General features: G+C 30.6%; 97 protein-coding genes and 1 pseudogene (1 of these 98 running past the window's edge). 38 read left to right on the top strand and 60 right to left on the bottom strand.

Annotated features, from left to right (window positions below; genetic code table 11):
- Both ACSHW5_RS04875 and ACSHW5_RS04870 read right to left on the bottom strand, forming a co-directional pair.
- Positions 1 to 377, bottom strand: partial view of a hypothetical protein gene (locus ACSHW5_RS04875; protein WP_435674985.1) — the 5' end (the start) only. The gene continues 493 nt to the left of window position 1, outside the view; only the first 377 of its 870 coding nucleotides appear in the window; its start codon is at positions 375 to 377; the stop codon falls past the left edge of the window.
- A gap of 16 nt (positions 378 to 393) precedes the next feature.
- Positions 394 to 1,653: a tyrosine-type recombinase/integrase gene (locus ACSHW5_RS04870; protein ID WP_435674984.1), complete on the bottom strand. Its 1,260-nt coding sequence runs from the start codon at positions 1,651 to 1,653 to the stop codon at positions 394 to 396.
- Between the two features lie 392 nt (positions 1,654 to 2,045).
- Between ACSHW5_RS04870 and ACSHW5_RS04865 the strand changes: the two genes are divergently transcribed.
- Positions 2,046 to 7,844, top strand: a complete 5,799-nt coding sequence (locus ACSHW5_RS04865; protein WP_435674983.1) for a S8 family serine peptidase — start codon at positions 2,046 to 2,048, stop codon at positions 7,842 to 7,844.
- Positions 7,845 to 8,090: 246 nt separating this feature from the next.
- Here the strand turns inward: ACSHW5_RS04865 and ACSHW5_RS04860 are convergent, their stop codons facing one another.
- Positions 8,091 to 9,227: a LacI family DNA-binding transcriptional regulator gene (locus ACSHW5_RS04860; RefSeq protein WP_435674982.1), complete on the bottom strand. Its 1,137-nt coding sequence runs from the start codon at positions 9,225 to 9,227 to the stop codon at positions 8,091 to 8,093.
- Positions 9,228 to 9,275: 48 nt separating this feature from the next.
- Here ACSHW5_RS04860 and ACSHW5_RS04855 point away from each other — a divergent pair, with 48 nt between their 5' ends.
- From ACSHW5_RS04855 to ACSHW5_RS04830, 6 genes and pseudogenes are all read left to right on the top strand, one after another.
- Positions 9,276 to 10,322, top strand: coding sequence for a PfkB family carbohydrate kinase (locus ACSHW5_RS04855; RefSeq protein ID WP_435674981.1), 1,047 nt, complete (start codon positions 9,276 to 9,278; stop codon positions 10,320 to 10,322).
- A 98-nt stretch (positions 10,323 to 10,420) separates the two neighbouring features.
- Entirely contained in the window at positions 10,421 to 11,638 is a 1,218-nt protein-coding gene (locus ACSHW5_RS04850) for a 6-phosphofructokinase (RefSeq protein WP_435674980.1), read from the top strand.
- A gap of 119 nt (positions 11,639 to 11,757) precedes the next feature.
- Positions 11,758 to 12,423: a bifunctional 4-hydroxy-2-oxoglutarate aldolase/2-dehydro-3-deoxy-phosphogluconate aldolase gene (locus ACSHW5_RS04845; RefSeq protein WP_435674979.1), complete on the top strand. Its 666-nt coding sequence runs from the start codon at positions 11,758 to 11,760 to the stop codon at positions 12,421 to 12,423.
- A 139-nt stretch (positions 12,424 to 12,562) separates the two neighbouring features.
- On the top strand, positions 12,563 to 12,838 hold the full coding sequence (locus ACSHW5_RS04840) for a hypothetical protein (protein ID WP_435674978.1): 276 nt from the start codon (positions 12,563 to 12,565) through the stop codon (positions 12,836 to 12,838).
- A gap of 13 nt (positions 12,839 to 12,851) precedes the next feature.
- Positions 12,852 to 13,151, top strand: a pseudogene (locus ACSHW5_RS04835) (alpha-ketoglutarate-dependent dioxygenase AlkB); the annotation flags it as partial.
- 127 nt (positions 13,152 to 13,278) lie between these two features.
- On the top strand, positions 13,279 to 13,827 hold the full coding sequence (locus ACSHW5_RS04830; RefSeq protein WP_435674977.1) for a hypothetical protein: 549 nt from the start codon (positions 13,279 to 13,281) through the stop codon (positions 13,825 to 13,827).
- Positions 13,828 to 13,863: 36 nt separating this feature from the next.
- Here ACSHW5_RS04830 and ACSHW5_RS04825 read toward each other — a convergent pair whose 3' ends face one another.
- Positions 13,864 to 14,634: an alpha/beta fold hydrolase gene (locus tag ACSHW5_RS04825; RefSeq protein ID WP_435674976.1), complete on the bottom strand. Its 771-nt coding sequence runs from the start codon at positions 14,632 to 14,634 to the stop codon at positions 13,864 to 13,866.
- Positions 14,635 to 14,789: 155 nt separating this feature from the next.
- A complete protein-coding gene (locus ACSHW5_RS04820; protein WP_435674975.1) occupies positions 14,790 to 15,503 on the bottom strand; it encodes a pyridoxine 5'-phosphate synthase in 714 nt (237 codons plus the stop codon).
- Between the two features lie 66 nt (positions 15,504 to 15,569).
- Between ACSHW5_RS04820 and ACSHW5_RS04815 the strand changes: the two genes are divergently transcribed.
- From ACSHW5_RS04815 to murI, 8 genes are all read left to right on the top strand, one after another.
- Positions 15,570 to 16,223: a CBS domain-containing protein gene (locus ACSHW5_RS04815; RefSeq protein WP_435674974.1), complete on the top strand. Its 654-nt coding sequence runs from the start codon at positions 15,570 to 15,572 to the stop codon at positions 16,221 to 16,223.
- Positions 16,224 to 16,339: 116 nt separating this feature from the next.
- A complete protein-coding gene (locus ACSHW5_RS04810) occupies positions 16,340 to 17,239 on the top strand; it encodes an NAD kinase (RefSeq protein WP_435674973.1) in 900 nt (299 codons plus the stop codon).
- A 104-nt stretch (positions 17,240 to 17,343) separates the two neighbouring features.
- A complete protein-coding gene (locus ACSHW5_RS04805; RefSeq protein WP_435674972.1) occupies positions 17,344 to 18,021 on the top strand; it encodes a DUF6089 family protein in 678 nt (225 codons plus the stop codon).
- Between the two features lie 6 nt (positions 18,022 to 18,027).
- On the top strand, positions 18,028 to 18,771 hold the full coding sequence (locus tag ACSHW5_RS04800; protein ID WP_435674971.1) for an isoprenyl transferase: 744 nt from the start codon (positions 18,028 to 18,030) through the stop codon (positions 18,769 to 18,771).
- Positions 18,740 to 21,310 carry an outer membrane protein assembly factor BamA gene (bamA, locus tag ACSHW5_RS04795; RefSeq protein WP_435674970.1) on the top strand — a complete coding sequence of 857 codons (2,571 nt, stop codon included), beginning with the start codon at positions 18,740 to 18,742 and terminating at the stop codon, positions 21,308 to 21,310. The genes ACSHW5_RS04800 and bamA overlap by 32 nt, the downstream gene beginning before the upstream one ends.
- Positions 21,311 to 21,376: 66 nt before the next feature.
- A complete protein-coding gene (locus tag ACSHW5_RS04790) occupies positions 21,377 to 22,174 on the top strand; it encodes an OmpH family outer membrane protein (protein WP_435674969.1) in 798 nt (265 codons plus the stop codon).
- A 12-nt stretch (positions 22,175 to 22,186) separates the two neighbouring features.
- Positions 22,187 to 22,693, top strand: coding sequence for an OmpH family outer membrane protein (locus ACSHW5_RS04785; RefSeq protein WP_435674968.1), 507 nt, complete (start codon positions 22,187 to 22,189; stop codon positions 22,691 to 22,693).
- A 70-nt stretch (positions 22,694 to 22,763) separates the two neighbouring features.
- On the top strand, positions 22,764 to 23,558 hold the full coding sequence (gene murI, locus ACSHW5_RS04780; protein ID WP_435674967.1) for a glutamate racemase: 795 nt from the start codon (positions 22,764 to 22,766) through the stop codon (positions 23,556 to 23,558).
- On the opposite strand, the gene ACSHW5_RS04775 is transcribed toward murI, so the two are convergent.
- The 12 genes from ACSHW5_RS04775 to ACSHW5_RS04720 form a co-directional block, all read right to left on the bottom strand.
- Positions 23,555 to 24,535, bottom strand: coding sequence for a PorP/SprF family type IX secretion system membrane protein (locus ACSHW5_RS04775; RefSeq protein ID WP_435674966.1), 981 nt, complete (start codon positions 24,533 to 24,535; stop codon positions 23,555 to 23,557). The genes murI and ACSHW5_RS04775 overlap by 4 nt on opposite strands.
- 152 nt (positions 24,536 to 24,687) lie before the next feature.
- The gene (locus ACSHW5_RS04770) at positions 24,688 to 25,386 is read right to left on the bottom strand and encodes a sulfite exporter TauE/SafE family protein (protein ID WP_435674965.1); all 699 of its coding nucleotides are present in this window, start codon (positions 25,384 to 25,386) and stop codon (positions 24,688 to 24,690) included.
- Positions 25,386 to 25,832, bottom strand: a complete 447-nt coding sequence (locus tag ACSHW5_RS04765; RefSeq protein WP_435674964.1) for a FixH family protein — start codon at positions 25,830 to 25,832, stop codon at positions 25,386 to 25,388. The genes ACSHW5_RS04770 and ACSHW5_RS04765 overlap by 1 nt, the downstream gene beginning before the upstream one ends.
- A 210-nt stretch (positions 25,833 to 26,042) precedes the next feature.
- Positions 26,043 to 27,467: a cytochrome c oxidase accessory protein CcoG gene (ccoG, locus tag ACSHW5_RS04760; RefSeq protein WP_435674963.1), complete on the bottom strand. Its 1,425-nt coding sequence runs from the start codon at positions 27,465 to 27,467 to the stop codon at positions 26,043 to 26,045.
- A 72-nt stretch (positions 27,468 to 27,539) separates the two neighbouring features.
- Entirely contained in the window at positions 27,540 to 28,397 is an 858-nt protein-coding gene (locus tag ACSHW5_RS04755) for a cbb3-type cytochrome c oxidase N-terminal domain-containing protein (protein WP_435674962.1), read from the bottom strand.
- Between the two features lie 12 nt (positions 28,398 to 28,409).
- Positions 28,410 to 28,577 carry a CcoQ/FixQ family Cbb3-type cytochrome c oxidase assembly chaperone gene (locus ACSHW5_RS04750; RefSeq protein WP_435674961.1) on the bottom strand — a complete coding sequence of 56 codons (168 nt, stop codon included), beginning with the start codon at positions 28,575 to 28,577 and terminating at the stop codon, positions 28,410 to 28,412.
- Positions 28,578 to 28,581: 4 nt separating this feature from the next.
- Positions 28,582 to 30,777 carry a cytochrome-c oxidase, cbb3-type subunit I gene (gene ccoN, locus ACSHW5_RS04745; RefSeq protein ID WP_435674960.1) on the bottom strand — a complete coding sequence of 732 codons (2,196 nt, stop codon included), beginning with the start codon at positions 30,775 to 30,777 and terminating at the stop codon, positions 28,582 to 28,584.
- A 22-nt stretch (positions 30,778 to 30,799) separates the two neighbouring features.
- Positions 30,800 to 30,967, bottom strand: coding sequence for a cbb3-type cytochrome oxidase assembly protein CcoS (gene ccoS / locus ACSHW5_RS04740; RefSeq protein ID WP_435674959.1), 168 nt, complete (start codon positions 30,965 to 30,967; stop codon positions 30,800 to 30,802).
- Between the two features lie 92 nt (positions 30,968 to 31,059).
- On the bottom strand, positions 31,060 to 32,430 hold the full coding sequence (gene hemN / locus ACSHW5_RS04735) for an oxygen-independent coproporphyrinogen III oxidase (RefSeq protein WP_435674958.1): 1,371 nt from the start codon (positions 32,428 to 32,430) through the stop codon (positions 31,060 to 31,062).
- Positions 32,431 to 32,440: 10 nt separating this feature from the next.
- On the bottom strand, positions 32,441 to 33,139 hold the full coding sequence (deoD, locus tag ACSHW5_RS04730; RefSeq protein WP_435674957.1) for a purine-nucleoside phosphorylase: 699 nt from the start codon (positions 33,137 to 33,139) through the stop codon (positions 32,441 to 32,443).
- Positions 33,136 to 33,474, bottom strand: coding sequence for an AraC family ligand binding domain-containing protein (locus tag ACSHW5_RS04725; RefSeq protein WP_435674956.1), 339 nt, complete (start codon positions 33,472 to 33,474; stop codon positions 33,136 to 33,138). Before ACSHW5_RS04725 ends, deoD begins: the two co-directional genes overlap by 4 nt.
- Positions 33,475 to 33,478: 4 nt before the next feature.
- A complete protein-coding gene (locus tag ACSHW5_RS04720) occupies positions 33,479 to 35,854 on the bottom strand; it encodes a heavy metal translocating P-type ATPase (RefSeq protein WP_435674955.1) in 2,376 nt (791 codons plus the stop codon).
- 105 nt (positions 35,855 to 35,959) lie between these two features.
- Here ACSHW5_RS04720 and ACSHW5_RS04715 point away from each other — a divergent pair, with 105 nt between their 5' ends.
- The 6 genes from ACSHW5_RS04715 to rlmN all read left to right on the top strand — a co-directional run bounded on the left by ACSHW5_RS04715 (position 35,960) and on the right by rlmN (position 41,119).
- Positions 35,960 to 36,646: a Crp/Fnr family transcriptional regulator gene (locus tag ACSHW5_RS04715; protein WP_435674954.1), complete on the top strand. Its 687-nt coding sequence runs from the start codon at positions 35,960 to 35,962 to the stop codon at positions 36,644 to 36,646.
- A gap of 274 nt (positions 36,647 to 36,920) precedes the next feature.
- On the top strand, positions 36,921 to 37,247 hold the full coding sequence (locus tag ACSHW5_RS04710; RefSeq protein WP_435674953.1) for a nucleotide pyrophosphohydrolase: 327 nt from the start codon (positions 36,921 to 36,923) through the stop codon (positions 37,245 to 37,247).
- Positions 37,248 to 37,496, top strand: coding sequence for a hypothetical protein (locus ACSHW5_RS04705; RefSeq protein WP_435674952.1), 249 nt, complete (start codon positions 37,248 to 37,250; stop codon positions 37,494 to 37,496).
- Positions 37,497 to 37,504: 8 nt separating this feature from the next.
- Positions 37,505 to 38,734, top strand: a complete 1,230-nt coding sequence (locus ACSHW5_RS04700; RefSeq protein ID WP_435674951.1) for a 3-phosphoshikimate 1-carboxyvinyltransferase — start codon at positions 37,505 to 37,507, stop codon at positions 38,732 to 38,734.
- 73 nt (positions 38,735 to 38,807) lie between these two features.
- Positions 38,808 to 39,857, top strand: a complete 1,050-nt coding sequence (gene queA / locus ACSHW5_RS04695; RefSeq protein ID WP_435674950.1) for a tRNA preQ1(34) S-adenosylmethionine ribosyltransferase-isomerase QueA — start codon at positions 38,808 to 38,810, stop codon at positions 39,855 to 39,857.
- 221 nt (positions 39,858 to 40,078) lie between these two features.
- A complete protein-coding gene (gene rlmN, locus ACSHW5_RS04690) occupies positions 40,079 to 41,119 on the top strand; it encodes a 23S rRNA (adenine(2503)-C(2))-methyltransferase RlmN (RefSeq protein ID WP_435675009.1) in 1,041 nt (346 codons plus the stop codon).
- Between the two features lie 91 nt (positions 41,120 to 41,210).
- On the opposite strand, the gene ACSHW5_RS04685 is transcribed toward rlmN, so the two are convergent.
- The gene (locus tag ACSHW5_RS04685; protein WP_435674949.1) at positions 41,211 to 41,807 is read right to left on the bottom strand and encodes a hypothetical protein; all 597 of its coding nucleotides are present in this window, start codon (positions 41,805 to 41,807) and stop codon (positions 41,211 to 41,213) included.
- A gap of 357 nt (positions 41,808 to 42,164) precedes the next feature.
- Between ACSHW5_RS04685 and ACSHW5_RS04680 the strand changes: the two genes are divergently transcribed.
- Positions 42,165 to 43,142, top strand: a complete 978-nt coding sequence (locus ACSHW5_RS04680) for a polyprenyl synthetase family protein (RefSeq protein ID WP_435674948.1) — start codon at positions 42,165 to 42,167, stop codon at positions 43,140 to 43,142.
- Here ACSHW5_RS04680 and ACSHW5_RS04675 read toward each other — a convergent pair whose 3' ends face one another.
- Positions 43,143 to 45,551 carry a TonB-dependent receptor gene (locus tag ACSHW5_RS04675; RefSeq protein ID WP_435674947.1) on the bottom strand — a complete coding sequence of 803 codons (2,409 nt, stop codon included), beginning with the start codon at positions 45,549 to 45,551 and terminating at the stop codon, positions 43,143 to 43,145.
- Between the two features lie 79 nt (positions 45,552 to 45,630).
- The gene (locus ACSHW5_RS04670; RefSeq protein ID WP_435674946.1) at positions 45,631 to 47,148 is read right to left on the bottom strand and encodes a GH3 auxin-responsive promoter family protein; all 1,518 of its coding nucleotides are present in this window, start codon (positions 47,146 to 47,148) and stop codon (positions 45,631 to 45,633) included.
- Between the two features lie 81 nt (positions 47,149 to 47,229).
- On the opposite strand from ACSHW5_RS04670, the gene ACSHW5_RS04665 reads away from it, so the two are divergent.
- Positions 47,230 to 48,021 carry a DUF2797 domain-containing protein gene (locus tag ACSHW5_RS04665; RefSeq protein ID WP_435674945.1) on the top strand — a complete coding sequence of 264 codons (792 nt, stop codon included), beginning with the start codon at positions 47,230 to 47,232 and terminating at the stop codon, positions 48,019 to 48,021.
- A gap of 2,389 nt (positions 48,022 to 50,410) precedes the next feature.
- On the opposite strand, the gene ACSHW5_RS04660 is transcribed toward ACSHW5_RS04665, so the two are convergent.
- The 8 genes from ACSHW5_RS04660 to ACSHW5_RS04625 all read right to left on the bottom strand — a co-directional run bounded on the left by ACSHW5_RS04660 (position 50,411) and on the right by ACSHW5_RS04625 (position 59,532).
- A complete protein-coding gene (locus tag ACSHW5_RS04660; protein WP_435674944.1) occupies positions 50,411 to 51,226 on the bottom strand; it encodes an HAD family hydrolase in 816 nt (271 codons plus the stop codon).
- A gap of 31 nt (positions 51,227 to 51,257) precedes the next feature.
- Positions 51,258 to 52,286 carry a LacI family DNA-binding transcriptional regulator gene (locus ACSHW5_RS04655; RefSeq protein ID WP_435674943.1) on the bottom strand — a complete coding sequence of 343 codons (1,029 nt, stop codon included), beginning with the start codon at positions 52,284 to 52,286 and terminating at the stop codon, positions 51,258 to 51,260.
- 68 nt (positions 52,287 to 52,354) lie between these two features.
- Positions 52,355 to 53,722, bottom strand: coding sequence for a mannosyltransferase (locus ACSHW5_RS04650; RefSeq protein WP_435674942.1), 1,368 nt, complete (start codon positions 53,720 to 53,722; stop codon positions 52,355 to 52,357).
- Positions 53,722 to 55,212, bottom strand: coding sequence for a cellulose synthase family protein (locus ACSHW5_RS04645; RefSeq protein WP_435674941.1), 1,491 nt, complete (start codon positions 55,210 to 55,212; stop codon positions 53,722 to 53,724). Before ACSHW5_RS04645 ends, ACSHW5_RS04650 begins: the two co-directional genes overlap by 1 nt.
- On the bottom strand, positions 55,212 to 55,907 hold the full coding sequence (locus tag ACSHW5_RS04640; RefSeq protein ID WP_435674940.1) for a glycosyltransferase family 2 protein: 696 nt from the start codon (positions 55,905 to 55,907) through the stop codon (positions 55,212 to 55,214). Before ACSHW5_RS04640 ends, ACSHW5_RS04645 begins: the two co-directional genes overlap by 1 nt.
- A complete protein-coding gene (locus ACSHW5_RS04635) occupies positions 55,904 to 56,380 on the bottom strand; it encodes a toxin-antitoxin system YwqK family antitoxin (protein WP_435674939.1) in 477 nt (158 codons plus the stop codon). Before ACSHW5_RS04635 ends, ACSHW5_RS04640 begins: the two co-directional genes overlap by 4 nt.
- Positions 56,381 to 56,508: 128 nt before the next feature.
- Positions 56,509 to 58,131 carry a 4Fe-4S binding protein gene (locus ACSHW5_RS04630; protein WP_435674938.1) on the bottom strand — a complete coding sequence of 541 codons (1,623 nt, stop codon included), beginning with the start codon at positions 58,129 to 58,131 and terminating at the stop codon, positions 56,509 to 56,511.
- Between the two features lie 51 nt (positions 58,132 to 58,182).
- The gene (locus ACSHW5_RS04625; protein ID WP_435674937.1) at positions 58,183 to 59,532 is read right to left on the bottom strand and encodes an NAD(P)/FAD-dependent oxidoreductase; all 1,350 of its coding nucleotides are present in this window, start codon (positions 59,530 to 59,532) and stop codon (positions 58,183 to 58,185) included.
- A 159-nt stretch (positions 59,533 to 59,691) separates the two neighbouring features.
- On the opposite strand from ACSHW5_RS04625, the gene ACSHW5_RS04620 reads away from it, so the two are divergent.
- The 6 genes from ACSHW5_RS04620 (at position 59,692) to ACSHW5_RS04595 (ending at position 66,009) form a co-directional block, all read left to right on the top strand.
- Positions 59,692 to 60,564, top strand: coding sequence for a hypothetical protein (locus ACSHW5_RS04620; RefSeq protein WP_435674936.1), 873 nt, complete (start codon positions 59,692 to 59,694; stop codon positions 60,562 to 60,564).
- Positions 60,565 to 60,587: 23 nt separating this feature from the next.
- Positions 60,588 to 61,589 (top strand): glycoside hydrolase family 113, encoded by a 1,002-nt coding sequence (locus ACSHW5_RS04615; protein ID WP_435674935.1) that lies wholly within the window; start codon positions 60,588 to 60,590, stop codon positions 61,587 to 61,589.
- Between the two features lie 83 nt (positions 61,590 to 61,672).
- On the top strand, positions 61,673 to 62,506 hold the full coding sequence (locus ACSHW5_RS04610; RefSeq protein ID WP_435674934.1) for a universal stress protein: 834 nt from the start codon (positions 61,673 to 61,675) through the stop codon (positions 62,504 to 62,506).
- 8 nt (positions 62,507 to 62,514) lie between these two features.
- Positions 62,515 to 63,930 carry a hypothetical protein gene (locus tag ACSHW5_RS04605; protein ID WP_435674933.1) on the top strand — a complete coding sequence of 472 codons (1,416 nt, stop codon included), beginning with the start codon at positions 62,515 to 62,517 and terminating at the stop codon, positions 63,928 to 63,930.
- A gap of 35 nt (positions 63,931 to 63,965) precedes the next feature.
- The gene (locus tag ACSHW5_RS04600) at positions 63,966 to 65,207 is read left to right on the top strand and encodes an outer membrane protein assembly factor (protein ID WP_435674932.1); all 1,242 of its coding nucleotides are present in this window, start codon (positions 63,966 to 63,968) and stop codon (positions 65,205 to 65,207) included.
- 70 nt (positions 65,208 to 65,277) lie between these two features.
- Positions 65,278 to 66,009, top strand: coding sequence for a metallophosphoesterase family protein (locus ACSHW5_RS04595; RefSeq protein WP_435674931.1), 732 nt, complete (start codon positions 65,278 to 65,280; stop codon positions 66,007 to 66,009).
- Between the two features lie 132 nt (positions 66,010 to 66,141).
- Here the strand turns inward: ACSHW5_RS04595 and ACSHW5_RS04590 are convergent, their stop codons facing one another.
- The 12 genes from ACSHW5_RS04590 to ACSHW5_RS04535 all read right to left on the bottom strand — a co-directional run bounded on the left by ACSHW5_RS04590 (position 66,142) and on the right by ACSHW5_RS04535 (position 80,105).
- Entirely contained in the window at positions 66,142 to 69,594 is a 3,453-nt protein-coding gene (locus ACSHW5_RS04590) for a pyruvate carboxylase (protein WP_435674930.1), read from the bottom strand.
- A 2,051-nt stretch (positions 69,595 to 71,645) separates the two neighbouring features.
- Positions 71,646 to 72,530 carry a sterol desaturase family protein gene (locus tag ACSHW5_RS04585; RefSeq protein WP_435674929.1) on the bottom strand — a complete coding sequence of 295 codons (885 nt, stop codon included), beginning with the start codon at positions 72,528 to 72,530 and terminating at the stop codon, positions 71,646 to 71,648.
- Between the two features lie 57 nt (positions 72,531 to 72,587).
- Entirely contained in the window at positions 72,588 to 73,151 is a 564-nt protein-coding gene (locus ACSHW5_RS04580; RefSeq protein WP_435674928.1) for a transposase, read from the bottom strand.
- Positions 73,152 to 73,266: 115 nt separating this feature from the next.
- A complete protein-coding gene (locus ACSHW5_RS04575; protein WP_435674927.1) occupies positions 73,267 to 74,082 on the bottom strand; it encodes a purine-nucleoside phosphorylase in 816 nt (271 codons plus the stop codon).
- An 87-nt stretch (positions 74,083 to 74,169) separates the two neighbouring features.
- A complete protein-coding gene (locus ACSHW5_RS04570; RefSeq protein WP_435674926.1) occupies positions 74,170 to 74,871 on the bottom strand; it encodes a DM13 domain-containing protein in 702 nt (233 codons plus the stop codon).
- A 6-nt stretch (positions 74,872 to 74,877) separates the two neighbouring features.
- Positions 74,878 to 75,489, bottom strand: a complete 612-nt coding sequence (locus ACSHW5_RS04565) for a TIGR04282 family arsenosugar biosynthesis glycosyltransferase (protein ID WP_435675008.1) — start codon at positions 75,487 to 75,489, stop codon at positions 74,878 to 74,880.
- A gap of 131 nt (positions 75,490 to 75,620) precedes the next feature.
- Positions 75,621 to 76,115: a rhodanese-like domain-containing protein gene (locus ACSHW5_RS04560; protein ID WP_435674925.1), complete on the bottom strand. Its 495-nt coding sequence runs from the start codon at positions 76,113 to 76,115 to the stop codon at positions 75,621 to 75,623.
- A 41-nt stretch (positions 76,116 to 76,156) separates the two neighbouring features.
- Positions 76,157 to 77,125 carry an arsenosugar biosynthesis arsenite methyltransferase ArsM gene (gene arsM, locus ACSHW5_RS04555; protein WP_435674924.1) on the bottom strand — a complete coding sequence of 323 codons (969 nt, stop codon included), beginning with the start codon at positions 77,123 to 77,125 and terminating at the stop codon, positions 76,157 to 76,159.
- A gap of 20 nt (positions 77,126 to 77,145) precedes the next feature.
- On the bottom strand, positions 77,146 to 78,201 hold the full coding sequence (gene arsS / locus ACSHW5_RS04550; protein WP_435674923.1) for an arsenosugar biosynthesis radical SAM (seleno)protein ArsS: 1,056 nt from the start codon (positions 78,199 to 78,201) through the stop codon (positions 77,146 to 77,148).
- Positions 78,202 to 78,277: 76 nt separating this feature from the next.
- Positions 78,278 to 78,613, bottom strand: coding sequence for an arsenosugar biosynthesis-associated peroxidase-like protein (locus ACSHW5_RS04545; protein ID WP_339662064.1), 336 nt, complete (start codon positions 78,611 to 78,613; stop codon positions 78,278 to 78,280).
- 35 nt (positions 78,614 to 78,648) lie between these two features.
- The gene (locus ACSHW5_RS04540; protein WP_435674922.1) at positions 78,649 to 79,362 is read right to left on the bottom strand and encodes a DUF547 domain-containing protein; all 714 of its coding nucleotides are present in this window, start codon (positions 79,360 to 79,362) and stop codon (positions 78,649 to 78,651) included.
- Between the two features lie 56 nt (positions 79,363 to 79,418).
- On the bottom strand, positions 79,419 to 80,105 hold the full coding sequence (locus tag ACSHW5_RS04535; protein ID WP_435674921.1) for a queuosine precursor transporter: 687 nt from the start codon (positions 80,103 to 80,105) through the stop codon (positions 79,419 to 79,421).
- A 257-nt stretch (positions 80,106 to 80,362) separates the two neighbouring features.
- On the opposite strand from ACSHW5_RS04535, the gene fabD reads away from it, so the two are divergent.
- Positions 80,363 to 81,250, top strand: a complete 888-nt coding sequence (gene fabD, locus ACSHW5_RS04530; RefSeq protein ID WP_435674920.1) for an ACP S-malonyltransferase — start codon at positions 80,363 to 80,365, stop codon at positions 81,248 to 81,250.
- A gap of 342 nt (positions 81,251 to 81,592) precedes the next feature.
- Here fabD and galE read toward each other — a convergent pair whose 3' ends face one another.
- The 5 genes from galE to ACSHW5_RS04505 form a co-directional block, all read right to left on the bottom strand.
- A complete protein-coding gene (gene galE / locus ACSHW5_RS04525; RefSeq protein ID WP_435674919.1) occupies positions 81,593 to 82,603 on the bottom strand; it encodes a UDP-glucose 4-epimerase GalE in 1,011 nt (336 codons plus the stop codon).
- A gap of 9 nt (positions 82,604 to 82,612) precedes the next feature.
- Positions 82,613 to 83,761 (bottom strand): DegT/DnrJ/EryC1/StrS family aminotransferase, encoded by a 1,149-nt coding sequence (locus tag ACSHW5_RS04520; protein WP_435674918.1) that lies wholly within the window; start codon positions 83,759 to 83,761, stop codon positions 82,613 to 82,615.
- Positions 83,762 to 83,833: 72 nt separating this feature from the next.
- The gene (locus ACSHW5_RS04515; RefSeq protein WP_435674917.1) at positions 83,834 to 84,541 is read right to left on the bottom strand and encodes a 16S rRNA (uracil(1498)-N(3))-methyltransferase; all 708 of its coding nucleotides are present in this window, start codon (positions 84,539 to 84,541) and stop codon (positions 83,834 to 83,836) included.
- Between the two features lie 292 nt (positions 84,542 to 84,833).
- Complete coding sequence (locus tag ACSHW5_RS04510) at positions 84,834 to 85,952, bottom strand: GTP cyclohydrolase (protein WP_435674916.1); 1,119 nt, start codon at positions 85,950 to 85,952, stop codon at positions 84,834 to 84,836.
- Positions 85,953 to 85,968: 16 nt separating this feature from the next.
- Complete coding sequence (locus ACSHW5_RS04505; protein WP_435674915.1) at positions 85,969 to 87,264, bottom strand: transporter; 1,296 nt, start codon at positions 87,262 to 87,264, stop codon at positions 85,969 to 85,971.
- A gap of 165 nt (positions 87,265 to 87,429) precedes the next feature.
- Here ACSHW5_RS04505 and ACSHW5_RS04500 point away from each other — a divergent pair, with 165 nt between their 5' ends.
- Positions 87,430 to 87,693, top strand: coding sequence for a DUF4834 family protein (locus tag ACSHW5_RS04500; protein ID WP_435674914.1), 264 nt, complete (start codon positions 87,430 to 87,432; stop codon positions 87,691 to 87,693).
- Between the two features lie 91 nt (positions 87,694 to 87,784).
- A complete protein-coding gene (locus tag ACSHW5_RS04495) occupies positions 87,785 to 90,202 on the top strand; it encodes a YfhO family protein (RefSeq protein WP_435674913.1) in 2,418 nt (805 codons plus the stop codon).
- Positions 90,203 to 90,305: 103 nt separating this feature from the next.
- Here ACSHW5_RS04495 and ACSHW5_RS04490 read toward each other — a convergent pair whose 3' ends face one another.
- A complete protein-coding gene (locus tag ACSHW5_RS04490; RefSeq protein WP_435674912.1) occupies positions 90,306 to 91,988 on the bottom strand; it encodes a helix-turn-helix domain-containing protein in 1,683 nt (560 codons plus the stop codon).
- A gap of 372 nt (positions 91,989 to 92,360) precedes the next feature.
- Here ACSHW5_RS04490 and ACSHW5_RS04485 point away from each other — a divergent pair, with 372 nt between their 5' ends.
- Genes ACSHW5_RS04485 through ACSHW5_RS04470 form a run of 4 tightly spaced genes read left to right on the top strand, consistent with a single transcriptional unit; the run spans position 92,361 to position 96,861 of the window.
- Positions 92,361 to 92,876: a methyltransferase gene (locus tag ACSHW5_RS04485; protein ID WP_435674911.1), complete on the top strand. Its 516-nt coding sequence runs from the start codon at positions 92,361 to 92,363 to the stop codon at positions 92,874 to 92,876.
- A gap of 22 nt (positions 92,877 to 92,898) precedes the next feature.
- On the top strand, positions 92,899 to 94,107 hold the full coding sequence (locus tag ACSHW5_RS04480) for a glycosyltransferase (RefSeq protein ID WP_435674910.1): 1,209 nt from the start codon (positions 92,899 to 92,901) through the stop codon (positions 94,105 to 94,107).
- Entirely contained in the window at positions 94,104 to 95,366 is a 1,263-nt protein-coding gene (locus ACSHW5_RS04475; RefSeq protein WP_435674909.1) for a glycosyltransferase family 4 protein, read from the top strand. The genes ACSHW5_RS04480 and ACSHW5_RS04475 overlap by 4 nt, the downstream gene beginning before the upstream one ends.
- A 4-nt stretch (positions 95,367 to 95,370) precedes the next feature.
- The gene (locus tag ACSHW5_RS04470) at positions 95,371 to 96,861 is read left to right on the top strand and encodes a lipopolysaccharide biosynthesis protein (RefSeq protein ID WP_435674908.1); all 1,491 of its coding nucleotides are present in this window, start codon (positions 95,371 to 95,373) and stop codon (positions 96,859 to 96,861) included.
- Here the strand turns inward: ACSHW5_RS04470 and ACSHW5_RS04465 are convergent.
- The 9 genes from ACSHW5_RS04465 to ACSHW5_RS04425 all read right to left on the bottom strand — a co-directional run bounded on the left by ACSHW5_RS04465 (position 96,852) and on the right by ACSHW5_RS04425 (position 105,057).
- Complete coding sequence (locus ACSHW5_RS04465) at positions 96,852 to 97,160, bottom strand: DUF6122 family protein (RefSeq protein ID WP_435674907.1); 309 nt, start codon at positions 97,158 to 97,160, stop codon at positions 96,852 to 96,854. The genes ACSHW5_RS04470 and ACSHW5_RS04465 overlap by 10 nt on opposite strands.
- Complete coding sequence (locus tag ACSHW5_RS04460; RefSeq protein ID WP_435674906.1) at positions 97,157 to 97,753, bottom strand: WbqC family protein; 597 nt, start codon at positions 97,751 to 97,753, stop codon at positions 97,157 to 97,159. Before ACSHW5_RS04460 ends, ACSHW5_RS04465 begins: the two co-directional genes overlap by 4 nt.
- Before the next feature lie 137 nt (positions 97,754 to 97,890).
- Positions 97,891 to 99,588: a signal peptidase I gene (lepB, locus tag ACSHW5_RS04455; protein ID WP_435674905.1), complete on the bottom strand. Its 1,698-nt coding sequence runs from the start codon at positions 99,586 to 99,588 to the stop codon at positions 97,891 to 97,893.
- A gap of 80 nt (positions 99,589 to 99,668) precedes the next feature.
- Positions 99,669 to 100,370 (bottom strand): 4-hydroxy-tetrahydrodipicolinate reductase, encoded by a 702-nt coding sequence (gene dapB / locus ACSHW5_RS04450; RefSeq protein WP_435674904.1) that lies wholly within the window; start codon positions 100,368 to 100,370, stop codon positions 99,669 to 99,671.
- Between the two features lie 2 nt (positions 100,371 to 100,372).
- Entirely contained in the window at positions 100,373 to 100,870 is a 498-nt protein-coding gene (locus tag ACSHW5_RS04445; RefSeq protein ID WP_435674903.1) for a DUF5683 domain-containing protein, read from the bottom strand.
- Between the two features lie 96 nt (positions 100,871 to 100,966).
- On the bottom strand, positions 100,967 to 101,851 hold the full coding sequence (locus ACSHW5_RS04440) for a ParB/RepB/Spo0J family partition protein (protein WP_435674902.1): 885 nt from the start codon (positions 101,849 to 101,851) through the stop codon (positions 100,967 to 100,969).
- A 2-nt stretch (positions 101,852 to 101,853) separates the two neighbouring features.
- Entirely contained in the window at positions 101,854 to 102,618 is a 765-nt protein-coding gene (locus ACSHW5_RS04435) for a ParA family protein (protein WP_435674901.1), read from the bottom strand.
- A 226-nt stretch (positions 102,619 to 102,844) separates the two neighbouring features.
- Entirely contained in the window at positions 102,845 to 104,305 is a 1,461-nt protein-coding gene (locus tag ACSHW5_RS04430) for an aminoacyl-histidine dipeptidase (protein WP_435674900.1), read from the bottom strand.
- Positions 104,306 to 104,424: 119 nt separating this feature from the next.
- Positions 104,425 to 105,057, bottom strand: coding sequence for a nitroreductase family protein (locus ACSHW5_RS04425; protein WP_435674899.1), 633 nt, complete (start codon positions 105,055 to 105,057; stop codon positions 104,425 to 104,427).
- A gap of 36 nt (positions 105,058 to 105,093) precedes the next feature.
- On the opposite strand from ACSHW5_RS04425, the gene ACSHW5_RS04420 reads away from it, so the two are divergent.
- Complete coding sequence (locus ACSHW5_RS04420) at positions 105,094 to 106,449, top strand: DUF2851 family protein (protein ID WP_435674898.1); 1,356 nt, start codon at positions 105,094 to 105,096, stop codon at positions 106,447 to 106,449.
- 12 nt (positions 106,450 to 106,461) lie between these two features.
- Here ACSHW5_RS04420 and ACSHW5_RS04415 read toward each other — a convergent pair whose 3' ends face one another.
- A complete protein-coding gene (locus tag ACSHW5_RS04415; protein ID WP_435674897.1) occupies positions 106,462 to 107,178 on the bottom strand; it encodes a YebC/PmpR family DNA-binding transcriptional regulator in 717 nt (238 codons plus the stop codon).
- Positions 107,179 to 107,348: 170 nt separating this feature from the next.
- Here ACSHW5_RS04415 and ACSHW5_RS04410 point away from each other — a divergent pair, with 170 nt between their 5' ends.
- Positions 107,349 to 108,509: a T9SS type A sorting domain-containing protein gene (locus tag ACSHW5_RS04410; RefSeq protein ID WP_435674896.1), complete on the top strand. Its 1,161-nt coding sequence runs from the start codon at positions 107,349 to 107,351 to the stop codon at positions 108,507 to 108,509.
- A gap of 63 nt (positions 108,510 to 108,572) precedes the next feature.
- Here the strand turns inward: ACSHW5_RS04410 and ACSHW5_RS04405 are convergent, their stop codons facing one another.
- The 4 genes from ACSHW5_RS04405 to ACSHW5_RS04390 form a co-directional block, all read right to left on the bottom strand.
- Positions 108,573 to 109,757, bottom strand: a complete 1,185-nt coding sequence (locus ACSHW5_RS04405; RefSeq protein ID WP_435674895.1) for an acetate/propionate family kinase — start codon at positions 109,755 to 109,757, stop codon at positions 108,573 to 108,575.
- A gap of 1 nt (position 109,758) precedes the next feature.
- Positions 109,759 to 111,852 (bottom strand): phosphate acetyltransferase, encoded by a 2,094-nt coding sequence (gene pta / locus ACSHW5_RS04400; protein WP_435674894.1) that lies wholly within the window; start codon positions 111,850 to 111,852, stop codon positions 109,759 to 109,761.
- 1,106 nt (positions 111,853 to 112,958) lie between these two features.
- Positions 112,959 to 113,270 carry a GIY-YIG nuclease family protein gene (locus ACSHW5_RS04395; RefSeq protein ID WP_435674893.1) on the bottom strand — a complete coding sequence of 104 codons (312 nt, stop codon included), beginning with the start codon at positions 113,268 to 113,270 and terminating at the stop codon, positions 112,959 to 112,961.
- A 153-nt stretch (positions 113,271 to 113,423) separates the two neighbouring features.
- Complete coding sequence (locus ACSHW5_RS04390; RefSeq protein ID WP_435674892.1) at positions 113,424 to 115,052, bottom strand: acyl-CoA carboxylase subunit beta; 1,629 nt, start codon at positions 115,050 to 115,052, stop codon at positions 113,424 to 113,426.
- Positions 115,053 to 115,343 lie beyond the last annotated feature (291 nt).

Below are 115,343 nucleotides of genomic sequence, written 5' to 3'. Positions count from 1 at the left end.
CTACCGTAATTATGAAGAACTAGGAATTTAGAATAAAGTTGAAGAAAGTGTTTGAAATCTTTATACTGTGTATATTGTTTATAATTTTGAAAGTAATTATAAATATCTAGATTTATGATATTTTGTATTCTATCAACTTTATATTTTTTATTCATAGAAGCTATACAATAACCTATTAAAGAGGATGATTTTTCATCCTTATTATCATTTTCACGAATTTCATTCATCTTTCCGTGAATTTCATTTTTATAAGTAGCATATAATTCCTCTTCCATTTTTGGAGAGTCATGGTCTTCTTTAATTCTTGCAAGGATTTCCTTTTTAAACGTTGAAAAATCTTTGTTATATAATTCTATAAATTCTTTTCCGTAATTCATTTTATTAACTTTAATATTATTTAATGTTTTCAGGTATATTCAAATCAAAAGTATCATCAATAGCTTCTTTTACATCTTCATTAGTAACTTGGTAATAATAGTTTAAAGTTTTCATATCCCTGTGTCCAGAAATTTCTGCAATTAGTTTGTCGCTTTTACCTTTTCTCTTCATCATAGTAATAAAGGTTCTTCTGGCAGTATGGCTAGAAACCCTTTTATAGAAAGGTTTATCTTCTCTGATAACTTCTTTACCTCTTGTAGATGTTTTTTCTACAATATGAGTGTAACCTGAATCTTTAAAAACTTCTTTTATATATTCATTATGTTTTTGGTTGGCTATTAAAGGTAAACTGTAATTGTATTTTTCTAAAATATGTAAAGCAATACCACTTAACGGAATTTCTCTACTTTTTTTACCAGAGCTTTTTTCTTCTTTTAGTAATAATGTTTTACCATCAACATTTTTTTTTGATACAAATTTTAATTCTCCAAACCTCATGCCTGTAACGCAAGAAAAAATAAAAACGTCTCTTACTTTTTCTAATTTTTTAGATTTCATTTTTGTTTTTAGCAAAGTTTCTAAGTCTTCCTTTTTAAGTGCAATTTGACTTGTAATTACTTTGGTCTTTTTTTTGAAATTAATAAAATCTGCTTTGTAGGTATAATTGTTTTTTAATGCCCAAAAAAGGAATGTTTTGAGTAAACCTACGTTTCTAGAAAAAGTATTGTTAATGTGTCCTCTAGTTACCATACAGAAATCTGTAAACTCTGTGTAGAACTTTTGATTTATAGTGTCAAACGTGATTTTATATTTTTTTGTTTTCTCAAAATCTTCCAACATTTTTTTGATGTTATCATATTTGCTTATTGTAGAGCCAGTCCATTCTTGATTTTTCTTTTTGAACGTTGTAAATTCATCATAAGCCTCGTAAAACTTATTTTTACCAACAGATACTCTTTTAAATTCTTTGTCAAATTCTTGCCTTACTATTTCGGCTGTTAATTCTCTGTGTGTGTTTTTATACAGTTCAGTTACCAAAGTGAAGTGGTTGGAGTATCTATCTAACTGTCTTTTGATAGTTCTATGGCTTTCTGCTTTGGCAGTTCTTCCGTTTAAATTATTAGGTTGTCTGTTTGTGAAATCCCATTCCTCTGGATGAATAGATTCTCCTGTAGAATAAACAAACCTTTTTCCTTCTTTTTTGAAATAGGCTTTTAAATAGATTAAGGTTAGTCCGTCTTTCTTTTTGTCTTTTAAATTAAAGGTTGTTGTCATAACAAATATGGGTGTCAATTTAGGTGTCAGTAAAGGTAGTATTTAATAGGTGAATGATAACAAAAGTAATACTAATAAATATTAAAAACCTTTGTTTATAGTAGGTGTGGTAAGGGGTGAGCTATAAGTGAGTTTAAAAGGTGCAAGACTCTCCGCCTGTACAAATTAAGCCTTTTAAAGATGTTTCTTTGAAAGGCTTTTTTTAAGCTAAAAAATTACACTTATATAATTTTGTTTTGAGTCGTTTTTTATGCTTTTATTTTTCTACAAATTCCTTAAATTTAGGTGTTTTCCCTCTTTTTTAAAAAGTTGTGTTTTATTATTTTTGGATTGATTATAAATGAGTTACATTTTTTTTGTAAATTATAAGTCCAAACTTAATCTAATTTTCAATGTCTCTCAAGTCTGTTTTTTTTAATGGTAACTTAGACAAACCTTATCACTTAGAGGAGAGCGAAGCCTTGTTTGTTATACGTGTTAAAAAAAATGAAGATCCAATTGCTATTTTTAAGAGTATTCCATTTTTAAAAAATGTACTTGCTAAAATTGAACTAAAGACCAGTTTTCCGCAATCTAATGTATATATATTTAAATGTTTAAGTGCAGAAGAAGGATTTAAGGATGCCGTAAAATTGGCTATAAAAGAAGCGAAAAACCCAGGTGTTATTTATGTTGGGTCTGTTTTAGAATATGCAAAAACAGGTATTTATCAAATTTATACAGAAAACATTTTTATCAAGTTTTTTGATACTACAACAAATGAGTTTATTGTTAATTTTTTTAAAACTCATCACTTAGAAAATAAGCGTTCTTTAAATTTTGGAGAAAATGTTTTTTTTGTAGAATTAATAGAAAGTATTGGACGGGAAATATTCCCTTTTTGTGAGCATTTATTGACATTACCAGAAGTAGAATGTTGTCATCCAGAGTTGGTTACCAAACTGCAAGATCCTTTTAAGAATTTTAATGATGCTTCAGTTTCTCCGATAGATTTAGAAAAGGATTGGTGGTTACAAAGAACAAAAGTGCACGAAGCTTGGCAAGTAACAAAAGGTAAAGGTATTACTATTGCTGTTATTGATGATGGCTTAGAAATGAGCCATAAAGCATTTAGAAGTAAGATTGTTTTTCCTAGAGATATGTTAGACAAAAACGCACGTAAATTTCCTATTCATAGATATAATGAAGGACACGGAACAGCATGTGCAAGCGTTGCTTGTTCAGCAGATGAGGAGGCAATTGGTGTTGCGCCTGAGGCAAAAATAATGCCTATAAAAGTTACAGGAATGGGATCTGTTTTACAATCTGAAGCTTTTTATTGGGCGGTACAGCACAATGCTGATGTAATTTCTTGCAGTTGGGGACCGCCAGATGGAAATATTTTTTCCATTATTGATGACGATTTTGATTTTCCGCTTCCAGATCATACAAGATTAGCTTTTGAGTACGCTACAAAATATGGTAGAAACGGAAAAGGTTGTGCCATTGTTTTTGCCGCCGGAAATGGTAATGAACCCGTAAAATATGATGGGTACGCATCTTCTAAAAATGTAATTGCCGTAAGCGCTGTAAATTATAAAAATGAACTTGCAATTTATGCAGATTATGGAGAACCCACTTTTTGCTGTTTTCCTAGTGGAGATTTTACCCTGGATAAAGACAACAAACCAATTTTAACCAGTGGAATTTTGGTTGCCGATAGATTTGGAGAAAATGGCTATGCAACCACCAATTATTATTCTTTATTTAACGGAACTTCTGCTTCTTGCCCAGGAGTTGCTGGTATAATTGCGCTCATTTATAGTGTAAACCCAAACTTAAAAATAACAGAACTAAAAGAAATACTCATCAATTCTTGTGAAAAAATAGGGGCAAAAAACGAGTATAACTTATTTAGTTACAGCCATAATTTTGGCTACGGATTATTAAGAGCAGATTTTGCAATTAATAATACAATGAAATCTACTAACCAAAAAAACAACAGTATGTCTACTACAAAAAAACAAGCAGTATCGCTTCATGTCGGAATTAATGAAGTAAGTCAACAATATTACAAAGGTTATGTACCTCCCTTGTACGGTTGTGTAAATGATATGGAAAAAATGGGTGAATTGGCCAAAAAAATTGGCTATGAAACTAATTTTTTGAAAAACAGCGAGGCAACAAGAGAAGCTATTAAAGAGCAAATCATTCGTTTAGGAAATTCTGTGGAAGAAAACGGAATTTTATTAATTACTTATGCTGGTCATGGCGCGCCAATTCCTGATAAAAATAATGATGTGAATGACCTGGTTGATGGAAACGATGGAAATGATGAAGCTTGGGTAAGTTATGATGGTTTTTTATTGGATGATGAAATTCATGCAAGTTTGGCTCAAATCAAACATAAAATACGGGTAGTAGTAATTTCAGATTCTTGTCATAGTGAGTCTATGTCTCGTTTTTTTATGGTAGACTTAGAATCTATTAAAACCACGGTTTTTGAAAGAAGTATCAGTTCTTCTCAAGTGCTAGCCATTCTTGATAAAAATAACCAAACTACAAGAAGTATTAGGGAAAATATACCAGCTAAAGAAAGCTTAGAATATTCTGTTTATGTGATTGCTTTATCTGCTTGTGAAAAAGATGAAAAAGCAAAAGAGGTGGGAGGTCAAGGAGTTTTTACAAAAACATTTATCAATAATTACATAGGTAGTGATAACAAAAATTATCAATCTTTTATTGATTTGGTTAAAGCTAAAATTTCAGACTCCACACAAAAACCAAAACTAACAACTTCTCATCATTTTAATAAGAATTTTTTAGCACAGTCTCCATTATCCATAGAGAAAATAAATCTTCAAAGTACTACTAATAATCAATCAATAGAGACTAATTCTAGTGTTTCTGATAGTTCTTCAGAAACTACATTGGCTTTAGAAAATGAATTTTTAAATACAATTACAGAAGATTTATTTGTGAGTTCTGGTACTTTATTGGTAGAAACAACAGACGAATCTAATCTAATTATAGATCCAGAAAATTCTTTAAGAAGTTTAGAGGCTTCAACCACTTTAAAAATTAAAAAAGGTGTTGTAGACGCCAAAGAAATTAAAGGACACACAGAGTGGGATAAGGCGTATAATTTATTACTTAACAACAAAAGTATTACTTCTGTAGAGCCAGAATCGGTTTCAAATTTATATGTTTTAGACAATGAAGTTGAAGCCCAAAAAAGTAGAGATGTAGGCGAGTATTTAGACACCTATCCAAACCCAGAAAGATGCAATAACAGAACACCTTTTATTTGGCATTTAGATGAAGAACACAGTCAATTAAAATTGGCAAATGAACATGTGTTTCCGGAAATTAAAATGGAAAAAAGAAATGCCAATACTACAGATTTGGTAAAAATTGGTCAAATAGATACTGGTTTTTTAGAAGATCATCCTGCGTTGCCAGAAAATTTAGATCCTTTACATGCTAATTTTTGTAAGGGAAAAAAAGTTATGGGTGCAATAGATGGCGATGCTACATTAGCTGTGGCTGAACAGCACGGTCATGGAAATGCAACCCTTTCAATCTTAGCAGGAAATTGGGTAGATTTAAGCGAAACAGATTCTAATTATCGAGGTTTTTTTGGTGCAATTCCGTATGCTAAAGTATTACCAATTAAAATAAGTGAAACCGTGGCATTATTGTCTGGTAGAAATTTTGCATTGGCAGTAGATTATGCAATTGAACAAGGATGTGATGTAATTACCATGTCTATGGCGGGCTTGCCAAGTAAAACCATGGCAAAAGCTGTAAACAGGGCGTATGAAGCCGGTGTAGTTATTGTTTCTGCGGCAAGTAATAGTTTTTCTGAAAATTTTTTCAAGAAAAAGTTACCAAAGAAAACCTTGTATCCAGCAAGATATCACCGGGTAATTGCAGCAACAGGTGCTTGTTACAATCATAAACCTTATTTAAATCGTTTTCAAGACGGAAGTTGTGAAGGAACTGGACTAGAAACAAGAGGTGCCGGCGGCTTTTATATGCAAACTTGTTATGGACCAGAATATGTGTTAAGAACTTCTGTAGCTGCTTACACGCCAAATATTAGTTGGTTTAGTTTTGATGTTGAACATGAAGACGGTTCTAAAACCTACTACGTAAAAAATGGAGGTGGAACCTCTAGTGCAACTCCACAAGTAGCCGCAGCCGCAGCTATTTATATTCAAAAGTACAAACAAGAATTAGCACAATTTACAGGGAAGAATGCATGGAAAAAAGCAGAAATTGTAAGGCAAGCGTTGTTTCAATCTGCAGATGATTCAACAGTTTTTAATTATGTATACGGAAATGGTATTTTAAAAGCATATGATGCTTTACACGAAAAGTATGCACCTAAAAATTTAATTCATCAAATTAAAAAAGAAGAAAAAGCACCAGAAAAAAGACGTTTTTTAGGTGGAATCTTTCATGTGTTTTCTAATAGAAGTATCACAGCAGCTAAAGATGATTCTTTGAACGAGAAATTAGCAGATATGATGATTACTGAAATTTGTCAATTACTGCATAAAGATGAAAACTTATTCGATTATTTAGATACCTTAAATTTAGATGATGAAGATTTTTCATTGTTAGAGCATAAAAATCTAATACGAGATATTTTAAAATCGAGACATGCTTCAGATTTCTTAAAGCAAAATTTAAGAACATCTTTTTCTGAACAATCAGAAAATGTAGCAGTGAATCAAGATGATTTTAGTAATGTGCATTTTAAAGGAGTACGTGGAGGTGTTTCTATAAAAACCACCAATCTTTCCTATAAAATTACCAATAAGAAATCGTATAAGGAATATCAAGAAAACAATGCTTTTTGGGTAGATGAATTTGAGTTAACACCTAGCGAAACAAGAAGTTTAAGATCCGACTTGGTTTCTGAATTACAGGTTTCTTTAGAAGAGGATAAGGAAAATTTACTTTCTGTAATGTTGGTAGAAAAAGTTTTTGAAGATGGTTCTGTTTTTGAATGGAAACAAGCAGGAATGTTTGACAATGCTGGAAATAGAAGTATAGAAAATCATCCATCTTTAGATGCAAATACCTATTATTTTAAAACAGATGTTTTCAATTCTAATGAAAGAGGAATTTTGGATGTTTTAAAGCGAATTGGAATTAAAATTTTTAAATGGAAAAAAGAGAAAATTTCACCGAAGACAAGAATTTTAGACAAACTGGTTGCTAAACTAGGCGAAAATAAATATGAGATAAAAGTATTTGATTTAAAAGAAGAAAATAGCTTGGCAAAAGGATGGGTTTCTATTGATTTGTTAGATGCTGCAGCAATTTATGCGTCCATTCAAAAAGATAAAAAACCAGTGTTGGTCTGTATGCCTGGGTTGTTTAGTTCAGTAGAAAGTGGTTTTGATGATTTTTTAGAAGATGCTGCTGTAAAAACACAATTACTTAAAAAACATGGTCAGTACATTTTAGGTTGTAATATGCCAACCGTGGTACAAGGTATTGAAGCAAATGCCAAACATATTAGTGAGTTATTATCCGGAAAATTAAAACAGAAAGAATGTACCGTTTTGGCCCGAAGTAGAGGAGGTATTGTAGCTCGTTATTTGTTTGAGCAAGAATGGTTAGACAATAGGTCTAATAAACTTTTTGCAGATGCGCCTTTGGCATTGCGTAAATTGGTGTTTTTTGGTACGCCAAATCAGGGTACAATGATGGCTTCTAGTAAAAATTGGAAATCGTTATTAAACTATACTACAAATATTGCAAGAGTTGCATTGGGCACTATTGCACCTATTGTACCAAGGGCATTAACTATTTTAAAAGCAATGGCAATTGGGTTTACAGATTTACCAGGAATTGACGATTTAGAAGAAGAAAGCAACGTAATTTTAAAATTAAATAGTTTAGAATTAAATAGAGATAATTATTTTGTATTCACCTCTAATTATGAACCGAATCAGAAATTGCTAAAACGACTTTTTGATGAATATTTGGTAGACAGAGCTATTTTTAAACGTCAACCAAATGATACAGTAACACCTGTAGATGGCGCTATTTTTAGCAATGAAAATTTTGCTTCTGTGGTAGCGTTAAAAGAAGGGCAATATTATATTGCTTCTACTGCAGAACAAGTAACTCATTTTGGATATTTACATCCAAAGCATCCACAGATTATAGAAAAACTATTTAAAGAGATTTAGGTAGTTTACTCATTTTTCATTTTGATGAAATTAAGAATCTTAATGTGATTTCTCCTGTTACTCGAAAAAACAGCACTGAGCGTGTTTTAAGAAAAGACAAAACCGCAAGAGCGCGTCAATTCTAACAAGGAGAAGTCACATTATATAAGCAACCAAAAACTGAGCGTATTTGAAAAAAGGTATAACCCAACAACGTTTGTCAACAAGAATTTTTAATTCATTGGGTATTCCTTATTATTGATTTACCTATTCTTTTTTAAGTTGAGAAGAATCTCGTACTATTAAAGTTGCGTCTAGAATAATTTTATTTAAAGTTTGTTTTACAGCGCCTTTCTTTTTAGTGTAATTTAGAAACGTATTTGCAGCTATTTTACCAATTTCTTTACTATGTTGTTCAATACTAGAAAAGGTTGGTGTAACCATAGCACTAAAAGGTTCATTACCAAAACCTACCAAGGCAATTTCATTAGGTATGGTAATTCCTTCTTCGTTTAAAACTTGTAAGGCACCTAAGGCGGCATAATCACCAGCAACATAAACGGCATCGGGTCTATTTTTTAATGCTAAAAGTTGCTTCATTTTTGCTCTACCATCACTAATAGTTAAGCTGCTTTCTATTAAAAGTTCCTCTTCTAAAGGTAAATTATGTTTCTTTAGAGCATCAATATATCCTCTAATTCTGTTATTAAAAATACGTGTTCGTTTAAAACCACCAATATGAGCAATACGTTTACAACCTTGTTGTACAAGATGCTCAACAATCATCTGGCTACTTTCAAAATCATCAATTCCTATATAGTCAACATTCAAATCATTTTCACCTCTATCAAACATAATTAAAGGAATACCAGCTTTTTTTACTTTTTCGAAATAAGTTAAATCTACGGTTTCATTTGCCATAGATGCAATAATTCCATCTACTTGTGTAAATAATAAGGCATCTATACAAGCACACTCTTTTTTAAAAGACTCGTTAGATTGCGTTATTATTATATTGTATCCTTCTTTATTTAAAACTTCTTCTATATTTTGTATTACAGAAGAAAAAAAGTTGCTATTTGTTCTGGGTACAATAACACCAATTAGGTTACTTTTTCCGCTTCGTAAAGCACTTGCTAGATGATTTGGTTGATAATTTAAGTTTTTGGCAACCTGTCTTACTGCTTTTTTTGTTTTTTCACTAATACGAGAATCATCATGCAGAGCCTTAGAAACAGCTGCTGCAGAGATATTTAACACATTTGCAATATCTTTTATGGTAGTTTTCTTTTTAATATTCAATTTTTTTATATCTTTGCTTAAACGTTTAAGCAAAGATAGCTTCTTAAATGTCCAAATCAAAATAAATAGTAAAATATGAATTTTGATTTTATTTTGAGACATTGCTTAAACGTTTAACCAATTAACTATAATTATTAAATAAGAATAAAAATGGCAAAAGTAGTAACTTTCGGAGAGATCATGTTAAGATTGGCTCCACAAGGATTTTTAAGATTTTCACAAGCTAATAGTTTTGATGCTATTTATGGTGGAGGAGAATCTAACGTAGCAGTTTCATTAGCAAACTATGGTATAGATGTAGATTTTGTAACACGTTTACCAAAAAATGATATTGGAGAGTGTGCAATGATGGAAATGCGTAAAAGAGGTGTTGGTGTTGATAAAATAGTATATGGTGGAGATCGTTTAGGAATTTATTTCTTAGAAACAGGTGCTGTATCTAGAGGTTCTAAGGTGGTTTATGACCGTGCAAATTCTGCAATTGCAGAAATTGAATCTGGCATGATTGACTGGGATGCTGTTTTTGAAGGATGTGAATGGTTTCACTGGACAGGAATTATCCCTGCTATTTCTCAAGGAGCTGCTGATGTAACGTTAGAGGCTTTAAAAGCAGCAAGTGCAAAAGGAATTACTATTTCTACAGATTTAAACTACCGTGCAAAATTATGGAATTTCTGTGATGCTGCTCATAGAGAGTCTATAATGACAGAATTAACTTCTTACTGTGATGTTGTGTTAGGTAATGAAGAAGATGCAGAAATGCACTTTGGTATTAAGCCTGATGGTGCTGCGGTTCAAACTGCGGGTCATGATGTAAAGGCAGAAGCTTTCTTATCTGTTTGTCAGCAAATGATGGAGAAATTTCCAAGAGCTAAAAAAGTAATTACTACTTTAAGAGGTTCTATTTCTGCTTCTCATAATACTTGGGCTGGAGTTTTATATGATGGAAAACAAATGTTAGAAACGCGTCAATACCAAATTACAGATATTGTAGATAGAGTAGGTGGTGGAGATTCTTTTATGGGAGGTTTAATCTACGGATTATTAACATACCCAGATAACGACCAAAATGCATTAGACTTTGCAGTGGCTGCATCTTGTTTAAAACACACAATTAAAGGTGATGCAAATTTAGTTACAGTTGCTGAGGTTAACAAACTTATGGGTGGAGATGCATCTGGACGTGTTGCTAGATAAATTTATTTTTTAGTTTAACTGTTAAATCATGTATTTGGTTTAACAGTTAAATGCATACAGAGTTAAATAAAAATGAATTTTAAAATCTTTAATAAAATATGAAAAAATCTGTAGCCATAATGTGTGGCGGTGGTCCTGCTCCAGGAATTAATACAGTAATTAGTACCGTGGCTAAAACTTTTTTAAAAGACGGTTATGAAGTAATAGGTGTACATCATGGTTATCAAGGATTACTTTCAGACAATCCTGAGTTGGAATTTTTTGATTTTCATCGTGCAGATCGTATTTTTAGTCGTGGTGGTTCTAGTCTTATCATGAGTAGATTTAAACCAAAAGATAGCGATTTTAAAGCGGATTTTTTTAAAAAAAACAATGTTAAATTATTGGTTACTATTGGTGGAGATGATACAGCTTCTACAGCAAATAGACTCACTAAATATCTTGCAAGTCAAGACTTATCAGTAGCTCACATTCACGTTCCAAAAACAATAGATAACGATTTACCTTTACCAGATAGAAATCCTACATTTGGTTTTCATACAGCAAAAGATGAAGGTGTACGTATTGGAAATACGGTTTATGAAGATGCTAGAACCAGTGAAAATTGGTTTGTTATGTCTGCAATGGGGCGTTCTGCCGGTCATTTGGCATTTGGTATTGCATCGGCATGTCATTTTCAAATGGTTATTATTCCAGAAATGTTTAACAATACAACCATTACATTTAAGAAGTTAATTAATATGATTATTTCTTCTATCATAAAATGTAAAATTATGGGTGTAGAATACGGAGTAGCTTTAATTAGCGAAGGTGTTTTTCATTTTATGGAAGAAAAGGAAATTATAGACTCAGGTATTAATTTTACCTATGATGATCACGGACATCCAGAATTGGGTAATGTAAGTAAATCTCATATATTTAATTATTTACTGCAAGTTAAATTAAAAGAAATAGGACTAGAAATTAAGTCTAGACCCGTAGAACTTGGTTATGAATTAAGATGTTGTAACCCTATAGCATTCGATTTAACATTATGTACTTTGTTAGGTATTGGTGTTAAAAAATTATTCGATCAAGGTATAACCGGTTGTATTGTAAGTGCTAATTCTAATGGAGATATTAGTCCTTTATATTTAAAGGATTTTGAAGATGAAAATGGGAAAATTCCACCGAGATTAGTAGATATTAACTCAGACATGGCACAGTTGTTTATAGAAAATCTTTTCTTTCTAAAAGAGAAAGATTATGAAAATGCTAAAAAATATGTACCAGACCCAGAGGAGTATGATTTTAAAAAAATATTAAATTGGGTGTAATTGTTTAACAATGTAATGGTTGAATTGTGTAACTTTAATAGTCAAATGCAATTTAAGGTTACACAATTAAACAACCATCAAATTAACGATTAAATAATTAAAAAATAAAACAAAAAAATATGGCACAATTTTCAAGATTAGAAGTAGCGCAAGTAATGAAAGAAACAGGAATGGTTCCTTTGTTTTTTCATAGTGATATAGAAGTTAGTAAAAAAGTTTTAAAAGCATGTTATGATGGTGGAGCTCGATTAATGGAGTTTACTGCCAGAGGAGATTTTGCTCACGAAGTTTTTGGAGAATTAACAAAATATGCAGTTAAAGAATTACCAGGAATGGTAATGGGTGTAGGTTCTGTAACAGATGGTGCAGCAGCATCTTTGTACATGGCTTTAGGAGCAAACTTTATTGTAACTCCTGTTTTAAGAGAAGATATTGCAATTGCATGTAACCGTAAAAAAGTATTATGGTCTCCTGGTTGTGGTACTTTAACAGAAATTGCTAGAGCAGAAGAATTAGGCTGTGAAATAGTGAAATTATTTCCTGGTGATATTTATGGTCCTCAATTTGTAAAAGGAATTAAAGGTCCTCAACCTTGGACAAGCATTATGCCAACTGGTGGAGTGTCTCCAACAGAAGAAAACCTAAAAGGATGGTTTGATGCAGGTGTTACTTGTGTTGGTATGGGTTCTAAATTAATGGCTAAAAATGCTGATGGAAGTTTTGATTATGCTAAAATTGAAGCACAAACAAAAAATGCATTAGACATAATTAAGAGTTTAAGATAAAAACTTCTTAACCTAATAATAAAAATCCCAATTTAATAGATTGGGATTTTTTTTGTTTCTAAACGTAAAATCTTCTAAATTCGTTTCTTGCTGATATCTGTTCTTTTTCAGTTTGATAGTAACTACCAAGTATTTTAAAATGATAAATTTAGAATTAAACTGTACAGTAGAATATATTGATTCCTTTTTATCAACATCTGACGCAATAGCATTGTATAAGTATTTATTAACCTATCAGAAATTAACTACAAAGTTTAGCATGGAATTGAGTAACGGAGAACGTTTTCAAGAAAACTACGGTAAAATGATGTTTATTGATGATCATTTGTTTGCAGAAAACAAATTTCCTGTATCAATTTGGGGGCATAATCAAGTCTGGTCTGAGACCATGAAAGCTGTAAAAAAAACGTGTTGAAAGTTATACAAAACAACAGTTTCAAACGTGTGTTTGTATTTATTATCCAGATGGCAATACGGGCGTTGGTTATCATTCAGATGCAATGGCTTATGGCGATACTTCTACTATTCCCTCTTTAAGTTTGGGAGAAGAAAGAAAGTTCTGTTTACGAGAAAAGCAAACATTAAAAGTAGCAGAAGTACTTTTAAAAAATGGCAGTTTACTAATTATGGGGAAAGATTGTCAAGAAAAATATGAACATGCATTGCCTATAGATTCTAATTATAAAAAAGGTAGAATTAATATCACTTTTAGAAAATATGGTGTATAAAAGCAATTTAATTTGTTTCTAGAAGAAAAAAAATAGAACTTAGCTACGTACGTTTATACTATAAAGTATTAAATTGATGTGTATTTATGTAACAAAACAAGATGAATTGATTTAAATATTAAATACCATGAAAATAAAAAACTTAAAATTGATCTTAACAATTGGGATCTTTGTTTTTAGCTGCAATTCCTTTGCTCAAACCCAAAAAGATAGTATTCAAGAAAAGAAAGTAGATACGTTAGAAGTTACAAAAGATAAAAAGTGGCAATTCGGACTTGGTTTTGGGCTTAATTTTGTAGGAGGAACAAATATTAATATTTCTCCAAATTTAACCTATAATCTTAGTAATAAAATAGCTTTTGGTATGGGAATACAATATAATTACCTTGCTTTAAAAGATATTCAGAAAACAACAACGTATGGAGCAAACGCTATTTTTATGTACAAACCTTCTCAAAAAATAATTACTTTATTAGAATTTGCTCAATTAAGAGTGACTTCTAAATCAGAGATTGACAATAGCAAAAGAAAGTTTTGGGATTCTGCCTTGTTTATAGGAGCAGGTTATAATATTACAAATAAAATTACTTTAGGTGCTAAATACAATTTTTTATATGATAAAGACCAAAGTATTTATTCAAGTCCTATAATTCCGTTTGTTACTATTTCTTTTTAATTAAAAAGATTTTTAGTACAATCATTAATAAACAAATTATCCTAAAAAGTTAATCACTTCTTTATAGAAATCTTTTGGGTTTTCTGCATGTAACCAATGCCCAGCGTTTGCAATTTCTACAATTTTAGAATTTGGAAAATGAGCTTCAATAATTGCTTCTTCGTCTTGTGTAATATAATTTGATTTTTGTCCTTTTAAAAATAAAGTTTCATTTTCAAAATCCGTAAACGAAGGTAACGCTTCACCAATTTCTGGGTTGTTTTCTGTTAAAGACTCTAAGTTAAAACGGTAAGCCAAAAGTCCTTTTTCTTTCCAATACACATTTTTTAATAAAAACTGTCGTACTCCAAATTCGGGAATGAGGGCTGCTATTTTTTCCTCAACTAGTTTTCTTGAATTTTGTAGCGAAAAATCAACAGAATTTAAACCTGCTAAAATTGCATTATGATGAGGTTGATATTCTCTTGGAGAAATATCTACAATAATTAATTTCTTTACCAATTCTGGATACGTTACAGCAAATAACATGGCGGTTTTACCGCCCATAGAATGACCAATAATGTACACGTTTTCTAATTGATAATGAACCATATAGTTGTGTAAATCTTCTACTAAAACTTCGTAATTAAATTCATCAGCATGAAAACTTCTACCATGATTTCTTTGATCTATTAAATGAACCTCAAAGTTTTTTGCAAAATCATTTCCCAGTGTTTTCCAATTGTCAGACATTCCAAAATAACCGTGTAAAATTAATAAAGGTTTTCCTTCTCCTTTTATAGTTGAATGTAATAGTTGATTTGGCATTTAGATTGTTTGGTTTTTTGTCTGGTCTAGCGCAGTCGAGACCTAAAATTTACGATTCCAGAACTGCGATTCTACATTAATTAAAATACTATTTTTGATTGAAATAATGCTCTAGAATCCATTGATTACTTAAAATTGCAAAGGTAAATTGCCTACTATTTAAGACGATGCAAATACATGTTTACCACATTTTCTAACCCTAAGTATAAGCTTTCTGCAATTAAAGCATGACCAATAGAAACTTCTGCAAGATTAGGAATATTTTCTTTAAAGAATTTAACATTCTCTAAACTTAAATCATGACCAGCATTTATTCCTAAACCTAATTTATGCGCTAAAATAGCCGCTTCTGTGTAAGGTTTAATGGCAGCTTTATTTCCTAAATCAAATTGTGTTGCAAATTCTTCTGTATACAATTCTATTCTATCTGCTCCGGTTTTTGCAGCTGCTTCAATTAATTGTAAATCGGTATCAATAAAAATAGAAGTTCTAATACCGTTTTGTTGAAATTCTTTAATTACTTCTTGCAAAAAAGATTGATGCGTAATGGTATTCCAGCCCGCATTAGAGGTAATAGCATTCTCAGCATCTGGCACTAAAGTAACTTGAACAGGTTTTGTTTCTAACACCAAATCTATAAAAGATTGTATTGGGTTTCCTTCAATATTTAACTCTGTTTTTACAATCGATTTTAAATCCCTAGCGTCTTGGTAACGAATATGTCTTTCGTCTGGTCTTGGGTGAATGGTAATTCCTTCTGCCCCAAAGTTTTCAATATCATTGGCAACTTTTAGTAAATTTGGCACATTTCCACCACGAGAATTTCGTAAAGTAGCTATTTTATTAATATTTACACTTAACTTTGTCATTGTCTAAAATTAGTTTGCAAATATAAACCATTAAATCATTTTATCCTATATTCGTACTTGATGAACATGAACGATTACATATTAAAAGAAATTAAAGCTTTTCAATTAAAAGACACTGTAAAAAGTGCTCAAAAAGTTTTTAAAAATTACCCAATTACGCATTTTCCAGTGATAGAGAATGGTAGGTTATTGGGGTCTTTTGCAGAAAGTGATGTGCAAACTATAGAAAACAAAGAGCATGAGTTGGTTGCCTATGCACATTTAATGAATTCTTTTTTTGCCGATGAAAAAGCCACTGTTTTAGAATTGTTAAAAATTTTTGCAGATAATGATACTTCCATTATTCCTGTATTAAATAAGGATAAAATTTATATTGGTTATTATGATTTGTGTGATGTTTTAGATGTTTTTTCTACAAGTCCGTTTATGATTGAAGAAAGTGAAACATTAATTATAGAAAAATTAGAAAAAGATTATTCTATGGGTGAAGTAGCGCAAATTGTAGAAGCAAATGGTGCATCTTTATTAGGGTTATATATTTCAGAGAAACGAGAAGATTTTGTCCAAATTACCTTAAAAATAATTTCTAATGAAATGAACGAAATGATTCAAACCTTTAGAAGATATAATTATAAAATAATTTCTAATCATGAAAATGATATTTATTTAGAAGATTTAAAAAACAGATCAGATTATTTACAGAAATATTTAGAGATGTAATACTAAAAAACAAAATTTTCTCAAAAGACTAGATGTTGTTCTTCATTATTTCTTTGTGAATTTTGTTTATTTCTTTGCACCTTTGCGAATATTAAAAATATTGAAATATTTTAAAAGTGAAAAAAGTAGCAATTTACGGGCAATCTTACTCAATTTCGGCAGAAAAAGAAATTAAAATTTTATTAAAAGTTTTAGAAGAAAACAAAGTTGTTTGTTTTTTAGAAGAAGCGTTTTTTAATTTATTATTAGAAAACAATTTTTTAGAAAAAAAGTATCCAACTTTTTCACATTTTTCTGATTTAAACAATTCTTTTGACTTTCTTTTTACTGTTGGTGGCGATGGTACCATTTTAAGAGCAGTAACGTATATTAGAGATTTAAATATTCCTATTTTAGGAATTAATACAGGTAGGTTGGGGTTTTTAGCAACCATTAATAAAAATGCTATCAAAGAAAGTATTTCGCAAATATTTGAGAAAAAATATACCATTCAAGCACGTACACTTTTATCAATAAAAACATCTCCGGAAATAGAAGATTTTGATCAACTTAATTTTGCTTTAAATGAGGTAACAATAGCAAGAAAAAATACCACCGCAATGATTGGTGTAAGAACCAGTTTAAACAATGAATACCTTACCAATTATTGGGCAGATGGTTTAATAATTTCTACACCAACAGGCTCTACGGGATATTCTTTAAGTTGTAACGGACCGGTAATAACGCCAGATTCTAAAAACTTAATAATTACACCAATTGCACCACACAATCTAAATTCTAGACCCATGGTTATTTCTGATGAAACAAATATTCAATTAGAAGTAGATTCTAGAGAAAAAGATTTTTTAATTTCTTTAGATTCAAGAATTACATCCGTACCTAAGAATACAAAAGTATTTATAGAAAAAGCTCCATTTACAATTAAAAGTATTATTCTAGACAACCAATCTTTTTTACAAACCTTGCGTAGTAAATTATTATGGGGAGAAGATACTAGGAATGAAACCAATCTTTAATGTTTCTTTACAATAAATGACTAAAAAAGAAGTTATTCAAAAAAGAAGGAATATTAACTTTATAAAGCAAATTGAAATCCTTATATTTGCACGCTATTTTTAGGATGAGAAACCATATATTATTTATTGTATTTGCCAGCTTTTCAACATTTATTTTTGGACAGGTTTATGAGGTTGGAGTCTCTTTAGGGGGATCAAATTATGTTGGTGACATTGGAAGAACGAATTATATATATCCAAATAAACCAGCAGGAGCCTTGTTTTTTAAATATAATTACAACCCAAGAATTGCACTAAGAGCAACATATAGTCTTTTACCTTTAGAAGGAGATGATGCAAATGCAGATACTGATTTTAAAAGAAATAGAGGTTTAAATTTTACAAATACTATTCACGAAATGGCAGTAGGAATGGAGTTTAATTTTTATGATTATGATTTATCTTCTGATGATAAAACTTGGACACCTTATATTTTAATGGAGTTAGTAGCGTTTAATTACAAAAGTGTAATATCAGAACCAACACCAGGTGTGTATAAGTATAAAAATAAAACATCAACAGCAATACCCATAGGAATTGGTTATAAGTCTAAATTATATGGTACTTTAGCATTTGCTGTAGAAGCAAAATTTAGATTTGCATTAGAAGATGATTTAGATTATTCTAATTCTAGTATTCCTAGTTTAGATTTTGGCAACCCAGGCAATGATTGGTATATGTTTACAGGTGTTTCTTTAATTTACACCTTTGGTAGACCCGCTTGTTATTCAGACGGATTATAATAAATTATGGATAAAAAACTACAAATTAATTTACAAAGAGTGCCTAAACACGTTGCCGTAATAATGGATGGTAACGGCCGTTGGGCAAAAGGTAAAGGCATGAATAGGATTTTTGGACATAAAAATGCCCTTACTGCTGTGAGAGAATCTGTAAAAGCGGCTTCTGAAATTGGCATCTCTGCCATAACACTTTACGCTTTTTCTACTGAAAATTGGAACCGACCAAAATTAGAAGTAGATGCTCTAATGAGTTTGTTAGTAAATTCACTTAAAAAAGAATTACCCGGTTTTCAGAAAAATGGAGTAAAGGTAAACGCCATTGGCGCCATTGAAAACTTACCAAATAAAGCCCAAAGAGTATTGGCAGATGTTATTTCTGAAACTAGAAATAATACAAAAATCATTTTAACTTTTGCTTTAAGCTATGGTGCAAGAGAAGAAATTGTTAATACTATCAAAAACATATCTAAAAAAGTTGTTAATAAAGAACTTTTAATAGAAGAAATAAACGAAAACATTATAAATAACCATTTATATACGTTTAATTTGCCCGATGTTGACTTAATGATAAGAACTAGTGGAGAACAACGCATTAGTAATTTCTTATTATGGCAGATGGCGTATGCTGAATTATATTTTACAGATATACTTTGGCCAGATTTCAGGGAAGAGCATTTTTATGATGCAATAATAGAATATCAGAATAGAGAACGAAGATTTGGAAAAACAAGCGAACAAATTACAGAATAAATTTTTTATAAAATTATTTTCTGCTGTTATAGTATTTTTAGCACTAATTGTTAATTTTAGTGCAAATGCACAAACAAAAAAAGATAGCGTTTTTGTACTTAAAAAGGACACCGTTACTACCAAAAATAATTCTTTTGAAAAAGGAAAAGAATATCTTTTAGGAGGTATTTCTGTTACCGGTTTAAAAAAGTTTAGCGAAGAAACCGTAAGAGTATTTACAGGTTTAAGAACTGGGCAAACCATAAAACTACCAGGAGACAAGCTAACAAGTGCTATTAAAAAGTTGTACGAAAGTAAACAATTTAGCAATGTAGATGTTTACCTAGCAAAAGTAGATGGTGAATCTGTTTATTTACAGTTTGATGTACAAGAATTACCCCAATTAAACAATATTAATATTACAGGGATAAAAAAATCTAAAGTAAAAGAAATTCTAAAAGAAGCCGAATTAAAACAAGGCGCAATGGTTACAGACAACTTAATTGTAACTACTAAAAACTACATTGCAAAAAAATATACAGACAAAGGTTTCTTAAAAACTAAAGTAAATTTAGATGTAAAAAAAGATACTTCAGATATTAACATTGTAAACATGTCTGTTTTTATTGATAAAGGAAATAAAATAAAAATAAAAGACATACTTTTTACAGGCAACAAAGCACTCTCTGATAAAAAATTAAGAGGGGCTATGAAAAACACTAAAGAAAAATTTTTTGGTCGTTTTTGGAAAGGATCAAAATATATTGAAGAAAAATACGAAGAAGATTTAGAAAGTATTCTTGATAAATATAGTAGAATAGGATACAGAGATGCTAGAATTTTAAAAGAAAATATTTCTTGGAATACAGACAATACAATAAACGTACATATAGATTTAGAAGAAGGTAGACAATACCGTTTTGCAGAAATATTATTTGTAGGGAATAGCGAATATACAGATGAACAATTAAATAAAATTTTAAAAATTGATAAAGGAGATGTCTACAATGGCGCAGTTTTAAAAGAACGTGTAAAAGGAGATGGAAGTCCAACTTCTGAAGATTTATCTACCTTGTATCAAGATAACGGGTTCTTATTTTCTTCTGTAAATGCGGTAGAAACAAAAGTGCAAAACGATTCTATTACGGTTGAAATTAGAATTAGAGAAGATGAAAAAGCACGAATTAAAAAAGTAACTGTTTCTGGAAATGATAAAACAAATGATCATGTATTGTTTAGAGAGTTACGTGTAAAACCAGGAGATTTATTTAGCAGATCTGCCATCATAAGATCTATTAGAGAAATAGGTCAATTAGGTTTCTTTGATGCCAATGTTACTCCGGATGTTATACCAGATTATCAAAATAAAACTGCAGATATAGATTTTACTGTTGTAGAAAAAGGAGGAAGCCAAATAGAACTACAAGGTGGTTACGGTGGAGGTTCATTTATAGGTACTTTAGGATTGTCTTTTAACAACTTTTCAATCAAAAATATTTTTAATAAAGAAGCGTACAAACCATTACCAATGGGAGATGGTCAAACATTATCTTTACGTTTACAATCTAGTAGAACGTATAATACATATAGTTTTTCATTTACAGAACCTTGGTTAGGTGGTAAAAAACCAAAGTCGTTATCATTTTCTGTATATTCTTCTAATCAATATCAATTAGACTATACAACCTATGATGTAGATAGAAGTAAAAGTTTAGGAATTATTGGTGCTTCTATTGGTTTAGGAGAACGTTTAAAATGGCCAGATGATTTTTTCCAATTATCACAATCTATCAGTTACCAATTATTAAAATCTAATAATTATAGTTTTGGTTTATCAGGATTAAACCTAAATAACGGTAGTTTAAATAACCTTTCGTATAATATTTCATTGTCAAGAAACTCTGCAGGGCCAAGTTTAATTTTTCCAACCTATGGTTCTGAGTTTACAATAGGTGGTAAAGCAACATTTCCTTATTCTTTAGTGAATAATAAAAATTATTTAGACAACAGTATCTCAGATAATGATAAGTATAAATGGTTAGAATATTATAAGTTAAACTTTAAAGGAAAATGGTATACCTCTTTTACAGATAAACTTGTATTAATGTCTAATGCAGAATTTGGTTACTTAGGTTTTTACAACACAGATCTTGGTGCAACACCTGTAGAGCGTTATTTTGTTGGTGGAGACGGTATTGCAGCCTATCAATTAGATGGAAGAGAAACTGTTGGGTTAAGAGGATATGAAAATAGTGGGTTATCTTCTGCTTATGGAGGTACTATTTACAATAAATTTCAAATGGAATTACGTTATTCTATCACAGATTCACCATCAGCATCTATCTATACTTTAGGGTTTTTAGAAGCGGGTAATTCTTATGACAATTTTAATACATTTAATCCGTTTGAATTAAAACGTTCAGCTGGTTTAGGAGTTAGAATATTTATGCCTGCATTTGGTTTATTAGGTATTGATTTTGCTCATGGTTTTGATCCTTTACCAGGACAAACTGAAAAATCTGGTTGGCAAACACATTTTATTATTGGAAGACAATTCTAGGAAAATCGTACATTTGTAATGCTAAGATTTTTTTGGCACGGTTTTTTCTAAACACATACTATACAAATGAAAAAAATATTTTTTACCATCGTTCTTTTACTTAGTGTAACATTTTCTTGGTCGCAAAGAAATCAAATTATTGCTTATATAGATATGGAATACATTCTAGAAAATGTTCCAGAATATGTAGAGGCTCAAAATACGTTAGACGCCAAGGTTACTAAGTGGAAAAGTAAGTTAGATAAGGAAGCAAGACATATAGAAGTTTTAAAGTCTGATTTGGCAAATGAAAAAGTAATTCTTACTAAAGATTTAATCGAAGAAAAAGAAGAAGAAATTACTTTAAAACAAGAAGAATTAAGAAGATTAGAATCTTTATATTTTGGACCATCAGGAGATATGTTTATGGTTAGAAAGCAATTGGTAAAACCAATACAAGATCAAGTTTACAACGCTATACAAGCTATTTCGAAAAGAAAAAAATATGATTTTGTTTTTGATAAATCTAGTGATTTAGTCATGCTTTTTTCCAATAAAAAATACGATATTAGCGAGCTCGTTTTATCAACCATAAACAGAACACGTTTAATTGATGAAAAGAATGAAATAAGAAATGAAAAAAGGAATGCAAGAAAAGCAGTTCCATCTAAAGAACTTTCTGATAAGCAAGAAGAGTTGTTAAGAAAAAAAGAAGAAGCGGCAGCAAAAAGTTTAGCAGATAAAGAAGCTAAAAAGAAAATTTTAGAAGAAAAAAAGAAATCTCTTATAGAGAAAAGAGAAGCAAAAAGAACACTTTTGCGTGAGAAAAAAGAAGCTTTAAGAAAGAAAAAAGAAGCGGAAAAAAAAGAGAACAATAATAATTAAATTAAAACAAGAATGAAAAATTTTAAAACGTTACTATTAATTGCTGTATTTACTTTAGGAGTAGCTGGTGTTGCAAATGCACAAAAACTAGGTCATATAGACTTTGAAAAATTAGTAGCAGAAATGCCTCAAACAAAAACTTTAAAATCATCTATTGAAAAATTAGCTAAAACGTACCAAGATGAAATAGAAGGAATGGGTAAAAAGTTAGAAGCTAAAATGCAAAAATATACTGCTGAACAAAAATCACAAACTCAAGTTATTAACGAAACTAGAGCACAAGAAGTGCAACAAGATAGAGCAAGATATGAGCAAGCTAGACAAGGTGCTTATCAAGAAATGCAAACAAAGCAAGCAGAAGAGTTAGGACCAATTATTGAAAAAGCTCAAAAAGCAATTGAAGAAGTTGCAGCAACCAAAGGTCTTGATTATGTTTTAGACGCTTCTGTTGGTAAAGGATTGTTAGTAAAAAAAGGAGAAGATATCTATAGCGCTGTAAAAGCAAAATTAGGTTTCTAATAAAATTACTTTTTAATATTATAATATTCAAACCTACTTTTTTAAAGTAGGTTTTTTTATTTTTACAGTAATGAAGTTGAATAATTATCCTATTGGTATTTTTGATTCAGGAGTTGGTGGTACATCAATTTGGAAAGAAATAAAAACCTTGTTACCATTTGAAAATACTATGTATTTATCAGATAGTTTAAACGCACCTTATGGTGAAAAAAGCCAACAAGAGATCATTGATTTGTCCATTAAAAATACGCAGTTTTTATTAGAGCACAATTGTAAGCTAATTGTTGTAGCTTGCAATACTGCAACTACCAATGCTATTAAAACCTTAAGAAAAACGTTTACAGTTCCCTTTATAGGTATAGAACCTGCTATAAAACCGGCTGCTTTACAAACCAAAACAAATACTATTGGTATTTTAGCTACAAAAGGGACATTGAACAGTGAATTGTTCGAAAAAACTTCTAGTACGATCAATAAAAAAATTGTACGTAAAGAAATTATTGGAAAAGGGTTGGTAGAACTAATAGAAGGAGGGAAGTTATATTCTGATGAAATGACAGTCTTATTATCATCATATATAAATCCTTTGATAGCACAAAACGTAGATAGTTTAGTGTTGGGGTGTACTCATTACCCGTATTTAATTCCTCAAATACGGGAATTAGTAGGTACAAAAATAACAATCATAGATTCTGGTGCTGCTGTTGCCAGACAAACAAAAGCCATTTTAAAATTGAACAATATTTTAAATAGTACTACAAATAAAGGACGCCATCATTTTTATATCAATAAAGACAAAGGTGTTTTAAGTCAATTAATAGCATCTGATTCTGGATGTGTTACAATTACTGAAAAAGAGTTTTAAAATCCACCATACATAGAGTTAATGTTCGGACAGGCTGCACCTCTAGGTTCTCTAGTCCATAGATTTAGACCAATTGAAATTTGATGAAAACCAGTATTTGTAAGTACAACATCATTCATCTGATTTGTATAGGTATATGAAAACATTAAATTGTCAAAATTAACACCTATAATTGGAGAAATATATTGTGAGTTATCAATTGTATTTTGGTCAAAACTTCTTCTATAAGATAGGGCTGCCCAAATTTGTGTTTGAGAAATTGTTTTATATGCTTTAAGATTAAAGTCTGCTATTCTTTCTCCTGTTCCTTCTTTAAATTGTACCATTACAGAAGGTTCTAATTGAATGTAGTTCTCTTCACCATAGTAATAACCTGCAGAAAAAATAAAATTTCTTAAATCGAGAGGTTCATAACGCAAATTGTTTTTTGCTGATAAAAATAAGTTTTTTACGGTAAAGTATGAAGAAAAGCCACCTCTGTGATAGGCCGCACTAAAATCTGCGTTGTAGTAACTATTACTTTCTATTACTTGACTTACAGTAGGGTCTCCTGTAAAACTTCTTTGATCCGATTGATATTGTACAAAAGAAAAAGCCAAACCAAAAGAGAGTTGCTCAAAAATACTTCCATTACTCATGGGTAAATGATAAGAATACGCAGCTTGAATTCCTTTATGAGAGTGAAATCCATTACTATCATTAAAAATAACCAGTCCGTAGCCTGCGTTAGAATATTCATTAAATTTAGAATGAAAACTTAAAGTTTGTAAAGCTGGTGCATCTGGCACTCCTGCCCATTGTTGTCCTGCTGTAAACCGCAACTTGCTAGAATTACCAATACCTGCTGCAGAGGGATGCAATAAGTAGACATTATCAGATAAATAATCTTGATATATAGGTAAGGTTTCTTGGGCATTGTTTTTTAGTGAAAAAAAAACAAAACATACCAAAAAAACATGTAAATATGTACACTTCATTGTAGGGAGGTTGTTTTAAAGTTCTCAAATATATTGTTTTTCTTATAATAAACAGTTTTCAACACAAGATTTTAACACTGTAATTTTAATTTTTATGGAATAATTTGTCCTTTTCTATTTAATTGAGTACATAAGAACCTAGAATTGTTAGCTTAATGGCAAGAATTTTGAGAAGAAACTAGCTCTAAAACGGGTGCAGGTGAAATATAAGGAATTCCTAAACCTAAACCTCTTAAAACGAATAATACACCAATAAAAACAACAACAATTGGAATTGCTTTTTGTATCTTTTTTCTAAAGGTTCCTTTGGTAAAATTACCTAAATATACAACAGCTGTCATTAACGGAATTGTGCCCAAACCAAAAAGCATCATGTACAAACTACCATAAAAAGTACTTGTAGTTGCCAACGCCCCAAAAACGGCCATATACACTAACCCACAAGGTAAGAAACCGTTTAAAAAACCAATGGTAAAAAAGGTGTCATTTCTTTTCTTTTTTAATTCTTTACCCAATGCATTTTTTACTTTAAAAATTGCCTTGTTTATATTTTTAGAAAAATTTACTTTGGAGAAAAATTTAGGAAAAATGATTATTAAAATCATGCTTACGCCAACTATTATAGATAATTGTTGTTGAAAACCGAAGAAATAAAAACCTTTTCCTAAAAAGCCAAAAAGCAAGCCTATTAAACTATAAGTAAATATTCTACCGAGGTGATAACTTAAAATTTGGAATGCACCTTTAACTTTATTATTTCTATCTATTGGCAACATAAAGGCAATAGGACCGCACATACCAACACAATGGAAGCTTCCTAATAAACCAAATATTATTGCAGATAAAAACATTAATATTGTATTTCTTTTTTAACTAAGTACTCTTTATTGTTATATTTGAAAGCAATATTAATGTTCCAGCGACCATCTAGTAAACGTTTCTCAGGCACGAGCAAATATGTATTAGAAATTGAAATAGGTATTTCAAAATCTAATTGTTTATTAGATGGTCTATATAGGAACACTTTTCCTGTAATTTCTTCTGGAGAAAACTCTTTTGGAAATGCTATTTTTAATCCTTCTTTAGTTCTTTGTATTGTAACTTTCTCTTTTAGAACTATCGCATTTTTTTCTGCATTAATTTCATCTTGAAACCCTAATTCTTTTTGATAATATTTTTCTGTAACCAAATCATAACTATAGGTTTTATTAGTACTCATAGTAATAACAAAATATAAAATAAACCCCATAAATGCTACAATTGCAATAACAATTCCTGTTCCCCAATTAAATTTCATATCTTCTTATTTTATCATTTTATAAGAATTTCTATAAACAGTTTTTTAATAAATAGCTTGTTTATTTGCCCTTAATCTTAATGATGGTTTAATTATTTGCAATATCAATGTGTTAATGTAACAATGTGTTAATGTAACAATGTGTTAATGTAACAATGTATTAATGTAACAATTTATCAATGTATCAATGTATCAATGTAACAAATTAGTTTATTTATAACTTCGAGGTCCTAAAAAGTTGGTGGTGGTTGTTTCAATTAATTTATCACCACTAAAAACTCCTATTTCTAATTTATCTTTATCACCTTTTAATGCGGCTGCATTTAGTTCTATAAATAAAGTACCTTCTGCCAATCCTTGTTTTGGTACCGTAAAGTTATGATTGGAAACTAGTTTTATGGTTCCGCCTTTGTGAGATAAAATTTTATAACTTACATCAGTAATCTCCTTAGAGGTTTTATTTATTACTTTAAACGTATACACATTGCTAATCATATTATTTTCTTTGTGCTGATACAATTGACCTGGTAACCTTAAAATAGTAGCCTCAACATCATTTCTTAAGAACAACATTCCTATTAAAATTCCTACTAAAATGAATAAAACAGCCGAATACCCTTTAATTCTAGCATTTAATTTAAAAGGTTTCTTTTTCTCTATATTTTCTTCACTTTCATATCTGATGAGACCTTTTGGTAAGCCAACACTTTCCATAATATGATCACATTCATCTATACATGCCGTACAATTTACACATTCTAATTGTGTACCATTTCTAATGTCGATACCTGTAGGGCAAACAACAACACATTGTTTACAATCAATACAATCTCCTTTGCCTAAAGCTTCTCTATCTTCATTTTTCTTGAATTTTGATCTGCCTTCTGCTCTTTCACCTCGTTTATGATCGTACGCTACATTAATGGTTTTGTTGTCTAATAATACACCTTGTAGTCTACCATAAGGACACGCTATAATACATACTTGTTCTCTAAACCAAGCAAATATAAAATAGAAAACACAGGTAAAAATTGTTAAAGAAATAAGTGTACTAATATTATCAAACGGATTTCCGGTTATATAACTGATCAGTGTATCTCCACCAATTAAATAGGCTAAAAATACATTGGCAATAATAAAAGAAATCACAAAGAAAATAAACCATTTTAAAAGTCGTTTCTTAATTTTTTCTGCATTCCAAGCTTGTTTTTCTAATCGAATTTGTTTTCCTCTATCACCATCTATCCAGTACTCAATTTTTCTAAAAACCATTTCTAAAAAAATGGTTTGCGGGCAAATCCATCCACAGAAAATCCGACCAAAAACAACGGTAAACAATATGATAAAAACAACGCCTACAATCATTGATATTACTAACAAATGAAAGTCTTGCGGCCAAAAAGGGAAGCTGAAAATATTAAACTTACGCTCTAAGACATTAAATAGTAAAAACTGATTTCCATTAATTTTTATAAACGGTGCTGTGAGCAAAAAAGCGAGTAAAAAATAACTAACATACGTTCTGTATTTGTAGAATATTCCACTAGGCTTTTTAGGAAAAACCCACGCTCGCTTTCCGTCTTTATCTATTGTACCTATACTGTCTCTAAACTGTTCCTTTTCAGACGTTTTCATGAGTTTAATTGTTGAAAATTTAATTTATTTTCTAACGAAGTTATGATTTAGGTTCAATCTAAAAAAAACATACTACTTTTCTTCCCACTTATCTCCTTCCGGAGCCTTTGGGGTAGCTGGTGTAGTTCCTTGTAAAGAAATTACATAGCTAGCAACTTTTGCAATATCTACTGCTTTTAGAGTTTTGTTCCAGGCAATCATCCCTTTACCATCTCTACCACCATTAGAAATTGTAGTAAATACATTTTTGATTCCGCCACCTAGAATCCAGAATTCATCAGTTAAATTGGGTCCAATAGAACCACCTCCATCAGCCAAATGACAAGAAGCACAATTTAAACCAAAAACAGCTTTTCCTCTACCTAAATCTTTGGCATCTGTTAACAATGCAACACTTTCTGCTGTAATTAAATCTGGAGCTGTAGATTTGTATTTTTTTAATTCAGCTTTTGCTTCTGCAACGGCCTTGTCATATTCCATTATTTGACTATCTCCGTCTAAAACTTCAAATCTTACCAAATACACAATGGCAAATACTATTGATGCATAAAACATATACACCCACCAAGGTGGTAACGTATTGTCTAATTCTCTAATTCCGTCATAATTATGGTCTAAAACAATTTCTTGTTCGTCTTCTATATCTTTAGATTTTGTCCAAGATTTTAATAGTTTTTGAATCCATGCATTTGGTGCTTCAGGAACTACGCCATCTTTTTCATTTTGTAGTTCTGTTGCTTTACTAATGGCAATAACGTTTATTGTTTCTTTTAAAACAATTACCAATATAAAACCAATTAGCGTTAACCAAACTAAAGGATTTTCAAAAAAGTTAAATGGGTTTTCGTACACCATAAACGACTTTGCAAGCGCTAAAAACGTAACAATTACAAAAATTATATAAATTGAAGATTGAAAATATTTTTTCATTTTATGTCTCTTTTAATGATCTAAAGGTAAGTTGCTTACCGAATTTATGTATTCCTTTTTTGCTGTAAATACCCACAAGAATAAGACTACAAAAAAAGTAAAGAATATGATTAATGATATTAAAGGATAGATTTCTATGCCTAAAATACTCTCCATGTGACCTTTTATAAACTTTAACATGTTCTTAGTTTTTAGCGGTGTTTTGTTCGTCTTTTACTTTTATATCCGTACCTAAACGTTGTATGTAAGCAATAACTGCTACAATTTCTCTGTTTTTCATTTCTATAAAAGTTTCTCCGTTTTCCTCAGCGAATTTTTTATCAGCTTCATAATTTTTTGCAAAATCAGGATCTGCGTATAAATTTTGCTCAATTTTAGTTCCTTGGTCTAACATGTGTTGTTGCGCATTTGCAATTTCTTCATCTGAATACGGAACGCCTAAAGTAACCATCGCTTTCATCTTCGCTTCTGTGTCAGATTTATCAAGCTCGTTTCTTATCAACCATTTGTAAGATGGCATAATAGAACCTGGTGATGTACTTTGCGGATCATACATGTGATTTAAGTGCCAGCTATCATTATATTTCTGACCAATTCTATGTAAATCTGGTCCTGTACGTTTAGATCCCCATAAAAATGGATGATCGTACACAAATTCACCTGCTTTAGAGTATTCTCCATAACGTTCAACCTCACTTCTAAAAGGTCTTACCATTTGAGAATGACAACCCACACAACCTTCTCTAATGTAAATATCTCTACCTTCTAATTCTAAAGGTGTATACGGTTTTACACTACTAATAGTTGGTATGTTAGATTTTACTAATAATGTTGGTATAATTTGCACCATTCCTCCAATTAAGATGGCAATAGTTGCATAAATTGTCAATTTGATTGGTTTTCTTTCAATCCAAGTATGCCATCCTTCACCACTAGTTCTGTATTTAGGAACTTTTGTTAAAGCTGCAGCTTCTGCCAATTCATCTGTAACTTCGCTACCAGATTTTACTGTTTTAATAACATTATACAACATTACAAAAGCACCAATAATATACATACTACCTCCAATGGCACGCATCCAATACATTGGCATAATTTCGTGCACAGTTTCTAGGAAGTTACCATAAGTTAAAGATCCATCAGGATTAAATTGTTTCCACATAGAGGCTTGTACAAAACCTGCAACATACATTGGTAAAGCGTACATGATAATACCTAAAGTACCTATCCAGAAATGGAAGTTAGCCAACCCTACAGAATATAATTTTGTTTTAAACATTCTAGGAATTAACCAATATAACATCCCAAACGCTAAGAAACCATTCCAAGCCAATGCGCCAACGTGTACGTGTGCAATAATCCAATCGCTAAAGTGTGCAATTGCATTTACATTTTTTAAGGATAACATGGGTCCTTCAAAAGTTGCCATACCATAACCGGTAATTGCAACTACCATAAATTTTAAAACAGGATCTGTTCTTACTTTATCCCAAGCACCTCTTAACGTTAGTAAACCGTTAATCATACCACCCCAAGATGGAGCTAATAACATTATAGAGAATGCAACTCCTAAATTTTGAGCCCATTCTGGTAATGAAGTATATAAAAGGTGATGCGGTCCTGCCCAGATATAAATAAATATTAATGACCAAAAGTGAACAATAGATAATCTATAAGAATAAACGGGTCTGTTTGCTGCTTTCGGAACAAAATAATACATCAATCCTAAAAAAGGTGTTGTTAAGAAAAATGCCACGGCATTATGTCCGTACCACCATTGTACCAATGCATCTTGCACACCTGCGTACACAGAATATGATTTAAACATGGTAACAGGCAGCGCTAAACTATTAAAAATATGCAATACTGCAACAGTAACAAATGTTGCTAAATAGAACCAAATGGCTACATATAAATGACGTTGTCTTCTTTGTAAGATAGTCCAAATCATGTTTGCACCAAATGCCACCCAAACAATGGCAATAGCAATATCTATTGGCCACTCTAATTCGGCATATTCTTTAGAAGAAGAAAAACCTAACGGTAAGGTTATGGCTGCTGCAACAATAATTAATTGCCATCCCCAAAAATTAAACTTGCTTAAAAAATCGCTAGCCATTCTTGCTTTTAATAATCGCTGAAGCGAATAATAAATCCCCGCAAACATTGCGTTTCCTACAAAGGCAAAAATTACAGCATTGGTATGCAATGGTCTTAAACGACCAAAACTTAACCAAGGAATTCCTTCTGTATAATTTGGGAACAAAAACATAAAAGCGAGCATTAAACCCACCGAAAACCCAACAAGACCCCAGAGTAATGTTGCGTAGATGAAATTTTTTACGATCTTATTATCGTAATAAAATTGTTGCATTTCCATATTTACTTAAATTTATTTCTATTTAGTTAGTTTCTTTTTTTTCTTTGACCAATTCATCATCAAACAACATACGTACAGAAGGAGTGTACATATCATCATATTGTCCTCTCTTGGTAGAGACGATAAATGCTATAAAAAAAGCTATTGCTACAATAATACTTATAGAAAGTAGTAGGTATATTACGCTCATATCTTGCCTGATAATTGATTTTTCAAAAGTACTATTGGTCGTTTTCTTAAAATATGACAAATGTCATGATTTGTAAATATCTAAAAATTTTGTTAAATAGTCATTGAAAACAGTTGTGTTTTTGGCTTGTTTTTTAATAAATGTAAATCAAAAGCCATGCAAATGTTTCGTACATAGGGTCTCGCTTTTTCTGGAATTGCTAAAGAGTGTGATTGTACATCAATTTTAACCAATCCGTCTTGTTCCATTTCTTTTAACAATGCTAAATGTGTTTCTACATTTTTTATTTTCATCGCGTCCTTTTCCCACGAAGTGGAAAAATGACACATAATATTTAAAATATGTTTTCTGATAATTCTATCTTCTTCGGATAATAAATGTCCTCTAAAAATAGGAATTTCACCTGAATTTACAATCTTTTGATACTCTTTTACCGTTTTTACGTTTTGTGCAAATCCATACCAAGAATCAGAAATTGCAGACATTCCTAAACCAATCATTAATTGCGTTTTATTGGCGGTATACCCCATAAAATTTCTATGCAATGTTTTGTTGATGGTTGCTGTGTACAAACTATCTGACTTTAAGGCAAAATGATCCATGCCAATTTCTACATATCCTAATTCTGCAAAAAGCTCTTTACCTATTTCATAGAGTTCTCTTTTTTCATCATTCTTAGGTAAATCATCTTCATTAAAACCTCTTTGCCCAACACCTTTTACCCAAGGTACATGTGCATAACTGTAAAAGGATATTCTGTCTGGTTGTAATTCTTTTGTTTTGTTGATGCTGTAAATTACGTTTTCTTTGGTTTGATGTGGAAGGCCGAAAATTAAATCGTGACTTACAGATGTGTACCCAATTTCTCTAGACCATCTTGTTACTTGCTCTACAGCTTCAAATGGCTGAATTCTATGAATTGCTTTTTGAACTTTTTCATTATAGTCTTGTACACCAAAACTTACTCTTGTAAACCCCTCATTAAATAAGGTTTGTAATTGTTCTTTTGTAGTATTGTTAGGATGCCCTTCGAAACTAAATTCTGCTAAAGGATGTTTTTTTGCGATTTCAAAAATTCCGTCCATTAAGTATTTTAGGTTTTCCTTTGAGAAAAAAGTAGGCGTTCCGCCACCTAAATGTAATTCTTTTATTATTGGAGTTTCATCAACAAGAGCAACATATAATTTCCATTCTTTTAAAACGGTATCTATATATTCATCTTCTACCTCATGACGTTTTGTAATGTGTTTATGACAGGCGCAAAACGTACACAAACTCTCACAAAAAGGCAAATGAATGTAAATACTAATTCCTTCTGAAGAGTTACTTTCTTTAAATGATGTTTGAAAAGATTGAATCCAATCTTGTTTGTCAATTCCTTCTTTGTTCCAGTAAGGTACCGTTGGATAGCTTGTATATCTTGGTCCGGGAATGTTATATTTTTGTACTAGTGATGTTGTCATTTTAAATTTTTTAAGTAAGCTCTAAAGCAATTTCAATCATTTCTTTAAAGGTTTGTTCTCTTTCTTCTGCGGTGGTTCTTTCTTTGGTAACCAAACTATCTGATATGGTTAAAATAGACAAGGCATTTACATTGTGTTTTGCAGCAACAGTGTACAAGCCAGATGTTTCCATTTCTACACATAAAACGCCATATTCTGCCCATTTTTTATAGCTATCAAACTCATCTGCATAAAATTCATCAGAACTTAAAACGCCACCTGCTTTTACAGCAATATTTTTTTCTTTAGCAACTTCTATAGCTTTTTGAAATAATTTAAAACTGGCTGTTGGGGCATAATCTGCGCCATTAAAACGTATGGTATTTAATCCAGAATTTGTAGAAGCAGCCATTGCTAGCACAATATCTCTAATTTTTACATCTTTTTGATAAGACCCAGCAGAACCTACTCTAATTAAATTTTTAACGCCAAACTGAGTAATTAATTCTGTACAATAAATTAAGGTTGATGGAATTCCCATTCCGGTGCCTTGTACAGAAATTCTTTTCCCTTTATAGGTTCCGGTAAATCCTAACATGCCACGAACATCATTGTATTGAATACTATTTTTAAAGAAAGTATCTGCAATCCATTTTGCTCTCATAGGATCTCCAGGTAATAAAATAGTTTCTGCTATTTCTCCTTTTTTTGCTGCTATATGTACACTCATTCTACTACCTGTTTTACTCGTTTAACACTATCTGATTTTGACAAAGATAATCTTACAATACTATCTACCTTTGCAGTAAGATTATGAACTTCATGTGGCTTTAATGATACTAAATCTCCTGCATTTAATTGCGTTACTTCATTTGCCAAACCAAAATCTATACTACCTTGTATCACTTGAACAATTATTGCAAAAGGAGCTTGATGATCTTCCATTAGCTGACCCTTTTTAAACACAATTCTTATTTCTTTTGAAAATTCTGTATCCTGTAAAAGAGACAATGCTGGTTTGTCTGAATTGAATATAATATTTTCTAAAAACGATGCTACTTTCATAATTTTATTTGATTTTATTCCCCAATAAATTGGTGGAAATTGTTGTAAATACTACAATACTTATTGAACTTAAAGGCATTAAAATTGCTGCGATTACTGGCATTAATTGCCCCGTAATGGCAAAATACAATCCTATGATGTTGTAACATAAAGAGAGTATAAAACTATATTCTATAATTTTAATAGCTTTTTTAGAAGCCTGTATATAAGTCCCTATTTTATTAAATTTTGAAGCATCTAAAATGCCGTCACAGGCAGGAGAAAATACATTAATGTTTTCAGATAAAGCAATACCAACATCACTTTGCGCTAAGGCACCGGCATCATTTAAGCCATCACCAATCATGATTACTTTTTTGTTTTGTTTCTGAAGGTTTGCAACAACGTCTAATTTATTTTCTGGTTTTTGGTTGAATAATAATGTTGTTTCTTTGGGTAAATGTTCTTGTAAATAGCTTTTTTCTCCTTCATTATCACCAGAAACAACTGCCAAATCAAACTCTTTTTTTAAAGAATTAAACAATTCTTTGACACCTTTTCTGTATGAATTTTTAAAAGTAAATTTTCCTTTATAAGCATTGTTAAAACTAACATAAACAGAAGTGTCTAAAGCTGATGAATCAACATTATTTTTTACAAAAGAAGAAGAACCTAATGTAAGACTTGTGTCTTTATATTGTACTTGAATTCCTTTACCTACAATTTCTTTATAATCAGAAATGGTAAGTGTTTCAACTTCATTAAAAGTATTGTATAATGTTCTGCTTAACGGGTGGTTAGATGCTCTTAAAGAACTTTTTAAAATGCTTTTTTCTTGATTGTTTAATTGAATTCCATCATAAGAAATAGTATTTTCTTTATGGGTTGTTAACGTACCTGTTTTATCAAAAATGATAGTATCTATTGCAGCCAACTGCTCTATAACGGTTGCGTTTTTTAAGTAAAATTTTTCTTTACCAAAAATGCGCAACATATTTCCTAAAGTAAATGGTGCGGCCAATGCTATTGCACACGGACAGGCAATAATTAATACTGCAGTAAAAACGTTTAAGGCTTTGCTAGTATCAAAAAATAGCCAATAAGCAGTTGATAAAAAGGCAATGGATAAAACAACAATGGTAAAGTTTTTACTAATGTTGTCTGTGATGGTTTTAAAGTGTGAATTTTTGTCTTTTTGAAACACATCATTACTCCATAATTGTGTTAAGTAACTTTGAGAAACAGAGGCTAAAACTTCCATTTCTATAATTCCGGAAAGTTGTTTTCCGCCAGCAAAAAGTTTGTCTCCAGATTTTTTAGAAACAGGATCTGCTTCGCCAGTAACAAAACTATAGTCTATGTCTGCTTTTCCGGTGATGAGAATTCCGTCTACAGGAATTAATTCTTGGTTTCTGATGAGTAATCTGTCTCCTTTTTCAATATCATAAATTTGTACATTTTCTTCTTTTTGGTTTGCTAAAATACGTGTAACCGCAATAGGAAAATACGATTTATAATCGCGTTCAAAAGATAAGAAATTATAGGTTTTCTGTTGAAAAAATTTTCCTAATAATAGAAAAAATACCAAGCCTGTTAAACTATCAAAAAAGCCAGTTCCTAAATCGAAAATAATTTCAATTGAACTTCTAATAAATAGAACAGAGATACCCAGTGCAATAGGAACATCAATATTTAATATTTTAGAGCGTAAACCTTTAAATGCAGAAATAAAATAATCTTGTCCGGCATAAAAAACTACGGGCAATGAAAAGAAAAACATTAACCATCTAAAGATGTTTTTATATTTTTCTAACCAAAAACCATCAACTTCAAAATATTCTGGAAACGAGAGAAACATTATGTTTCCAAAAGCAAAACCAGCAATACCTAGTTTATACGTTAAACTTCTGTCTACATTTTTTTTACCAGCTTCATAATCTTCTAAGCTAATGTAAGGTTCATAACCAATAGAGCTTAATAATAATACAATTTCTTTTAAAGAAATTTCATTAGAATTATAGGTAACTCTTACTTTTTTCTTTGGAAAATCTACTTGAGAAGTAGTTATTTTTGAATTTAATTTATGTAAATTTTCTAACACCCAAATACAAGAACTGCAATGAATATGCGGAATGTATAAGGTTGCTATTTGTGTGTTTTCATCATTAAAGTCTAATAATTTTTCGGAAATAGAACTGTTATCCAAGAAATCATATTTTCCTTGAATTTCAGTTGGAATTGCTCCAGGGTTGTCTTGAAAATTGTAGTAACTTGTTAAATCATTTTCAGAAAAAATCTCGTATACAGTTTTACAACCATTACAACAGAAATGTTTGTCATCAAATTGTATGAAATGATCATCACAAGAATCTCCACAATGGTAACAATGTGTAGAATTCATATTCACTCTTTTGCCTTTTGCAAAAATCTAATAATTTTCCTTTATAAAACATGACATTTATCAGCTTTTTGGTTTATATTTGACTAGTAATTAATAGGCATTAATATGGGTAAATGTGAACAATGTATTGTTCGTCAATTTAATTCTTTAAAACATCTTTCTAAAGAAGAATTATTAAGAATTTCTGGCTGTAAAACTTCTAAGTCTGTAAAAAAAGGTGAAATTCTATTTGATGAAGGAGAACATTTAAATGGTGTTTTTTGCATTAAAGAAGGCGTTTGTAAAGTGTCTAAAATGAGTGAAAATGGTAGAAATCAGATTGTTAATATTGTTCAGAAAGGTAATATAATTGGCGAAAGAAGTTTGGTTTCTGATGAGGTCTCTAATTTACAAGCGGTTGCCTTAAATGATATGGAAGTTTGTTTTATTCCAAGAGATGAAATTATTAGAGATTTACAAAAAAACAATAATTTTACTATGAGTGTGTTAAAAGATATGGCAAACTCTTTAAAAATTGCAGATAATTTAATTGTAAATCTGGCTCAAAAAACAGTGAAACAACGTTTGGCAGAAACGCTGCTTCAACTTCAATCTAAATTCCAAAATAATGCACAAGGAGCAATAAATATTCAGCTTTCTCGTGAAGATATTGCTAACATTATTGGCACAGCAACGGAGTCTGCAATTCGTTTGTTATCAGAGTTTAAAAAGAGAGAAGTAATAGACTTTAAAGGTAAAAATATTATTATTCTTAGTTCCATAGAATTAGAGAAAATTGCACAAGGTTTTTAGTGTTTTTTAATAGAGAACTAATTTTAAACTTCCATTAGAAAATCAATATTTTTTATTGATAAAAACAAAGAATGAATGTTTTTTTCCTTTTGCAAACAAATTTATACAACGTACTTTTTACATTTTTTTAAACGCTTTAAGGCGTGTTAAAAACGTATGATAAAAAGAAAAAACACCATTTTAACCTAAGATTTTTTCATCTAAATTATTCTATATAATTTTAGAAAATGTATCTTTGAATCTTCAAATTTTTTCAATCAGATAATAACAGAGAATGAATATACAAGACGCACAATTACAGGTAGATGATTGGATAAAAAAACACGGAGTTCGTTATTTTAATGAGCTTACAAATATGGCGCAATTAACAGAAGAAGTTGGTGAAGTTGCAAGAATAATAGCAAGACGTTATGGAGAACAAAGTGAAAAAGAATCTGATAAAAATAAAGATTTAGGAGAAGAATTGGCAGATGTTGTTTTTGTTGTATTGTGTTTAGCAAACCAAACGGGCATTAATTTGCAAGACGCTTTCGAGAAAAAATTAGATATTAAAACAAAACGCGATCACGATCGTCATCAAAATAATCAAAAATTAAAATAAATGACATTTTTAGAAAAAATTAAAGAACCTTTGTTTTGGTCTAGTTTTATGAAAGTAACCATACCATTTTTTGTAATGGTTGTGTTAATTTCTTTAGTAATGAATAGTGCTAGCGATATTTTTTCGGGCAATTTTAGCAACGTGTCAGAAATAAACTTTGGCCAAGGTAAATGGGTAAGTTTCTTTGGAATTAAAATAGTAATTAGTGTTGTTTACGGATGCTATATTACTAATAAAAACATGAAATAAAAAGATCAATGAATATTTTATTACGTAAGTTAAAAGAGCAAAAAATAGCTCAAAAAATTACCATTTCTGGTTCTAAAAGTGAATCGAATAGATTGTTGATTCTTCAAAATTTATTTCCAGAAATTACTATTAAAAACGTATCAGATTCAGATGATTCTGTGCACATGCAACACGCACTTTCTACCAATAAAGAACTGGTAGATATTGGTCATGCAGGAACAGCAATGCGTTTTTTAACCTCTTATTTTGCAGTAAAAGAGGGTAGAGAAGTAGTGCTTACAGGTTCTGAAAGAATGCAGAACAGACCTATAGAAATTTTGGTGAATGCTTTAAAAGATTTGGGCGCAGACATAAGTTACGAAAACAAAGTTGGGTATCCGCCAATAAGAATTAAAGGCGCAAAAATTACCAAAGATAAAGTGCAAATAAATGGTAATGTAAGTAGCCAGTATATTTCTTCTATGCTATTAATTGCATCAAAATTAGAAAATGGCTTAGCAATAGAATTGCTGGGTAAAATTACTTCTGTTCCTTATATTAAAATGACCTTAAGTTTGTTACATCAAGTAGGAATTGAAAGTAGTTTTAAGGATAATTTTATAAAAGTAAAACCTCAGAAATCAATAGAAAAACAAACAGTAGTTGTAGAGTCTGATTGGTCTTCTGCAAGTTATTTTTATTCCATTGCAGCTTTGTCTGAAATAGGTTCAGAAATTACCTTATCAGCATATAAAAAAGAAAGTTTACAAGGAGATTCTTGCTTGGCAGAAATTTACCAACATTTTGGCGTTGCCACTATTTATGGTGAAAATTTTATCACCCTAAAAAAAGAAAAAAACACCCAAAAAGAAACCTTAGAATTAGATTTAAAAAATGCACCCGATATTGCACAAACTATTGCAGTAACGTGTTTTGCAGAAGGTATTGCTTGTAATTTATCTGGTTTGCACACGTTAAAAATTAAAGAAACAGATAGGTTGGTGGCTTTGCATGATGAATTAACAAATTTAGGGGCAACAATTTCTGTGACAGATATTAGTTTGCATTTAGAAATTTCATCAAAAATTAATGAAAATATTGCTATAAAAACCTATAATGATCATAGAATGGCAATGGCTTTTGCTCCGTTAGCATTTAAAGTTCCAATTAAAATTTTAAATGCAGAAGTAGTTACAAAATCATATCAAAAATTTTGGGAAGACATGCAACAAATTGGGTTTAAAATAGATAAACTATAAATAAACGGTCAAACACTTGACAACGCCTATTCCGATATCGTATCTTTGCGCTCGTTAATAAGCAAATAGACCTATGAAATTATCCCATTTTGAATTTGAATTACCAGAAGAGCTTTTAGCTTTATATCCTGCAGAACATAGAGACGAGTCTCGTTTAATGGTGTTAAACAGAAAAGAAGGCACCATAGAGCATAAACTTTTTAAAGATGTTATAAATTACTTTGATGAAGGTGATGTTATGATGTTAAATAATACCAAAGTTTTTCCTGCAAGAATGTTTGGTAACAAAGAAAAAACAGGCGCAAGAATAGAAGTTTTCTTATTAAGAGAATTAAATGCAGAAAACAGATTGTGGGATGTTTTAGTAGATCCGGCAAGAAAAATAAGAATTGGTAATAAATTGTTTTTTGGAGAGGATGACAGTTTAGTAGCAGAGGTTATAGACAACACAACCTCTAGAGGTAGAACATTACGTTTCTTATTTGATGGTTCTTATGAAGAGTTTAGAGCAAAATTATTAGAATTAGGTCAAACGCCGTTACCAAAAGCAATTAATAGAGAAGTAGAAGAGTCTGATGCAGAACGCTACCAAACAATTTACGCAAAGCATGAAGGCGCAGTTGCTGCACCAACCGCTGGTTTACACTTTTCTAAACATTTAATTAAACGTTTAGAAATTAAAGGAGTAGAATTTGCAGAAACCACTTTGCATGTTGGTTTGGGTACATTTAGCCCGGTAGAAGTAGAAGATTTATCGAAACATAAAATGGATTCTGAGCAAATTATTATTTCAGATGCAACCGCTGATAAAATTAACTTAGCAAAATTTGAAAAGAGAAGAGTTTGTGCTGTTGGTACAACAGTAATGAGAACTGTAGAGTCTTCAGTTTCATCTAAAGGAGAAATAAAAGGATATACAGGTTGGACAAATAAATTTATTTTTCCTCCCTATGAATTTAGTATTGCAAACGCAATGATTACTAATTTACATCAACCAAAATCTACTTTAATGATGCAAGCCGCAGCTTTTGCTGGTTATGATTTTTTAATGGAAGCATACAAAGAAGCTATCAAAGAAAAATATAGATTCTCTACTTACGGAGACGCTATGTTAATTATATAATTCTTTTAAGAATTTTAAAAAAATCAAACTGACAGTTATTTAATTGTCAGTTTTTTTTTATTTGGGCGTTACCTAAAAAGGTCGCGCTTTACAATACAATCTTTTGTTCGTACCTCACAAAAGGATTTCCATTTCAATCGCTAACGCAACCTACTTGCAAACAATAGTAATAAGCTAAAATTATATGCGTATTTTTGCAATTCTATTTTTAAAAACTAGAAATCTTGACAAAAAAGAAAGACATTAGAGCCTTAACCAAAGAACAATTACGTGATTTTTTTGTAGAAAATGGCGACAAATCCTTTAGAGGAAATCAAGTATATGAATGGCTTTGGAGCAAATCTTTGCACACTTTTGAAGACATGACAAACATTTCTAAAGAAACCAGAGAAATGTTAGAAGCTAACTTTGTAATTAATCATATCAAAGTAGATTCTATGCAAAAAAGTAAAGACGGCACCATTAAAAACGGAATTAAATTACACGATGGTTTGGTGGTAGAATCTGTTTTAATACCTACAGAAAAAAGAACAACAGCCTGTGTTTCTAGTCAAGTTGGTTGTAGTTTAGATTGCAAATTTTGCGCAACATCTCGTTTAAAGAGAATGCGTAATTTAAATCCAGATGAAATTTACGATCAAGTAGTAGTTATAGACAAACAAAGCAGGTTATACTATAATAGAAAATTAACAAATATTGTATTTATGGGCATGGGAGAACCTCTTATGAACTATAAAAATATGATGAAATCCATAGAGAAAATTACATCTCCTGAGGGTTTAGGAATGTCTTCAAAAAGAATAACCGTTTCTACTTCTGGTGTGCCAAAAATGATTAAAATGATGGCAGATGAAGAGGTTAAATTTAATTTAGCAGTTTCTTTACATTCCGCTATTGACGAGGTAAGAACTTCTATTATGCCTTTTAATACTAATTTTCCATTAAAAGATTTACAAGAATCTTTAGAATATTGGTACGAAAAAACAAGTAGAGCAATTACCTATGAATATATTGTTTGGAAAGGTATTAACGATAGAAAAGAAGACATAAAAGCATTGGTAGATTTTTGTAAAGCTGTGCCGTGTAAAGTTAATTTAATAGAATACAACCCAATTGATGATGGTGAGTTTCAGCAAGCAAGCTCATCGGCTATAAACAATTATATTTCTAATTTAGAAATGAATGATATTACTGTAAATGTAAGAAGAAGTAGGGGTAAAGATATTGATGCGGCTTGCGGGCAATTGGCCAATAAATCTTAATTTTTCTATTTAGAAAATAATATATAAAATAAAAAGCGCTCAAGAGATTTTAATATCTCTTGAGCGCTTTTTTAAATTTTAAGAAGTCAGTTTATCCTCTTCTTCTTTCTAATAAAACAAACATCATTAAAGATAACATAACTCTATCATCATCATCGCTATCTAATTCTCCTATTTTAGAAACTTCAAAGTTTTTACCAAAAAAGGATTTTAATTTTTTAAGCTCAACAACTGTTTTACCCTCGTTGTTTTTTACAAGGTAAATTGGGTTAAAAAGATATCCTGTAAAGAAACTTAAAACAGGGATTTCACCAAGTAAAGAGTCTAAAACTTTTACCCAAGGGTTTTTCTCGTTAATAACATATTGCTGTTTTTTATGCTGATTAATAATTTCATAATGAGCATTCCAAAGAGATCTCCATCCTTTTCTAGCAACTTTTCCAAACTCTTTATCCTTTTCATCAAAAAAAGAATAAGCAGTAGAAAAATCTAACCATTTATCTGCTTTAATTTTATAGTTTAATTTAGATTTTGTGTCGTTCTCGTAAATGCTAATATCTTCTTTCAATTTAAACATTTTCTGACGCACATAAGCAATTGGTTTACCGCTACTATCTTTTGCTGTAAAGTCGTTGGCCAACGTAGATATTTTAAATTCGAACGTAGCTGGGAAATGAATGTTTTGCATAGTAATTTTGTTTATAATTTTTAAAGACTAAAGGTAATCGAAATTTAAAATTAAGAACTTATTAAGTGAGTTTATATTAATAGAAAAAAACATTTAACTAATGAAGTTTATTAGAAGTTGTTTTATAAATGAGTATTTTATTTTTATCTCTTTTAAAATTTTATAAGAAGTATCTTATTCCAAATTTAAGAACGTTAATATCTCCCTAAGTGACTGTTTTTTCGAATGAATTTCGCTTAGAAATAGAACTAAAATAATTAATTAGTTAAATTGTATTCTATAATTATTGTTTTTTTGATTAAAACAGCGTTTTTATTATTAATCTATTATTTTTGCTTCGAAATTATTTTTCATAAAATGAAGCCAGTAGAACTTATTAAACTTCCCATTAAAAATGAGATGGAACTCTTTGAAGAAAAGTTCAAAGATTCTATGTTGTCTAAAGTTCCGCTTTTAAACAGAATTACCTATTATATTGTGCGTAGAAAAGGGAAACAAATGAGACCAATGTTTGTTTTTTTAGTGGCAAAAATGGTTTCTAATGGTGGTTTTGATGAGCGTACTTATAGAGGTGCTTCCGTGGTAGAATTAATTCATACCGCCACGTTGGTGCATGATGATGTTGTAGATGAAAGCAACAGGCGTAGAGGTTTTTTCTCTGTAAACGCTCTTTGGAAAAATAAAATAGCTGTCTTAGTAGGAGATTTTTTATTGTCTAAAGGATTATTATTATCCATAGATAATGAAGATTTTGATTTGCTAAAACTAATTTCTATTGCGGTTAGAGAAATGAGTGAGGGCGAATTACTTCAAATAGAAAAAGCAAGAAAATTAGATATTACAGAAGATATTTATTTTGATATAATTCGAAAAAAAACAGCTACTTTAATTGCAGCTTGTTGTGGTATTGGTGCAGCATCTGTAGGCGCAAATAATGAGACAATTCAGCAAATGCGAAAATTTGGAGAATACATTGGTATCGCTTTCCAGATTAAAGATGATTTGTTTGATTATACCGATGATAAAATAGGAAAACCAACAGGTATTGATATTAAAGAACAAAAAATGACCTTGCCTTTAATTCATACATTAAATAACTGTTCTAAAAAGGAAAAAGCTTGGTTAATTAATTCTGTTAAAAAACATAATAAAGACAAAAAGCGCGTAAAAGAAGTCATTGCTTTTGTTAAACATAATAACGGAATTGAATACACAACTCTTAAAATGAATGATTACAAAAACAAGGCTTTGGCTATTTTAGATAACTATCCAGAATCTGCTTATAAAAAATCATTATTAACAATGATAGAGTATGTTGTGCAGCGTAAAATATAGTTAAATATTAGCTTTTAAAGAAACTACAAAGTTTCTTCCAGGAGATACAATTCCTGAACTATAAGGTCTGTAACGTTTGTCTGTGATGTTTTCTAAGCCTGTAGAAATTAGTAAATTATCGGTAAATCTATAAGACGTTTTTAAATTTAACGTTAAATAGGAAGGAGAATATGGGTTTCCGTTTGCATCAATTGCATATATATAATCTTTGGCTATTTCGCTTTCTGGTAAATCTTCGTACGCAACAGAACCACTATAATCTGCATATAATTGCGCTTTTAATTTATGGGCGTTATAGGTTAGGCGCGTTGTGCCAAACCAAGGAGCCGCATGTCTAGAAGGGCTTATATCTCCGTTGTCTAATTCTTCCTCTCCTTTTTGATAACTTAAGGTTGATGAAAATCCTATTCCTTTGCCTAAATCTGCTTCAAAACCTGTTTGAAAACCATAAACATTGGCATTTGCTGCATTTTGTATGGCTTGTATATTACTAAGTTCACCGTCGTACATAATTTCAGATTCTCCATTTAAAGTGTAATCTCTTCTTACCATTGCATTTTTTAAATTGGTGTAAAAACATGTAACTTCAAGTTTTAAATAATCTCCAAAAGATTTTACAACAGAAATATCGGTATTATAAGCATATTCTGCTTTTAAATCTGGATTTGGTACTACAACAGATCCTGGTTCTGAATCAAAAATCTTACCAACATCATCTATATTTGGTGAGCGAAAAGCTGTTGAGAAATTTGTACTTAATAGCCAATCTTCTTTAGGTCTAAAAATTAAACCTAAACTACCCGTTAATGCGCCGTCATTAATGTTAGCTTCTGTAAAAGGTAAAGGATAAAATGTAGTATCAAAAGTGGCGTTTAAACTATAGAAATTATAGCGTAAACCAGATTGCAAAACCCATCTTTTAGAAAAATCATATTGATTAGAAGCATAAAACCCCATAGAAGACCAGTTAGAATTTGGATATCTACTAGGACCTTTTTCGGAAACATTTGTATCTATATCTGTATTATTACCTGTAGAAGTTACGTCGTTAAAAACATATTCTGCTCCGTAAAATAATTGACTTTTTTTACTAAGACTTTTAGAAAAATCTAAGTTTGAAGAATAAGCATCTACTCTTTCTGTTCTTGTTTCTCTAAGGGCATCATTAAAGTCTCTACTAATTCTACTTTCATCAAATTTTTGATAGGTTAATCTTAAAGTAACATCATCATAAAAAGAATTATTACCTTTTTTGTTGATTTCAAAATTATTCATCATCCACTTTTGTGGGCCATATTTCCATTCGCCATATCGAGGGTTTCCGTCTACTGTTCTTAAATGCCTGTCATATCTAGAGTAACTAGACGTTTCTGATAAGTGAAAACCATATTCAAAATTCCAATTTTCATTTGGCTTAAACCGTACTTTTTGCATGATGTTGGTTTGTGTGTAACCAGATGGTATTTGTATTTTAGGGTTTTTATTTGTAATTACAATATCTTGGTTGTTTTGTCTTTCAACATACACGGTTCTTAAATATTCATCTGGGCCGTTGCTTCCCATTTTTAAATCTCCGTAATCATTGTAACTTAAACTTGTTACAAAAGCCCATTGTTTATAACCTAAATTAAAATCTGCATGATATGTTTTTTCCTCATTTGCAGAAGAAAATCTTGTAAAAGCATTTCCTGTAATTAAGGTTTCTTCATTTAAAGATAAGTTTGTAGACAGTGTTTTAAAACTCATCACAGCGCCTATGGCGTCACTACCATAAATTACAGAACCAGGACCAAAAATTATTTCAGTGTCTTCTATTGCAAAAGGATCTAATGAGATTACATTCTGTATATTTCCTGCTCTAAAAATAGCGTTGTTCATTCTAACACCATCAATAGTGTATAATAATCTGTTGGTTGCAAAACCTCTAATTAACGGGCTTCCGCCACCTTGTTGACTTTTTTGAATAAATACTTTTCCGGAAACTGTAAGCAAATCTGCGGCAGTTTGTGTATTCATTAATTCCATTTCTTTTGGAGAAATTACACTTACTTTAGCAGCTAAATCAGAAGTTTTTTGTTTCCATTTTGTGGCAGAAATAACAATTTCATCTGTTCTTAAAATGGTTGGAATTAGTTTTATTAGAAAGCTGTTTTTCTTTAAAGTTTCATAACTTATAATTTGCGTTTTAAAACCTAGAAAGCGTATTGCCAATCTTTCTGAATTTTTAAAATCACTAATATCTACTTGTCCTTTTCCGTTTGTGGTAACATAGCTATTTGTTTGTTTATTATAGATGGTTACTTGGTCTAAAAACTCTTCAGTTTCATTGTTAATTACTGTTATAATTTGTGCACTTAAAGGTAAGCTAAGGAAAAAAAGGAATAAAATAAAAGTAATTTTTTTAATCATTTTAATTTTTTTGATGTTTATAAAGTCTTGATTTATTTATCAAAAATCATGCCTATTAAAAAAAGAACGTAAAATAATTTTAAGATTTTTTTAAGAATAATAATTCATCTACAAATTCTCTAGAATTAGACAATCTTGGTACTTTATGTTGTCCGCCTAATTTGTTTTTTTTCTTCAACCAACTATAAAACAATCCTTTTTCTACATTATGAATTTTAGGCAAACCTAAAGTCATGTTTTTGTAACGCTTAGCTTCATAATCAGAGTTTATAGATTTTAAAGCATTGTCTAATAATTCTGTAAAATAAGGCAAATTTTCAGGCGCTTTTTTAAACTCGACAATCCATTCATGACCACCACTTTTTTTATCTTGCATAAAAATAGGGCCAACAGTATAATCTGTAATTGTTGCATTTGTTTTATCGCAAGCTAGTTTTAAAGCATCTTCTACATTTTCTATATTTAGTTCTTCGCCAAAAACATTTATATAATGTTTTGTTCTTCCGGTAATTTTTATTCTATACGGATTTAAGGATGTAAACCGAACAGTATCGCCAATTAAGTAACGCCATAAACCACCATTGGTAGTAATTATTATTGCGTAATCTTTGTCAAGTTTTACTTCTGATAAAGGAATTGTTTTTGAGTTTTCTCCATCGTAATTTTTCATGTCTATAAACTCATAAAAAATGCCGTAATCTAACATCAATAATAATTCTTTTGAGTTATTTCTATCTTGAATGGCAAAAAAACCTTCAGACGCATTGTAGGTTTCGTAATATTTAAAATTAGGATTTGGAATTAGTTTTTTATATTGTTCTCTGTACGGATTAAAGTTTACGCCGCCATGAAAGTAAACTTCTAAATTAGGCCAAACTTCTAAAATATTATCTTTTCCGGTTTTTTCTAAAACTCTATTTAACAGTACAAGCATCCAACTAGGAACGCCTACTAAACTGGTAATATTTTCATTGATAGTTTCATCAATAATAGCTTCCATTTTTGTTTCCCATTCTGCCATTAATGCAACTTCCATACTTGGCGCAGAACTAAAATCTGCCCAAAAAGGTAAGTTTTCTGTTATAATTGCAGACAAATCTCCAAAGTAAGAATCATTGTCTTTGTATACTTCAGAACTACCGCCTAAACGCAAACCTTTACCTGTAAATAGTTGGGTTTTAGGATTGTTGTTAATGTATAAACACAACATGTCTTTACCAGCTTTCATGTGGCAATATTCTAACGCTTCATCGGTTACAGGAATGTATTTACTTTTGGCATTGGTTGTTCCGCTAGATTTTGCAAACCATTTAATATGCGTTGGCCAAAATAAGTTTTGTTCTCCTTTTCGGCATCGTTCTATAAGGGGTTCAAAAGTTTCGTATTTTTGAATGGGGACTTTTTTTGTGAAGTCAGAATAGTTTTTTATGGATGAAAAAGATTGTTCTTTTCCAAATTTGGTATTTTTTGCAGTATGTAATAATCTCAATAATAGCTCTTCTTGTACATCTTTCGGATATTTTAAAAATAACTCTATTTGATGTTTTCGTTTCTTTAAAAACCAAGAAATTATTGAATTGATAATTTGAAACGCCATAGAAATTCGTAAGTTTGTTTAGTTCGATTTTTAAGATAATTCTATTAAAAATCGTTTGTTAAAAATACTAAAATCTTTTATATGAAGTATCAAGGAGTTTTAAAAAAAATGATGACAGAAAATGCTGATCAAATTCAGTATTATTTAGATATGAAAACTGATTTTATAAACATGAATCAGTTGTTAAACAAAGAATTAACAATCTCTTTTGTTACTTATGAATGTTTAAATTGTCATTTAGAAAAGAAAATTTACAGACAAGGTTTTTGTCAAAAGTGCTTTTTTGAAATTCCGAATGCCGCAGATTGGATTATGAAACCAGAATTAAGTAAGGCACATTTAAATATTGAAGATAGAGATTTGGCTTATGAGCAAGCCGTGCAATTAAAACCACATATTGTGTATTTGGCAAATTCTAGTAATGTAAAAGTAGGTGTTACTAGAAAAACACAAGTGCCAACACGTTGGATAGATCAAGGAGCACATGAAGCCATAGAAATAGTTGAGGTTCCTAATCGTTATTTAGCTGGTATTACAGAGGTTGCTTTAAAAGAATATGTGGCAGATAAAACCAATTGGCGAAAAATGCTAAAGAATGATATTGAAGATGAAAACTTGGTGGAATGGCGCGATAAATTAAAACAATATATTCCCGAAGAAGCAATGCCGTATTTTATTGAGGACAATTCTGAAACCAATTTAAATTTTCCGGTTGTAAAATATCCGGTAAAACCTAAAAGTTTAAACTTGATAAAAACACCTAGTTATACAGGGAAATTAGCGGGAATAAAAGGACAGTATTTAATTTTTGAAGATGAAATTGTTTTTAATGTAAGGTCTTATGAAGGTTTGGTGGTTTCAATTGAGATTTAATTACACTTCAACAAGCTCAGTGTGACATTTTGAGTTTAAATTGTTTATAGGTTTTACCTTGATAATTTGATAGTTTAAATTTACATTTTTTTTACAATCATTCCAAAGAACATTTTACCTAACGGATGTCAGTCTGAGCCTGTCGAAGACCGTTTTGCTTGCACTTCGATAAGCTCAGTGTGACATTTTGAGATTAAATTGTTTTAAGTTTTACCCTGATAACTTGGTAGTTTAAATTCACATTTTTTTGACAATTCATCCAAAGAACAATTTACTTAACGGATGTCAGTCTGAGCTTGTCAAAGACCGTTTTGCTTGCACTTCGACAAGCTCAGTGTGACATTTTGAGTTTGAATTGTTTTAGGATTTACTTGATAATTTGGTAGTTTAAATTCACATTTTTAGACAATTCATCCAAAGAACAATTTACTTAACAGATGTCAGTCTGAGCTTGTCGAAGACCCTTTTACTCGCACTTCAACAAGCTCAGTGTGACATTTTGAGTTTGAATTGTTTATAGGTTTTACCTTGATAATTTTAAAGTTTTAAATTCACATTTTTTTGACAATCTATCCAAAGAACATTTTACCTAACGGATGTCAGTCTGAGCTTGTCGAAGACCGTTTTACTTACACTTCGACAAGCTCAGTGTGACAATTGGAAGTTGAATTGTTTTAAGTTTTACCTTGATAATTTGGTAGTTTAAATTCACATTTTTACAATCATTCCAAAGAACAGTTTACCTAACGAATGTCAGTCTGAGCCTGTCGAAGACCATATTGCTTGCACTTCGACAAGCTCAGTGTGACATTTTGAGTTTGAATTGTTTATAGGTTTTACCTTGATGATTTGGTAGTTTAAATTCACATTTTTTTTAAATCATTCCAAAAAACAATTTACCTAACGGATGTCAGTCTGAGCCTGTCGAAGACCCTTTTACTTGCTCTTCGATAAGCTCAGTGTGACATTTTGAGTTTGAATTGTTTATAGGTTTTACCTTGATAATTTTGTAGTTTAAATTCACATTTTTACAATCATTCCAAAGTACATTTTACCTAACGGATGTCAGTCAGAGCCTGGGGAAGACCCTTTTACTGGCACTTCGACAAGCTCAGTGTGACATTAGGAGTTTGAATTGTTTTAGGTTTTACTTGATAATTTGGTAGTTTAAATTCACATTTTATAGACAATCATTCCAAAGAACATTATACCTAACGGATGTCAGTCTGAGCTTGTCGAAGACCATTTTGCTCGCACTTCGATAAGCTCAGTGTGACAATTGGAAGTTGAATTGTTTTAAGTTTTACCTTGATAATTTGGTAGTTTAAATTCACGTTTTTTTTACAATCATTGCAAAGAACAATTTACTTAACAGATGTCAGTCTGAGTCTGTTGAAGACCCTTTTGATTGCACTTCGACAAGCTCAGTGTGACATTTTGGAGTTTGAATTGGTTTTAGGTTTTACTTGATAATTTTAAAGTTTTAAATTCACATTTTTACAATCATTCCAAAGTACATTTTACCTAACGGATGTCAGTCTGAGCCTGTCGAAGACCGTTTTACTGGCACTTCGACAAGCTCAGTGTGACAGTTGGATTTTGAATTGTTTTAAGTTTTATCTTGATGATTTGGTAGTTTAAATTCACATTTTTTTTAAATCATTCCAAAAAACAATTTACCTAACGGATGTCAGTCTGAGCCTGTCGAAGACCCTTTTACTTGCTCTTCGATAAGCTCAGTGTGACATTTTGAGTTTGAATTGTTTATAGGTTTTACCTTGATAATTTTGTAGTTTAAATTCACATTTTTACAATCATTCCAAAGTACATTTTACCTAACGGATGTCAGTCAGAGCCTGGGGAAGACCCTTTTACTGGCACTTCGACAAGCTCAGTGTGACATTAGGAGTTTGAATTGTTTTAGGTTTTACTTGATAATTTGGTAGTTTAAATTCACATTTTATAGACAATCATTCCAAAGAACATTATACCTAACGGATGTCAGTCTGAGCTTGTCGAAGACCATTTTGCTCGCACTTCGATAAGCTCAGTGTGACATTTTGGAGTTTGAATTGGTTTTAGGTTTTACTTGATAATTTTATCGTTTTAAATTCACATTTTTTTAATCATTCCAAAGTACATTTTACCTAACGGATGTCAGTCAGAGCTTGTCGAAGACCGTTTTACTGGCACTTCGACAAGCTCAGTGTGACAGTTGGAGATTGAATTGTTTTAAGTTTTACCTTGATAATTTTATCATTTTAAATTCACATTTTTTGACAATTCATCCAAAGAACAATTTACTTAACGGATGTAAGTCTGAGCTTGTCGAAGACCCTTTTACTTACACTTCAACAAACTCAGTATGAACTGTAGATTTTGAATTGTGTTATACTTCTTTTTTAGCTTGAATTAATTGCTCTAAAACACGCTCAACGCCAAAATTATCATTACTTTCTGTAGCAAATTTTGCAATTTTAGTAATGTCTTTATGTGCGTTTTTCATAGAAAAACTAAAGGCGGCTTCTTGCATCATTTCTATATCATTATGGTAATCGCCAAAAACCATGGTTTCTTCTTTGGTAACATTTAAAATTCGTTGTACTTCTCTTAAAGCGTTTCCTTTATTTGCTTTTTCATCAGAAATGTCTAACCAGTTTTTTCCAGAAATTTTGATTAGCATTTCACTTTCTAAATGGTTTATTTTCGGATAAATATACTCTTCAGAAGAAGTAAAGTGATACACGGCAATTTTTAAAAATTCTTTAGAAGCTGCAATTTTAGTTAAATCATCTACAATTTGATAATTGTGATAATACTCTTGAAAGAGGTTTATAAATTCTGTATTATTAGATTCTATATAAGCGCCATCATTAGCACATAAAACTATATGAGTATCTTTTATGGTTCTTAAAATAGGAATTATTTTTAATGTTTTTTCTACAGAAATGGCATTTAAAAGGAGTAAATCATTGCCTTTTTTTGCAATTCCTCCGTTTTCGGCAATTACAAAAATTTCATCTTTAATAGGTGCTAATTTGTGAGTAATGCTAAAATATTGTCTTCCGCTTGCGGCACAAAAATGTATGTTTTGTTTTTTTAATTGTTGAAATAATGTAAAGAATGAGTCACTAACTTTACCATTTGAGTTTAGTAATGTGCCATCCATATCAGAAACTACTAATTTAACTTTAGATAGATTCATAAGCTTTTAAAAATGATTTTTTGAGCGTGATTTATAAGATGTTTTTTGTAGAATTTCTTTCAACCAAATCTGTTTTAATAACAACGGTTTCATGTTTTTTCTTAACTTTAGATTTGTCTTCTAATCTGTTGATAAGCATTTCAGCTGCTGTTGCTCCCATTATTTCACCATGTTGGCTAACAGTAGTCATTCTAGGACTAGAGTGTCTTGCTAAAATTCCGTTAGAAAAAGAAATTACAGAAAAGTTTTCTGGTATTTTATGACCTAATTTTATAGCTACTTTCATTGCGGCAATTGCAGAAGATTCATCTGTTGCAATAACGCTATCTATGTTGTTGTTTTTTAGAATAGGTTCTAGCAGTTTTTCATAGTTTTTATAATTATCTTCTAAATTGATAATTAAGTTTTTTTCAACCTTTATACCATGATCTTCCAAACCTTTTAAATACCCTAAATTTCTTCGTTTTCCTATTTCTAAATTGCTAATAGTAGAGATAAAAGCAATGTTTTTTAACCCAGTTTTTACTAAATAGCTTACAGTACTTCTTGCACTGTCAAAGTTATCTGTTACAACTTTATCACATTTTACATTTTCTGCAACTCTATCAAACATAACAATAGGAGTTCCGTTTTCTAAAACTTCTTCGAAATGTGCAAATTTATTCATAGACACAGTTTCTTCTGCCAGCGATAATATAAAACCATCAATACTTCCATTAGAAAGCATTTCTATAGTTTCTACTTCTTTTTTAAAAGATTCATTAGAAATACAAGATATAATTTTATACCCTCTATCATTGGCTACTTTTTCTATTCCATTAAAAACTTGCGCAAAGAAATAGTTTAACATACTAGGAATAATAATTCCTATAGTTTTGGTCTGTCTGTTTTTTAAACTTAACGCATTAAAATTGGGTTTGTAGTTTTTCTCTTTTGCGTATTTCTGAATTTTTTCTTTTGTGCTTACGCTAATTTCATAGCTGTCATTCAGGGCTTTAGATACAGTAGAAATAGAAACATCAAACTCTTTAGCAATGTCTTTTATGGTAAGTCTCTTCATCTTTAAATTAAAAAATTAACCTCTAAAATACAACATTTCAACAAATATAAAGGGTAAAATTAATTATTTTACAATTTGATAAGAGTCTGTTTTTTTTGGAGCTCAATAATCAAGAATGTAAATACAATAGAATACTCTAAAATAACAAACCATAAGTTTTCTTTCCATGGATTGTTGGCATAGGCTTGATAACTGAAAATGATGACCATAGACCAAATTATAGGGAAACGATATTTTGTAAAAATGGATAAAATTAAAGGTGTTGCCAAATACCAAGGATGTACTGTTGTGGCTGTAAAATAATAAAAACACAACCCAAATAACAACGCTGTTATTAATTGAATCATGGTTTTGTTTTTTCTATATAAAGTAATGTAGATTAGAAATAATATTGTTAAAATGGGTGTTATAATACCAATGATTGCAATTTGATTATAGCCAGTAAAAAAATAGCCTATTGCTCTAAAAATATAATAAAAACTGGCATTAAATTCAAAATTTCTGAACCATAAACCTACAGAGTTTGCGTAATTGTTTATAAATTCTGATGAATAAAAAGGTAGAAATAAAATGAGTATTGTTGCTAAAGTGATAGCGTAAAAAGCAATTAATTTATAGAACTCCGTTGTTTTAAAAATGGTTGACATTTTTATACCTTTAGGTACAAACCATTGCAAAAATAGTGGTAAAAATAACAAGGGAATTAACTTTACAGAAACTGCACAGGCTACTAATATTGCAGCAAAAATCCATTTTTGTTGATGCAGTTTGTAAAAACTCCAAATCATAAAAAATAACATTACAGGTTCAAAGTGTAAATTGCCGGTCATTTCAATAATGATAAATGGGTTTAAAGCATACCAAAAAATATTTTTTGCAGGTAAATTTAATCGCTCTAACAATTTTTTTACGAAGTAAAGAATACCAATATCTGCAAGTATAATAATCAATCTTAAAACTACAACAGCGCCAAAAATACTTTTGTTTGCAAATAGTGCTGCAATTAAAAAACACAATTGATTTATAGGAGGGTAATTAGTATAATGACTGCCATTCATTTCTCCCATTCCGGTATACAATTCTTGCGCTTCTGCTATGGGATAATTTCTTTGTTGAATAAAGGTTTCTGGCAAAGATAAATACGGGTTTAATCCTTCTAGAATCATTCTTCCATCCCAAATAAATCTATAAAAGTCTTGAGATAAATTGGGTATTGCAAAGAGGAAAATCAACCTAAAAAGAACAACGATTCCTATTAATGTTGATGTGTGAATGGTTTTACTTTTTAGAAGTAAATAAAAACATCCAAAGAGTGTAAACCATAAAATAAGTAGCTTATTAAACTCAGTTCTTTCTAAAAAATATGCAAAAACAAAATAGCATACGATACTAATCAGCAGCCATAAAAAATCTTTATTTTTTGCTAAAAAAGACATTAAGCTTTAGAAAAAATAGATTTAAAAAACACGTAGCTAAAACCTATAAAAAGCATTAAATGGAAAGGAAATAATCCAAAATCACCACCTTGATTACCAACAATAAAAGCGCTGTACATGCCAAAAATAAAATAAATAGCTAATAAACCTTCTAGTACAACATGCACAGAGGGTTTCTTTTTAATATATTTATTTTTTTTCCAACCGTCTTTTATAGTGATAATATTAAATTTAGGCGTTCTTACAAATTCGCTTTTTTTACCAAAATGACCTTCTAAAACGGCAATTGTATTGTGTAAAGAAAAGCCCATGGCAATAGAAAAAAAAGTAAAAAATAAACCAATGTATTTTAAGAATTTTATAAAACCACCGCCGTAAACATTTTTAAACATGTACCAGTAACATATAAAAAAGATAAGAGAACTGGCCACAAAGAAACTCATCATATAAAAATAATTTTTTAGATGTGCGTATTCATTTTTGATGTACAACATGGGTACACTTAAAACTGCCACTAAAAAAATACAGGTAAACATAGAGCTATTTAGCAAATGCAACACACTGTGTATTTTTGTTCTAAAAGAAACGTTTTTACTGGTAATTACACGTCTCATCATTTTCTGAAAATTCTCAGCGCCACCTTTGTTCCATCTAAATTGTTGAGATCTTGCAGCACTAATTATTACAGGCAATTCCGCCGGAGTTTCTACGTGAAGTAAGTATTTAAATTTCCAATTTTTTAATTGTGCTCTATAACTTAAATCTAAATCTTCCGTAAGTGTATCACCTTCCCAATTACCTGCGTCATAAATACATTCTTTTCTCCAAACGCCTGCGGTTCCGTTAAAATTGATAAAATGTCCTTTGCTATTTCTGCCAACTTGTTCTAATGTAAAATGAGCATCTAAAGCAAAAGCCTGAATTTTAGTAAGTGTAGAATAATTTCTATTTATATGTCCCCAACGAGTTTGTACAACACCAATTTCAGGGTTTTTAAAATAAGGAATTGTTTTGTACAACCAGTCTGACTTTGGTAAAAAATCGGCATCAAAAATTGCAATAAATTCTCCTTTAGCAATGATTAATCCTTCCTTTAAAGCACCTGCTTTAAAACCTTGCCTGTTTGTTCTTCTAATATGTTGAATATCTATTCCTTTCTCTTGAATTTTTTTAATATGTTTTGCTGTAGTTTCTACGGATTCATCTGTAGAATCATCTAAAACTTGAATTTCTAATTTCTCTCTTGGATATTCTAGTTTAGCAATGTTTTTTAACAATCGTTCCATTACATACAACTCGTTGTAAACCGGTAATTGTATGGTTACAAAAGGTATTTCTTCTGGCTTTAAAAAATCGAATTTGGGAGATTTATCTTCTTTATTTCTATATTTTAGATAATTAAAAAGCAGGTTTAATTGCGCTATTGCATACATAAAAATGAGCAACAAACAAATTGTATAAATAGTTATGATAATGTACTCTAATATCATTATTTAAAACTGTATTTAAAAATCCAACCCAAAATCTTTACACCTGCAAAGATACTACCTTTTATGGTTCCTGAAACTTTAGATACGCCAATTCTATTTCTATATTTCATGGGTACTTCTACATAACTCAATTTTTGCTTTAGCGCTTTTAATTGCATTTCTACAGTCCAACCATAGGTTTTGTCTTCCATATTTAAGGCCAATAATTTGTCATATTTAATAGCTCTAAAAGGACCTAAATCTGTAAATTTTGCCCCAAAAAATAGTTTCATTAAAAAGGTTGCTAACCAGTTTCCGAAAATCTGTTGCGGTGTCATTGCTCCATTTTCTCTCAATTTTTTAATACGAGAACCAATTACAAAATCGATATTATTGTCTATAATTGGGGCAACAATTTCTGTTAATTGTTCTGGGTAATCAGAATAATCTCCATCTAAGAAAACAATAATTGTGGGTTTTTCTTTTTGAAGAGCAATATAATCCATTCCTTTTAAGCAAGCATAACCATAGCCTTTTCTTTCTTCTGTTAAAACTGTGGCTCCTGCATTTTTTGCATTGCGTTCTGTGTGGTCTGTAGAATTATTGTTTACAACAATAACTTCGTTTACAAATTTAGGAATATCATGAAGTACGTTTGCTATAGAATCTTGCTCGTTATACGCCGGAATAATTACTGTAATTTGCGGTTTTGTCATCTTAAATCGTTTAGATTATTCTCCTTTTTAAAGGTTGAAAAATCTGTCCATTCCTTAATTTTTATACCTTTTTGATATTGTGATGCTTTTATCAATTTTTGTTTCTTGTAAATCAAACAATACCCATTTTTTAGATTATTTTTTAATTGACATTTATGAATAACATTTCCATATTTATCATAAAACAACCACCAATTATCTTTTTTACCATTTTTAAAATGACCTTCTTTTTCTTTAGATAAATTAACGCTGTAAAAATACCAATATTTAGTTTCTAAATTATCTTTAAAAGCACCTTCTTTTTTTAGATTACCATTTTGGTGATAAAATTTCCAATAATCAACCTTTTTATTATTTAAAAGCCAACCTTCTTGCTTTAACTGTCCGTTTTTGTAAAATAATTTTTGGTATTTTTTTTGTGCAGATAACGATAAACTGGCTAAAAAAATAAAAAGGACAAAAAAATACTGCATAATATTATAGTATTCTACGTTGTTATGCAGGATTTTCTTCTAGTTACAGAAATCTGTTTAGTTCCTAAATAGGATTTCTGTGATTGAGAAATGGAGAAGAGTAACTGCTAGTTGTTTTTACAGTATGCTTATTTTTTATTCACTAAATCCATTAAGTCAACATCGTTTCCTAATAAAATTTCAGTAGGATTAATTCTTCCTTCTTCTGGACCATTTTCTAATTTTAAAACTCCTCTTGGGCAAACAGCAGAACAAATACCACAACCAACACAGCTAGAACGTACTATGTTTTCTCCTTTTTGAGCATAAGCTCTTACATCAATTCCTTGTTCGCAATATGTAGAGCAGTTTCCACAAGAAATACATTGTCCACCATTGGTGGTAATTCTAAATCTAGATTTAAAACGTTGTATAAAACCTAAATAAGCCGCAAGCGGACAACCGAATCTACACCAAACTCTGTTTCCAAAAATAGGATAGAAGCCTGTACCAATAACTCCTGCAAAAATAGCGCCTATTAAAAATCCATAGATATCTTGAATTGTTTGTGTTTTAATACCTAAAACTTGGCCTTCTTGTGTAAAGAAAGTGTACAGCGCAAAACCTGTCATTACCAACACAAAAATTAATACAGAATGAATTATAATACGTTCTGCTCTCCAAGAAAGTAAGGTTTTACTAGAGTTTTGCCTGTACGGATCTCCTAGCGTTTCTGCCAAACCACCACAACCACAAACCCAAGAACAGTACCATCTTTTTCCAAAGAAATAAACCATAACGGGCACAACAATAATAGTTAAAACAACTCCCCAAACTAAAATAAATAAGCCAAAACCACCACTAGCAAGTAATTCTTCTAAATTCCATTTAAAGAAAAAATCATAATCTAAAGGAAAGGCATTTTTAAAATCGTACCAAGGTTTTTCGAAACGAACCAAAATTTCTGGAATTAAAAAAGCAAATACAATTTGAAAGAACAATACAGAGGTAGTTCTTAAAATTTGGTATTTATTATGACGGTATTTTATATACATTCTTACCGCCATAACGGTCATAACAACACAGTATAAAAAACCATATAAGAACCATTGACCAGCCGGGTTTCCGCTAAGAGATTTACTAATAGGGTCTACTAAATACACCCAGTTTACAATAATGTCTGGATAAAAATAAAGGAGAATATAAAAGGTTACCAAAAAGATAAAAGTAAACCAACCAATCCAACCACGGTTGGTAACTGCGCTTAAGAAAATTCCATCGTTTTTTATACCAGGTTTGCCTAATAGTATAACATCGGGTACAATAAACATTAGTGCACCAATTATACCCAAACCAAAGGTTAAAAACCAAGCCCAACCTGTGTGGTCTGCAGCAAAGCCTTTACCAGATTTTTTAGCCAGTTCAAAACTAATGCTATGTGGTTTACCAAAAATTTTGTATTGAAATTGTTTTCCTTTTTCACTCCAATTTTTTTCTGCATTATATTTGGCAATAAGTGCATCGTAATAATTATTAGAGGTTTCGTACGCCTTAACAACACGGCTAGAAAATTGAATTATATTTAAGTTTTCTTCTGTTACAATTGCCTTTGTTAATTCTTCTTTTATAATTTCACTTTTATATCCTTTTTCTTTTAAAAAGGTATCTAATTCTGGTTGTGTAACATTAAAAGAGCCTGTAAAAATTGTAGCAATAAAGATGGTTAATCCTGCTAAAAAGATAATTAAACCTGATTGTTTTATAAGTTTCAAAATGAGTATTGTATTATAAGTTTTTATGAAAATGTTTTATCAATTTTAACCTTATGAATGGCTAAATATTCGTTTCCAACTTTTCTTTTTAGGTTGAATATTGGTGTTGTTTTCTAAATTGAATTTTGCTAAAATTTCGGCTTCATGTAATTTAAAAAACTCAGGATCAAAATTAGCATCGGCTAAATATTCTAAAATATATTCTATAGATTTATTTTCGGTGAGCCATTTATCAAAAATTTCGTGACGCATTCTAATTCCGAAGGTGTTGATACCTAAAAACTGATGGGTATTTTCATCAAAAGAAATGGTAATACATTTATTCTCTGTTGGATGTTGCCATTGAAAATAAGCTTCGTTTTCTTGTTTACTTCTTTCGCTAAAAACCCAACCATAGGTTTGATATTCTATGTCTAAAAACTTAGCAGAGTTAAACCAATGTCCGGGTTTATAGGTTGTTTTAGTACCACAAATTGTTTGTGCCAATGTTTCGCCCATCATTCTACCTGTATACCAAACGGCTTCAATGTTTCTACGTTGTCCAATCGCTTCATGTTGTTCTGCACAATCTCCAATTGCAAAAACATCTTTTATATTTGTTTCTAAAAATCGATTTACTTTTACACCTCTGCCCAGTTCTATTCCAGATTCTTTTAAGAAATCTATATTTGGAGTTACACCAGCCGTTAAACCAACAACATTACAAGGAATTTCTTCTCCTGTTTCTTCAATTATTATTGATTTTACACGTCCGTTTTCATCAGATTTTATTTCTTTTAAATTGCTGCTTAAACGCAAATCTATATGATGCTCTTTTATATGATTGTTAATCATTTCAGATTCTTGTGCAGGTAAAACGCCATTCCAAAAACTAGCTTCTCTTACTAAAAAAGTTACTGGGATTTTTCTACTTCTTAGCATTTCTGCCAATTCAATACCAATTAAACCACCACCCACAATCACGGCTCTATTACATGCTTTATTATCTGGCGCATATTTTTCTAGGTTTTCTAAATCTTGTTTATGATACATGCCCATAACTCCATTTAAATCTTGCCCTGGCCAACCAAATTTATTAGGTTTAGAACCTGTTGCAATAATCAGTTGATCGTAAGAAAGTGTTGAAGCATCTTTAAATTCAAGTTCTTTTTTACTCGTATTTACAGTACTAACCATTCCTTCTCTAAGTTCTATTCTGTTTTTTTTCCAAAACCAATTTTCATAAGGTTGGGTGTGCTCAAATTTCATGTGTCCCATGTATACATACATGAGTGCGGTTCTAGAAAAAAAGTATTTGCTTTCTGCAGAAACAATGGTTATTTTATGATCAGAATTTTTTCTGATATGTCTTGCTGCAGTAACTCCAGATATTCCGTTACCAATTATTACAATATGTTTCATAGTTGATTGATTGTTGCATTTGAGTCGAAGCTAACGTTAATAACTTAAAAAGGAATATTAATTTAGAATGATTTTAAATAATTAATTTTAAAAAACTTTGTAAGTTGTAGAAAAAGCTAAAGACTGATATTTAAAATACAAACAAAATCAACCAATAACATGAAACAGCGTTTATCTAAAATTATTTTTACTTTAATACTAATTATCAGTTTGCAATCTTATGGGCAAGATAATATTGATGGAACTAAAAGTAATATTCAAACTTACACACCTTCTAAATTATTAGACCAAGGACAATGGGATGTTAAGTTCTTTAATAATTTGTATACAGAAACAAAAGGTAGGTATAATGGTGTAAAATCCGATAAAGCTAGAGAAACATATTTTACTTCATCTTTAGATATTTTTACAGGAATTTCTGATAATAACAGGATAAATATTGGTTTGTTGTTAGAATATAGGTCAAATAGCATAGATGGTAAAAGTGCTACTTCTGTCATAGAGTTTCCTAATAATGTAAGTTCTAGAAATGGTTTAACGTCATTTGCACCAGCAATTAAATGGCAACCGATAAAGAGTGTTGGTAATTTTTCAATTCAATCTGCATTTCATATTCCTATTATTTCTGATGAAACCGATATAAATGGAGTTTATTTAGATCAAACAGCCTTTACTTTTCAAAATAGATTTTTTTACGATTACACCTTTCCTAGCGGAGATTGGCAACTTTTTACCGAGTTAAATACTGAATATAATTTTGGTGAAGAAACCAGTTTTGCAAACAAAACATTTTTATTAGCTCCCGGAATTTTTATGAGTTATTTTCCAACAGATAAATCTACTGTTTTAGCTTTTGCACAACATGCACAGCGTTTAGGAGATTTTACACAAGATTATACTGCCTTAGGGTTTGGTGGAAAATATCAATTAAATAATACCTTAAACATAGAAGTTTTATATAGCAAATTTGTAAGAGGAAACGATACAGGTTTAGGACAAAGTTTTAACATTGGTTTAAGAGCATTGTTTTAATAAAAAACTAATTTAGGGGCTTTATGAAAACATACAAACTCCTTTTTTTATTGTTAGTATTTATACAAATATCTTGCAATAGTCAGCAAAAAAAAATAAATGGAATAAGCTTTGTGGCATCTAGAGACACTATTGATGTAACCCATATTTCACCAGTTTTAAGAGTACAAAGCAATTATGTTGCTTTAATGCCTTTTGGTTTTATTAGAGATTTGGCTTTGCCTAAAGTTATTTATAATTCTAATAGACAGTGGTTTGGAGAAACTAGAAGCGGCCTGTTACAATACGCAGAAAGCTTTAAAAAGGTTAACGTAAAAATAATGGTGAAACCCCAAATTTGGATTAGAAGAGGTGTTTTTACGGGGCTTATAGAAATGCATTCTGAAGAAAACTGGAAAACCCTAGAAGATACCTACTCAGATTTTATTTTAACCTACGCAAAAGCAGGAGAACAAATTAATGCAGACATTTTTTGTATAGGAACAGAATTAGAAAAATTTATTGAAAAAAGACCAACATATTGGCGAGAATTAATTGTAAAAATTAGAGAAGTTTACAAAGGAAAATTAACCTACGCTGCAAATTGGGACGAATACAAACATGTTAAATTTTGGAAAGAGTTAGACTATATTGGTATAGATGCATATTTTCCTTTAAGTGATAAACAATCTCCTTCCATTGAAGATTTAGAAATAGGTTGGGAACCACATAAAAAAGAAATTTCACAAATTCAAAAACAATTTCAAAAACCCATTTTGTTTACAGAGTTTGGATATAGAAGTGTAGATTTTACAGGAAAAGAACCCTGGAAATCTGACAGAATTGATGGGAGAATTAATTTTGAAGCTCAATCAAACGGTTTACAAGCAATTCACAATCAGTTTTGGAAAGAAGAATGGTTTGCAGGTGGTTTTGTTTGGAAATGGTTTCATAGTCATGAAAGAGTAGGAGGAGAGAATAATAATAGATTTACGCCTCAAAATAAGCCAGCAGAAACAGTTCTTAGAAAACTATACCAACAATAACAAATCTTTAAAATATGATATATGTCTTTTGTTAATACATTTTTAGACACTAAATTTGAAAGTATAACTATAAATGTAACGTCATGAAAAAAATAATTGTACCTATAGATTTTTCAAATCATTCAGAATATGCTTTAAAAGTAGCAGCGCTTTTGGCTAAAAAGAATAAAGCAACTATTTATGCTTTACACATGTTAGATATAAATGATGTAACACTTTCAGAAAGTACAAGTTACAGTAAGGAAAAAGCTGTTTTTTTATTGAAACTGGCAGAAAAAAAATTTAAAAAATTTTTAAATAAAGAGTATTTAGAAGGCGTTAAAGTAGTACCGGCAATTAACCATTACAAAGTTTTTAGCCAAATTAATACCATTGCAAAAGAAATAAATGCAGATTTGATTATCATGGGGTCACATGGTGCAACTGGTTTAAAAGAATTTTTTGTAGGTTCTAACACAGAAAAAGTAATTAGATATGCCACTGTGCCTGTTTTAATTATAAAAAATGAGTTGGTAGATGTTAATTTTGGAAACATTGTTTTTGCAACAGATTTTTCTGAAGAAAGTATTCCTGCTTTTAAAAAAATGATAGAAACCATAAAATTGTTTCAAGCAAGGTTGCAAATTTTGTATGTAAATTTACCTAATGAAGATTTTAAAACATCTACAGAAATGGATACTTTAGCAACAAACTTTCTACAAAAAGTAGATGGAAATATAGATCGATTGATAAACGTTAATTATGTTTGTGAACGTTCTGTAGAAAGTGGAATTCTAAATTTTTCGAATACAATTGGTGCAGATTTAATTGCTGTAATTACGCATGGTAGAAAAGGATTGTCACATATTTTTGCAGGAAGTATTGCTGAAGATATCGGGAATCATTCTACATTGCCAATTATTAGCTTTAAAATATAAAATAATACATGAAGGGTAGGTTTTTTCTTTTTTTAATTAGTTTTTCGGTACTCTTTTATGGGTGTTCTTCAGATAATGATACAAGTGTTCCTAGAACTTTACAAGAATATATAGACGCAAATTCTGGTAAAGAATTAGATAATATTGTAGCATTAGCAGCTAGTGCAAGTGGGAGTACAACGGATACATATATTTTTTATTATCCAATAGATAATGCCACAGAAATAAGTTATTATGAAGCAGAAAGTACCATTTCAGATGCTACAGACTTTTCTAATTACCGAAGAAAAACACCTACTCATACAAGTGTTTTTGGTGATAAATTAAATCGTTTTTCTCGCTCAAGCTCAGAAGATGGTTGGTGTATTGTTACTTTTTTAGCGGAGGGAAAATTATATAAATCCGATCCAATAAAATTAAAAATTGCTTCTAAACCAACAGAATGGACAACTACTGCAACTATAGAATATCCTACAACCATTACGCCTAAATTTACCTGGGAAGATGGCAGTATTGTAGAAAATACACAGTATTTTCAAATACTTTTTGACGAAGAAAATGATGATGGAGAAGCAGAATTTATTTCAGGAACCTTTACCACAGAAAAAACGTTTCAGTTTTATGATTTAACCAATACAACTTCAAATATTAACGAAGGTAGTACACCTGCAGATTTGGTGGTAGATGAAGAATATTATTTTATAATGATGGGGGTTAGTGAAGATAACTGGGTAAATCTATACATTCAAAAAACCTTTATTCCTAGAAATTTAGAAGAATACATAGCGGCTAATACTACAAAAACATCTAAAGAAGCTATTGCATTTGCGGCAAGTGCCAATAACAGTTTAAGTCTTTCTTATATTTATTATTATCCACCGGTAGGTGTTACGGATATGAGGTTTTATGAAACTGAAAATACATCGGTAGTGGAAACAAACTTTGCTAATTATAGAAGAAAAAGTTTTACAAACACAACCGTTTTTGGAGATAAGTTAAGGCGTTTTTCTAGAACAAGTTCTATAGAAGTTTGGGGTATTGTTACTTTTATTATTGGTGACGAATTTTATGTTTCTAAACCTATAAAAATACAAAATCAGTCAAAACCTACGGAATGGCTTACAGAAATTGACTATGATACTTCTGAAAGGTTGATGCCTAAATTTACATGGACAGATGGATCGAGAGCAGAAAATGAGACCTATTTTGAAGCAATGGTTAGCATTTCTGATGAATTTTTATCAGGAACATTTACCAATGAAAAACAATTTCAATATTATAACAGTGCCAATGTAATTTCAGATATTAATACAGAAACGCCGCCTGAATTAGTTTTATCGGCAACTTATAATTTTACTGTAATGGGCATAAGTGAAGATAATTGGCTAAATTTGGTGATACAAACCACGTTTATAGCTGAATAATGAAATGTAAAGATTATTTGTTTTTTTGTCTAATAATGCTGTATGCTACAACATTTCTTGCTCAAGAAAACAACTTGTTTCTTGTAGAAATTAAAGGCGCTAAAAAAACAAATAGTTCGTTTTTAAAAAAGTTATTATTTACAAAAAAAGGAACAATTTTAGATTCGTTAACCTTACAAAAAGACATTTTACAATTAATAAGATTGCCTGCAATTAGCAATGCTAATTATGAAGTTTTTAATGTGAAAGAGAATTTATACAACGTTATTATAACTGTAGAAGAAAATTACACGCTTATTCCTAACGTTACTATTTGGACCACCACTAATAGTCAGTTTTCTTATAAATTAGGTTTGTATGATTACAATTTTCTGGGAAGAAACATCGCCTTTGGCGGATTTTATCAAAACAACGGATTTGATTCCTATGGTATTAATTTTAGAGCAGAAAATCTATTCTCTAACAAATGGGGTTTAGCTGTAAGTCATCAAAATTGGAAAAGTGAAGAACCACTTTATTTTGAAAATAAAACAGCAAATTATATATATAATAATGTCTCATTTGAAGTATTGGGATTATATCAAATCAACTTAAAAAACAAAATTAATTTTGGTTTAAATCTTTTTAATGAGAAATATCAATATGTATCAGGCATAACAGATCCTTCTATTCCTCAGAAATTAGACTTAAATAAAAAGCTGCTTAAATTTGTGTATTCCTATGATAATTTAGAATCTAATTATCAATATTTAAATGGATTTAAAAGTCTCTTAAACATTCAATTTGTGACTTCAAGCACTTCTTTTCAGAAAGATTTTCTAATTGCTTGGAATGATTTTTTTTATTTTAAGAGAGTAGGAGAGAAAGGTGTTTGGGCAAATAGAATGCGTTTTGGTTTGTCTTCAAATGAAAACACGCCATTTGCACCTTTTGCATTAGATAACAATGTAAACTTACGTGGCGTAGGTATTTTGGTTGATAGAGGAACCGGAGTATTTGTTTGGAATACAGAATATAGACATACTGTTTACGATAAGAATTGGTTGGCCATACAAACTAATTTTTTTACAGATATGGGTTCTTGGAGAAATCCAGGAGGAGAAATTAATGACTTTTTTAAACGTAAAAATGTAAGATTATATACTGGTGTTGGTTTGCGTTTTATCAGCAAAAAAATATACAATGCTATTTTTAGAATCGATTATGGCTTTAGAGTTACAAACAATACTGGGCAATCTAAAGGAGGTTTGGTATTTGGTATTGGTCAATATTTTTAAACTTAATTTAATATTAGTTCTCTTCAAAAAGAAAGAAAACCCTTAGTTTTGCAAAAAAAATAATAGTAATATGAGCACTTTTGCAATAGGAGATATTCATGGAGGGTTAAAAGCGTTAATTCAGGTTTTAAATAAACTAGAATTGAAAGAAAATGACACCATTATATTTATGGGAGATTATGTAGATGGTTGGAGCGAATCTGCACAAGTTGTTCAGTTTTTACTAGAATTATCTCAAAAATTTGAATGTATTTTTATTAAAGGAAATCATGATGTTTGGTGCCAAAACTGGTTAAAAGATTCAAATGACGTAAATCCTTCTTGGTTTATGCATGGCGGTAAAGAAACGATGGAAAGTTATGACGGTTTTTCTGATGAAGAAAAAAAACAACATCTACACTTTTTCGATAATTTGCCATTGTATCATATAGATAAAGACAATAAGTTGTTTTTACATGCTGGTTTTACATCGTTACATGGCGTTGAAAAAGAGCAATTTCAAGAGCTATTTTATTTAGACAGATCTTTATGGGAAATGCTTTTAGCCTTAGATAGTACCATAGAAAAAGACTCGATGTTTTATCCTAAAAGAATACAACATTATAAAGAAATTTATATTGGGCATACGCCAACAACCAATTATAATAACCCCAACCCAATGAATATTGCCAATGTTTGGAATGTGGATACTGGTGCTGCTTTTAAAGGAAAAGTTACAGGGATAAATATTGATACAAAAGCGTTTGTACAAAGTGATAATTTGCCCAATTTGTATCCTGATGAAAAAGGTAGAAATAAGTAATTTAAATAATCATTACTAGGAAGTACGACGTGGCAATCTGTTAATTAGTTAGGCTGTATTTGCGATTATTTTGTCACTGAAAAAACAGCATTAACAGATTGCTTCGTACGTAATTAAATTTTATCTCTATAATTATTCAATCGTTAAAATTAAATCTTCAGAATTAACCATTATTCCGGGTTTTAAGATTATTTTTTTAATTGTTGTGTCTTCAACTGCTGTAATTGTTGTTTCCATTTTCATGGCTTCAATAATAAATAAAGGTTGATTTTTTGTTACTTTTTCACCCTTTTTCACCAAAATAGTAGACAACATTCCTTGTAAAGGAGCTCCTATCTCTTTCGGGTCATTTTTATCAACTTTTATGTGTTCAACAGTATGTACTTTAATAGATGCGTCTTTTATTTGTACATATCTACCCTGTCCGTTTACTTTAAAATAAACGGTAACCATACCATTTTCATTAGGTTTTCCTACAGAATCTAAGGTTATTAATAATGTTTTTCCTCTATCTAATTCAATAATTATTTCTTCACCTCTTTCCATTCCGTAGAAGAAATTTTTGGTGGGTAAATTAATTAAACTATCATATTTTAAATGCTTGTTATACGCATCTGTAAATACTTTTGGATATAATTTATAAGATAAGAAATCTGTAAAATTGATAGGTCTGCTTAAATCGTTTTCAAATATTTTTCTAAAGTCTTTGTAGGCTTCATCAATATCTAAAGGTGCAATATGCGCATTTGGTCTGTCTGTATAAGGTTTTTGGCCCTTTAGAATTAACTTTTGCAAATCTTTAGGAAAACCGCCAACTGGCTGACCTAAATCTCCTTTAAAGAAACTGACTACAGATTGCGGAAACGAAATTGTATCTCCACGTTCTAACACATCTTGTACTGTTAAATTATTACTGACCAAATATTGCGCCATGTCTCCAACTACTTTAGAACTTGGAGTTACTTTTACAATATCACCAAAAAGAAGATTTACATCACCATACATTTTTGTGATTTCATGAAAACGGTCTTCTAAACCTAGTGCTTGAGCTTGTGGTTTTAAGTTAGAATATTGTCCTCCAGGAATCTCATGTTTAAAAACTTCTCCAGAACCAGATTTTAACCCAGATTCAAACGGATAATAATATTCTCTAACAGTTTCCCAATAGTTAGAATATTCATTTAAAGAATCAATATTTAAATTACTTTCTCGGTTGTTATATTTTAACATTTCTACAACCGAATTAAAATTAGGTTGCGATGTTAAGCCAGACAAACCTCCTAAAGCAACATCAACTACATCTACGCCAGCTTCAATTGCTTTTAAATAAGTTGCCGATTGTATGGATGAGGTATCGTGTGTATGTAAATGAATTGGAATATTTATTTCTTGTTTTAAAGCTGAAACCAACTCAAAAGCTGCATACGGTTTTAATAAGCCAGCCATATCTTTAATGGCTAAAATATGTGCACCTGCGTTTTCGATATCTTTGGCTAATGAAGTATAATATTTTAGGTTGTATTTGGTGTTTTTCGGATTTAAAATATCACCTGTATAACAAATAGATCCTTCTGCTAATCCGTTGGTTTTGGTACGCACGTGTTCTATACAAGGTGCTATAGATTTCATCCAGTTTAGAGAATCGAAAATTCTAAAAATATCGACTCCATTTTCCCAAGATTTTTCTACAAAACTTGCTATTAAATTATCTGAATAGGCGGTATAACCAACTCCATTAGATCCTCTAATTAGCATTTGTAGCAAAACATTTGGCATTGCTTTTCGTAATCTTTGCAATCTTTCCCAAGGATTTTCTTGTAAAAATCGCATACAAACATCAAAAGTTGCGCCTCCCCAAACTTCCATACTAAAAATATCTGGATTGTTTTTTGCATAGCCTTCTGCAATATTCAGCATATCAAAAGTTCGCATTCTGGTTGCTAATAAACTTTGATGTGCATCTCGCATGGTGGTATCTGTAAAATGAATTTTCTTTTCATTTTTTAACCATTCAGAAAATTTTTCTGGACCTAATTCCGTTAATAAATCTTTTGTTCCTTTAGGATAAGCAGCATTGGCATCAAATTTAGGAACAATGGGTTTTACAAAGGTTTTTGTTGGGTCTAATTTTTTAACATCCGGATTTCCGTTTACAATTACATCTCCTAAATACGTTACAAGTTTTGTAGCTCTATTTCTGGGAGCTTTAAAAATAAATAAATCAGGATTTTGTTTGATAAAATTTACAGTAACTTTTCCTTTTCTAAAAGTTTCATGTTGTAAAATATTGTCAAGAAAAAGCATGTTTGTTTTTACACCTCTAATTCTAAATTCGGCCAAAGCACGTCTTACTTTTCTACAAGCGCCGTCTAAAGTTCTGCTGTTTGCGGTAACTTTAACTAACATAGAATCGAAAAAAGGTGAAATTACTGCACCTTGATATACGCTTCCTGCATCTAATCGAATACCGAAACCAGAAGCACTTCTATAGGTTGTAATTTCTCCGTAATCTGGCTTAAAATCATTCTGTGGGTCTTCAGTAGTAATTCTACATTGCAATGCAAAACCATTTACTTGTACAGATTCTTGACTAGGAATTTTTATTTGTTGATCAGACAATTTATATCCACCAGCAATAAATAATTGTGTTTTTATTAAATCGATATTTGTAACTACTTCAGTAACCGTATGTTCTACTTGAACTCTAGGGTTTACCTCAATAAAATAGATAGAATCGTCATCATCAACCAAAAACTCTACTGTACCAATATTATTATAGTTTACTGCTTTACAAATGTCTATTGCATACTTGTAAAGTTCTTCTTTTGTTTCTGGTTTTAATCCAAAAGAAGGTGCAAATTCAATTACTTTTTGATAACGACGTTGCACAGAGCAATCGCGTTCAAACAAATGCACCGTATTTCCGTAATTATCGGCAACTATTTGAATTTCTATGTGTTTTGGGTTTTCTACAAATTTTTCAAGAAAAACCGTATCATCACCAAAAGCATTTAAAGCTTCACGTTTACTTTCATTAAAAGCACCTTTTAATTCTGCTGCTTCTCTTATTACTCGCATTCCTCTTCCACCACCACCAGAAGCCGCTTTTAGCATAATAGGATACCCAATTAGTTCAGCTTCACTTAAAGCGGTTTCAATATTTATTAAAGGTTTTTTGTTACTTCTAATTATAGGAATATTGTTGTCTAAAGCAACCTTTTTTGCGGTAATTTTATCACCTAAAGATTGTAAAACGGATACCTTGGGTCCGATAAAAATAATTCCGTTGTCTTCACATTTTTGAGCAAAGTTTGCATTTTCAGATAAAAAACCATAACCAGGATGAATAGCGTCTGCATTATTTTCTAAGGCAACTCTAATAAGTTCATCAATATTTAAATAGGGTTTTAAAGGCTCTTTGTCTGCACCAATTTGATAAGATTCATCGGCCTTGTATCTATGTAAAGAGTACCTGTCTTCAAAGGTGTAAACACCTACTGTTTTAACGTTTATTTCTGTACAGGCTCTAAAAATTCTAATGGCAATTTCTCCTCTGTTGGCAACAAGCACTTTTTTGATCTTCATCTTTTGGAATATATTTTAGAAATTAATTATAAACTTTGCTGCTAAAGATACTAAGGCAGAAGTATTATGTCAATGTTTTTAGGTGATTTTTTTTTTTAATAGATAAAACTGTTACTTTTAATGTTACAAGGATCTATGAAAAAAGGTTTAATTTAATTTTATAAAGTTGAAAAATCAATTCAAACTCCTAATGTCACACTGAGCATGTCGAAGTGCAAGTAAAATGGTCTTCGACAGGCTCATACTGACATCCGTTAGGTAAAATGTACTTTGGAATAATTGTAAAAATGTGAATTTTAACTATCAAATTATCAAGGTAAAACTTAAAACAATTAAACCTCCAAATGTCACACTGAGCGTGTCGAAGTGCAAGCAAAAGGGTCTTCGACAGGCTCAGACTGACATCCGTTAGGTAAAATGTTCTTTGGAATAATTGTAAAAATGTGAATTTAAAACGATAAACTTATTAAGGTAAAACTTAAAAGAATTCAACCTCAAAATGTCACACTGAGCTTGTCGAAGTGCAAGCAATATGGTCTTCGACAGGCTCAGACTGACATCCGTTAGGTAAAATGTTCTTTGGACTGATTGTCAATAAAATGTGAATTTAAAACGATAAAATTATCAAGGTAAAAGCTAAATCAATTCAAACACCAAATGTCACAATGAGCGTGTTGAAGTGCAAGCAAAATAGTCTTCGACAAGCTCAGACTGACATCTGTTAGGTAAAATGTTCTTTGGAGTGATTGTCAATAAAATGTGAAATTAAAACGATAAATTTATTAAGGTAAAAGCTAAACCTAATTCAATTTCCAAATGTCACACTGAGCTTGTCGAAGTGCAAGCAAAATAGTCTTCTACAAGCTCAGACTGACATCTGTTAGGTAAAATGTTCTTTGGAATAATTGTAAAAATGTGAATTTAAACTACCAAATTATCAAGGTAAAACCTAAATCAATTCAAACACCAAATGTCACATTGAGCATGTAGAAGTGCAAGTAAAATGGTCTTCGACACGCTCAGTGTGACATTTGGAGGTTTAATTGTTTTAAGTTTTACCTTGATAATTTGATAGTTAAAATTCACATTTTTACAATTATTCCAAAGAACATTTTACTTAACGGATGTCAGTCTGAGCTTTTCGAAGACCCTTTTGATTGCACTTCGACAAGCTCAGACTGACATCCGTTAGGTAAAATGTTCTTTGGAGTGATTGTCAATAAAATGTGAAATTAAAACGATAAATTTATTAAGGTAAAAGCTAAACCTAATTCAATTTCCAAATGTCACACTGAGCTTGTCGAAGTGCAAGCAAAATAGTCTTCGACAAGCTCAGACTGACATCCGTTAGGTAAAATGTTCTTTGGACTGATTGTCAATAAAATGTGAATTTAAAACGATAAAATTATCAAGGTAAAACTTAAAACAATTAAACCTCAAAATGTTACATTGAGGTTGTCGAAGTGCAAGTAAAAGGGTCTTCGACAGGCTCAAGCTGACATCCGTCAAGTAAATTGTTCTTTGGAGTGATTGTCAATAAAATGTGAATTTAGAACGATAAAATTATCAAGTAAAACCTAAACCAAATTTAAACTCCAACTGTCACACTGAGCTTGTCGAAGTGCAATCAAAAGGGTCTTCGAAAAGCTCAGACTGACATCCGTTAAGTAAAATGTTCTTTGGAATAATTGTAAAAATGTGAATTTTAACTATCAAATTATCAAGGTAAAACTTAAAACAATTAAACCTCCAAATGTCACACTGAGCGTGTCGAAGTGCAAGCAAAATAGTCTTCGACAGGCTCAGACTGACATCCGTTAAGTAAATTGTTCTGAAGATGGATTATCAATAAAACGTGAATTTAAAACGATAAAATTATCAAGGTAAAAGCTAAATCAATTCAATCTCCAAATGTCACATTGAGCTTGTAGAAGTGCCAGTATCCACATACCACCTTGTTGTGCAAACACTTGTACAGAAAGGAGTAAAAATAGTACTCTAATATATTTCAATATTGATGAATTTAATAAGATATAAAGATACAAAAAGGGTTACTTTTTACCTAAAGGATAGATTTCTTGTTCGATGAAATTTTTTGGAAATTCTTCATCACCTTCAAAACCCAATTCTATGTCTCTACCAGAATACGGAATGTAGTTTGTTTTAAAAATATAATCCCAGATACTTAATGTAATTCCGAAGTTTACACCATTTTTTCTGTCTTCTGGCAATTTTTTTACATGATGCCAAATGTGCATTTTAGGGTTGTTTAAAATGTATTTTAACCAGCCATAATCCCAATTAATATTTGCGTGATTTAAATGACCAATAGTAATATTAAAGAAGTGAACAAAAGCTACATCTTGCGCAGAAAAACCACCAATAATTGCCAACGGAATGTATTTTAGAGAATTGTAAACTACAGGCTCCATCCAGTGGTAACGCAAGTGTGCGGCAAAACCCATTTGTTTTACAGAGTGATGTACTTTGTGAAAATTCCATAAAAATTCATATTGATGTAGTAATCTATGTGTCCACCATTGTACAAAGTCAATAACTATAAAAAAGATAAAAATTCTTGCAATAAAAGGTAGTTTGTTTATTTCTACAAGTTGAAAATTAGTAATAGATAGCCCTACAATTCCTAAAATATCATTAAATAATTCAGCAGCAGAATTAGACAAAGCGATAAGTACAATTAAATTTAAAATGAAGAAATTAAAAAACATATAAAAGCTGTCTAACCAAAAATCTTTTCTAAATACAGATTGATTTTTTCGCCAAGGAAATATCATTTCCAATGCCCAAACAACAAGTGAAATAATGATTAATCCGTAGAAATAGTTTTCCCAATTCAGTTCCATTAAAACAGATTGTTTTACATAGTTCCAATAACCGGAATAGGAGTTTTTTATGATGTCTAGGTATTTGTTCATTTGTTTAGTTGTATATGTTTTAAAGATTAAAAAACCTTGAAGATCTCAAAATTCATATCATTCCAGATAAATATATTTGTTTTTTTCATTTATAAAAATGCTTTTCTCTAAATGAGTTTCATTAAAGTTTTCTTTTCCATCAAAAAAACTTAATACTTCTTCTCTTTCAATATTTGTTTCTTTTGATGATAAACACGTTTTAAAAGTAGAATATTTATAATTTTTAAAATTATTGGTAATTTGATGATGTTCTGGGTTTAAGTGAATGTATAAAATCAAGTTTTTTAAATAACTTTCTTCATCAATTTTAATTCTTTTAAAAGGTTTTTCAAATAAACTTCCTGTTCTACCGTATTTTTTATTTATGGCTTTAGTGTAGGCGTTAAATAAGTTGGAAAAATGTCTAGAAGAAGTTTCACAAGTATCATTAATTCTCAATAAAAGATGAAAATGATTTTTTAAAAGACAAAAGGAATAAATTTTAGATTTAGGTAAAAGATATTTTTTTATTAAACTCAAAAAATAAGCATAGTTAATTTCCTCAAAGAAAATATCTTGACCATTATTACCCCTATTATAAATATGGTAAAAATTTCCAGGGTTTATTCTTTCTCTTTGCATATCTTTTATTTCAAGGTCTTTTCAATTTTTATAATGTTATACAAATTTTGCTTTTGAGCCCCTTCAGGTTTTAAAAACCTGAAGGGGCTGATCTTTATAAGTTAAAATAAATGATTTACAACACCTTAATAACCTCTTTAAATAATGTAATCATTCTAGGTTCTGCTTCTCCGGCAACGGCAATAATTTCTGCAATGTCTACAGGTTGTAAGTTTTTAGGATCACATTCATCCGTTAATACAGAAACGGCAGCACAAGGTAGGTTTAGTTGTTTGGCAACAATAACTTCAGGAACTGTACTCATGCCAACGGCATCAGTTTCTAAAATTTGCAACATTCTATATTCTGCTCTGGTTTCTAATTGCGGACCTAAAACACTTGCATAAACTCCTTGGTGTAATTGAATTTTCTGCGCTTGCGCAATTTCCTTTAATTTTATATTGATTTCCCTAGAGTACGGAGCAAGCATATCGGCAAAAATATTTCCAAAATTATTGGCTCCTTTAAAAGCCAAAGGAGAACTTCCTTGTAAGTTAATGTGATCTTCAATCAACATTAAATCTCCTTTCTTGTAGCTTAGGTTAATAGCGCCAGCTGCATTTGAAATCAATAGATTTTTAATTCCTAAACCATGCATGGTTCTAATTCCGTATGTTACTTCCCATGCATTGTAGCCTTCGTATAAATGAAAACGGCCAGACATTACAACTACTTTTTTACCAGATAATTTTCCGTAAATTAATTTACCAGAATGAAACTCTACGGTTGCCACTGGGAAATTTGGAATTTCTGAATATGGTATTTCTTGTTCAATTGAAATTTCATCCACAAGTTTTCCCAATCCAGTACCTAAAACAATTCCTGTTTCTGGGTTTGTAATTCCGTTTGATTTTAAAAAATCGATGGTTTCTTGTAATTGTTGTTTTTTCATATCTATCTTTTTGTCATTACAAAAGAGGTACAAATGAAGTAATCTCTCTAAAAATAAGATTGCTTTGTGTCTTGGCAATAACGTTTTTTACTGAATAACTAGTTTCTGTGTTTTTGATTTTCCATCAACATCAATTTTAACCAAATAAATTCCTTTACGAAAAGCAGAAATATCTATGGTTTGTTCTGTTGTTTTTGGTTGATGTAGCACTTGTTTTCCTAAGACATTAAAAATACGAATTTCCGCAGAAATATTGCCTAAACTGGTTAGTTGAATTTTGTTTTTTGCAGGATTTGGAAAGAGACTAATTTTATCTATGCTAAACGTGTTATTTTCTAAAACAGCGCAAGTATCGGAATTGAATGTATTAAAAGTACCTAAATCCCAAAAATGATTATACTCTAAGCAATAGAAGAAAATTGTATCAAATTTAGTTATGTCTTTTCCTTCAGGAATAGAAACTGTAAAAGTTTGTTGCCCGGTTGCTTGTGTTAAACCAATTTCAAAGTGATTTAAATTGGCAATAAGCGTAGTTGCTAAAACGGAATTAGAAAGCCCATTTGAAGCTACTAAAAAAGCTCTAACATCTGGTCCGGAGGTTGTGCTAAAATTACTTGCTAAATTTAACGTAATGCTATTGTTTGTATTTAAAGTTATAGAAACATCGCCAGTAATATTATAAGCTGCATTTTCTGGATTGTTACCAAAACCATATACGTTTTCTACACATTGAGCATTTGATTGTAAAGCAAGAAAAGCAAAAAGGAAGGTAAGTAAAATTGTTTTCATGTAACATTATTTAGAATTAATAAACCTTGACATAATTTCAGGAATACCAATGATATCCTCATATATATCTATGTCGTTTTTAATTGCTAATAATTTCACTTTTTTATTTTTTAAATCTTGTAAGGTGTCTTTCCGAACGGATGAGGTTCCCCAGTTTTTATTTTTAAAGATGTTTTCTTGTAAAGAATTCATTCCTAAAAGATAATAACCACCATCTTCAGCAGGACCAATTACAACATCATTTTTCTCTAGTTCTATAAACGCTTTTTCTATATTTTCTGATGACAAGTCGTACAAATCGCTGCCAATAATCATCACTTTTTGATAACCAGCATCAAAACCGTTTTTAAAAGCATTTAACATTCTAATGCCTAAATCTTCTCCAACTTGTTGGTGTTTTTGATATATATTTGCATCCCAAATATCATTTTCTCTGATTTTTACGGAATAATAAACAGCCTTGTCTGAAGTTACTTTAGATGAAATATCACGTGTTTTTTGAAGTAAAAATGTATAGATTTCTAGGGCAGTTTCATCACCAACCGTTTTTGCCAAACGTGTTTTTGCCTTTCCTAATTCAGGATTTCTGGTAAAAATTAAAAGTAAGTTTTTAGTCATCATTTTTTTACAGCTCTATTGTAATCTAAGATTTTTTTTTGATTTTTCAACCATCAACCATCAACCATCAACCATCAACCATCAACCATCAACCATCAACCATCAACCAATAACCAATAACCATCAACCAACTACTCATACACTTTTTGCCCTTTTGTAAGCCATTTGCCCCATTCTTTATTAAAAGCGTGTACATTTTCTGTTGTATTTCCTAAGGTGTCTATTACTTTAAAATTGTTGTTTTTCCATTCAAAAATTCCACCGTACAAATTATAAACGTTGGTATATCCTTCTTTTATTAATTGATGTGCAATAATTTCAGAACGAATGCCTAATGAGCAATAGACTACAATTTTTGCGTTTTTATTTTCGGGTAATTTTTCTAAAGTTTTATGGATATTAAAATCATCAAAACCTACACAAGTTGCGTTTTTTAAATGACTAACTTTATATTCTTTTTGCTCTCTTGCATCTAACAAAACAGTTGTTGTTTTAGTTGATGCCAAACTATCCACAGAAATATAAGGAACATTATTTTTATTGAATTGGTTTAATAATTTATCTAACTTCTTTTGTCCGAAAGAAACTGAATTTATCAGAATAAAAAGTAAAAGTATTTTTTTCAAGTTATTGATTTTTTATTTTTTACCAAATCCATCTGAAATGGTTAACAACATCCACCGCCATCATAATGAAACGTAGAAGGAGAAAAGAAAATATCATCTCGTCCTAAATTTTCTAAGGCAGCAGCAGTTTTATCACAAATTGCCAATGGCTGATTTTTTAACAACGTATGACCTAAGCCATCATCAAAATAATCTTCATCACCATAATAAATAGCAGCTTTTCCAGTAAAAATACATGGTCCGTCTGCTGGCATTGGGTCTTTAATTGCCGCAACTTCTATAGATTCAATATAAATTAATCTGTCTGTAGGGTAATTTTTAGGATCTAAAATTCTATAGGGTTTTCTTGCTCTAATTTCTATGGTTCCAAAACCCGCATCTGTTAACGCTTTTACATAATCTGCAATAGATAAGCTACCGCTTAAGCACAAAGCACGCAAACGTTCATCATTACGTAATTCATCATTCATGGGTTGTTCACAAGTTGGGTCACTCATCACCAATTTTCCATGAGGTTTTAAAACTCTGTACATTTCTGCAATGGCTTTCTTTAAATCATCAGACTTAAAAATATTGAACAAACAATTTTGTGCTGCCACATCAATAGAAGAATCTTCTACAGGTAAATCCATAGCATCACCTTTTCGTAAATCAACAAAATCAGATTTGAACCAATCGTTTTGTTCTTCAGCAATTGTAAAGTTTTTTCTAGAGGCTTCTAACATTTCATCAACCACATCTAAACCAATTACGCCACCTTTATTTCTGTTAAAATAAGCAAATTGAAGTAATTCCATTCCGCCACCAACACCAACATACAACATTTTAGGGTTGTTGGTTAAATCTCTAGCGTGTACTGTAGAACCGCAACCGTAGTTCATTTCTTGCATAATCCTTGGGATTTTTAAACCTGGTAATTCCCAAACAGGATTTGTAGTACAACAAAGGCCTACATCTGGTGTTAATGCTGCTTCTTTATATACATTATGTGTGGTTTCTAAATAACTCATGTTTTATTTTTATTGATAAATTACGCAACAACTCCTTGGCAGCTACTTCCTGCGCCAGCAGTACATCCGTAACAATGTTGATTGATTATAATATCTCTGTTTTGTAACAACTCTTCATTATACTCTGAAATGTGTTTTATTTTACTGGCTACTTTTAGGTTTAGCATTTGGTTAAAATCACAATCGTATAACCAACCGTCCCAACTTATGGATAACGTATTTGTACACATTACGTTTTCAACGGCAGCAGGGTTGTACGCATCTACTAAAGAAATCATATAATCTTCGTAATTTTCTGATGCGATTAAATAATCTAAAAATCTACTAATTGGTAAATTGGTAATGGCAAATAAGCTATGAAAATCTATGTTAAAATCTGCTTTTAAGGCCTTTTTAAAATCGTTTTCTAATGCCATTTGATCTCCGGGTAAAAATGCTCCTGACGGATTATAGACTAAATCTAGTTTTAAACCAGAACCTTCTAAACCATAACCAACAGCATTTAATTCTTGCAAGGCTTTTATAGATGTATCAAAAACTCCGTCTCCACGTTGTTTGTCCGTTTTTCCACGTGTCCAATGTGGCATGGATGAAACTACATGTACATTGTGTTTTTTAAAGAACTCAGGTAAATCGTAGTATTTTTTATTTGCTCTAATAATGGTGAGATTAGAACGAACAATAAAATCTTTAATTCCTGCTTTTGCCGCTTCTTCTACAAACCATCTAAAATTAGGGTTCATTTCTGGCGCGCCACCAGTTAAATCTAAGGTATGTGCTTTTGTTTTTTTAATAACTTCCAAACATTGCTGCATGGTTTCTATAGTCATAATTTCTTTTCTATCCGGACCTGCATCTACATGGCAATGAGAGCAAACTTGGTTGCACATATAGCCTAAGTTTATTTGTAGAATTTCTAGTTTTTTAGGACGTAAAGGAAACTGATTTGTTTCTTTAATTTTTGCAGAAAAAGTGGGTAATTCTCCATTAGCAAACATGCCGTTTGACAGAATTTCCATCTGACGAGCCGTATTTGCAATGTCGTTATTTCTTGCTTTTAATGATTTTGTAGCCATTTTATAAGTTTACAGTTTACAGTCTCAGTTTACAGTAGACGCTTAACTGAATACTGCTACTGAATACTGCTAACTATTATCCGTCAAGTTTATTAACTTTATTCATCATTTGAACTCCGTGTACTAAGGTTGCGCCACTTTTAATGGCTGCCCCTACATGAATTGCTTCCATCATTTGTTCTTTGGTAATGCCGCGTTGTAAACCGTCTTTTGTGTAAGCATCTATGCAATACGGGCATTGTTCTGTATGTGCAACCGCTAAAGCGATTAAAGATTTTTCTCTAGCCGTTAATGCGCCTTCTTCAAACACTTTTCCGTAATAATCAAAAAACTTGTTTCCAAGTTCTTCGCTCCATTCTGTTATTTTACCGAATTTTCTTAAATCGGCAGCATCATAATAGTTTTTTGACATTGTTTGTGCTTTATTTTGGATAAAAAATAAAAATACTACTTTCCGTTTAAAGACCAATTATATTTTAAATAACTGACTTTTGCACCAGAGCTAATTTCAGTTGCAGAGTATTTATTTATAAAGTGGACAACTGAACCATTTTTGGTAAAATCTTCTTTAAACCAATCGAATATTGAAGAAAGTTGTACGCTTTTTTGGGTAATCTTATTTTTAGAAGAATCATTGATGAATTCTTTCATTAAACGTGTTAATTCTCTATCAATATTTTCTTCTGTAAATGCAATATTAGAGAGTTTAGGACAAGACACAGAAGCACAATTAACACCTACATGAATTTTTGGGTCTGAGAAATTTTTACGTAAAATTTGATGTTCTATATGGTCTAAAGTATACGTTTTTCCACCAATATTTGCAAAAGGTATTTTCCAAGCGGTGTTTCCTTTTTCTTTGATGTCTGTAATACTTTTTATGTTTTTTGCCTGTATTGCATGAAGAATTAAATAAATTGTATATGCATTATAGGCATTAATCCAAAATGCTTTCTGTTTATTTAAAGACCAAGATTTGTCTGGAGAGTTTTTTTCTAAGTAGGTTACATATTGTTTTAGTTTTACACCATCAAAGTTTTTGTAATCAACAACACCGTCTTTAGTAACATGCTTTTGTAATAATTCATTAAAAATAGCGGTTTGCGCATTTGACTGGGATACAAATAAAACGCCAATCAATACTAGATATATATATTTCATTCTTATTTTTATTTCTACTTGTATAGACGAAGTTATTTTGTGTTAATTACAAAAAGTTAATGTAAAATTTCTTCTCCGGCTTTTAAGTTGAATCTTTTTCTAAAAAGATACACAGCAAGATATAAAAGTGGTGTATCTAAAAGAGCTACAATTACTTTAAATAAGAAGCCACTAATTAATAATCCTTTAAATAGTGTCCATGGTAAAATGTGAAAGGAACACAATAAAAATACTACAATAAAAGTGTCTAAAAATTGGGATGCAAAGGTGGAGAAATTATTACGAAGCCATAAATGTTTTCCATTGGTTAAATTTTTCCAGAAGTGAAAAATTCTGATGTCTATAAATTGCGCAAATAAATAGGCCAACATAGATGCAAAAACTGCCAAAGGCGATAACCCAAAAACTTGATGAAAAATTTTATCATTGATAGGTGAGTTTTCTATTGCAGGTGCAAAATCTGAAATTAAAACAATAATGATAGAAAAAAAGGAGGCGAAAATACCAGCAATTACTACCTGATTGGCTTTTTTCTTTCCGTATATTTCTGATAAAATATCTGTAATTAGAAATGTGATTGGATAGGGCAAAATACCTACAGAGACTTCAAAACGATAAATTCCGAAAGGTTCCCAATAAAAGAATTTTTGAAAAATTAAGTTGGAAGCTACTAAAGAGGCAATAAATAAGGCAGCTAGAATAAGGTAAATGTTGTCTGCTAATTTTTTTTCTTTTGTAGTCATGTAGCGAAGTTAATAAATATTTTATCAGTTTTAGAAATCAATTTGTTGGCAAATAGATGTAGCCCCGATTGAAATGGCATCCTTTTTATGCTAATCTAGTATCAATATTGCTAGTAAGGAATAACTTACTTATACATATAAACAACTGCTGAACTAAATGACGCATAAAAAGATAAAATGGAAAGCGGGAAATAGCTTCCAATAAAAATGATTATTTTTGCAGTCAATTAAACTAATAAACAATTAAACTATACAAAATGAAAGCATATATTTTTCCGGGTCAAGGAGCGCAATTTACAGGAATGGGATTGGATTTATACGAAAAGTCTGCATTGGCGCAAGAATACTTTGAAAAAGCGAACAAAATTTTAGGGTTCTCAATAACAGATATTATGTTTGAAGGAACTGCAGAACAGTTAAAAGAAACGAAAGTTACGCAGCCGGCAATCTTTTTACATTCGGTAATTTTAGCAAAAGTTTTAGGCGATTCTTTTCAGCCAGAAATGGTTGCAGGACACTCTTTGGGAGAATTATCTGCTTTAGTGGCAAACGGAGTTTTAACTTTTGAAGATGGTTTAAAGTTGGTTTCTAAACGTGCTTTGGCCATGCAAAAAGCATGTGAAGCAGCACCTAGTACAATGGCAGCTGTTTTAGGTTTGGATGATATTGTAGTGGAAGAAACTTGTGCGGAAATTGATGGAGTAGTGGTAGCGGCAAATTACAACTGTCCAGGTCAATTGGTGATCTCTGGTGAAATTGCAGCCGTTGAAAAAGCCTGTGCTGTGTTAACGGAAAAAGGAGCAAGAAGAGCGTTGTTATTACCAGTTGGTGGTGCGTTTCACTCACCAATGATGGAGCCTGCAAGAGCAGAATTAGCGGCGGCAATTGAAGCGACGGAATTTAGTAAACCTACTTGTGCTGTATACCAAAACGTAGTTGCTAAGGCGGTTACGAGTCCGGATGAAATTAAAGAAAACTTAATTGCGCAATTAACGGCGCCAGTAAAATGGACCCAATGTGTGCAAGCAATGATTGCAGACGGTGGAACTGAATTTATAGAAGTTGGACCTGGTAAAGTGTTGCAAGGCTTGATGCGTAAGATTGACAGATCTGTTGCTGCTTCTGGAGCTGCATTGGCTGAGTAATCTTTTTGAATAGATTTAAAATAAAAAACGAACTCATTTTAGAGTTCGTTTTTTTTTGCTCTTTGGTTTTGTTAACTCTAAAAATATAAATTCGTTTCAATATCAGAATATTTCATAAAAAGTAAGTGTATTAAAGTATAGAAATCAATTTGTTGAACGTTTAGCTTTTAGAAGTTCTCGGTACGTTTTTTATCAAATAATACTCGAACTTACATATTTTAAAGTTAGTTTCCTTTTTTTACAACATGTATAGATTTATAATTGATTGCTAGTTGAATTATGGAATAGAATTACTCTAAAACAAAAAAAACTCCAATCGGTAAAGATTGGAGTTTTATTATTTTATTTTTGAGCTAGTTGCCATTTCCATGAAGAGGCTAATGCTTCTTCTAGCGTTTGTTCTGTTTTCCAGTTTAACTCTTTGTTTGCAATAGTAGTGTCTGCATAAGCAGCTGTAATATCTCCTGCTCTTCTAGGAACAATTTTATAATTTAATGGTTTACCAGAAGCTTTTTCGAAAGCTTTAATTACTTCTAAAACAGAACTTCCTTTTCCTGTACCAACATTAAAGTATTCAAATGCTTTTTTATTGTTCTTTTTAATCAAACGCTGTAAAGCTGCAATGTGTGCTTTTGCTAAATCTACTACATGAATATAATCACGTACAGCAGTTCCGTCTACTGTATCATAATCATCACCAAAAACAGACAATTCATCGCGCATACCTGCTGCAGTTTGTGTAATAAAAGGAATTAAGTTTTGAGGAACTCCTAAAGGCAATTCTCCAATTTTAATTGATGGATGCGCACCAATTGGGTTAAAATATCTTAACGCGATAATGTTTAAACCGTGTGCTCTACTAGCATCGCTTAAAATTTCTTCACCAATTTGTTTTGTGTTTCCATACGTAGATTCTGCCGCTTTTACAGGTGCATTTTCTGTAATAGGCAATTCATCTGCTTGTCCGTAAACAGTGCAAGAAGAAGAGAAAATAAAGTTATCTAATTTTCTGTCTCTCATTTCTTGTAATAGATACACTAAAGAACCTAAATTATTTTCGTAGTAATCTAAAGGTTTGTGCATGCTTTCTCCCACTGCTTTAAAAGCCGCAAAATGAATAATTCCGTCTATTTTGTTGTTTTCGAAAAAGTTTTTCACATCGCTTTTAATTCTTAAATCAATTTGATGAAAATCTGGTTTAATACCTGTTATAGAGGTAATGTTATCTAAAACACCAATAGATGTGTTTGATAAATCATCAATAATTACTACTTCGAAACCTTCGTTTTGCAATTCTACAACGGTGTGAGATCCAATAAATCCTAATCCTCCTGTTACTAATATTCTTTTCATTATGTTGTCTTAGTTAACGAAATCTAAAATCGTTTTTGTTATATATTCTAATTGTTCTTTGTCTAATTCTGTGTGCATTGGTAAAGAAATTACCGTTTTAATCAACTCGTTGGTTACAGGGAAATCACTTTCGTTGTAACGAGCGTCTGCGTATGCCTTCTGAGAATGCAATGCTACTGGATAGTAAATAGCATTCGGAATTCCTTGGTCTAATAAATGTTTGTGTAAATCATCTCTTTTACCGTTGGTAATTTGCAATGTATATTGATGAAATACATGACAGTCGCACGAATCACAGATTTCTCCGCAAGCACTTGTTTTTGGGGTAATGATATTGGTATTGCTAGCAAAAGCATTGTTGTAAAAACGAGCCGCATTTCTTCTAGCATCACAATAGCTATCTAATAAAGGTAATTTTGCATTTAAAACAGCTGCTTGAATAGAGTCTAAACGAGAATTTACACCCACCACATCATGATAATAACGCGTGTACATTCCGTGATTTACAATTCCACGAAGTGTATGTGCAAGTTCATCATCATTGGTAAAAATAGCGCCTCCATCTCCATAACAACCTAAGTTTTTAGAAGGAAAGAAAGACGTTGTACCTACGTTACCAATTGTTCCTGCTTTCTTTTTTGTTCCGTCTTTAAATGTATAGTCTGCACCAATAGCTTGTGCGTTGTCTTCAATTACAAAAAGGTTATGTTCTTTTGCAATTTCTAAAACAGCATCCATATTTGCCACTTGACCGAATAAATGAACAGGTACAATTGCTTTTGTTTTTGGTGTAATGGCTCTTTTTAAAGCTTCAATATCTATGTTAAAAGTTTCTGCATCTACATCAACTAAAACAGGCGTTAGTTTTAACAAAGCAATAACTTCTACAGTGGCAGCAAATGTAAAATCTGCAGTAATTACTTCATCACCTTGTTCTAAACCTAAGCCCATCATTGCAATTTGCAAGGCATCGGTACCATTTGCACAAGGTATTACGTGTTTTACATCTAAATATTTTTCTAACGCTGCTTGAAATTTATGAACTAAAGGTCCATTGATATAAGCGGATGTATTTAAAACTTCTTCAATAGAAGTAGTAACAATTTCTTTTATTGGTTGGTATTGACCTTGTAGGTCTACCATTTGAATTTTATTCATATCTAAAATTTTGCTTTCCAAAAATACAAACTAACTTTCATTTTTGGCCTATTTTTAAAGAAATAATAATTTTTATTGATTGATAAAAGATATATTTTGCACTGCAACCAAACCAGCAGTTTCTGTTCTTAGTCTACTTTCTCCTAATGAAATGGGAATGCAGTTTTTTTCAAGTGCATTTTTTATTTCATCCGAAGAAAAATCTCCTTCTGGACCAATTAATATGGTGGTTTTTTCTGAGGGATGAATGACTGTTTTTAATAATTTTTTTTCTCCATCTTCACAATGTGCAATACAAACTTTTTCGGTAAAATCTTGTTTTAAAAAATCCTGAAATTTTATAGGTTTATTCAATTTAGGAAGCGTAAACTTTAAGGATTGTTTCATCGCAGATTGAATAATTTTTTCGAAACGTTCTAATTTAACCACCCTTCTTTCAGAATTATGGCAAATAATAGGTGTAATTTCATCAATACCAATTTCTGTTGCTTTTTCTAAAAACCACTCAATTCTATCATTTAATTTTGTAGGTGCAATGGCAATGTGTAGATAATATTTCCAAGGTTTCGGCTTTTCTTCTTTAGCAACTATAATTGCCTGACATTTTTTGTCATTGGCAAAATTTATTTCAGCATCAAACAATAAGCCTTTTCCGTTGGTGATTTTTAAAATATCTCCTTCCTTTTTCCTTAAAACACGTACAATATGTCTGCTTTCAATTTTATCGAAAGTAAGTTGCGTTGTGTGTAAAGTAATTTCTGAATTATAAAATAGTTGCACTTTTTTGGTTTAAGGGTTTTAAAATTTAAGGTTTCAGAGTTCAGGGTTCAAAGTTCAAAGTTCAAAGTTCAGAGTTCAAGGTTCAAAGTTCAAAGTTCAAAGTTCAGGGTTTAAGGTTCAAAGTTCAAAATTTAAGGTTTCAAGCTTAAGGTTCAAAGTTCAAAATTTTTTAGTTGCAGAGTCTCAAAATTTTTATTTTTGCTAACAACTAACAACTAACAACTAACAACTAACAACTAACAACTAACAACTAACAACTAACAACCAACAACCAACAACCAACACCTAACAACTATAAACTCATTTTATAAGTTCGTCGTCTTTTGTGCGTAATTGGGTTAAAATTTTCCCACAATTTTTTAATGGCCAAATTGTCTTCTAACTCTGGTGTTCTAATACAGTTTTCTATACCTAAAGGGGTAAAAGTTTTTGTATATTGATCAAAAATAATGGCATGAACACCTTTATTTTGATAAGCAGGATCTACACCAATAAGGTAAAAAGTAACATCTTTTGCGTGCTTTCTTGCCTTTAATAAATGAAACAAACCAAAAGGAAATAGTTTTCCTTTGGCTTTTTGTAGCGCTTCAGAAAAGGAAGGCATAACAATAGCAAATGCTACAAGTTTATTTTGTTCATCAACCACAAATTTGATATATTCTGGGTTGATAAATGAGATGTATTTTTTCTTAAAATAGGTTATTTGAGCATCTGAAATAGGCACAAAAGTAGAGAGTTTAGAATATGATTTATCAAAAACTTTAAACATTTCATCTACATAAGGTAAAATGTCTTTGGTTTTTGTAAAATCTAAAGCGGTAAGTTTAAAACGTTTTTTTACAATATTGCTCATTCTATCGAAATAAACGGCATCAACATTTTTAAATTTAAACTTATTTTCTAAATATTCTTTTTCTTTTACAAATCCTAATTGCTCTAAATGGTCTTTGTAATACGGGTGATTGTACCAGGTAATCATAGTTCCTATATGATCAAAACCATCAATTAAAACACCTGTTTTATCTAAATTATTAAATCCTACAGGTCCTTCTATAAAGGCTAGGTTATTTTCAATACCAATTTCTTTTACTTTGTTGATTAATGCTTTTGAAACTTCTATATCATCAATAACATCAAACCAGCCAAAACGCATTTTTTTAATCTGTTGTTTTTCTACTTCAAACCAATTAATAATAGCCACAATTCTACCAACAATTTTATGGTCTTTTATGGCGATAAAAAATTGAGCATCTGCATTTTCAAAAACAGGATTTATTTCAGCATCAAAATTGTCTATTTCATCTTTGATAATTGGCGGAACCCAATATTTGTGATTTTTATAAAGTGAAAAAGGAAATTGAACAAATTGTTTCATTTCCTTTTTATTTGTTATTTTTTTTAGTGTAATCATACAGCAAAAATAAGGTCTAGTTGTTATCCTTTTTTTTCTTTTCTTGTTTTTCTTCTCTTTTAATCTCTTCTTCTAATTCTTTAATTTCTCTTTCTAGCTTTTCTTCTTCAGTTTCTACTTTCTTTTTCTTAGCCTTTTTACTCTTTTTATCAGCTTTTCTATTCTTTTTTTCTTTTGCCTTTTCTTCTTTCTTAATTTCTTTGTCTAGTTCTTTCAGTTCTCTTTCTAGTTTTTCTATATCGGTTTCTGGTTTCTTATTTTTTTTGCTAAACAAACCAAATAAACCTCCTTTACTTCTTCTGGTAGTAGTTTTTTTACGACTTCTTTTATTCTCTTTTCGTAATTTTTCTCTAGGATCACTTTTCTTAAAATTACTCAACAGGCGTTTAAAAAAGCCACCTCTATAATCTTTTTCTCTTAAAATTTCCTGACCACTATCATCTAACTCTATATAAGAATCTTTGTGTTTGTTAATTCTGTAAGAAACGCCTAAACCAGCATAAAAGCCAGAAGATTTTCCTTCAAAAAGCATTCTTCCAGAAATGTTTATTTGTAAGTTTTTATTTTGTAAATATGCCAAACCAGCAGCAATATTTGTGTAGTTTTGGTATTTTAGAAAGACTCCTTGGTTTTCAAAAAAAGCAGACCAACGATCGCTAAAATTTTGTGTAGCGGTAACTATGTATGAAAATTCTTCAAAGTCTGTGCCCATTTTATCAAAATAGACGTTGGTAATTATATTTAAATCGTCACTTAAATCGTTTTGTAACAAAAGACCAAATTTTGGGGTCATTTTTTGCGTTTTATAAATATCATTTACAAAATCGGTATTTAAGCCAACATATAAGGCTACAGAAGGTATTAATCTTTTTTTATCAAAAGCCATTCTCCGTTTCCAACTTCTTACTTCTTTGCTTTTATCTGTAAATTCTTGTTGAAAAATTAAATATTTTGCGGCCACTGTAAGGTTGCTTAAACCTGATGTGTTATAATGTGAAGTAAAAATATTTTTGAAAGCTACTTTGTCTTTTTGATACGTTAAATGGGTGTTTAGTTCTAGTTTTTCAAATAAAAAGCTAGTTCTAAAAAGTAGGTCAAATCCTGCAGATTGCGGAATTGTAAAAGTAGGTTCTATGCTTGTATTTTTAAAAAAGATGCTACTTTCAAATTGGTAAACCCCTGTGCCAACGCTATAAGGGCTTTCAGAAAAGCCGGGTTTATTTGAGTTAATAACGTCTGTATATTGCCCAAAGGCTTGTAAAAACCCAAACAGAAAAAAAGATAAAAAAAGCTTTGTAGGTTGGTTTTTCATTGTAATAGACAGCGTTTAAATAACTATTACAAACATAGGATAAAATTGCTATTTTTTTAAAACAATCGATACCTTTTTTAAGTTTGTAAAAGTTTTGTAGTTTGTTAACGCTACAATTGTTGTCAAATTGTTATTTTTGATGGATTTTTTAAATTTATATAACAGATGGGGGTATTAAAAACCATTTTTTTTATTTTAATTTTTTATTATGCTTTTAAATATTTAGCAAAACTGTTTGCGCCTTATTTGGTAAAGAAAGCTGCTGAAACTATTCAAAAAAAAGCTGAAGAACAATTTAAGGGGCAACAAGCACAACAAGAAAAAAGTACTGTTAAAGAAGGAGAAACTATTATAGACAAAGCTCCTAGAAACAATAGTAAAACTAATGGCTCTGTTGGCGAATATGTAGATTTTGAAGAAATAGACTAATTTTTAATTGGCAGAAAATGATGTACTTAGTAAAGTACGTTGTTTCTGTGGTTCCATTCAAAAAAACAATCATCTTCAAACTTATTTATTTATGAAGTTTAATAAAATCTTACCTTATATAGTAGCTATATTCATTTTTATAGTAGCTTCTCTTACGTATTTTTATCCTGTTTTAAAAGGACAAAAATTAAAGCAATCAGATATTACACAGTTTACGGGTTCTGTAAAGGAAATTGTAGATTTTAGAGCAGAAAAAAATACAGAACCTTATTGGACAGGTTCTTCATTCAGTGGTATGCCTGCTTATCAAATTAGTGCATATTACCCTAATGACTTTCTTAGAACTTTAGATAGAACAATTCGTTTTTTACCAAGACCGGCAGATTATGTTTTTCTATATCTTTTAAGCTTTTTTGTCTTATTATTAGCTCTAAAAGTTCCGTGGAAACTTGCCATTTTAGGTGGGTTAGCTTTTGGGTTTTCAACTTATTTAATTATCATTTTTGGTGCAGGGCACAATGCCAAAGCACACGCTATTGCATACATACCATTAGTTTTGGCTGGGGTTTTATTGGTTTTTCAAAAAAAATATTTAATTGGGTTTTTGGTTGTTGGTTTGGCAATGGGCTTAGAAATTTATACCAATCATCCGCAAATGACTTATTATTTAGGTTTTTGCTTGCTTATTTTAGGAATTGTAGAATGCATACATGCAATTAAAGAAAAAGTACTGCCCACATTTTTTAAACAATCTGCAATAATTATGGCAGCTGTTTTACTAGGAATAGGTTTAAATGCACCTCGTTTACTTGCCATGAAAGAATATGCAGATGTTAGTACAAGAGGCAAATCTGAACTAACAATAAAAGCAGATGGTAGTAAAAAAGAAGCTTCAAAAGGATTAGACAAAGCGTATATTACCGAGTATAGTTATGCCAAATTAGAAACTTTTAATTTGTTTATTCCGCGTTTTATGGGTGGTGGTACAATAGAAGAATTAGGGAAAAACTCTAACTTTTATGAAACTATTGAGCAAAAAGCAGGGAAAAAAGTGGCAGATGAGTATTCTAAACAAGTACTTACGTATTGGGGAGATCAAACCATTGTAGAAGCGCCGGCTTATATTGGTGCGGTTGTTTTTTTCTTGTTTTTCTTAGGAATTTTCTTGGTAAAAGGACGTTTGAAATATTGGTTGGTGAGCACTACAATATTTGTGATATTGATGAGTTGGGGAAGAAATTTTGAGTTTTTAACGAACTTTTTTATCGATTATGTGCCTTTATATAATAAATTTAGAGCAGTTTCATCCATACAAGTAATTGCCGAATTATGTGTTCCGATATTAGGAATTTTAGCGTTAAAAGAATTTTTTTCATCCAAAGTTTCATCATTAGAAAAACAAGAAGCATTAAAAAAATCTGTTTATACTTTTGGAGGATTAATTATTGCAGGATTTTTGTTGGCGCATAGTTTCTCAACTTTTGAAGGAATGAGAGATGTGCAACAATACCAACAATTACCGGGTTTAATAGATGCCGTTATTGCAGACCGAAAAGCAATGTTGTTTACAGATACAATGCGCTCTTTAATTTTAGTATTCCTTTCTGCAGCATTGTTATGGTATTTATTGAAAGAAAAATTAAAACAAACACAGGTAATAATTGGTTTGGCTGTATTTATTTTATTTGATTTAATTTCTGTGGATAAAAAGTACGTAAACGAAAGCGATTTTACATCGGCAAGAAAAATAGAAAAACCATTTATTGCTTCTGAAGCCGATACTTTTATTCTTCAAGATAAAAGTCATTTTAGAGTTGGTAATTTTACAGTAAACCCAATGAATGATGGAAGTACCTCTTATTTTCATCAATCTATTGGTGGTTATCATGCCGCAAAACTAGGACGTTATCAAGAATTGTTTGATTATCAGATTGCTAAAAATAATAGGCAAGTTTTAAACATGTTGCATACCAAGTATTTTATAATTGCAACAGATAAAGGAGAAAAGCAAGCTCAAGCTAACAAGGAAACTAACGGAAATGTTTGGTTTGTAAATAGAGTAAATATTGTAGATTCTGCCAATAAAGAAATGCAAGCTTTAGATTCTTTAGATACTAAAAGTGAAGCTGTAATTAACAAAAATCAAATTAAAGAAAATACCAATTTAATTTTTATAAAAGATAGTACAGCGGCCATTGCCTTAACAAAATATGATGTTAATGCCTTAACATATCAATCTAAAACTGCCAAAGAACAATTTGCGGTTTTTTCAGAAATCTATTATAAAGATGGTTGGAATGCGTATATAGATGGCGTTTTAAAACCTCATTTTAGGGTGAATTATGTATTGCGTGGTATGATAATTCCTAAAGGATCTCATACCATAGAATTTAAATTTGAACCCAAAGTAATTCAGCAAGGAAAAATGATTTCATTAACCTCGTATGCGCTGTTATTATTAATACCTATAGGATGGTTTTTTTATGACAAAAAGAAGAAGGTTGCTTAGTTTTTTTGGATAAATAAAGAAAAGACTTTTAATTTATCTGCTGTTTTTTTAGGTTTCAACATGTATATATTGAAACCTTTATGAGAAAATGACATTTTAGTTTTTATAGAGATTTTATATATTCAGAAGGCGTTACTCCTTTGTGTTTTTTAAAAGCTCTTGTAAAGGCAGACGCATTGGTGTAACCTATTTCTTCGGCAAGATATTTAATGGTATATTTTCTATAATTTTTATCTTCTTGCAGTTTTTTTAGTAAATATTCTATCCTAAGATCTGTAATATATTGTTTAAAAGATTTGTTTTTTGATTTGTTAATGGTATACGATAAATAGGATGTATTTGTGTGTAATTGTTTGGCTAATGCATTAATATTGAAAGACGTTGCAAGGTATTCTGTAGAGTTTTCTAAGGACTCTAACCCTTTTAAAAGTTCTAGTTCTAGTGCTTTGTCTAAATTATAGGTTGTTTTTTGTGTTGTTAGTATCTCTTTTGGCTGATTGTTAATTTTATGAAACTTAAGGGTGTTTTTTTTGCTTTTTTTATAGAAAAAGAATAGTATGAATGCTGCGAACATAAATACAATTACAACAGCTATAATAAATATCATTTTTGTGCTTTTGTACTTTTTTTGTACTGCTTTATTTAATTTTTCTGCATTTCCAAAATCATATAAATGATTCGATTTATGCACCTCATTCTTGTTTTTATGCAAGTCTTTTAACGCTAATAATGTTAATTCGGAATATTTGAAAGCACTATCTATTTGTTTGTTTTTATGATATTGATTTGCAAGAATGTCATAAATAACAGAAATGCTTTTCTTTGTTTTTGGACTTTTATTCTGATAATCTAAAAACTTATTTCCAAAATAAAGGGTAGAATCGTTTAGATTTAAATTGTAGAAACAAATAGTTTTTAAAAAATAAATATTTTGTGCTGTTTTATATTCTTTAGCATTTGTGTCAAATTTTTGTATTAAAGTTAACGCTTCTTTAATTTTATTTCTTGCAATTAATACTTCGGCCTCTCTTAATTGATATAATGTTTCAGAATTTTGATGAGGTGGATTAAAAGTTTTTGCAAGTTCAAAGGCTTTTTTTAAATAGAAACTAGCAGAATCTAAATGCTTACTAAAATAATTTTCACTAGACTTTAAATAGGATTCTCCAATAATATTATAAATACTGGTTTGATTAAGAATTTTAGAATAAAGATCATGTTCTTTATCAATAGTTAAATTCTTGAGGTAATAGCTGTTTAAAGTTTTAAAGAGTATTTTTCTAGCTTCTTTTTGATAGCCTAATAGATTTTTGATTAAAGCAGTATTAATCTGATTGCTTAAACTTATTGTTTGATAATAACTACTATCTTGAGATATGTTGTGTAATACATCCTTTGTTTCTAAAAGATAAGTATAAGCATCATTATACTTTTGTTGATTTTTATGAATCCAGAATAACCTGTTAAGAGACTCTATTTTTATTTTTAATAATTGAATTTTTTTGCTTTTCTCTAATTCTTTAAGAATTGTTTTCGCCAATTGTTCAGAAGCATTAAAATCATTTTTATTATACAAGGCTAATGCCTGATATATTTTACCGCTGTAGAGAATGCAACTATCTTTAGATTTCTGAAGTTGCTTACTATAAAACAACAGACTATCATTATTAACACCTTTGTATTGTTTTACTAAAGTTAAATTTAAGGAATCTTTAGAAGACAATTGCCCGTACGAAATGCTAAAACATACTAGAAAATACAATAAAAATATGTAGTTTTTTTTCATCAAAAAATAACGTGTAAATGTTAAGGGGGCATTGGCTACAATATTAAGTATTCTATTTAGAAAAAGCATATTGTTTAAAAGATTTTATTTTTTAGGTATAGAATGAAGCTGTGCTTTTTATAAAAAGAAGAATACTACATTAGTTTTAGATGAGGTTAGTAGGTATATTTGTACTGTATCTGTGATACGTTGTTATGAGAACGAAAATGCGTTAAGAAGAGAATTTTATAATTCTCCTCTTTTTTTTTATTCCAGAAGTGCTTATTCTAAATAGATGAATATTTTTAGATAAAAGAATTCTTTATTTATTTTTTGTTACCAATCACTTTTCTTTTTTAATTTGTTAGTTTTACTTTTTTTAAAAGTAAAAAAATGTATTTAAAAATTCCTTCAAAAAGGTATGAGCATACCCTAGCTTTTCTTCAAAAAGTGTTACCAAGTCCAGCAACAATTTTAGATTTAGGAATTAGAAATCCATTTTCTGAAATTATGGAAGAACATGGTTATACTGTAATTAATACAGAAGGAGAAGATTTAGATGAATTACCAGAAATTGTAAAAAAGCACCAAGTAGATGCGGTTACTGCATTTGAAATTTTTGAACATTTATTAGCACCCTTTAATGTGCTAAAAGAAATTGAAGCCACTAAATTAATTGCTACAATTCCGTTAAATTTATGGTTTGCCAAAGCATACAGAAGTAAAACGGATATGTGGGACAGGCATTATCATGAGTTTGAAGATTGGCAATTTGATTGGTTGTTAGAAAAATCTGGATGGCAAATTCAAGAACAAGAAAAATGGACTAGCCCCATTGATAAAATTGGTTTTAGACCTATTTTAAGAAAATTTACGCCAAGATATTACGCAGTGTATGCTACAAAATAAATCAATAAAAAGAAATATTTTAATGATAGTAGATGGCTACTATCCTGCAGATATTAGAGTTCGGAAAGAAGCAGAATCTTTGGCTTTAAAACACCATGTTTTTGTTTTATGTTGTAAAAAAGAGGGTGATGTAGAAAGGGAAATACTTGAAAAAGTAACCATTTTAAGAACTATTTTTTATAAAAGTTTTACTGAAAAAGGATTGGTTGATATGCAATTGGCTATTAATTTTGTGCATCCTAAATTTAAAAAAGCCTTACCAAAAATAATACAAGAAAATAAAATTGATGTATTGCATGTTCATGATTTGCCTTTGGCAAAAACAGGATATATAATGGCAAAAAAATACAAATTATTTTCCGTTTTAGATTTGCATGAAAATTATGCAGCAGCGTTATTAACTTGGTTTTCTTGGCGAAAAAATCCTATCATTAGATTAAAAAATAAACTTTTTTTTAATTATAATCGATGGCAAAATTATGAGAATAATATCATCTTACAATTTGATAGAATTATTGCCGTTGTACAAGAAATGAAAGAAAGAATTGTGCTAGATACTGCTGTAAATGAGCAAAAGATTACAGTAATAACCAATTCTGAAAAAAAAGAGTTTGCAGCTAATTTTAATTCAGAAAACAACAACTTTTTTGCCAACTATAAGGATAGGTTTATCATTTCCTATGTTGGCGGTTTTGGACCTCATAGAGGCTTGCAAACAGCTATTGAAGGTATGCAAAAAGTATCAAAAGAAATTCCGAATGCACTTTTGGCATTAATTGGTCCTGCCAATAATGATGTAAAAAATTACCTAGAAAATTTAATTGATGAATTTGATGTTAGAAATAATGTAGTTATTTATGGGAGTCAACCCTTTAAAGATGTGGTTAAAATAATGCAGAGTTCTGCGGTAAATATTATTCCTCATATTTCTAATTTGCATACAGAAAGTACCATTCCGCATAAACTATATCAGATTTTATTATCTAAAAAACCATTACTGGTTTCTAATTGTGCGCCGCTAGAAAGAGTTGTGAAAACAAATAATATTGGCGCTGTTTTTAAAGCAGGAAATGCCTTAAGTTTTTCTGAAGAAGTAAGTAGTATTTATCATCATTATAATGTGGCAACAGAAAAAGCTGCAAAAGGTTTTGAGCTAGCGTACAATGGTGATTTAAATTGGGAGTTTACAGCAAAAAAACTCCTACATTTATACGATAATTTAAATACGTGAAAGTTTTAATAATTACATATTATTGGCCTCCTGCTGGTGGTTCTGGTGTACAACGTTGGTTAAAATTTGTAAAATATCTACAAAATTTTGATATAGAACCGGTTGTGTACACGGTAGATGAAGCCAACTATCCAAAGGAAGATAAATCTTTAATAGGTCAAATCCCAAAGAATATTACAGTTTTAAAACAGCCAATTTGGCAACCAACAGATGTGCTTTTTTGGAAGAAAAAAAAAGATGTAAATATCGGAATTTCAAACGTTGGTAAAAATGGGTTTTTGTCTTTTGTGAGAGGGAATTTCTTTATTCCTGACCCTAAGATTTTTTGGGTAAAACCGTCTGTTCATTATTTGCAGAAATATATAAATGATAATAAAATTGATGTTATTATTTCTACAGGACCGCCGCACAGCATGCATTTAATTGCGCAAAAATTGTTTCATAAAAATGATGTAAAATGGATTGCAGATTTTAGAGATCCTTGGTCAGACTTGTATTATAATAACGATTTTAACCAAGGTAGTTATGCTAAAAATAAAAATAAAAAGTTAGAACATGCTGTTTTAAAAAGTGCAGATTGTATTTTAACTGTAAGTAATACTTTACAAAAAGAGTTTGCCAAAACAGCCAAACGCGTAGAAGTAATTACCAATGGATTTGATGATGAAGTTTTAGAATCGTCAATGGTTGCTTTAGATAAAAAATTTAGCATTTCTTATATAGGTTTGTTGCCAAAACAAAGCAATCCTAGTTCTTTGTTTAAAGTTTTAAACGTACTTTGTGAAGAAAATATCAATTTTAAAAACGATTTAGTTCTTAATTTTATTGGTGATATTTCTGATGAAGTAAAAAAAGAAATAGACGATACTAATTTAAATGCGAATACAATTTTTAAAGGCTATGTGGCACATGAAGAGGCAATTCAATATCAGAAACAAGCACAAGTTTTATTGTTGTTAATTCCGAATATAAAAAAATCTAAAGGAATCTTAACAGGTAAACTGTTTGAGTATTTAACAGCCAAAAGGCCCATTTTAGCATTGGGGCCAGAAGAAGGAGATTTGGCAACTATTTTAAAGGAAACAAATGCCGGAGTTGTCATTTCTTTTGACAATGAAGAAAAATTAGCAAGAGAAATTAGGGCATTATATCATCAATATAAAAAGGGAAATTTAGTAGGAAATTCTAAGAATATAGGAAAATATCACAGAAAAGAATTAACCAAAGAGTTGGCAAGCATCATTAAAAGTTTACATTAGTAACATGGGAATTGTCCTAAAACAGTCATTTAAAAATACCATAATTATTTACGCTGCTTTTCTAGTTGGCGGAATTAATACCATCTTTTTCTATCCAAGAATTTTGGAATCAGAATTTTATGGAATGGTTACGTTTTTGTTATCGGCATCAAACTTAGTAATGCCGTTGGCGGCTTTTGGCATACAACATACTATTGTAAAATTTTATTCTTCTTACACGTTAAAAGAACAAAAAGACAAGTTTTTATCGTCTGTATTATTGCTGCCATTATTAATAGCATTGCCCTTAGGTTTTTTCTGGGATTATATGCATGATTGGATCATGAGTCAGGTTACTAAAGAAAATCAAGTAATTGTAGATTATACTTTTTCAATTTATTTAATTGCTATTTCTTGTGCTTATTTTGAGCTTTTTTACTCATGGACAAAAGTTCAATTTCTAACCGTTTTTGGTAATGTATTAAAAGAATTGTGGAATAGGGTAGTAGTTATGCTATTGTTAATGGCTGTATTCTTTGATTTTATTACAAAACCAGAGTTTATTTACTATTTAACTGGGGCATATATTTTTCGTTTTGTGGTAATGATGTGCTATGCTTTTTATATTTACTTACCTAAGTTTTATGTTAAATTACCACAGAATTTTGGTGAAATTATAAAGTACTCTTTGTACATAGTTTTGGCAGGAAGTGCAGGTGCAATTCTTTTAGATATAGATAAAATTATGATTCCTGGTAAAGATACTATAGAAAAAGCAGCTTACTATTCTGTTGCTGTTTTTATAGGTTCATTTATAGAAGCGCCTAGTAGGGCAATGACTCAAATTTTACAACCTTTAACATCTAAATCTTTAAATGAATTTAATACAAATGAAGTTGAAAATTTGTACAAAAAAAGTTCTATAAATCTTTTTTTAGTAGGAGGTTTATTTTTTCTTCTTGTAAATTGCGGAGTTCATGAACTTTTTAAATTAATGCCAGGAAAAGGATATGCAGGAGGCGAATTAGTGGTTTTAATGATTTCTCTGTCAAAATTATACACCATGTTTTTGGGAAATAATGGTGCAATTATAAACAATTCTACGTTTTATAAAATAACACTTCCTATTGCTGTAGGAATGTCTTTAATGGTGTATTTTTTAAATAAATTGTTTTATTTTAATTTAGATTTTGGCACAGACGGTTTGGCGTTGTCTACAATGATAACGTTGTTGGTGTTTAATACTATCAAACTATTTTATGTGTATTCGAAATTTGGAATTACGCCCATAACACCAAAGTCGTTTAAATTATTTGCTATTATTTTAATGTTGTTTTTACTTTTTTATTATTGGGATTTTCCAATTCCCCAAATAAGCGTTCTAAACATGTCAATTACGCCAATAATAAGTATTGCATTAAAAAGCATTGTTATTACAGTAATCTATATCTTTTTAATTCTAAAATTGAATATTTCAAATGAATTTGATACGTTGTTAAAAAAATACTATAAATAACAATCTATAAAGTCTGTAAGTAAATGAAATATAAGTGCAAAACTTAGTATTCTTGTTTTCTTAAAAAATAATCCAAAGAAATAAATAGCGAGTGCTACATAAGTATGTAGTGGATGAAAGTTAATGCTACATCTGTTTTTGTCGAAAATAGGTGTTGCTAAAAGATGATCTAAGTCTATGAGCATTGAGCAAATAAAAATAATATAGACCATTTTCCATTTGTCTTTAAAAAAGAAGAATGCAATGCCTAAAGGAACAACAAAATGCAAACTGTAATGAAGTATAAACTTTAAACTCACAGGTAACTAATGGCATTAGGACCTTCCATAAAAAGCAAATCTAACATAGATAAATTAGAAATAAATCCATGTTTGTCATCAAACATTTGAATGTATTTTTCCACGGTTTTTTTAGGTTGATGTTTTACTGCGGCTAAATTTCTAAAATCCTTTTCAGAGGTTTCTAAAGAATACTCACTTGTTTTAGAACAGTGAGCATCTAACTGCAAAGCATCCATCATAAATAGAAAGGTATCTATATTTACGTCTTGTAAAAAAGTGTACTTTTTATTGAAAATAGGAAGTAAATCATCAATATAAAATTCAAAAAAAGGCGAAGTTCTATACGCCGTTTGTAAGGACTTTAAATGTTGATCTTGCCAAGGAAAATCATTTTCTACATAAGTATCCTTGGTTTTTTTTCTATCACCAGTAATTTTATGTTTTACCGGAATGTTTAATAACTGTTTGCCATTTGTATTGTAAATATAACAACGATTTCTGTAACTCTGTTTCTGAAAATTGTCTTCTAGTTCAAAAACAATGTCGTCTGCTTTTACTATTTCGGAATACTGCGAAATAGGAGAGAAATAAGTGGGTATAAATAATGACATGTTTTTATTAGTTAGCAGTTTTCAGACAGCGGTCTCAGTTTTAAAAGAACTTAGCGAACTTTGCGAAATACTTAGCGCCTTTGCGGTTTATTTTAGTCGCAATTTTCATTACTAAATAACGAACTGATACTGAAAACTTATTTTTTAATTTTCTTTCCTTTATAAAAGCTATACCCAATATACAATGCAATTAAACCAAAAACTACATATCTATAAGAAACAGGTTCGCCATCTCCATGAACGGTAGTAAACATTCTATCCCAACGAATCGATTTTATTTTAGTGCCAATTCCGGCAGCTGAAGGATCCCAACTAAACCACACCATTACAGGTTTTCCTAAAACGTGGTCAAAAGGAGTAAATCCGAAATAACGCGCATCTAAAGAATTGTGTCTGTTATCTCCCATCATCCAATAGTAATCTTGTTTAAAAGTATACGAATCTGCTTTTTCTCCGTTGATAAAAATGTTTTCGCCTACAACTTGTAAATCGTTGGCTTCATAATTCTTAATTATTTGCTCATAATATGGCAATGAAGCTGCGTTAAGAGTTACTGTTGCTCCGGCTTTAGGAATGTAAATAGGACCAAAATTATCTTGACTCCATTGGTTACTTTCTACATGTGGAAAAATTGCATTGTCTGCACCGTAATTTACTTTATTAACTGAGACTGTTTGTGAATATTTTTTTAATTGAACAACTTCTTCTTGCGTTAAGTTTATGTTTATTTTAGTGTCAACATTTGTCATTTTTAAACGATTTGCCAAATCTTGAGCAACACCACCAGCAACCTCTGTATATAATGAATCTGATCCTATTTTAGATAAATTAGCACTTTGCTTAAATGCATCTTGTACTCTAGGATCGTTCCAATACTCAGTTAATATTTTGTAAACGCCTGTTCTTTCTTTACCTCTTAAGAAGTTTGGAAAATTACTAGAGGTAATAGGGGTTTTAGATTCATAGGTGTAATAGAATTGAATTTTAGCTCTATAAGGTAATTCGTTCTTTTTTCCATTGATGTAAACAAAGCCATTTTTTATCTCTAAAGAATCGCCAGCAATACCAACACAACGTTTTACATAATTTGTTTTTTTGTCAAGAGGTTTGTAAGTAAACTTGCCAGAAGTATCGCCCCACATGGTTGCTAAGGTATCTGCAGGCCAGTTAAAACAAACAATATCATTATTTTTTATTTTTTGTAAGCCAGGCAATCTTGTATAAGGTAATTGTGGTTTTTTTAAGTAAGAACGCAGGTTAGAAAATGGTAAAGAATCATGTACCATTGGTGCTGCAATTACTGTGGAAGGAACTCTTGCTCCATAATGAAATTTACTCACAAATAAATAATCTCCCACCAATAAAGATTTTTCTAAAGATGATGAAGGAATGGTAAACGGCTGCATAAAATAAGTGTGTACCAATGTTGCCGCAATAATGGCAAATGCAATAGAGCTTACCCATTCTCCTAATTCAGACCTTGGTTTTAAGCTTCTGTCTGCATGGTAACTAGCATCGGTTGCATAGTTTATGTAAAAAATATACAAACCTAAAGTTACTATGACTAGTAACGAATCTAGTTTTTTATAAAAGCCAAATGTTCTAATGGTTTCAATCCAAATTACGGGAAACATTAATAAGTTTACCACGGGAATAAAAAGCAAAGCAATCCACCATTTGGGTCTATTTATAATTTTCATTAATACAATTCCATTATATACAGGAATTGCTGCTTCCCAAGCTTTTCTACCTGCTTTTACATAGAGTTTCCAAGTTCCTAAAAAATGAATTACTTGAACTACTAAAAAAAAGATAAACCACTGTGTAAATGTCATAATATTGTACTTTAATGATCTCCATTAAGAAGATTTTTTATTTTTTTATAAGGCGAATAAAATTGAATATGTTACGGGTTTTAACCAATATTTAACACATCTTTCATAGAGAAAACACCTTTTTTATTTAGAATCCATTCTGCAGCAACTACAGCGCCTAAAGCAAAACCTTTTCTACTATGTGCTGTATGTTTAATTTCTATAGTGTCTACTTCAGAATTGTACCAAACTGTATGTGTTCCAGGTACTTCTGGAATTCTTTTGGCAACTATTGGTATGTTTTCTTCGGATGTATTTTCTCCTAATTCCCAATTTTTTTTAGAAGAATTATTGATAATTCCTTCTGCCAAAGTAATGGCAGTACCGCTAGGTGCGTCTAATTTTTTGGTATGATGAATTTCTTCCATAGAAATATTGTAATCTTCTAAAGAACTCATCATTTTTGCCAATTGATTATTTAATTCAAAAAAGATATTTACTCCTAAACTATAGTTAGAAGCATAGATAAAGGCGCTATCTTTTTCTTTACATAGAGCAACAGCATCTTCATATTTATCTAACCAGCCAGTGGTACCAGAAATTACAGGAACTTGGTTGTTTATGCAATTTGTAATATTATTAAAAGCAGAATTAGGAACGCTAAAATCTATAGCAACATCTGCTAAATTAATGTCAATTTCATCATCAACATCTTTTCTAATAACAATTGTATGTCCGCGAGAGATTGCAATTTTTTCAATCTCTTTTCCCATTCTACCGTAACCTAGGAGTGCAATTTTCATTTTTAAAAAGAATATTTAAGTGTTAAGCCTATTTTTGGTGCTTCAAACTGTTGTGGGTTTGGAATAAAAGTAGGTTTAAAAGTAAGATTATCATCTGTGTTAAATTGTAGTAAATGTGCGTTTACACTGGCTTCTACAATTTGTAAAACATAAATTATAACTCCTGATAAGAGCGATAAATCTCTGTTTTCTTTTAATTGAGTTTGAGCAGATTCTAAAGTGGTTAAAGAAATACTTTCATTTCCAAACTCATCTGTAAATTCGTCGTCCTGCAAACCATTTTTTCTTAGTCTATAAGCGGTTCTATAGCGCTTATATTCTTTGTTATTGTCTAAATAAAAATAAGTTGGTATTGCCAATGCTCCCCATACAATAGGAGCTTTCCAGTATTTTTTATTATAAATTTGCCCCATTCCAGGGAAAATGGCAGAGTAAAATGCAGCTTTAGAAGGAGCTAACGGATTGTAAACACCTTCCGCTACAATTACTTTTCCATTCAAAATCTCTTTTTTTACTGTAATAAAATCTTTTTGAGCAAAAAGATTCGCAGTAAAAATAGCGATACAATAAACAAGTATGTATTTTTTTAAAAACACTTATTTTAATAAGTTTTTAATTCGATTAAAATCTTCTTCAGAATTAAAAGGAATAGAGATTTTACCTTTACCATTGTTACCAACTGTAATGTCTATTTTATTACCAATGTAGGAGCTAATGTCTTGCAAGCTGCTTTTTATATAGGTTGGCATTGGTTTCTTTTTTGGTTTTGCAGGCACGCCAGATTTTAAATTTTTAACTAAGTCTTCTGTTTGCCTAACGGATAATTTTTCACGCAATATTTTTTCGTAAATCGCTAATTGATCTTCCGTGTTTTCAATATTAATCATTGCGCGTCCGTGCCCCATTGAGATAAAACCATCTCTCATGCCTGTTTGTAAAATAGGATCTAATTTTAACAATCGTAAATAATTGGTAACTGTAGAACGTTTTTTACCAACTCTTGTACTTAATTCTTCTTGTGTAAGTTGAATTTCATCAATTAAACGTTGGTAAGAAAGTGCAACTTCTATTGGATCTAAGTTTTTACGTTGTATGTTTTCTACCAATGCCATTTCTAGCATTTCTTGGTCGTTGGCAAGTCTTATATAGGCAGGTATTGTTGTGTTTCCTATTAATTTTGAAGCTCTAAATCTACGTTCACCAGAAACCAATTGAAAAGAATTTCCTTCTAATTTACGAACCGTAATTGGTTGTATAACACCTAATTCCTTAATAGATCCTGCGAGTTCTCTTAATGCTTCTTCATCAAAATAAGTTCTAGGTTGATAAGGATTTACATCAATTTCATCTAAAGGTAATTCTATGATGCTACCAACAACTTTATCGGCGTTTTCATCATTTGCTGATATAATTTTAGCGGGCTCTTTTAACAAAGCAGATAATCCTCTTCCTAAAGCTTGTTTCCTAGTTGCTTTTGCCATTTTTATGAGTTCTTTTTAATGATTTCTTGAGCTAAATTTAAGTAATTTACAGCTCCTTTACTAGTAGCATCATAATCAATGATACTTTCACCATAACTTGGTGCTTCACCCAAACGTATATTTCTTCTAATAATGGTATCAAAAACCATGGTAGAAAAATGTTTTCTAACTTCATCTACCACTTGGTTAGACAGACGCAAACGAGAATCAAACATGGTTAATAATAAACCTTCAATATCTAAATCGTGATTATGAAGTTTTTGAATGCTTTTAATAGTGTTTAATAATTTACCCAAACCTTCTAAAGCAAAATATTCGCATTGTATAGGAATAATAACAGAATCTGCAGCAACCAAAGAGTTTAATGTGGTTAAACCTAATGATGGCGCACAGTCTATTAAAATAAAGTCATAATCATCTTTTATTTCTGCTAAAGATTTTTTTAGCATGTATTCTCTTTCTTGCTTGTCTATTAATTCAATCTCAATAGCTACTAAATCTATATGAGCAGGAATAATATCTACATTTGCAGAACTTGTTTGTACTATAGCTTCTTTGGCAGAAACGGCATGTTCTAATACTTGATAACTTCCAATTTCTACTTCTTCTACATTAATACCTAATCCGGATGTGGCGTTTGCCTGTGGATCTGCATCAATTAGCAATACTTTTTTCTCTAAAACCCCTAAAGATGCAGCTAGATTTATGCTCGTTGTTGTTTTTCCAACGCCGCCTTTCTGATTTGCTATTGCAATTATTTTACCCATGAATTCTAGAAAATTTTTAATAAGTAAAATTACAATTATTTATCTTTTTTAGAAGTTAAAGATGTTAACAAAAAGATAAATCTTCAAAGTCTTGTAAAATAAGAGGTTGTGTCTACTTAAAAGCTTTTTTTAAACAATATTATATAGGGAAAGATTTCTATAAAATCTGTTAATTCAGTCATATAGAACAGATCACATGTTTGCAATGTTCTATACGACTGAATCCTTATTTTTTAGGTGTATTCTTTAAAATTTCTATTAAAAATTTCCAGAATTTTTGTGTTGATGAAATACTAGCGCGTTCATCTGGCGAGTGTGCTCCTAAAATGGTTGGTCCAAATGATACCATGTCCATTTCTGGATAATTTTGACCTAAAATTCCACATTCTAAACCTGCATGACAAGCAGCAACATTTGCTTTTTCTCCATGTAAATTTTCATATAAATTAGCAACTACTTTTAATATTTCTGAATTTATATTTGGTTTCCATCCAGGATAATTTCCAGAAAGTTCAACATCAAAACCAGATAATTCAAAGGCAGAACGCAAAGAATTTGCCAAGTCTATTTTACCACTTTCTATAGATGAACGTGTTAAACATCCTATTTTTATGGCGCCATCTTTTACAATTACACGCGCAATGTTGTTAGATGTTTCTACCAAATCATCCATATCTGGTGTCATTCTATAAACGCCATTTAAGGTAGCATAAATCGATTTTATTAAACCTTCTTGTACACCTAAATCCATCACCTTTTTAGGAGTAGTTGTTTCTTTAATATTAATTTCTAGAGATGGTTCAATGGTTAAAAACTCTTGTTTAATATTGTTAATAAGTGTGTTTGTTTCAAACAAAAAAGGTTCTTTAGAAATGGTGTCAACCGTAACAATAGCAACACTTTCTCTAGGAATTGCGTTTCTTAAACTTCCACCGTTTATTTCAGAAATACGCAAACCAAAATTGGTAAAACTATCAAACAAAACTCTATTCATTATTTTGTTAGAATTACCTAAACCTTTATGGATTTCCATACCAGAATGTCCGCCAGTTAACCCGGTAACTTCTATTGTAAAAGCGGTGGTGTTTTTTGGTGTTTTTTCTTCTGTATAACTTCTTGTAGCTGTTACGTCAATTCCGCCGGCGCAACCCATTCCTATTTCGTCATCCTCTTCCGTGTCTAAATTTAAAAGAATATCTCCTTTTAAAAGACCTCCTTCTAAGCCCATTGCACCTGTCATTCCTGTTTCTTCATCAATAGTAAAAAGTGCTTCTAAATTAGGATGTTGAATACTGTTAGAAGATAAAACAGCCATAATAGCAGCAACGCCCAATCCGTTATCTGCACCCAAAGTTGTTCCGTCTGCTTTAACCCAATCTCCTTTTACTAACATTTTAATTCCTTCTGAATTAAAATCGAAATTAGTTGCTGCATTCTTTTGATGCACCATGTCTAAATGGCTTTGTAAAACTACTGTTTTTCTATTTTCAAAACCTGTTGTTGCTGGTTTTTTAATAATAACATTACCAACGCTGTCTACAAAAGTATCAAGAGATAATTTTTTACCAAAATCTACCATAAACTGAATTACACGTTCTTCTTTTTTTGAAGGTCTAGGAACTGCATTTAAATCTGCAAAATGATTCCAAACAGATGTTGGTTCTAGGTTTCTTATTTCTGAATTCATATTATTAATTTGTTTTAAGCAGAAAACTGCTGTTATTAAGTTTCTTAACTGCTTTTAAACTGATAAGAAACCAGTAGAAAAGCGATTAAAGAATTGGTGTTTTTGTTACAGACGTAAAGTTAAGAGATTTCTATTACAGTGTCTGTAGTATTTTTTCTAACTTTTGTTAATTCTTTCATATAATCATCCTCTGCTCTAAAACCTACAGGTAATACCAAAACCGATTTTAAGTTTTGTGCCGTTAAGTGTAAGATTTCATCATATTTTTCAGGAATAAAACCTTCCATAGGGCAAGCATCTATTTTTTCTAAAGCGCAAACAGTTAGTAAGTTACCTAGCGTTAAGTATGCTTGATTTTTGTTCCATAAAAGAAGTTCTTCTTGTGTTTTATTTTTAATTTCTTGAGTTAAAAAATCTTTAAATGGTTTTATAATTTCCTGTGGTGTGTTTCTAATTTTTTGAACCAAATTAAAATAATTTTCTACTTCAGTAATAGCGTAGTTTTTAGGTACACAAATTACCAAAAGATGTGAAGCCTCAAAAACTTGAGGTTGATTAAAAGAATGAGCAACTAATTCTTTTTGTATGGTTTTGTTTTTAACAATAACCAACTTTAATGGTTGTAAACCGTAGGATGTAGCGGTTAAATTAAACGCTTCTTTTAAGGTGTTTATTTGTGAATTAGAAAGTTGTTTTTCAGAATTAAACTTTTTTACAGCATAACGCCATTGTAAACTTTTAATGGTATTCATTTAAATGTATTTAAATGCAAAAATACTTTAATAATTATGAGTATTAAATTTTATGCTATTATTAAAATTGATATTTGTATAGATTTATTTTTTGTAACTTTAAGACAAAAATTGGCAATGAAAGAAGATTTTCTACACTACGTTTGGAAGTATAAATTGTTTTCTTTGAATGATTTGCAAACAACTACACATACTAAAATTACAATTCTAAAATCTGGTTTGCATAATAAAAATGCTGGTCCTGATTTTTTAAATGCTCAATTACTATTAGATGAACAGCTTTGGGCAGGAAATGTAGAGATACATTTAAAGTCTTCTGATTGGTACGCCCACAATCATGAAACAGATGTTAATTATGATGCGGTTATTTTGCATGTGGTTTGGGAAGATGATGTACCGGTTTTTATGAAAAATAATGCTCCCTTACCAACCTTGGTGTTAAAAGGATTGGTGCAACGAATTTTACTGACCAAATATCAAGAATTGTTTTCTACGCAATCACGTTGGATTCCGTGTGAGGAAAATATTAATTCTGTGCATAATTTTATCTTAGAAAACTGGAAAGAACGTTTGTTTTTTGAACGATTAGAACGAAAATCTAGCGAGATTAAAGGGTTTTTAGTGGCGGAGAATAATAATTATGAAGCTGTATTGTTTCAGCTATTGGCAAAGAATTTTGGTTTAAAAGTAAATGGAGATTCTTTTTTAAGATTGGCAACTTCTATGCCTTTTTCTGTGTTGCAAAAAGTGTGTTTGAACAAACATCAACTTGCAGCATTATTATTTGGGCAAGCTGGTTTTTTAGCAGATTCTATTGATGTTGATTATCATCAGAAATTAAAAGTAGAATATCAATTTTTACAACAGAAATATAAATTAACACCAATCTCTAAACATGTATTTTCCTTTTTTAGAATGAGGCCTCACAATTTTCCTACTATAAGAATTGCTCAATTAATTATTTTGTATCATCAACATCAAAAATTATTTTCTAAATGTTTAGAAATTAAAGATGTAAAAGATTTTTACAAATTGTTTTCTGTAGAGGTAGCGTTATTTTGGAAAACGCATTATACTTTTGAGAAATCATCTAAACAATCATCAAAAAAACTAACCACATCCTTTGTAGATTTATTATTGATAAATACTATTATTCCTTTACAGTTTTTGTATAAAAAAGAGCAAGGAACTATTAATGAAAACGAGTTTTTAGGTCTTATGAAAAAATTGAAACCTGAAAAAAATGGTATCATTTCAAAATTTGATACGCTACATATTAAAGCAAATAATGCTTTTGAAACCCAGTCTTTGCTAGAGCTTAAGAATAATTATTGCGCAGCAAAAAAATGTTTAGAATGTGCTATTGGTGTTAACGTTTTAAAAAGAAAATAGCATTCCAATTATTTACATTACCATAGAATGATATACATTTTGTACATCATCATCTTCCTCTAATTTTTCTAGTAATTTTTCAACATCTGCTTGTTGTTCTTCGTTCAGTTTTACTGTGGTGGTAGGAATTCTTTCAAATCCAGAAGATAGAATTTCTATATTATTATCTTCAAAGTAAGATTGTAGGGTTCCAAATTGTTCAAAAGGAGCGTAAATAATAATTCCTTCTTCATCGTCAAAAACTTCTTCAACTTCAAAATCTATCAATTCTAATTCTAATTCTTCTAAATCGATAGTAATATCTTCTTTTTTAAGGGTAAAAGTACATACATGATCAAACATAAAAACAACAGAACCAGAAGTACCTAAATTTCCATCGCACTTATTAAAAGCAGACCTAACATTGGCAACTGTTCTATTATTATTGTCTGTAGCTGTTTCTAATAAAACAGCAATTCCGTGTGGCGCATACCCTTCAAAAAGTACTTCTTTATAATCTGCGGTATCTTTATCTGTGGCTTTTTTTATAGCGCGTTCTACATTGTCTTTAGGCATGTTTGCAGCTTTTGCATTTTGCATAACTGCTCTTAGTCTAGAGTTAGAATCTGGGTTTGGACCACCTTCTTTAATAGCCATTACAATATCTTTACCAATTCTTGTAAAGGTTTTAGCCATTGCTGACCAACGTTTCATTTTACGCCCTTTTCTAAGTTCAAATGCTCTACCCATTTCTAATGTTTATTTTGTGTAATTTATATAACAAGCAAATGTAAAAATTTGAAAGTTGATTCACAATTATTTTGGTTGATGATTTTAAAGTAAATATACCTATTTGTAGGTATTGTAAAAACTGTTTTGTTCGGTTATTTTTGATACTTAAACTTTTAAAAATTAATCTTATGAAAAAAATTACTTTATTATTTTTATTTCTTTGTTCAATTACCGCTTTTTCACAAGTGAAACTAACTTCTGAGACAGAAGAATATTACAATGGCACAAGTTGGGAAAGCAGTAACAAAAAGACCTTTACTTATGATGATAACAATAACCTAATCTCAGAAAAATTTTATTTTAGGAATAATAGTACTTCTAGTTGGGAGTTTAATAGTAACGATACCTATGTGTATAATAGTGCCAATAGGGTTGTTAGTAGTACTTATGAAGGTTTTGATGGTTCAGGCAATATTTCTTATGGTTATAAAACAAATTACACATACAATGCTAATAACCAAATTGTAGAATCTATAAATTTAGAATTCAAAGATGGTGTTTATGTTGATGATTATAAAAATATATATACGTATTCTGGTAACAAAGTAACAGAACTAGTAGATTATTATTGGAATGGTTCTGCTTGGGTTTTAACTGCAGATTATTCTTCAAAGACTACAATAAATTATGGAGCTAATGATTTGGTTTATGAATTTCTTTATTATGATTGGAACGGTAGTTCTTGGAGTGTAGTTGATAAAGATGTGTATGGCTATAATGCAAATAATAAATTAACAAGTACTATATACTATGATTGGAACGGAGCTGCTTATGAGGTCTATTCTAAGGAAGAGTACACTTATGATTCAAATGGTAATTTAATTTTAGAGAGAGATTTTGACTATAATAATGGTTCTTTTGAATTATATTCTGAAAAAAATTATACGTTTGATGTAACACAACTAATGAGTAGTTTTACGCATCCATTTAAAGATAAATTTGGTTTTGAAGCGTTGACAGGACAAGAGAATCTTTATGTAAATAAAATACTAGGATATGAAGAAGACAATTATAGAACTACTTACAATTATGGCGAAGCTACAGCAAGTGTTAAAGGCGTAAGTTTTATAGAATTTGCTGTATACCCAAACCCTACTAAAAATATGTTAACTATTGATGATAGTAAATTTTCTATAGAAAATATTGCTATTTTTAATGTACTAGGTAAAAAAGTGTTTGAAGCTCAGAAAAACAACATGAATATTGAAAATTTAGTAAGCGGTGTTTATGTAGTTAAAGTACAAACTGCAGATGGTAAAATTGGAACAAAAAGAATTGTAAAGAAATAAACTATTAATCTTTTATTAATAAACCCTTCAGTGTTTAGTTCGCTGAAGGGTTTTTTTTGTGGTTTATTTTATAAGATTATAAGACTGTTTTGCAATTTCAAGTTCTTCATTAGTTGGGATAATTAAAATTTTAACGTTCCCAGAATCTTTCTGAATTTCTCTAATTTCTTTAGAGCGAATATCGTTTTTAGAATCATCTAAATCTATTCCTAAAAACTCTAAATTTTCACAAGACATTCTTCTCATTAAATTAGAATTTTCTCCAATACCGGCGGTAAAAACAATAGCATCTAAACCATTTAAAGCAGCAGTATAAGAACCAATAAATTTCTTAATTCTATGACTAGCCAATTTTAGTGCATTCACACACTTTTCATCTCCATTGGCTGCTTTTTCTTCAATTTCTCTTAAATCAGAATAACCAGTTAAACCTTTCATGCCAGATTCTTTCTGCAAGATATCATTAACTTCATCTGCAGATTTGTGAAACTTCTTCATTAAAAAGAAAATTACAGATTGATCAATGTCACCCGCTCTGGTACCCATAATTAAACCGTTTGTTGGCGAAAAACCCATGGAAGTTTCTATACACTTTCCGTCTTTAACGGCAGCCATACTGCAACCATTTCCTAAGTGAATGGTAATTATTTTTGAATATTTTTTATTTAAATAATCGATGGCTTTTTCCGAAACGTATTTATGACTTGTTCCGTGAAAACCATAACCTCTAATTTTATGGTCTTCTAAATAGGTATTCGGTATTGCGTATTGATATGCTTTTCTTGGCATTGTTTGATGAAAAGCCGTATCAAAAATTGCTATTTGTTTAGCTGTTGTAAAAATTGTTTCGGCAATTTCTATTCCTGTTAAATTAGCAGGATTGTGAAGCGGAGCTAAATCAAATAATTCTTTAATTTTTTCTTTAATTTCCTTTGTAATTGCAACGGTGTTGGTAAAACTTTTTCCTCCATGAACTACGCGGTGGCCTACAGCTTCAATTTCATCCACAGAATTTATGACTCCTATAGTTTTATCTAATAAAGTTTCTGCAATCTTTTTTAAACCAACTTCATGGTTTAAGATTGGAAAAACTTCGCTGTGTTTTTCATTGTTTTTTTCGTGTGTAAATATGGAATCCTCAAAACCAATTCTTTCTACCAAACCAACACATTTAACAATTTGTGATGGCATTTCTATTACTTGATATTTTAAAGATGATGAGCCTGCATTTAATACTAAAATATTCATATTATCCTTGTTCTGCTTGAATTGCTGTTAATAAAACGGTGTTAAAAATATCATCTACTGTACAACCTCTACTTAAATCGTTTACGGGTTTGTTTAAACCTTGTAACATTGGGCCAATTGCCAATGCACCAGTTTCTCTTTGTATTGCTTTGTAGGTGTTGTTACCGGTGTTTAAATCTGGAAATATTAATACAGAAGCTTGTCCGGCTACTTCAGAATTTGGCATTTTTGTTTTGGCTACAGACATGTCTACAGCAGCATCATATTGTATTGGTCCTTCAATTTTTAAATTAGGATTTTTAGCTCTTACCAATTCAGTTGCTTTTCTAACTTTTTCTACTTCTTCTCCTTTTCCAGAGCTTCCAGAAGAGTAAGATAACATGGCAATTTTTGCTTCAATACCAAAAGCCTCGGCAGATAATGCTGATGAAATAGCAATTTCTGAAAGTTGTTCTGCATTCGGATTTGGATTTACAGCACAATCTCCCATTACAGAAACTCGGTCAGATAAACACATAAAGAATACTGAGGAAACTACAGAGACGCCAGGTTTTGTTTTTATAATTTGCAAGGCTGGTTTTATAGTGTGCATTGTGGTGTGTACGGCACCAGAAACCATGCCGTCTGCCAAACCATTCATAATCATTAAAGTTCCGTAATAAGAAACGTCACGTACTAAATCTATAGCCATGGTTTCAGTCATTCCTTTATGTTTACGAGCTTCAAAAAGTGTGGTGGCAAAATCACTATTGTGTATAGAATCTTCAGGATTTAAAATATTTATTTGGTCTAAATCTATCTGTAAACCAATTTGATCACATTTTAGTTGTATGGTGTTTCTATCTCCTAAAAGTGTTAAATCTACAATGTCTAATAATTGTAATCTAGAAGCTGCTTGTATAATTCTTTCATCATCTCCTTCGGGTAACACAATATGTTTTCTATGTGCTTTTGCTTTTTGCAATAAATTGTATTGAAACATACTTGGTGTTAACTTAACCGAACTATAGGAAGTTAGCATGTTGGTTAATCCTTCTACATTTACATATTTGTCAAAAGTATCTAATGATAGTAATATTTTTTTGCTGTGTGTTGCGTAAATTTTAGGTTTAACAGCGCCAATTTTATTGGTAATTCCAAAGGTTCCGCCTTCAACAGAAATAATAGGAACTGTAGATTGTACACCTTCAATTAATTTTATAATTGATTCTTCTGGTAAAAGACTTCCTGTTAAAATAATTCCGGCAACTTTTGGATAATTACTAGAGGCATTTGCTTGTAATGCTCCTAAAATAATATCTGCTCTATCACCAGGTGTTATTACTAAAGCGTTCTCTCTTATGCGTGTTAAATAATTGCGCAATTGCATTGCTCCGGTACTAAAACTTCCAATGGCATTTTCTAAAAATTGCTCTCCATATATCACTCTACCTTTTAACGCTTCTAGTACTTCTTTTACTGTAGGATATGATAAAAAGTTTACTTTCGGAATTACATCTATTTGTACGTTTTTTGGAATGGTTTTTTGTAATTCTTTGGTGATATAATCAATTTCATTTTCATCTATCTTGTTGGCAATTACAGCAATTACATCTACCTCTTTTTCAATAAAAGAGTTGTAAGATAGCTGCATGGTATTTATAAAATCTTTCTTGGTTTTGTCATTTCCGGCGCCAACAATTAAGGCAGGTATTCCTAAGTTTTTAGCGATCATTAGGTTTACATCTAATTCTGTAAAACCTCCTTCACCAGAAAAATCTGTACCTTCAACCAATACATAATCATATTCTGCTTCTAGTTTTTTAAATTTTTTGATAACATTATGTATCACTTTATCTGCTTTTCCTTCACTTAAAAGTTCTACTACTTCTTTTTGTTCATAGGCATAGCAATCTTTGTAATCAATGTCTAAATTAAAGAAGTTAATAGCAGTATTTGTATGGTTATCAAATTCATTAGTTTTCCCTTTATTAATGATAGGTCTAAAATAACCAACTTTAGAAGATTTGGTAAGCATCATTCTTAGAAGACCTAAGGATACTAAAGATTTTCCACTATTTGCTTCTATGGTAGAAATATATATTGATTTACTCATTGTTTTATAAAAAAATTATGCTGCAAAATTACAGCTTATAAAGATATCAAATTTATGATAATAATCATTATTTTTAGAGAATTGATAATTAAATTGAAATTTATTTTTAATGATGTAAAAATTGTAATCATTTATTGAAGTCAGTGAATATTATATGAAATTATAAATATTGTTATAAAATTAAATTCTTTAACGATGAACACCATAGAAAATATTTCTTTAAAAATTAATGAAGTGGTTTTTTTAATCAGTTTATTTTTCCGTAAGGTTTGTTTTTCCATACAGTTTGTCACTCTGAAAGAGTCTTTTTAGTATTGTGTGGGATGCTTTTCAGCAAGACAAAACTGGGTGAAGAGTTTGTGTGTAAGATTTTCTTTTTGTTTTCTCGATAAGTTTGTCTTACCATCAATTTTGTCACTCTGAAAGAGTCTTTTTATTGTTGTGTGGGATGCTTTCAGCATGACAATACTGGGTGTGAGTTTTGTGTGTGCAGTTTTACCACACAGTTTGTCACTCTGAAAGAGTCTTTTTAGTATTTGCGTGGGATGCTTTCAGCATGACAAAGTTGGGTGAAGAGTTTGTTTGTAAGATTTGCATTATGTTTTTTCGCAAAGTTTGTTTTACCACACAGTTTGTCACTCTGAAAGAGTCTTTTTAGTATTGCGTGAGATGCTTTTCAGCATGACATAACTGGGTGTGAGTTTTGTGTGTGCAGTTTTCACCACACAATTTGTCACTCTGAAAGAGTCTTTTTAGTATTGCGTGGGATTCTTTTCAGCATGAAAAAACTGGGTATAGAGTTTGAGTGTAAGATTTACTTTTTGTTTTTTCGCAAAGTTTGTTTTACCATACAATTTGTCACTCTGAAAGAGTCTTTTTAGTATTTGCGTGGGATGCTTTTCAGCATGACATAACTGGGTGTGAGTTTTGTGTGTGCAGTTTTCACCACACAGTTTGTCACTCTGAAAGAGTCTCTCGATTAATTCTTTTTGCGTGGGATGCTTTCAGCATGACAAAATTGAGTGTATGGTTTGTGTGTAAGATTTGCTTTTTTCGCAAAGTTTGTCTTACCACACAGTTTGTCACTCTGAAAGAGTCTTTTCAACTTATTCAAAATAATGATTCAAAAACTCCAAATTAGGATTGGTTTCTTTAATTATATTTAATTTCTTCTCTCTTTTCAAAAGTTTTATTTCTTTTTCTCTTGCTATAGCTTGTTGAATCCATCCAAAATGTTCAAAATATAATAAATAATGGACATTATATTTTGCAGTAAAACTTTTTGGATTCATTTTTTGAAAGTGTTGCTGTAATCTTAATTTTAAATTATTTGTAACGCCAGTATATAAAACTGTTTTATTTTTATTTGTAATGATATAAACATGAAAATTATAGATTCCTTGAGTGAGTTCTATCATTGTTATTGCATTTATTACTTGGGACGCTTACAGCGTGATAAACTGTGGTGTAATTTTACTTACCCAGTTTTTCTTTGTTTTTTACTCTAAAAGAGTCTTTTTGATACTGTGTAGGACTCTTTTAGAATGGCAGAACTTGGTATAAGTTTTGTCTTAAACCTGTAAAACACCCATGTTAAATTGCTTTTCAATAGGTGCGTGGTTGGCGGCTTCAATTCCCATAGAAATCCAATCTCTAGTTCTTAACGGATTAATAACAGCATCTGTCCAAATTCTTGCGGCAGCATAATAAGGAGAAATCTGATTGTCATAACGAGATTTTATTTTGTTAAATAGTTCGGCTTCTTTTTCGGGAGTAATTTCTTCGCCACGTTTTTTTAGTGAGGCAGTTTCTATTTGTAGCAATACTTTTGCTGCAGAATTACCACTCATTACAGCTAATTCTGCACTTGGCCAGGCCACAATTAATCTTGGGTCGTAGGCTTTGCCACACATGGCGTAATTTCCTGCTCCGTAAGAGTTACCAATTACAATGGTAAATTTTGGAACAACAGAATTACTTACTGCGTTTACCATTTTAGCCCCATCTTTTATGATTCCACCATGTTCAGATTTTGAACCTACCATAAAACCAGTAACATCTTGTAAAAAAACTAAGGGTATTTTTTTCTGATTACAATTGGCAATAAAACGGGTAGCTTTATCTGCAGAATCATTGTAAATTACACCTCCAAATTGCATTTCTCCTTTTTGTGTTTTTACCAATTTACGTTGATTGGCAACAATGCCAACCGCCCAACCATCAATACGTGCGTAGCCTGTTAAAATGGTTTTTCCGTAACCTTCTTTGTATTGTTCAAACTCAGATTTATCTACTAATCGCTTTATGATTTCTAACATATCATATTGCGCATTTCTTTCTTTTGGAAGAATGCCAAAAATATCATCTTCTTTTTCTTTTGGCGGAAAAGATTCGGTTTTGCTAAATCCAGCTTTGTCATAATCGCCAATTTTATCAACAATAAATTTTATTTTATCCAACGCATCTTTGTCATCTTTTGCTTTATAATCTGTAACACCAGAAATTTCGCAATGCGTAGTTGCGCCACCTAAAGTTTCATTGTCTATAGATTCGCCAATGGCAGCTTTTACCAAATAACTTCCGGCTAGAAAAATACTTGCAGTTTTATCAACAATTAAAGCTTCATCACTCATAATTGGTAAATAAGCACCACCAGCAACACAGCTTCCCATTACTGCAGAAATTTGTGTAATGCCCAAACTGCTCATAATGGCATTGTTTCTAAAAATGCGTCCGAAGTGTTCTTTATCAGGAAAAATTTCATCCTGTAAGGGCAAATAAACGCCGGCAGAATCTACTAAATAAATAATGGGTAATTTGTTTTCTATGGATATTTCTTGGGCACGCAAATTCTTTTTTCCGGTAATAGGAAACCACGCGCCTGCTTTAACAGTAGCATCATTTGCAACAACAATACATTGTTTTCCTTGTACATAACCCATTTTTACAATAACCCCTCCAGAAGGGCAACCGCCATGTTCTGCATACATATCTTCTCCGGCAAAAGCACCAATTTCTATGGATTTGGCATTGCTGTCTAAAAGATAATTAACACGTTCTCTTGCTGTCATTTTACCTTTTTCATGATGCTTATCTATGCGTTTTTGACCGCCACCTAATTTAACTTTGGCAAAACGTCTGCGTAAATCTGAAGCAAGAAGTTTGTTGTAATCTTCGTTTTTATTGAAGTTTAAATCCATAAAAATGTTTGTTTTTCAGTTGCTAAAATAGGGAATTTTGGGCGGATATTTTTTACAAATTTTTCTTCAAAATTAACCGACAACTGAACAGATGGTAGATTGTGTAAACAGACTTCAACTGTTATTTACTGTTTTAGATTTTTTAATAATTTATAAACCCTCTTTAAAAAATTAAAAAGGGTTTTTTAATTACTTTCTCAACAAAGAAAAATGCCCTATTTTGTTGATGGGTTGTTTTGTTGGATTTGCAGGAATTAAGGTGATATTAAACCAATAATCATCTGAAGAAAG

Source organism: Polaribacter sp. (genome assembly GCF_051251875.1).
In the GTDB taxonomy this organism is placed as follows: Bacteria; Bacteroidota; Bacteroidia; order Flavobacteriales; family Flavobacteriaceae; genus Polaribacter.
Note: the sequence above shows the minus strand (reverse complement) of the source record. Positions and strands in the feature narration are given on the sequence as shown.

Excerpts from the sequence above, each read along its gene's own strand:
- ACSHW5_RS04755 (WP_435674962.1), bottom strand. The coding sequence starts at position 28,397 with ATGAAAAAATATTTTCAATCTTCAATTTATATAATTTTTGTAATTGTT.
- ACSHW5_RS04425 (WP_435674899.1), bottom strand. The coding sequence starts at position 105,057 with ATGAATACCATTAAAAGTTTACAATGGCGTTATGCTGTAAAAAAGTTT.
- ACSHW5_RS04685 (WP_435674949.1), bottom strand. The coding sequence starts at position 41,807 with ATGCAAAACATTCATTTCCCAGCTACGTTCGAATTTAAAATATCTACG.
- deoD (WP_435674957.1), bottom strand. The coding sequence starts at position 33,139 with ATGAGTGTACATATAGCAGCAAAAAAAGGAGAAATAGCAGAAACTATT.
- ACSHW5_RS04605 (WP_435674933.1), top strand. The coding sequence starts at position 62,515 with ATGAAGGGTAGGTTTTTTCTTTTTTTAATTAGTTTTTCGGTACTCTTT.
- ACSHW5_RS04520 (WP_435674918.1), bottom strand. The coding sequence starts at position 83,761 with ATGAATAAAATTCAAATGGTAGACCTACAAGGTCAATACCAACCAATA.
- ACSHW5_RS04405 (WP_435674895.1), bottom strand. The coding sequence starts at position 109,757 with ATGAATATTTTAGTATTAAATGCAGGCTCATCATCTTTAAAATATCAA.
- queA (WP_435674950.1), top strand. The coding sequence starts at position 38,808 with ATGAAATTATCCCATTTTGAATTTGAATTACCAGAAGAGCTTTTAGCT.
- ACSHW5_RS04645 (WP_435674941.1), bottom strand. The coding sequence starts at position 55,212 with ATGATATTAGAGTACATTATCATAACTATTTATACAATTTGTTTGTTG.
- ACSHW5_RS04620 (WP_435674936.1), top strand. The coding sequence starts at position 59,692 with ATGAAACAGCGTTTATCTAAAATTATTTTTACTTTAATACTAATTATC.
- ACSHW5_RS04770 (WP_435674965.1), bottom strand. The coding sequence starts at position 25,386 with ATGTTTTTATCTGCAATAATATTTGGTTTATTAGGAAGCTTCCATTGT.
- ACSHW5_RS04500 (WP_435674914.1), top strand. The coding sequence starts at position 87,430 with ATGGGGGTATTAAAAACCATTTTTTTTATTTTAATTTTTTATTATGCT.
- ACSHW5_RS04805 (WP_435674972.1), top strand. The coding sequence starts at position 17,344 with ATGAGAAACCATATATTATTTATTGTATTTGCCAGCTTTTCAACATTT.
- ACSHW5_RS04635 (WP_435674939.1), bottom strand. The coding sequence starts at position 56,380 with ATGCAGTATTTTTTTGTCCTTTTTATTTTTTTAGCCAGTTTATCGTTA.
- ACSHW5_RS04865 (WP_435674983.1), top strand. The coding sequence starts at position 2,046 with ATGTCTCTCAAGTCTGTTTTTTTTAATGGTAACTTAGACAAACCTTAT.
- ACSHW5_RS04775 (WP_435674966.1), bottom strand. The coding sequence starts at position 24,535 with ATGAAGTGTACATATTTACATGTTTTTTTGGTATGTTTTGTTTTTTTT.
- ACSHW5_RS04390 (WP_435674892.1), bottom strand. The coding sequence starts at position 115,052 with ATGGATTTAAACTTCAATAAAAACGAAGATTACAACAAACTTCTTGCT.
- galE (WP_435674919.1), bottom strand. The coding sequence starts at position 82,603 with ATGAAAAGAATATTAGTAACAGGAGGATTAGGATTTATTGGATCTCAC.
- ACSHW5_RS04765 (WP_435674964.1), bottom strand. The coding sequence starts at position 25,832 with ATGAAATTTAATTGGGGAACAGGAATTGTTATTGCAATTGTAGCATTT.
- ACSHW5_RS04710 (WP_435674953.1), top strand. The coding sequence starts at position 36,921 with ATGAATATACAAGACGCACAATTACAGGTAGATGATTGGATAAAAAAA.
- ACSHW5_RS04855 (WP_435674981.1), top strand. The coding sequence starts at position 9,276 with ATGGCAAAAGTAGTAACTTTCGGAGAGATCATGTTAAGATTGGCTCCA.
- ACSHW5_RS04625 (WP_435674937.1), bottom strand. The coding sequence starts at position 59,532 with ATGAAACATATTGTAATAATTGGTAACGGAATATCTGGAGTTACTGCA.
- ACSHW5_RS04395 (WP_435674893.1), bottom strand. The coding sequence starts at position 113,270 with ATGATAGAACTCACTCAAGGAATCTATAATTTTCATGTTTATATCATT.
- ACSHW5_RS04640 (WP_435674940.1), bottom strand. The coding sequence starts at position 55,907 with ATGACAAAACCGCAAATTACAGTAATTATTCCGGCGTATAACGAGCAA.
- fabD (WP_435674920.1), top strand. The coding sequence starts at position 80,363 with ATGAAAGCATATATTTTTCCGGGTCAAGGAGCGCAATTTACAGGAATG.
- ACSHW5_RS04590 (WP_435674930.1), bottom strand. The coding sequence starts at position 69,594 with ATGAAGATCAAAAAAGTGCTTGTTGCCAACAGAGGAGAAATTGCCATT.
- ACSHW5_RS04820 (WP_435674975.1), bottom strand. The coding sequence starts at position 15,503 with ATGACAAAGTTAAGTGTAAATATTAATAAAATAGCTACTTTACGAAAT.
- ACSHW5_RS04870 (WP_435674984.1), bottom strand. The coding sequence starts at position 1,653 with ATGACAACAACCTTTAATTTAAAAGACAAAAAGAAAGACGGACTAACC.
- ccoG (WP_435674963.1), bottom strand. The coding sequence starts at position 27,467 with ATGAAAACGTCTGAAAAGGAACAGTTTAGAGACAGTATAGGTACAATA.
- ACSHW5_RS04655 (WP_435674943.1), bottom strand. The coding sequence starts at position 52,286 with ATGAAGAGACTTACCATAAAAGACATTGCTAAAGAGTTTGATGTTTCT.
- ACSHW5_RS04785 (WP_435674968.1), top strand. The coding sequence starts at position 22,187 with ATGAAAAATTTTAAAACGTTACTATTAATTGCTGTATTTACTTTAGGA.
- ACSHW5_RS04505 (WP_435674915.1), bottom strand. The coding sequence starts at position 87,264 with ATGAAAAACCAACCTACAAAGCTTTTTTTATCTTTTTTTCTGTTTGGG.
- ACSHW5_RS04480 (WP_435674910.1), top strand. The coding sequence starts at position 92,899 with ATGATAGTAGATGGCTACTATCCTGCAGATATTAGAGTTCGGAAAGAA.
- ACSHW5_RS04575 (WP_435674927.1), bottom strand. The coding sequence starts at position 74,082 with ATGAAAAAACAACAATTACAAGAAACCATCGATTTTTTAAAATCAAAC.
- hemN (WP_435674958.1), bottom strand. The coding sequence starts at position 32,430 with ATGACAACATCACTAGTACAAAAATATAACATTCCCGGACCAAGATAT.
- ACSHW5_RS04845 (WP_435674979.1), top strand. The coding sequence starts at position 11,758 with ATGGCACAATTTTCAAGATTAGAAGTAGCGCAAGTAATGAAAGAAACA.
- ACSHW5_RS04540 (WP_435674922.1), bottom strand. The coding sequence starts at position 79,362 with ATGAAATATATATATCTAGTATTGATTGGCGTTTTATTTGTATCCCAG.
- lepB (WP_435674905.1), bottom strand. The coding sequence starts at position 99,588 with ATGACATTTACACAGTGGTTTATCTTTTTTTTAGTAGTTCAAGTAATT.
- ACSHW5_RS04415 (WP_435674897.1), bottom strand. The coding sequence starts at position 107,178 with ATGGGTAGAGCATTTGAACTTAGAAAAGGGCGTAAAATGAAACGTTGG.
- ACSHW5_RS04435 (WP_435674901.1), bottom strand. The coding sequence starts at position 102,618 with ATGGGTAAAATAATTGCAATAGCAAATCAGAAAGGCGGCGTTGGAAAA.
- ACSHW5_RS04750 (WP_435674961.1), bottom strand. The coding sequence starts at position 28,577 with ATGTTAAAGTTTATAAAAGGTCACATGGAGAGTATTTTAGGCATAGAA.
- ACSHW5_RS04615 (WP_435674935.1), top strand. The coding sequence starts at position 60,588 with ATGAAAACATACAAACTCCTTTTTTTATTGTTAGTATTTATACAAATA.
- ACSHW5_RS04680 (WP_435674948.1), top strand. The coding sequence starts at position 42,165 with ATGAAGCCAGTAGAACTTATTAAACTTCCCATTAAAAATGAGATGGAA.
- ACSHW5_RS04545 (WP_339662064.1), bottom strand. The coding sequence starts at position 78,613 with ATGTCAAAAAACTATTATGATGCTGCCGATTTAAGAAAATTCGGTAAA.
- ACSHW5_RS04800 (WP_435674971.1), top strand. The coding sequence starts at position 18,028 with ATGGATAAAAAACTACAAATTAATTTACAAAGAGTGCCTAAACACGTT.
- ACSHW5_RS04815 (WP_435674974.1), top strand. The coding sequence starts at position 15,570 with ATGAACGATTACATATTAAAAGAAATTAAAGCTTTTCAATTAAAAGAC.
- ACSHW5_RS04790 (WP_435674969.1), top strand. The coding sequence starts at position 21,377 with ATGAAAAAAATATTTTTTACCATCGTTCTTTTACTTAGTGTAACATTT.
- ACSHW5_RS04860 (WP_435674982.1), bottom strand. The coding sequence starts at position 9,227 with ATGTCTCAAAATAAAATCAAAATTCATATTTTACTATTTATTTTGATT.
- ACSHW5_RS04440 (WP_435674902.1), bottom strand. The coding sequence starts at position 101,851 with ATGGCAAAAGCAACTAGGAAACAAGCTTTAGGAAGAGGATTATCTGCT.
- ACSHW5_RS04700 (WP_435674951.1), top strand. The coding sequence starts at position 37,505 with ATGAATATTTTATTACGTAAGTTAAAAGAGCAAAAAATAGCTCAAAAA.
- ACSHW5_RS04720 (WP_435674955.1), bottom strand. The coding sequence starts at position 35,854 with ATGAATTCTACACATTGTTACCATTGTGGAGATTCTTGTGATGATCAT.
- ACSHW5_RS04485 (WP_435674911.1), top strand. The coding sequence starts at position 92,361 with ATGTATTTAAAAATTCCTTCAAAAAGGTATGAGCATACCCTAGCTTTT.
- ACSHW5_RS04715 (WP_435674954.1), top strand. The coding sequence starts at position 35,960 with ATGGGTAAATGTGAACAATGTATTGTTCGTCAATTTAATTCTTTAAAA.
- arsM (WP_435674924.1), bottom strand. The coding sequence starts at position 77,125 with ATGAGTTATTTAGAAACCACACATAATGTATATAAAGAAGCAGCATTA.
- ACSHW5_RS04490 (WP_435674912.1), bottom strand. The coding sequence starts at position 91,988 with ATGAAAAAAAACTACATATTTTTATTGTATTTTCTAGTATGTTTTAGC.
- ACSHW5_RS04585 (WP_435674929.1), bottom strand. The coding sequence starts at position 72,530 with ATGAACAAATACCTAGACATCATAAAAAACTCCTATTCCGGTTATTGG.
- ACSHW5_RS04495 (WP_435674913.1), top strand. The coding sequence starts at position 87,785 with ATGAAGTTTAATAAAATCTTACCTTATATAGTAGCTATATTCATTTTT.
- ACSHW5_RS04705 (WP_435674952.1), top strand. The coding sequence starts at position 37,248 with ATGACATTTTTAGAAAAAATTAAAGAACCTTTGTTTTGGTCTAGTTTT.
- ACSHW5_RS04665 (WP_435674945.1), top strand. The coding sequence starts at position 47,230 with ATGAAGTATCAAGGAGTTTTAAAAAAAATGATGACAGAAAATGCTGAT.
- arsS (WP_435674923.1), bottom strand. The coding sequence starts at position 78,201 with ATGGCTACAAAATCATTAAAAGCAAGAAATAACGACATTGCAAATACG.
- ccoS (WP_435674959.1), bottom strand. The coding sequence starts at position 30,967 with ATGAGCGTAATATACCTACTACTTTCTATAAGTATTATTGTAGCAATA.
- ccoN (WP_435674960.1), bottom strand. The coding sequence starts at position 30,777 with ATGGAAATGCAACAATTTTATTACGATAATAAGATCGTAAAAAATTTC.
- ACSHW5_RS04675 (WP_435674947.1), bottom strand. The coding sequence starts at position 45,551 with ATGATTAAAAAAATTACTTTTATTTTATTCCTTTTTTTCCTTAGCTTA.
- ACSHW5_RS04660 (WP_435674944.1), bottom strand. The coding sequence starts at position 51,226 with ATGAATCTATCTAAAGTTAAATTAGTAGTTTCTGATATGGATGGCACA.
- ACSHW5_RS04670 (WP_435674946.1), bottom strand. The coding sequence starts at position 47,148 with ATGGCGTTTCAAATTATCAATTCAATAATTTCTTGGTTTTTAAAGAAA.
- ACSHW5_RS04570 (WP_435674926.1), bottom strand. The coding sequence starts at position 74,871 with ATGAAAACAATTTTACTTACCTTCCTTTTTGCTTTTCTTGCTTTACAA.
- ACSHW5_RS04580 (WP_435674928.1), bottom strand. The coding sequence starts at position 73,151 with ATGCAAAGAGAAAGAATAAACCCTGGAAATTTTTACCATATTTATAAT.
- ACSHW5_RS04840 (WP_435674978.1), top strand. The coding sequence starts at position 12,563 with ATGATAAATTTAGAATTAAACTGTACAGTAGAATATATTGATTCCTTT.
- ACSHW5_RS04725 (WP_435674956.1), bottom strand. The coding sequence starts at position 33,474 with ATGAAAGTAGCATCGTTTTTAGAAAATATTATATTCAATTCAGACAAA.
- ACSHW5_RS04420 (WP_435674898.1), top strand. The coding sequence starts at position 105,094 with ATGAGTATTAAATTTTATGCTATTATTAAAATTGATATTTGTATAGAT.
- ACSHW5_RS04535 (WP_435674921.1), bottom strand. The coding sequence starts at position 80,105 with ATGACTACAAAAGAAAAAAAATTAGCAGACAACATTTACCTTATTCTA.
- ACSHW5_RS04460 (WP_435674906.1), bottom strand. The coding sequence starts at position 97,753 with ATGTCATTATTTATACCCACTTATTTCTCTCCTATTTCGCAGTATTCC.
- dapB (WP_435674904.1), bottom strand. The coding sequence starts at position 100,370 with ATGAAAATTGCACTCCTAGGTTACGGTAGAATGGGAAAAGAGATTGAA.
- ACSHW5_RS04410 (WP_435674896.1), top strand. The coding sequence starts at position 107,349 with ATGAAAAAAATTACTTTATTATTTTTATTTCTTTGTTCAATTACCGCT.
- ACSHW5_RS04850 (WP_435674980.1), top strand. The coding sequence starts at position 10,421 with ATGAAAAAATCTGTAGCCATAATGTGTGGCGGTGGTCCTGCTCCAGGA.
- ACSHW5_RS04610 (WP_435674934.1), top strand. The coding sequence starts at position 61,673 with ATGAAAAAAATAATTGTACCTATAGATTTTTCAAATCATTCAGAATAT.
- ACSHW5_RS04510 (WP_435674916.1), bottom strand. The coding sequence starts at position 85,952 with ATGATTACACTAAAAAAAATAACAAATAAAAAGGAAATGAAACAATTT.
- ACSHW5_RS04595 (WP_435674931.1), top strand. The coding sequence starts at position 65,278 with ATGAGCACTTTTGCAATAGGAGATATTCATGGAGGGTTAAAAGCGTTA.
- ACSHW5_RS04430 (WP_435674900.1), bottom strand. The coding sequence starts at position 104,305 with ATGAATTCAGAAATAAGAAACCTAGAACCAACATCTGTTTGGAATCAT.
- ACSHW5_RS04470 (WP_435674908.1), top strand. The coding sequence starts at position 95,371 with ATGGGAATTGTCCTAAAACAGTCATTTAAAAATACCATAATTATTTAC.
- pta (WP_435674894.1), bottom strand. The coding sequence starts at position 111,852 with ATGAGTAAATCAATATATATTTCTACCATAGAAGCAAATAGTGGAAAA.
- ACSHW5_RS04650 (WP_435674942.1), bottom strand. The coding sequence starts at position 53,722 with ATGTCTTTTTTAGCAAAAAATAAAGATTTTTTATGGCTGCTGATTAGT.
- ACSHW5_RS04600 (WP_435674932.1), top strand. The coding sequence starts at position 63,966 with ATGCTGTATGCTACAACATTTCTTGCTCAAGAAAACAACTTGTTTCTT.
- ACSHW5_RS04830 (WP_435674977.1), top strand. The coding sequence starts at position 13,279 with ATGAAAATAAAAAACTTAAAATTGATCTTAACAATTGGGATCTTTGTT.
- murI (WP_435674967.1), top strand. The coding sequence starts at position 22,764 with ATGAAGTTGAATAATTATCCTATTGGTATTTTTGATTCAGGAGTTGGT.
- ACSHW5_RS04825 (WP_435674976.1), bottom strand. The coding sequence starts at position 14,634 with ATGCCAAATCAACTATTACATTCAACTATAAAAGGAGAAGGAAAACCT.
- ACSHW5_RS04565 (WP_435675008.1), bottom strand. The coding sequence starts at position 75,489 with ATGACTAAAAACTTACTTTTAATTTTTACCAGAAATCCTGAATTAGGA.